We start from the raw sequence: 115,343 nt of genomic DNA, 5'->3' as shown, positions 1-115,343 counted from the left end.
GAATTCATGACACCGGAATATATGCAGGTGTTAGATCTGCTGAAACGTTTGTACGATGAGAAACTGCTAAATCAAGATTTTGCTGTATTCGACTCTACGGAAGCGGAGAAAAAGTATGATTCTGGTGTTGTCGGTATTCGTGTTGGTGTTGCTCAGAATGGAAAAAGTCAGCAAGAGCGTCTGTCCAAAAACAATCCGGATGGTGTAGTGGACATCGCTGGTTTGCTTGGTGCGAACGGAGATCGTGTTGCAGGACAGACGGGTAACTCCGGCATTCTGGCATTCCCTAAATCAACGGTGAAATCGGAAGAAGAACTCAAGGATCTGCTCTCCTTCCTCGATAAATTGATGGACCCTGAGATGGCTACCCTGTTGATGCGTGGTATGGAAGACAAACATTATACCAAAGTGGGCGAAGATCAAGTGGAGATGAGTGACTTCGATGCATTCCAGCGTGAAGTGAAACCTTACCGTGACAACCTTCCTTATGTGGAAGGATATAACGTACCTAAATTGAAGGATACCGAACTGGGTGAAAAAGGTACGGCACTTGCCAAGGAACTGGCGGAGCACGCTGTGCCAAACCCTGCGCTGACGTTATATTCTCCAACGTATGGTGACCGCGGGGCGGATCTGGATCAGGTGATTGCAGATGCACAAACCAAATACATCATGGGCAAGATCGATCGAAGTGGCTGGGAAAAGGAAATCGAGAATTGGGGCAATGCGGGTGGAAACAAGATTCGTGAGGAATATGCCGAAGATTACAAAAAACAGGCTCAATAAAGAGCCGGAAGCGGAGGCTTGATCATGAAGGAAACACTGCAATTCACATCGGTGCGCATGGCACAGCAATTCATGGAAAGTTATCGCAACCATGAGCTGTACGCCACTTGGCATTATGAGAACGGCTGCTTTTTGAAAGCACTGGAGGAGCTGTATACACACACGGGGGAGCAAAAGTACTTTGACTACATCCGTGAGCTGATGGATCATTTCGTTCAGGAAGATGGCTCCATTCGATCCTATACGATCGAGGAATATAATCTGGATCAGATCAATCAGGGAAAATCACTGTTCCTGTTACATGAGAAAACGGGTGAAGAGAAGTATCGCAAAGCTGCGGAGTTGCTTATGACTCAGCTTAAGGGACAGCCACATACGAGTGAAGGCGGGTTCTGGCACAAAAAGATTTACCCTTTCCAGATGTGGCTGGATGGATTGTACATGGCTACTCCGTATCTGACCCAGTATGGCGTAGTGACGGGTGAAGAGAAGTGGTTTGACAAGGCGGCTCTGCAGCTCTTGCTGGTGGAGCAACGTACACGTGATCCGCGTAGCGGTCTCTTGTACCATGCCTGGGATGAGAGCAAAGAGCAGCGCTGGAGTTCGGGTGAGACGGGATGTTCACCACATGTCTGGAGTCGGGCTATGGGCTGGTATGTGATGGCGGTTGTGGATACATTGGATCATCTGCCGGTAGATCATCCGCAGCGTGGGCAGATTGTGGGTATTTTCGAACGGGTAGCAAACGCACTAGTGCATGTGCAGGATCAACAGACCGGACTATGGCCACATCTGCTGGATCAACCGGGACGTGAGCGGAACTATCTGGAGGCTTCCGGGACCTCGATGTTTGTCTATGCATTGGCCAAAGGTGTGCGCAAAGGATATCTAAGTGGCAAGTTCAAAGCGGTTGCGGAAAAAGGATATCAGGGTCTGCTGCAGCATCTGTTGCAAACGGACCGTGAAGGCGTGCTGTCCTTGACGCAGTGTAACGGCGGAGCCGGTCTTGGAGGAAGCCCGCATCGCGACGGCTCCTATGAGTATTATGTGACCGAGTCCATTCGGATCAATGATCCGAAGTCGGTCGCTCCGTTCATTTTGGCAGGGGTAGAGATTGAACTTTACAAGTCCAACTAACATGTACATGAGAACGTAGAGGGCAGAAATAACTTGAGGAAGCGAAGCGTTCGCCTAAAAGCTTTCTGAAAGAAAGCTGCATCGGAAGCATAGGCTTATCCCCGGATTTTCCCCTTGTTTAGAAGGGAATCAAAAAAATCTGGGGATAACAGCGATCTGAAGGTTGTTCTGTCATCGGAGTGGTCTGTGTACATAACCTTATCCAAAAGGAGAGATGGTTCATGAGTCCAAAAGGTCCAATGTCCCGTTTAGGCGGAATCGTTGTAATTGGTGCTATGTCCGCTGGATTGCTTGCAGGTTGCGGGGGAGAAAAAGCACCTGCTGTAGGGGAAGGTAAACTTCCTATTTCCATCTCTTTAATGCAGGTAGGTGATATACCGGCCAAGGAGAACGGGATTGAAAAGAAGATTGAGGAATATACAAATACGGATGTTAATGTACAGTGGATTCCGCAGTCTGCTTTTGATGATAAGGTGAATGTTATGGTTGCTTCAGGCGAGATGCCGACCATTATGCGTGTGAATTATGTGCCGACAACATTTAATGCCGCCAAAACGGGACTGTTCTGGGAACTGGGGCCTTACTTGAAGGATTATAAAAACCTGTCTGCCCAATCCGAAGCTTATTTTAACAATATCAAAATTGAAGGCAAGGTTTACGGTATTCCGAACTTCCGGGATATTGGACGGACTGCGATCGTATATCGCAAGGACTGGTTTGATACGTTGAAGCTGGATATACCCAAAACGCTGGATGACTGGTATGAAGTGATGCGCTCTATTCGTAAGGATGACCCTGATGGGAATGGTAAGGAAGATACGTACGGTGCACTGCTTTTCAAAAAGTATAATGAGGGTGTCTCGTCCCCACTGACGCGGATTGCTGTAAGTATTGGCGGTGTTAACAAATGGGGAGTGGATGATGCCGGGAAATTGACTCCGGAGTTCTTGACCACCGAATATGTGGACACAATGAAACTCTTCAAGCGACTGTTCAGCGAGGGACTGATTAATAGTGATTTCCCTGCCTTGGACCCTTCTGATGCGGACAAAAAAATGGATTCAGGCCTGGTTGGCATGAAGCTGAATGGTGTGGCTCAGAACGGAAAGTCCTCTCAACAGCGGCTTACGCCTAACGCTCCAGATGGGGAGATCGATGTGGCTCCATTCCAGGGAACCGATGGTATTCGCATCGCCGGGGAGCCAGGGAACTACGGAATGCTGGTTATCCCGAAGGCATCCGTTACGGACGAAGAGCAATTGAAGCAGGTTCTTACGTTCCTGGATCAGTTGATGGATGAGGAATTGAGTACGTTGCAGCTCCGTGGATTGCTCGATGTGCACTACAGCAAGACTGCTGATGGGAAAACCGAACTCAAAGATTTTGACGCTTATCAGCGTGAAGTGAAGCCATATCGAGATAATTTGTTAAGTATTGAAGGGTATAACGTAGCTGAACTGGTTGATGTTCCCATTGGTATGAAAGGTACAAAGATGGCGCGTGAGAATGAGCAGTATGCCATTGCCAATCCGGCACTCACCTTGTCATCGGCAATCTATACCGAGCGTGGTCAGGAGCTGGATCAGATGATCTGGGATGCGCAGACCAAGTACATTATGGGGAAAATCGATGATGCTGGTTGGGAGCAGGAAATCGCAGGCTGGAGAAAAGCTGGTGGTGATCAATTGATCACGGAACTCGAAGCATCCTATAAGGAATTAAACGGGAAATAAAGCTGGCTGATATAAAAAAAGAGTTGATCAAATGGAATGATATGGTTTATTCTATGAGTGAGTTCATTTTTCCAATATTATAAAAAAAACCACACCCTTAAAGCATAAGGCTATGAATCTGCGGATTCATGGCCTTTTTTTTGTGTTTTAGGCGAATGAAGTGGGTCTACGGAAGGAGGCGCGCACACCTTGAAGTGATGGGGATAGACGAAAAATAATACCAATAGCCTAGGTCAACATGGTAGAATATTGATTATTATGGCAAATTTAGGTTTTGGTTATGAAGAGAAGTGACTAGGTTGACCAAGTAAAGCATCCCCATACTAAGGTACATAGGAGCGTGAGTAGATTGAAGAAGCAGATTGAAGGTCACGGGAAGAAGAAAAAACGGAACGTGTGGATCGTCGGGTTGTTAACGACAGCTGTATTGGCAGGAACACTATTGCCCGTTGGCCCCGTACATTTGACGTCAACAGCGAATGCTGCATCGGGAACAAGTGATACTGCTCTTAGCAAGTTCAAGGATATCAAGGGCCATTGGGCTCAAGCAACGATTGCCAAAGCGTATGAAAAAAACTTGATCTCTGGTTACCAGGATGGAACGTTCCGTCCCAATGGCAAAATCACGCGTGGGGAATATGCGACCATACTTGCCCGTGCGACTGGACTAGAGAAGGTAGAGGGGCAGAATCTCTTTGCTGATCTCAAGGGACATTGGTCTGAAGCCGCGGTTAGCCAACTTGTCGGACAAGGATTCATTAACGCTGGCGATTATGCCAAAGGGTTCAATCCGAATGCGGAACTGACACGTTATGAGATGATGAAATGGATTGCCAATGGACTGATCAAGTCCGGAGCCAGCTTCCAGGATGCTTTTAACGATACAAAAAATACGCTGCTCCCCACACCGGAAGTGAACCGCGGCACCATTCGTGCCGAGCAGATTCCGTATCTTGCTCTCGTTCGTGGGACAGGCATTGTAGGTGGCTTCCAAGATGGCACATTAAAACCTGCGGATTCCACCACTCGTGCAGAAGTATCGGCCATTTTGCTGCGTTATATGGATGTGGAGGGCACGGATGCGGGGAAGTACAGTGATCTGAATGAGATGAGAGAGGTTGGCACGACAGGGACGAATTTAATGACAGTATCAAATTACAAATATATTAAAGGTAACTTCGGAAATATAGTTAACACAGAGTACACGTTGAAAAATAATGTGGGAGTCGTAAGGTACCATAGATTTATCGTAGTGGATACCCGAGGGACTAAGCCCAAGGGACTGTACGCCACGTTATTTGTAGATCAAAATAACTTGACTAGGGCACAAAAGGGACGCTTCTCTACCTACGCTGAGATAACGTTTACTTCAAAACTTGATAAGTCAAATCTTTTAACTATTGCTAGAGCGAATGATAATATAGCTATTCCAATTCAACGATTATTTAACGTGAGCTATTTGAAAGAAAAAGGGTTTATTACTTTACCAGACGATTCAAACGCAATGTTGAAGCAAGGGGTATCTACCAAATTTTGGTCATCGCATACTCTGGATCCTGTAAAGGGAGGATATATGTTGAAGAATGATGCTGGTAAAGAAGTTCAAATCTATCAATAGAACTTTTGGTGGTGTTTAAATTTAATATTAAACGTTATCTATTAGGTGGTTTTAAAAGTTTATATAGAATCTTAGTAATTATATTTATGATATTACCAGTCTTTTACTTCACTTTTGATACTCTTAAAGCTAATGCCGTAGAAGAACAATATGGTTCCAAATCCATGAAAGGGCCAGCAGTAACAGTTGATGCAAACCCAACTCAAGGAACACCGGGAGTTTACTGGTATCAACTTGATTCAGGAGAATTTAGGGCAGAATATCAAGGCACACACAAAGATGTGGATAACGGAGGAACTGATTATGATGCATACCCTGTAAAAACAGAAATTCCTGATAATGTTGATATGAGTAGATGGCCGCCACTAAGTTGGAAGCCATATAGAGGTATAGGAATTGATAAGGAAATGGTAACTGATATTAAGTTAAAGAACGATCCTGATGGTGTAAAATATCAACAGGTAAATAGTTATGAAGGAATAGGTAGTCCAAGAGTTACAAGTGAAAAAAATGCGGATCTTAGAACATATACTGGCAAAGGGTTTGAGTTCTTTGAAAGGGAACCTTATGGGACTAGGCCAGGCAATAAACCCAAATATAAGATGGTATACCACACCCCTGTTAGCATCTTCTGGGAAGGTAAGATTCACGAAGAGAAAGAAATCGATGTAACTCCAAATAAAACCCTTACCCTAGGTCAAACTCAGCAGATGGAAGCCAAGGTGAAGACAAAGGGCTATGGTGCGACAGCCTTTGGTGAGGGCATCGATGTATCCCGCAGAGAAGCAGAGATCAAATGGTTTTCTTCTGACGAGACAATTGCGAGTATAGAGTTGAAAACAGGGATGTTAACGGCCGAAAGTCCGGGCACGGTCACTGTGCGTGCAATCTGGAACAATGGTACATATCTGATCTCGGATACCGCCACCATAACAGTCACATCTGAGCCAGGACTCGTTGTGAATCTGCCGAATGCTTGTAAAGCCAATACGACACCTCTACAGGCAGAAGCAGTTCTAACCAAACCGGATCGCTCTGTTCATAAACTGACGGCTCATCCCAAATTGACGTGGCAAAGCTCGAATCCGGCTGTGGCAACGATCGGCGCTGATGGCAAAATCACGACCAAAGGGATCGTGGGTAGCACTACCATAAAAGCTCATTTTCTTGATTCTGCTCAGCAACTGGATGAACAAGGGACTCAGGTGCTTGAAGTGAAGGACTGCACGGATAATGGAGAGGGTGGTAATGATGGCGATCCGGGGGGTGACCCTGCGAACACTTGCCCTGTGACCATCAGCCCACCGAGTAGAGGCACGGTTATTGAAGCATCGGTTATAGACCCGTCTGTTCGAGGTGTGTTGAAGGCAGACGAGCGTGGATCTGAGAAGTTCGATGTTACCCGTGGTATTCCAACTTCGGAAGATCTCTATGCCAATGTTTTAGCCAAGGAATATCTGTTTCAGCACCGTTGGATTAACATGACAGGAACGGTGACTTACACCGTTAAAGTGAAAAGGGTTTATCATAAAACCTGGACGATCCCGGGAAGAGCCTCTAGTGGTGAGGGGGACCCAGGAACACCTCCTGAGCCCAAAGAACTTGATGTGCCCGGGGATAGAAATATGCAAGTAACACGGACATATAGCTATTGGCAGATCGATAACCTAGAGGTCTACAAGGTAAATGAGGCAAAGGTATCTAACTATGCACTAGGCGGTTATGGTGATACCGTGACCCTTATGCCCAATGCATATACACCACCGACTTTGCAATCGGCTATGGATACTGCGATTACCAATCATGTGAAACCTGCGCCATGTCGAGAAATTGATCTTGGCATCAAAGGGGTTCCGGGTGGTTCGGCTGAACCGCCTACGCCAGATGAAACATCATTGTTTCAATCCAAAGCTGAAGCGGAGGTTAGAGAAAATACCGTCAATAATGACAAGGTAACCTTTAATGGAGCGACGATTTTGGACCCTGCTCCCGTGGAAAAAACAGCTCCAAGACCTGGGACGATCCCCCAGCCTGGCATGATCGGAGACGATGTTCTGTACCAGAACCGGCTTACGATCAAGAACACGTTGATGAACAAAGCTAACCAGCCAACCACGGGTGAGATTACGTATGGACTTCTCCCTGGCAATGTTAACGGAGGGCAGGATCAGAAGTTCCCCATTCTGGGCATTAACTCGGTTACAGTACATACTCCAGTTGTGAACTATGCCTGGGTGTCAGATGATCAGCCTCATAATCAGAAGACTACGCCTGATCCGACCAGAGCTGCACTTATTTTAGAGCGCCCATTCATTGTACGAATCCCAACCTCAGGTCAACATTTGGATGTAGCAAGTTATCCTGGGTATGGAAACCATGATTATGCGAAATATTTCCGGATCAAACAGGTTCGTTTTCCATTCGATGTCTATAACGGTGCCAGAAGTCAGTTTATTCCGGCCAAGACATGGGTGGATATTCCGGTAAATCAGTTGGACACCCCTTTTTATCTTCCTGTATGGGTAGATGAAGGGAATTACCAGGTTGAGTTTCGAAATATCGCCGAAAATGCACCTGCAAACTTCACAGAACAACAGGATGCGAACACCAATCTGACCCATCATGTCGCAGCAGATACCGTTGCTGTAGAGGTTATCGGACGATTGTATGATTTTCACATCACTGATATTTCAGACTACAACTGGGAGAATGTGTTCCGTAAGCGGATGGGCAGCCCCGAACCAACGGGTGTAAGCTACTGGACCGGAGAAAACCGTATAGACGGAGATCCCCGAGGTAATTTGGCTCCCTATGTCCTGCCTATTCGTCCCGGCAGTCATCCGGTACAGGGGTTCCGAAATGCAGCGGTGAAGACGGGTTACCATTTCAAGTTTGATCTGAAAACCAAGGGTAATATGTTTGGGAAACAGGATGGTATCCGAATCACGCCGACGTTCTCTTTTGTGAGTAAAGATGGCACCACCCGGCAAGAAGTGGATTTATACTACCATCGAGGACAGGAACGACTCATTCGTATCGGATCGGCACAAGATTTAGAAAAACGCTTTGTTGTCCTGAACTCACGGTTGCGGAATGTCCCCGGTACTGAGTTAGGTGATACAGCGCGTTATCAGTATACCTATGAACTGTCAGCGGAGGAACGCAATCAGGGTACAATGGCGGAACATATGGTTCGTTTCGTGGATCAGACCTCGCATCATAAAACGTGGGTAGGTCGTTATGACTGGATGATTCTTCCTTCACAGATCCGTACACTCATTGGCCCAAAAGCAGATATCCCCTCCAGTGTTAATGTGGATCGAGCGAATGCAGCGATTCAGCGCTGGTATGGGGAATATAGCTTGCCAGCAGATGTATATGCTGTACCCAAAGGAACCGATCTCGAGTCGCTTGCCAGACAAAACCAGTTGGATGAGAAGGCAACGGTATTTCTGAGGAACGGTTACATTGCGGTTAACTTCAATATCGAAACATTGCGCAGTGGCAATACGAGTGCACCGCATCTGCAATATATTCATGCACCGTTGATGAATCAATGGCAAATGGAAGGTTTTGATAACAGCCCGGTAGATGGTCAGGGAAAAAGCTGGCCGATGCAAGATGGGGACGTGGTTTTGTACCACGCCGATCAATCCAGCCGGAATGATTTCCAATCCCAGGTACCGCATTAGGGAGATATCGTTTTATCCATAAAGAAGGCAGGCGTCATGTGAATCTACATGACGTTTGTCTTCTTTTGTGTAATTCGGATTATGGTTGGGTAGCAGAACGGGTATAAAGGGTAAGGAGCACTCGTACCATCCATGTTCATCAATTTTCTCAACGAGAGGGGAACAACACATATGATTGAAGAGGATAAGCAGGAACTATTGATTTCAGAAGATACATACCAAGGAAGAGATTTAGGTGTCACATTTGGAGCACAAACCTGTCACTTCAAAGTCTGGTCGCCGTTAGCTGTTCAGATGGAACTACTTCTGTACCCACCTTTGACAGGGGGGAGCCCGGAGGAAGAGCCCAATCAACGGAAACAGCAGGCGTTACCTATGCAAAAGAAAGAACAAGGCATCTGGGTTCTGGAACTGGAGGGTGATTTAAGTAGCTACCGTTACATGTACAAGCCTACTTTCGAAGATGGACATTCAACCCATGCTGTAGATCCCTACGCACGAGCAGTGACCATGAATGGAGAAATGGGTGTAATTGTGAGACTGGAGCATACACATCCGAATGGATGGAGTGAGGATATTCGCCCGGAATTGACCAGTTCTGTAGATGCAGTCCTGTACGAACTGCATGTACGTGATTTTTCCATTCACCCATCATCTGGTATAACGAATAAAGGCAAATACATGGCTTTCACCGAGACGGGTCTGCGTGATTCGGAGGGCAACACACTGGGGATCGATCATTTGGTTGAACTCGGGATTACCCATGTGCATCTGCTGCCTGTATTTGATTTTGCGACGGTGGATGAATCCAAGGTGGATGGTGATACGTCTGATGGCTCCAACTATAACTGGGGATATGATCCGCTCCATTACAATGTCCCGGAAGGTTCCTATGCATCACGTGCAGATGATCCGGAGACACGAATTCGTGAGTTCAAATCCATGGTGCTTGCCCTTCATAACAAGGGAATAGGTGTCATTATGGATGTGGTATATAATCATACGTTTGATACGGCAGGCAGCTCTTTTGAAAAACTTGTACCAGGGTACTACTATCGTCAAAACGCCGATGGGACCTATAGCAATGGTTCAGGTACGGGCAATGAGGTGGCTACTGAACGCACCATGGTTCGTAAGTTTATCATCGACTCGGTCCGTTACTGGGCAGAGGAGTACCATGTGGACGGTTTTCGATTTGACCTGATGGGTCTGATCGACACAACTACGATGAAACAGCTTGCAGCGGAGTTGCACACCGAAGTGTCACCTTCCATATTGTTATATGGTGAACCATGGGGCGCACTGGATTCGCCGCTTGGTGATGATATGACCCTAAAAGGAACGCAACGCGGGGCGGGTTTTGCTGTGTTTAACGATAATTTTCGCGGAGTGATCAAGGGAGACAGCGATGGCATGGGTACGGGATTTGCGACGGGCGCGGACGGGAAAGAAGACGAATTGTGGACTGGCGTCCGGGGAGCCATTCAGGATTTTACGGATGGTCCATCCGAGACGATTAACTATGTAACGGTGCACGATAATCTCAACCTGTGGGACAAAGTCGCACGTACACAGGGACTCCACGATACCTTGAATTTCCTCACCTATGACGAGGATGGAAGCATTCGTGGATGCCAGAGTGTGGAAGAGGCAGTAGAGAAGGCTAAGCCTTACCTGCAGATCGATTCGGAACACATTCTGGAGAACGAGACCGTTAGGCGTAGTCTGCTTGCCAATGGTATCGTTCTAACCTCCCAGGGTGTTCCCCTGATCGCGGCTGGAGATGAGTTGCTTCGTAGCAAATATGGGGATGCCAACAGCCACCAGAGTGGAGACGTGGTCAATGCCATACACTGGGAGCAGAAGAAGCTGTTCAAGCCGGTATTTAATTATTATCGTGGGCTGATCCGTCTTCGGCGAGAACATCCAGCCTTTCGGCTTCGTACACGGGAAGAGATCGAGAAGTATGTTCGTCTAATAGAAAAAGGCAATGGGCTGCTAGCCTATGAACTGAACGGTACAGCAGCCAGCGATTCATGGGAACGTATTGTTGTCATCTATAACGCGGCAAAAGAAAACCGTGATATCGCTGTTCCCACAGGGACATGGAATGTGATTGTAGAGAAAGGACAAGCAGGCGTTGATACGATACGTACCATACAGGACGGACAGGTACATGTGAATGCGATATCCCTTACGGTGATGTACTCCAATTCCTAATGAACGCAAAGCTTGCCAAGAATCGAACGGTCCAATCAAATTTAATCAAATAAATTGAGATAAAACAAATCCTCCTTTCTCGTAAGAAAGGGGGATTTGTTGATGCGTCAGAGACCATTGCCTGGGTCGCAGGACTATACATTGTCATGTCTAGACCTTCTTTATGCTGTGCACCGGTTAGTGCATTTTTAATCTCAACCAAATGACATCCTGCATTATATTCTTGTATATTCCAAACTTTTTTTGTCAGGACAGGTACAAATGCTGTCAATCTATGGCGCTTATTTTCATATCCTATATTTTGAAAGCGATTGCTAATTGAATATGCAAATTGGACCGATATGATGAGTACAGACAACCCCGGGTTGACAAACAACGTCCCACTCCGTAACATCGGGACAACACGAAATCAATGGATATAAAGGCGGTGGGAACGATGCCGGAATGGACTTCTTTTTGTTACGAAGGCAACGATCTTGGCTTAACATATACTCGTGCAGCAAGTACTTTTAAATTGTGGGCACCTACGGTACAGCAGGTATATATATTGATTTTTGACGATGAAGGGCATTACAACGATAGTGGTAAAGTACAAGATCATGAAAATGGGCAGGAACATTTCTTGACACGTGATGCGGACGGAATATGGAGTCTGAATCTCAGCGGCGATTGGGCAGGACATTATTATATGTACCGAATTATCCATGATGATCAGCGGATTGAAGTAGTTGTTGATCCTTACGCCAGAGCGGTAACGGCTAATGGGCAACGAACGGCTATTATAGATCTGGAGACCACCAATCCGGTCGATTGGGATCTGGATGTCAAACCTGCTTTTCTGCGTCCTATCGATGCCGTGTTATATGAGTTGCATGTTCGTGATTTCTCCTCGGATCCACATGCAGATATTCCGTATAAGGGAAAATATCTGGCATTCACGGCATCCGGTCTGACAGATAGAGCAGGCAATAGTATTGGCGTAGACCATCTTGCCGAACTGGGAGTCACTCATGTACATCTTCTGCCTGTGGCGGATTATCAAACGGTGAATGAACTCGCTACAGCAGATGTGGGTTCAAACGTCAGAGCACCATACAACTGGGGGTATGATCCCCAGCATTATAACGTTCCCGAAGGTTCGTATGCGACAGATCCTCGTGATCCTGCAATTCGAATCCGGGAGCTCAAATCACTCGTTCAATCGCTGCACAGACAAGGCATTCGCGTTGTACTTGATGTTGTCTATAATCACACGTATAGCGTGGAAGAGGGACCTTTTGAACGGATTGTACCAGGATATTATTACCGTTATCGGGAGGATGGCACCCTCAGCAATGGTTCTGGTGTAGGCAATGAATTGGCGACAGAACGTCCAATGGTGCGAAAATATATTTTGGATTCTCTCCGATATTGGGCAGAAGAATATCATGTGGACGGATTTCGATTTGACCTCATGGCCCTGATTGATACGGAAACGATGAATGAATTGACACGCGAATTGAAGGAACAGATCGATCCGGCGTTTCTGATCTATGGGGAACCCTGGATGGGTGGAGATTCACCTTTGGACCGTAAAACATTAAAAGGAACCCAGCGAGGTCAGGGGTTTGCAGTATTTAATGATCATTTTCGCAGTGCAATCAAGGGCGATAGTGATGGCAGTGGAAGAGGGTTTGTTACGGGTGCCGGAGGGCAGGAATATGAGCTTATTAGGGGATTAGCGGGAGCACTGGATGATTTCACATCTTCACCTGTGGAGGTTGTCAATTATGTAACTGCCCATGACAATCTCAATCTGTGGGATAAAATTGCGACAACAATGAACCTTAGACATGAATTAGGATTTCCCGTATGGAAGGACGGACAGCCCGTGGGTGGTGGGAGTGCTGAGTCCGCTGTAAAAGCAGCAGATCCATATCGGTATGTGGATGCAGATGATGTTTTGAATCATGAGATGGTTCGTCGCTCTTTGCTGTCTTCCGGCATTCTGCTGACTTCTCAGGGAATTCCGTTTCTGCATTCAGGGGATGAGATGCTCAGATCCAAAGCCGGTGATCATAACAGTTATCGGAGCGGGGATGCGGTGAACGCCATCACATGGGCCAACAAATCACGCTTCAGACCGGTGTTTGACTACTATCGTGGTCTTATTCATTTACGGAGAACACATCCCGCTTTTCGGATGATTGATGCTGAACAGGTTCGAAATCACCTTCGTATTATTCGTGCGGATGGGAACGTAGTTGCCTTTATACTTCAGAATGGTGCGAATCATGACACCTGGAATCAGATTATGGTCATCTATAACGGAACGGAACATGAGCAGCATGTTGACCTGGGGGAAGGGGACTGGCATGTTGTAGTCAATGATCATCAGGCAGGCACAGACGTGATCGAGACTGTTCGTGGTACTGCTCAGGTAGAACGATGGTCTTTAATGGTACTGTATGACACAGAGCATGCTGGAGGCGCTGAACCATCAACGGTGGAGATTAGTTTTCCTCGCCACGTATATAGTCCGAAGGAGACTACTCAACTGCGAGCGATCGTACGGGACAGTATTGGCAATGTGGTAGAAAAAGCTCCAGTTACCTGGACTTCTTCTGATCCGGATATTATTCAGATCCAGCCTGATGGAACAATCCATGCACTGGAACAGGGGGAAGCTTCGATTACAGTCCACTGTGGGGACATAACGGCAAGCTGTATGTTACAAGTGGATTATCGTCATGCTGAACGAATCGAAATTGTGGGCGAACCTGTCATGTACATGACTCGAATCAGTCGCTTCCGTGCCTTGGTTCTGGATCAATTTGGTCAGCCGCTTCAGGATTCGAATATACGCTGGAGCTCTTCTCATCCAGAACTTGCAGCGGTGAGTGCAGCAGGGATCGTACGTGCGATGACACCTGGAGTAACCCATATTATTGCTGAGGCTGGAGGAATTCGGGCAACGCTTGGCGTAACGATTCATAAACAGATTTCGCGAACCGTCACGCTTCGATACGAACGGGAAGACCAGCATTATGAAGGTTGGGATGTCTGGGTATGGGGCACAGGTATGGAGGACGGAGCCGTACGGCTGGAACAAGTCGGAAATGCCGCCGAAGCCCGCTTCCGCGTTGCTCCGGGTCTGCATCACCTGGGATTGATCATTCGATTAAACGAATGGGAAGCTAAAGATACGTGCGGAGACCGTTACGTGGACATTGTACCTGAAGACGGGGATGTGCACATTATTGTCCGTAGCGGATCAGACGAGATGCAGATCATTCGTGAAAGCGAAAAAACAGTGGATCGTGATAGCGCATAGTTTCTTTATTTATAACGTCGAATGTAGTTCGTCAAAACCTTGTTAAACCAGCAGTTGGAAGAGATTCCAACTGCTTTTTTGGTCTGATTATAAGCCGCATAACTTGCCGAAAAATAATTAATTGTCCTCTTTCGTGTTTGAGATCCTCTATCATTGGGGTAAATATAGATATGGCCCACGATTCGGCCAATGGAAAAAAGACCATCATGGTCTATGAGATAAGCCTCAGCGCTTTCCAACAAATATAATGTAGTGATCCCTTGAAGGAGGATGTTCAATCATGAAATCCAACGGAAAAATGGCTCAACTTACAGCAACGCCAAGAACGGAAAAGAAAGGTGCAGCACTGCGCCTGTTAAGACAAGGCGGACGAGTTCCTGCAGTCGTTTACGGCCCGGGACTTGAAGGTGCTTCAATACATGTAGATGAAAAAGAAATGCTGAAAGTGGCGCGCACAGGCCGCTCCGAAATGTTCAACCTGAATGTGGAGGGCGGTAAAACGGTTCCGGTGCTGATCAAGGATCAGCAAGAGCGTAACGGACGTTTGCTGCATGTAGATTTTTTGCAAATTTCCAAGAACAAGCCGATCAGTGTAAGTGTATCGATCGACTTCCAGGGTACAGCAGCCGGCTCGAAAGCTGGCGGTGTATTCCAGACACAGGAGACACAGCTGGAAGTAGAAGGGTTGCCTGCGGATCTGCCAACGTCCATTGAGGTGGATGTTAGCGGCTTGGATATTGGTGATCGCTTGACTGCTGCGGATATCAAACTGGATAAAGGTTTGACACTCATAACATCACCTGAGTCCATCATCGCTTCCGTCATGCCGCCACAAGCCGCTGAGGAAGAGCCAACGGCTTCTGCTGAGGAAGCTGAACCGGCAGCTGAAGAAAAAGCTACAGAAGAATAAGCGAAGCTCAGGGATCTTATCAGATCGCAGGTTTAGCCGATGCCCAGTCCTGGTGACTGGGCTTTTTATACTTTCAGGACAAGAGATTGTGCTGGTCGCATGAAAAATGAGAATGTACTACAATACAAGTTAATAGGGTTAGAAAGTAGGTTTAATTCAATGTTTGATCCAACGGTGTATGACAATCTGAAAGTCGGGTTTGAGAATTATCTCTATGATATGGATAACCTGGATGAACGTATTCAGATTACGGGGCGTAAAGATCGGCTGGAGATGGCAGTGATGTCCAGAGAGTTCACATTACAATTCTGTCTCAGGGATCGCCCGGAAGTAACTGGGGAAGTAGTATTAAGCAGCTCCCTTGAGGAGCTTGCAGCGGAGATCCTGGAGACGCCTGATGCGAATCCGGGTTGTCGTTTGGAACTACGGTTTAGCATGGTTGTGAAGGAGCCTGAGAAGCAGTGTCTGGATATTCGTTCAATATTACAGAAGAGCTGGCCTGAGCAGAGGATGTGCCAGAACATCCAATATATCTTTGATGAACAGCCAATCATGTATAACGTCACGGCTCACGTTTATTTTGACCGCAGTGTGAATGAAGACCAGATGGGAGACATTGCTGAACTCTGTGAGCATATGGCGAATGTGATGGGTCAATTATTACAGTTGCATAACCAGTAATTTCGAGAAAAGCCTTGTCTCTTAATAGAGATCAGGGCTTTTTTTGTATTATTTTTAGAAAATTGTATAGGCTTTCAGACTTAGGTTTATGGTCTTTTGGGTTAATGTTTTACGCAAGCAAGTAAGAGAATGTATATTAAAAGGGGGTAAAAGTGCAATTGGACTATACAAAAATGGTGAAATTGCGAAAATAAAATTGGGACTAAAGATTTAGTCCTGTACTAAAGGAACTAGTTTTCCTTGCCGATAAAATATCGAAGGGGAGAAACTACATGACAGAGAAATTAATTCGTCTGCTGCGTATACTTCAGGCTATACAAGCAAATCCTGGAATTTCGGCCAAGGAATTGGCGCTGAAATGCGGTACGACTGTACGCACGATTTATCGTGATCTCCGGATTTTGGATAGGGTCGCCCCAATTATGAATGAAGGATACGGCAAAGGTTACCGATTTATTGGTGAGTTTGCGATGTATCCATTAGATTTTACTGAACAGGAAGCAATGGTCTTCTCCTTGCTGCCGTCCGTAGTTGATACCTCCAAGTTACCTGCTGAGTTTGATTCAGCTTTTGACAAGGTCATGTCGGCTCATACCAAATTAAAATCAAGAAACAGTGACATTGTAGAGAATATTGCGGGAATTATTCGGATGGGCACGCCAGCTTATCGTGAGGAAGGAAAAGACCCTAATTTGCTGATTCCCATTATCGAATCTATTCTAAGCCAGCAAACCATTCGTACTCAATATCATACGCTGACAAGAAATGAGATCACAGTCCGGGATATCGATCCCTATTATCTCATTCCACGTGATCAACGTTTTTATTTGATCGGATACTGCCATTTGCTGCAAAAAGTTCGATTGTTTCGGATCAGCCGTTTTTTGGATGTGACACGAACAAATGCCGGTTTCGACAAGGGTGATTTCAACATAACACAGTACATGAAGAACACATGGTCTATTGACCGTGGCGACGAAAATATCCATTTCAAGGTAAGATTCTCTGAGAAAGTGGCCCCCTACATAAAAGAAGAAGAGATGTTTGTTCGCCCGCGAATGACGAATATGTCGGATGGGGGATTGTTATTTGAAGTGACACTGAATAGCAGCAGAGAATTTTTGAAATGGTTGTATCAATTTGGACCCGAGGCAGAGGTACTTGAACCTCGTGAGTTTCGTAGAGAGATACGCAGGCAACTTGTCGAGTGGTTGGAACATTATGAAACCGATGTATCTTTGTGAAAATTTTAATCATGGAGAAATGCAGGAAAAGGAGCAGGTAATATGAGCACCAAATTATTCGCAGCTATGTATGGGATGGACCACTACCATGGAGTACAGGCTCTACATGTGGGGGATACCGTGTATCTCGTCAAAGATCCAGATAATCGTTTGGATCATCAAGCGATTAAGGTTGTTATTCCCCCGATTGGAGCCGTAGGTTATATCGTTAATGATCCGCTGGTCGTACCTCATGGATGTTGGGCCGGGACGGCATTCTACGATGTGTTTCATCAACTCACGTGTGCCAAAGTACGATTCATGATGAGAGATATGGTGATTATGGAGTTAATTGAGATGAGTCACATTCCTGTTCCGCAGATGGATTCTTTGATTAAGGGATGGCAATTTCGTGAAAAAGCTTGATCATCGTAACAGAAGAAGGCTCATTTACGGATGAGCCTGGTATAGGTCGCTTCCAGATGCATGGCTGTTCTTGCCCAACTGAAATATGCCCTTGCGCTGTCTCGGCCAGCCTTTCCTAACTTCTCGGCAAAAGTGGGATTGCTTGCAAGTGTGTACAGGTAAGAGGTGAAACGTTGGGGACGCTTATAAGCGGTGACAAGGTATCCATTGATACCTGATTCAATAATTTCACGAATACCTCCGTTATCCGAAGCAATGACGGGTAATCCTGAAGCCATCGCCTCAACATTAACCAGGCCAAAAGCTTCATGTTCTTGAGACGGACAGACGAGACAATCGACTGCCCGATACAACTGATCGATATGCTCATGGTTTATCTGACCACGGAAGGAAACATGGACTTTTTGTTTTTGGGCAAGTTCGCGAAGTTTACGCATGTAATACGGAGGTCCTTTGCCTGCAACAACCAGTTGAACAGGCATCTGTTGCTGAAGGAAGGCAGTTGCACGAATTAATACGTCTACCCCTTTTTCAGGGATCAGTCTGCCGACATAGAGAATAGAGAATGGTTTAGTTACTCCATATTGTGTACGCAGATGAATCTGTTCTTCGCTGGATTCAACAGGTCTGAAGCGGCTTAGATCTGCACCCAATGGAACAACACTCATCCGGTGTTTTACCAAGGGAAATCTGCGGCCTAACCTTTGTCTGAGGGATTGACTATTGACGGCAATCCAATCGGCTTTTTTCATTAGTGTGAGTGTGGAAGGTCCGGGCTGAGCAAACGTTAACGAGTGAAGATAGAGTACAACAGGTGTGCGTGGAAAAGCTCGTTTGATGGTAGCCATGCTTCGTGGCCTGTTATCCACTTGAATTACATCAAAGGGTTGTTGGGATAACAGACGTATGACTGCTTTGGTGTACATGACAGGGCTCGTTGCAGGGACACGTTGAATGGTGATCCCATCGATCTGTTCTGTGGCGGCGAGACCTTGCATTTGACGACTTATAATGGTCACCTGATGGCGATGGGCTAGTTCACGAGCGATGCCCAGGATACAGATTTCCACGGAACCATTACCGGGCAAAGGCAATTTCTCGGGTGCAACCATAGCTATTTTCATGATCCGGCTCCTCCTTGTCCGACATCTGTAACAATCTTCGTCATATATCTTATGAGAAGTTAAAGCATTTGGCTCCTGCGAAATGGTAGGTGAACCACCTATAAAGCGTGCAGGAATAATCTGCTGCATGGCATTTAAGCGAGATATTCAGCTTTTGTGATATACTGTACGGGAACAATTGAATTCGTTACATGTATAAAAGCAGGAGGAAAATAATGTTACATTCTACGCTGGGGCGCTTCCGGCTGTTGTTGTGGTTGCAGGGCATTTCGTACGTGTTGTTACTGTTTGTTGCTTTTCCGTTGAGAGATGCCGGGGTTATGCCGCAGGCTGTCACATGGTTTGGGAATCTGTACGGTTTTTTGTTTTTAATGTATTTGTTATTTATGGTGACTATGTACACCTCACAGAAATGGCGTCTGCGCCGTCCAATTGCTCTGTTCTTTGTTTCTTTCATTCCACTGGGGAATATGATCTATGATGTTGTCGTATTCCGTAAGCTGTATCGTCAACTAAATAAAGCTTGACTTTATTTAACGTTATGAAATATGATGAGTACAGGTTAAACAACCCGTTCCAACTAAAACTACATATTCCTGTTAAAGGGGAGTAGCTTTTACAGTAAAGTCGTCAGTTCGGGATCATATCCCCGGCTTTATTGGCAGCAATTTTGTTGTTAGCGAGACCTTTACCAAGTTTTCATGCTCGGTAAAGGTCTCTTTTTGTGGATATAAAAGGACCTTACCAGTGATGGTAAAGGTCCTTTTTTTTGTACATCATAAGAATATTAAGGAGGAGTCAATGTTGGATGTTTCATTATTATTAGAATATGGGTGGGTGCTTGCTGTCTTAGTGGTCCTTGAAGGATTACTCGCAGCGGATAATGCATTGGTACTCGCAATCATGGTTAAACACTTGCCTGAAGATAAGCGCAAAAAAGCGTTGTTCTATGGTCTGATGGGTGCATTTGTTTTCCGTTTAGGTTCGTTGTTCCTGATCTCTTTCCTCGTCGATGTATGGCAGGTACAAGCGATCGGTGCCCTGTATCTCCTGTATATTTCGATTAACCACATCGTTAAAAAGATACTGGGTAGTCGCAATAAAACAGATGAAGCAGCTGATTCCACGCCTAAGAAACCGAAAAAACAATCCGGTTTCTGGATGACCGTTTTCAAGGTCGAAGTAGCGGATATCGCATTTGCAGTTGATTCCATTCTGGCTGCGGTTGCTTTGGCCGTGGCGTTGCCACCAAGTGGATTGCCTGCAATTGGCGGACTTGACGGTGGACAGTTTATCGTTATCTTCCTCGGTGGATTCATCGGGCTTGTGATCATGCGTTTTGCAGCTTCATACTTTGTGAAATTGCTTCATTCCCGTCCAGGGCTTGAAGTTGCTGCCTTTGTGATCGTAGGTTGGGTAGGGGTTAAGCTGGCAGTTATTACACTCGCACACCCTTCATTGGGTGTTCTGGATGAGCATTTCCCGGAAAATAAAATTTGGAAATTCGGATTCTATATTGTCCTGATCACCATTGCGGTATGTGGTTGGTTCCTGTCTTCCAAAGTTCCTGAAAAAGAAGACGAGAATCCGGTTGAAGAGTTGGAAAAACAAGCAGGACTGTAATAATCATGTTACGCTAACAACATCATTATTATTTGGAAAACAGGAGATTGTCCCAGGACAATCTCCTGTTTTTGTTTACATATGCAATCTACACCATGGACCAATTTCCAAGAAAAGGGTTGACACATGAATTCTAGTCCCCTTAATATAAGACTAACATTAACGAAGGGAGGCCGAGAGACATGATGCTTGGTTATGATTTGATTCAAACAGGGCGCAACGTAGACACAATAGCATATCCGGCTCATCGTTTCATTGGCCTCATACGGTCGACATAGGGGATAGGCTTATCGTTTAGCGGGTTTTATAATCGATATGCGTTCTTCGCTTATATTATAGCGATGGATGACAGACACACAGCATGTTTATGCTGTCCTGTTCTCCGTTATTGTCATTCAGTAGAAGTCATGGGCGATTAGCCTATGGCTTTTTTTATATTTATTATACAGATGAATCAGCAAACCGAATTTGCTGAACGTACAGGAAGGAATAATACACTTTTATGAATACAGAATTTAATTTATTTACTAATCCAAATGAAATCGCAGGCGGCTACCGGCATGAAGTAAAATTGCCTGCAGGCGACCTAACCGTATATGCGGCGCAACAGCTCTTCTCCTCGCTCGATTACAAGGTATTCGAGATGGCAAACAATAATCTGCAGATTCCGGGAATCTCTTATATGAGTTACACGCCAGACGTACACGTCGGGGTAGGTACATGCATTGGAACGACAGCCGTGTGGGATGCGCAGAGCGGATACGTTTCTCCCTCCATCGTTGGCAGTGACATCGGCTGTGGCATGCGAGTGCATATGACGAACTTGCACAAGGACGAATTGAAAGACATCAAGCTCCGCCGCAAACTCGTCAAGGCGATTGAAAAAGTACTGCCGATGGAGGCGAACCAGCGAGGTCATTACTCGGATATCAGATTGGAGCATATTGTTCGTAAAGGACTGCATGGTTTACCCAAAAAGTATATTCCAGACAGCTATACACCGAAAAAATCAACAGCGATGACACATGTGGAAAGCAGCAAGTTCAGTTACGATGAGGATGTGTTAAACCACGTTCCTGACATGACATGGCATCGTTCGCATCGTCAGCTCGGAACACTGGGTGGGGGGAATCATTTTGCCGAGATCCAGGCAATTGAGATCGCTGAAGAGAATCGTGAAATCGCCGAAGCTTGGGGATTGTATGATGGACAGGTCGTGGTCATGATTCATTCCGGCTCTCGTGCATGGGGTGGTTATGTAAGTCAGACGAGTTCCTCAGCGATTGCCAAAGTCATGCAGCGGCTTAACCTGGGTACATCCGATCCCAGACTGGTATTTGCTCCACTTGAGCATGCGGAAGGTCGTCATTATGTGAACATGATGTATTCTGCATTGAATTACGCTGTTGTCAATCGTCATCTGATTGCGTATGCTATTCGCGAAGCATTCCGGGATGTGTTTGGCTCCAAATGTGAATTTCGTACGTTATACGATCTGATGCACAACTATGCCTGGGAGGAATCTCACGCAGATCAAGGTTCCGTTTTTGTACATCGCAAAGGGGCGACACGTGCGTTGCCGGCAGGTCATCCGGACAATCCAAAGCCCTATCTGGCAACAGGGCATCCGGCGCTTATTCCCGGTTCCATGGGAACTGCTTCATATATCATGGTAGGTCAGCCGCAGGGTGCTGATAATTATTATTCAATATGTCACGGTGCGGGTCGAATCCGTTCACGGACGGCAACAAAACGATTGATTAGCGTGGAAGATTTTGCTACGGCACTGGGTGTGGGTACAGAAGATGAGATTGTGGTAAATCAACGCTCACTTGAATCCATTATTGACGAATCACCTCAGGCTTATAAAAATGTAGATGAAATTATAGACAGTGTTACCGGCGCAGGCCTGGCTCAAGTTGTAGCCAAATGCAAACCGCTTGTAGCGGTAAAGGGAGCGAAATAATGACAATAAGCGAAAAACAAACAGATCCAACTCAAGCGATCTATACCTATGACAAACAACATGATACCCGAATTCGAGTGGAAGGATATGCCATCTATTCAAGGCTGATTCGTGGAATCAGTGAGGCGCTCCATCAGCGCTATGGGGTTGAATACAAGCTGTATGCCAGTTCTGACCCGAACAATGAATACTGGGAGTTACTCCGGGAAGATCTGCAAAATGGCAGTGACGAAGTGGAATTGGTAGCCCGTATATTCGAGGATCTGGAGCTTCAGACGTTGCATTACGACGATGATGGAGATGTACCCACTTATGGTGTGCACTACTCCATTCGCAACAACGTATTTGCTTATCCGAAATGGGGCGTAGCACTTGTGCGAGTTCCATTTTTCCGAGAGAATGGGATCTACAGTGAAGACTTTGTCTTTGCCATCGGTGATGAGGAGATGAAGCAATTTCTGGGTAGTGTACGGGAGCGGGAACGTCAGCAAAATATGAAAAAAGTAACGGTCTACACCGATGCCCGGAATGGCAGTGATCGCCATGTGGAATCCATCACTCGCTCCGTGGGACGAGAGGATGTTGTTCTCTCGGCACAGATCAAGCAGGATATTTTCCGCTCGCTGGATCAATTTTTCGAAGCGGATCGTTCCTTTTACAGAGATTATGATATCCCGTACAAACGGGGCATTCTGCTATATGGGCATCCGGGAAACGGCAAGACCACGTTGGTGAAATCCATTGCGGGAAGTATCCCGGGCCCGGCTGCGTATTGGCAGATTACGGAGTATACCAACAGTGAATCGGTGCGTGAAGTGTTCGAGGCTGCCAAGCGGTTGGCACCGATGGTACTGATCATTGAGGATATCGATTCGATGCCGGATGAAGTCCGTTCCTTTTTCCTGAATACACTGGATGGAGCTACGTCGAAAGAAGGCATTTTCCTGATCGGAACAACGAATTATCCGGAGAAAATAGATCCTGGCCTCATGAACCGTGCTGGACGGTTCGACCGGGCTTATGAAATTCCGTTGCCAGATGAAGCGCTGCGCCTGCAATATTTGCGCCAACGAGGCTTTACCGTATTTGCGGGTGAAGAAGGCACGATAGAAGCAGCCCGCCTGACCGACACGTTTTCTCTTGCACAGCTAGGTGAGCTGTATGTGAGCGCTGCGCTGGAATGGCATCAGAATGGACAGACAGACATAGTGAAAGTCATTCAGTCGATGCGTGGCGAGCTGGACAAGAGCCATAAACATACTTGGCTGGCGCAGCCAGGTAAGGGCCGTGCAGGCTTTTATTGATCAGACCTAACCCATCCATCCTATAATATGACGCAATTTTATAAATAATCCTACCTCAATTGGTGATACTAACCTTGTCTGCTCTAACATACAATGACTTTCGGGAGGTACATAACGCAGCCCTGAGCTGGTGAGATGCCGGAAAGTAACGCGATCTGTTTCCATACCTGACCAAGGCTTGTTTTGCAGAGGAAGATGCATGGGGACAAAAGGTAATATGCAAAAATTTTTATGCCAATTGTTTAAATGCTTCTGTAGCGGTTAATAGTAGACAGACAACAACAAAAACTTTAATTAGAGGTGAATGATATGGGTTGGTTATGGTCATTAATTATCGGTGGTATCATTGGATGGTTGGCAGGTTTGATCGTTGGTCGTGACATTCCAGGTGGTGTTATTGGTAACATCATTGCTGGTTTTATCGGTGGATGGTTAGGTGGAGTAATCTTGGGAGATATGGGTCCTGAGATGGGCGGATTCTACATTGTACCTGCATTGATCGGTGCGATCGTTCTTGTAGCCATCGTAAGCTTGATTTTCCGTTCGATGGGACGTAGTCGCGGGTAACTTAATCAAGATAATTTCTTGCATTAGTTGTCAGCTAAATGCATTACCAATGAAGAGGTTGATTGAGAGCCATAACCATGGCTTTCAATCAACCTCTTGTTGTTTTAAAATATATAAAGATATGCGTAATAGCTATCTATATAAATTGGACTAAGCATTTACACGAGAACGTAGAGGACAGAAATAACCTGAAGAAGCGGAGCTAAAAGTTTTCTGTAAGAAAGCTGCTTCGAAAGCATACACTCGCCTTTATCACCAGATTTTCTCCTTGTAAAGCCAAATGTAAAAAATCTGGGGATAACAGCGATCAGAAGGTTGTTCTGTCATCGGAGTGGTAAGTGTAAAAGGTAGTTTAGATAAGAGGGGATGAACGGAATGGAAAAAGCTACATTCGCCGGCGGATGTTTCTGGTGTATGGTTACACCGTTTGAAGAACAACCGGGCATTCATGGCATTATATCGGGTTATGCTGGAGGTCACATCGAGAATCCAACATATGAGCAGGTCAAAACCGGAGAGACCGGTCATGTCGAAGTGGTTGAAATTACATTTGATCCAGATGTATTCCCTTATGAACGACTGCTGGAGCTATACTGGCCGCAGATTGATCCGACGGATGACGGAGGTCAGTTCCAGGATCGGGGGACACAGTATCGTACGGCGATCTTTGTGCATAATGAACGTCAACGTGAGCTTGCTGAACAGTCCAAACAGGAACTGGCAGCCAGCGGACGATTCAATCAACCCATTGTTACGGAAATTCGGGATGCAGCTGTATTCTATCCGGCTGAAGACTATCATCAGGATTACCACAAGAAAAACGAGAAACATTATAAGGAAGACCGTGCGTTATCCGGACGGGACGAATTTATAGACGAGAATTGGAAATAGGATGGTACTCTATTCTGCCAATGTAATAAGCCGGGAGAGCTCCTTATGGAACTCTCCCGGCTTATTATTAGATCGAGTATTTATTTTGCAGAATTGGACTTCAGTACATATTTGGACAATGTCTCATTGTTCATGGAATAGATGATATCATCCATATAAGTAGAGATACCTTCTAATGAAGGAACCGAGGCACTGGTCGTGTAGATATGCACGTCTTCCAGCTTCTGTGGATCAAGAATGTATCCTGTTTTGGCAAAATCAAGCTGGTACTGTCCATCCTGCGTCTGGTCCACACGCATAAGTGCAGGCTGTGCGTCCTTGAATGTACGCTCAGTCACTTTGCCTTTCATCGTGTACAGCTCCAGCTTCTGCCCTGTAAAGACTGTATAACCGTTTCCAGCCGTCTGAATGTAGGCATCACCAGCAATGGCACGTCCCCAAGCAAGTTTGCCATCGACGCCAAAGCCCATCAGTCGGTTACCTGTGTTCTCAAAATTGGCGCGCATAATGATGGAACCGTCGTCCAGAATGGCCAGGGATTCACCGCCGCCATCTCCTAATGTATTTGCATTGGCAGGGAATTGGTAGAAGGACAGACGATTCAACGTACGATCATAGATCTCCACTTTGGGATTCGCGGCTTGCTGCCAGAAGTTGCCTACCTTGGTTTGTTTACTGGCATCTACCACAATTCGACCATGATCAGCCTTAAGAACGCTACCGTTAATGGTCTTCTCGGTAATCAGCTTGCCCTTTTTGTCATATAACGAGATGGCTGAGCGAACCGAACCATTCGATTGTACGCCCTGACTTGAAGCAACCATCAGCGTATCGTTATCCAATAGGGATATGCTTGTAGGTGAATTCACCGTTTTGATCCAGTTGGTTTTACCGGATGTATTGAATGAGTACAATTTTTTGGTTTTGTCCGAATATTCCATATACACATAAACCGTACCGTTGCTGGCATATACCGAATCGGAGTAGGTGGTATAAGGACCACTTTTCTCATGGAATATCGTATTCCACTTCAATTGTCCAGTTGTAGCATCGAATGCTTGGAGAGAGTCCAGTTGCCAGTCGAGTGTTGTTTTGCTGCTTGTTTTGGTCACGGGCTGGGAGGCATGTACATATACAAGATTTTTGGATGGCACGGCATGGATTCCCTTGATCATGACATCTTTCTCTGTATTAGCCTCAGATAACATCAGGGAAGATGACGTCCACGCAGGTTTCGGCATGGATTCGGTTGACGCAGCGGCGTAACCTGTTGTATTCATGGTGAAGAGGAGCATGCCGCTGAGAATGAGGGCAGCCCATGTTTTGGACTTGTGTTTGGTCAATGTATGCAAGTGATAAACCACCTTTCTTCTTCGGTTCAAATAGAACCGATTGTTGAATTTTACCATTAAAGTCAAGCTGAATTCAACCGAACACACTGTAACCTTTTATCATTGGTTTATCGAACTCACTATGTTTCGTGAAGTATAAGGGTTACAAGGAATTCATCTTCTTTCGATGGAGGTAGAAGTCTGATATATTTAGTGCGGTGACAAGCCGTATCTGCGTACGTTGGATAAAACATAGGAAATGACACAAGGAGAATAGCTATGAACTGGAGTGAAAATGTGACCCTATGGGTCATTGGATGTATCATCCTATTGTTGCTGCTGGCCTGGATTATTCGGCGGGTTATCGGGCGCGGGCAGCGGATCCGAAGTGAAGCCAATCCTCGTAAGATCACAATAAAGGACATCGACAAGATGGAGGATGGTTCGGAATTTGAATTATATCTCTATCATTTATTCGAAGAGCTCGGGTACGATGAGGTGCATAAGACAACGAGCAGCCGGGATTTTGGGGCAGATCTGGTGTTTGTTGATAGACTCGGCAGACGAAGTGTGATACAAGCGAAGCGCTATGGTGCGAACCATCCCGTAGGATTGAGTGCAGTGCAGGAGATATATACATCGATGCGTTATTATGAAGCCGACCGGTCGATTGTATTAACGTCCGCCCGTTACACCGAAGCCTGTCGGACGCTTGCAGCGGTTAATGGAGTGAAGCTGCTGGACCGGGAAGACCTGATGGAATTAATCCTGTTATTCAAAGCGAGAAGAGTGGAAGAAGCATTGGAACTGATCGAAGAAGATGATCATGAACCAATCGAGACGTGGCAGTCCCGGCGAAAACGGCAATCCCGCTAAGTACTTGGGTGGAAGCCTTTTTAATGATGTATATGCCCATTCCAGTAGGAAGCACCTTCACTTGCGTAGCTGCACATGATATATTGAGTGTATATCAACCAAAGGAGTGTGTAATCCATTATGGCACGTACACAAACACAAAAAGCATTACGCAAAGCAGAGCGGTCAGGTCAATGGTGCTCGGAACAGAGCCGAAGAGTTAACGGAGATTATGCTGCGTTATCCCAGCATGTACGGCTCATGCCTACGAAGCAGGAAAAATTGCAAAAGGTCAAACACAAGAAGCAGATCATCCAGGATGGTGGTGCTTCTTTTTATTTTGTCCATAAGGAACGGATTGCTGGATAAGTAAAATGATAGAATTTTGTACACTAAATGAAGGGAAGAACCTATACATATGACAACAGCGCTGCACATGAATAAAAAAATCGTTCGGCGTTTTTTGCTGCAAACGCAAGCTTTACTGGGACGTTGGCCCGCAGTTTCCTTACCTTCGGGACCTGACCAAGTTTTGAGTTTGATTCGTTCCCTTGGTTGCGTACAGATCGATCCTGTGGCTGCTGTAACTGGAAACCAGCATTTGGTGCTGGGGGCCCGTGACCCTGGTTATACTGCTGACAGCTTAAATACGTTGCTGAGTGATCACAAGGTGTTTGAATATTTTGCAAATGCTGCCTGTGTCATTCCAATCGAGGACTATGCTCTCTTTGAACCTGTGCGTGCCCGACTAAGGGAGCGTCTGGCTCCGTCCTTGCAAGGTCTGGAGAAAACAGTGCAGCATGTGTTACAGCGTTTGAAGGAAGAGGGTCCTTTACCTTCCAGAGCCTTCCGTGCTGTTGAACGGGTAAGTGGTTATTGGGACAGTGCAGATGTGCCAAAGACAAAGGATACCACACTTGCTCTGAATCTACTGTTGGACTCCGCTGTGATTCGTGTGGTGGCGAGGCAGGGGAATGAACGTTATTTTCATATTACCGAATCTGAGTTGCAGCAACAGGGACTTACGATGAAAGAAGACATCGATGTGTTGGCCCAGAGACAGGCTCTGCTGGATAAATACATTCATGCGTATCGTGTTGTAGATGCCCGTGATCCCCGTCTGGGTTGGCTGAAATCTACAGCGGCTGAACGACGCGCCGATATTGCTGCACGTGTGTCAGATGGGCGAATGATCCCGCTTAAGGTGGAGGACGTGGCGACGCCTTATTATATTCGTGCTGAAGATGAGGATTTGCTGCTGCACATGGAAAGCGAAGAGCCGCACTATGATCCGTCAGGCCCAGTCCGTTTCCTGCCGCCGCTGGACAACCTGTTATGGAGAAGAGAACGTATTGTTGATTTATTTGATTTTCATTATAAATGGGAGATTTATACGCCAGAGGTGAAAAGAACCTACGGTTATTATGCCATGCCTATTCTTCACGGTGATCGGTTGATTGGACGTATGGACCCACGACTTGATCGCAAAACTGGAGTACTTACCGTTCGTTTGTTATCGATGGAGGAGAGTGCTCCACCTGTGGAAGAATGGATTACGGATTTTCGGGAGGGGCTTCAATTCTTTGCGTCCATGCATGGAGCATGTTCCATTACTATCGAGAAGACGGTACCAAAAGAGTTGAAAAAGCAGCTTAAATCGATTTGATTAGGGGAAATACGAAAGAATGTATAGATAAGGAAAAAAATTGGAATTGTTGAGTGATTTTAAAAGGGCAAAAAAAAGGGGAGCCAGATGGCTCCTCCTTCATTGATTTTAAAATCCGATCTTTAACATGATATCCGCAAGTTAGCTCTAACGAAAATCTAAGCTCACGTCCACGCAAAAACTTCTTTAGTTCACCAGATGAGGCATTTCAACGTTGGGATCAACATCTGCTTCATAATCCACACCATCGGTTTCAAAACCAAACAGCTGGAAGAATTCGCGACGGTAACCCTCCAGATCGGACAGATCGTAGATGTTCTCTGTGGTCAACTCATTCCAGAGCTTCGCCACTTCTTCCTGAACGTCAGCTCTCATCTCCCAATCGTCAATGCGAATACGGCCTTCGGCATCGGTTGGAACTTCTCCTCCCGCATACAAGCGATCAGCGAACAGACGTTGCAATTGCTCGATACATCCTTCATGCAAGCCTTTTTCTTTCATGACTTTGTACAATGCTGAGATGTACAGCGGCACGACTGGAATTGCCGAACTGGATTGAGTCACCAGCGCCTTGGCTACAGTTAAGTACGCACGTCCACCTTTGGCACTCAAACGATCATTCAGCTTGTGTGCGGTCGCTTCCAGATGATTCTTGGCTTGACCGATGGAACCATCACGATAAATGGCATGCGTAAGTTCAGGACCGATATAAGAGAAAGCGATGGTTGTTGCATCGTCAGCAAGCACGCCACCTTGTTGCAGGGCATCCATCCATAGTTCCCAATCGTCTCCGCCCATAACAGTTACCGTCTGACGAATTTCCTCTTCGTTTGCCGGTTCAAGGGTAACGGAGCTAATTTCTCCTGTGTGGAAATTTACCGTTTTGTTCGTGTAGGATTGTCCGATAGGCTTCAGCACAGAGTTAAATACTTCACCCGTGTTCGGATCGGTACGGCGTGCCGAGGCTACGCTGTATACAACCAGATCGACTTGACCGAGTTCACTGCGAATCAGTTCAACGGCTTTGTCTCGTGTTTCGTTTGCAAATGCATCACCTGTAACGCTGTACGATTTCAGGCCTGCTTCCTCAGCGGCTTTTTCGAATGCAGCGGAGTTGTACCATCCCGCAGAAGCTGTACGTTTCTCTGTGGAACTGCTTGGACGATAAATGCCGACTGTATTCGCTCCAGCTCCAAAAGCAGAAACGACGCGTGACGCCAGACCGTATCCGGTGGAAGCACCGATCACGAGCACATTACGCGGTCCTTTCAGCTCAGGCTGGGATTTCACATAATCAATCTGTTCCTGCACTTGCGCAGCGCAACCTACAGGATGGGAAGTGGTACAAATAAAACCACGTGTTCTTGGTTTAATAATCATTTATTGGCATCCTTTCATATTCAGCTCATGTTTCAGCATTTCGATAAAATGCTCTTACACATACTTTCTTATTGTAAAACAATTACCTCGGAAACGGAAACCGTTTCGTTTGATTTCACTGGAAGGGTGGCGTGATATCTCTAATTTTGCGATGATGTGAATAGAATGTATTCGCTTGTAAGTATAGAAAGGAAAGGGATACCATGCTGAAGGAACGCATTGAACTGCTAAGCAAAAGAAAACAAATCTCCCGTAAAGACCTTGTGGAAGGTCTGGTCACGCAGGCCCACTTTGCCAATATCCTGGCGGATCGTTATCCTCTCCCTGAGGACTTGGCAGAAGCCATCGCCGGGCGTCTTGGGGTATCCCCTTCTTATATTCTAAAAGTTGCGGCTCAGGACGAGGAAACACTCGAACGGGCAGAGGCCATCTTCGAACAAATGTCTGTTCCAGCGTCGGCGATATCCGAAGATATGGTGCATGCACTGGCAGATCGGGATGACATGCTGACCGTTGAGCTGACAACGGCCTTGATGAAGGCGGTCTATTATCAGCAATTAAACGATGCAACGGCTCATGAGTATATACATACGTCCTACCTTAATTTTTACCTGGAGAAATACGGTCGTCCAGACGATATTGATCTGCCGCGTCCGTTAGTCAAGGCACTTTTATTCTATAAAATACAATATTATCGTTCCAAAATGGCCTTTGTGGATGTACTAATTCATGCAACCAGGCTCAGTGAGCTGGCGCTTCCAGGCAGTGAATTCTGGTTGTCTGTGCAAAATATTAAGATGGAAGCCTACATTCAGGTCAAACAGTATGAAGAGGCAAAACAGGTATTTGAGCTTACGATGCGTCATGTATATGATCAACGGATGTTCCATCGGTTGTCCGGGTTATATGTGGCATATAGTGGCTATTGCTTCGCAATGGGGCTGGTTCAGGAGGGACTCTCGGCATTAACGATGGCGGAGGCAAACCTCGTGTATGCCAGCAACCAGGGAGATCTGGTGACGGCAATTGCCAACAATCGTATTGTCATGCTGACGATGACAGGTGAACTGGATCAGGCACAGGTGGAGATTGAACGATTTGAATCGTTATTACAGCAGGAAACGGAAGAAACACAACAGGCCATGCAGCCGCTCGTCAGTGTGTATCGATGCGAAGTGGCTCTGGCACGGAAGAACTGGGGCGTGCTCGCGCAGAGTGTAGATCAACTCTTGAAATGTGCCACAACACAGGACCAGCAGATGAGCGCAACCTTCTACCAAAGCCATCTGGCTCTTGCGCATGGAGATCGCGAAGTTTTCATGGAGCGTGCACTTGCGTGTCTGCCTTATTTTGAATCCGCGCAGCATGTCATGCGGCTTGAACCGTTATATGAGGGGATGGCCGTAGTATCCGAGGATCAGCGGAAATACAAGGAAGCGGCCATGTATTATCGGAAGCTGGTATATCTGTTACGCAAAAAATAGAGTGGAAATATAATATTATCTGTTTGGAAAAGATGGATTATTTCGACTCTGTTTCATGAGCGTAAGCAGTACTAAGCTCCACAAAGTTCAGGACTTCGTCTGATACAGGGTATAGTCCTGACTCTGCAGCAGGGAGTTTCCTCACTTCCCAAAACTTTTCCATCAATTTCTCATCACCATTAAAAGTATCGTGTGATAACTTCATTAATTCACAGGCAATGTTATAGCCTTCATCGGATTGTGGAGGAACAGATTCCTGTATGCACCACTCAATCCGGCGTATCAAGGAGACATATTGTTGAGTAGTCTTATCGTTATTACTAAGGTTCGGTAATGATCTCTGTAGAAAGGCAACTTCTTCAGTATCAAAATAATCGATCCACTGTTTAGAAATGGGCTGTACGTTATGGACCAGATGCGAAACCCGATCCCAGGAAAGTATGCCTTCTAGATCTATCATATTGATCAAAGACGTAGTATTTACAATACTACCCTGAATTGAAGTTAACTGCTCCTGAAGATGATTATGATGTGCGATCAGAATATGACGAAAAGATAGCTTGTTCATTACATTTTGAATATCTTCAAGCGATAGTGATAGTGATTTAAGCAACGTAATCTTTTCAAGCGTGAATAAATCTTCCTCTGAATAATAACGGCGACCGTTATCTTCCTTATGACTCGGTGTTAGTAGACCGATCTGATCATAATAACGTAGTGTTCTAACGGAGATATTCCTCTGTTTGGATACTTGTCCTGTTGTCCATCTGGGCATGTTATTTATTCCCTCCCATAAAAATGCTTGCAGGTGACGTTACGTCACCTAATATCATTATAATATATAACAGAGGATTGAGGGATTAAGGATGACTAGATCGGTAATGTGGAAGAAGATGGATCATTGGACTTGGCGTGAGTTAATTGTATTACTCACTCTGGAATTCGTATTTGTAATGTTCGTTATCAAATACGCGATACAGTCCATGTATGAGAAGTGGTTTGAGAATACGCTTTATTCAGGGACACTCACAGGGCTTACCATCGCAATTACACTTTTAACGGGACTGTATTTGATTGCTTTACGACCCAAAAAGCTGTCGTGGAGAGATGTAGGAGTGAAGGGATTTCCTGTGAGAGATTGGTGGAGAATTGGACTTTGGTTACTGCTTCTCATCATTTTTAGTATGACAGCAATATATCTCACGAGTTTTCTTGGAAATACGGTAGAAAACAGCAAAACAGAGAGTCTGCAGCGAGATGTCACTCTTTTTACTATCGTTATTGGTATTGTTTCGGCTGGATTTGTGTCACCATTCTATGAGGAGATATTTTACCGCGGATTCATATATCGCTGGCTACGGACTCGTATTAGAATGAAATGGGCGATTGTTGTTAGTGCACTGATCTTTACACTTGCACACTATCCCACGATTAATGCCATGCCCGTGAATTTTATTAGTGGGGTTGTACTTGCATGGACCTATGAACGAACAGGATCGGTCGTGCCCGGCATGATTGTTCACGGTGTGTTTAATACGATTGCCGTAGTGTTAACCGCGATGAGTTAGAATGATGAGTAAGTTAAGGATACACAATTAGTGCTAATGAGTCTTTTGGAGTCACTTATATGGAGAGGATCACTAGTTTGTACACATTTGAAAATGAATATTTGGGCTGTAATTTTGTGCAATGCAACGTATTTGGCACAAAATATGGCCGCCAATCGTGAAATGAAGATCGGATTAGCAGATCTTTTTTGCGGAATTAGCATCATTCCTTACCAAAGAAACGATTATCCCGTAATTCAATTGCCGGATTTTTCGTTTTTTTTTGTATGCCGCCAGAGGGGTATTCAAGGACAAGTCACGGTGTTTATAATTTAACTATAAATACGTGTTCAAAAAGTCTGGTTTTCAGTACCGAGAAGATGGAATGAAGATAGAAATGGAGTAGCGGAGCGTAGGAGACCTACGTGAGCAACGGACATTTCGGCTGAATTTCATATTCGATGCTGATGATGCCGCTAGGCATGATTCGTAATCAAAAGTGGACTTTTTGAACAACTTCTAAAAACAAATAAAACAAATGAGGTGTTTGATATGGGATGGTTCGGTAAAAAGAACAAACAGGAAGATGCAATTGCTAAAGCGGATAAAATGATGAATAAAGGACTCACGGGCATGATGATGAAAGGTTTTGTATCAAAGGAACATCGGGATGCGATCAACCAAAGTCTGGATTCGGCAAAGCAGGCACAGTTGGCGGCGAGTGGTTCTCTGCCTTTAACGGCAACAGCAACGGTGGTGACAATCACCGATACAGGCAAACTGATCAACTTTGATCCGATTGTTGTGCTTGTGTTGGATGTGACAGAAACGAATGGCAACCAGTATCAGCGAACATTGGAGACACTGGTGTCCAAAATGCAGATTCCACGAGTAGGCGATCGGGTGGGGTTAGGTCAAAATCCAGCAAATCCGTCCGAACTGATCTACATGGGGCTACTGTCCATCTAGAAGGTATTTGGTTATAGGACAGTGATACTCTATTTGAATAATGCGTATAACAACGAATGATAGATATACTATTCCAGGTGTTGATAGAGATATTAAGAGAAATATTATGAGAGGGTGGATCATATGGTAGGTTTCCTGAGATTCATTGGTGTATTAACGGTGTTCGGAGTGGGGTTCTCCCCATTTCTGGCACAACAGCTGTGGAATGATCCGTTTATGATTATGCAGGTATGGTGGTATACTCCGGCGATCTTTGCCGGGTTTGCACTGATCTTTGTTCCTGCGATTTTGAGCAATATTTTTGGCGTAGGTCGAGTGAAGACAGGTTTACCAGCAGTGGGGGTCATTAAGACTATACAACAGACGGGGACGTATATTAATGAACAGCCTGAGGTTCGATTGGGTCTGACGGTGTCGCGTAAGGGGCGCGAGAAATACGATACGGAGATGAAAGCCGTCATTCCACTGACCTCCATGGCACAGTTTCAGCCGGGCAGTTTCATTCCGTTAGTTGTTTCCGTAAAGGATGAGCGCAAGGTAGGGCTTGATATGAAGGGGCAATTATCACAGGAGGATATGCAGCAATTGTTGGATGAAAAAATGGTACAGCAAGGGGTATCACCTGAAATGATGGATATTGCAAGAACAGGGGAAAAAGCGATGGCCAAGATCCTTGATGTCACTCCACTTGGGAGTGGAGGCAGTAATAAGATCAAGCTTCAGCTCAAACTCAGCATAACGAAAACGAACGGTAAAACCTTTAATGTGACAACGCAAAAAGAAATTTTGTCATCTGCGCTGCCGCAGGTGCAGCAAGGTCATATCATTAACGTCATCTATTCAAGACAAGATCCAACAAAATTGGTGTTGGCATTGAGTGTACAGGAGCGACAATTAAGTGACTTATTCTCTTCCTGAGGATGTAGACAAAAGGGGGTCCTAGAGATCATGTTTATGACGTGCAGGACCCCCTTTTTCATTTGGTATGTACGAGAGATGCAAGCAACGGACGGTTTTCAGACAATACCAAGGCGCATGCGATAAGAAAAGAGTACTTTTCTGGATTCTCCGTCAAATACACGATTAGCCAGCGCTCTGAACTCGTCAGCAGCTGTTAATAGATCATCCGCTCCGAACTTCAACGCCGTTTGCAGGCCGCCTTGGCTCAGGGCGAGATTGACATATCGATCGGCTGTGAATGTCTCGTGGTGATGAAATACGATTTCCCGGACATATCGGAACAACCCAGACTGCTGAATCTGCTGCAAATGCCCATCCTTGCTCCATTTGTGTGCCTGACTATCCTGGGGAGCCAGACTGGCTGCTCGTTGATCTGCTTCCTTATTCAGCTGCAGATAGGCTTGTTCTAACTGCCAGTCTAACATTGGCGGCCAGTCGCAATCGTAGGCTGCAAATATGCCCCCTGTACGAAGTACACGTGCAAACTCGCGTAGTGTGGGTTGCGGCTCCATCCAGTGAAACGATTGCGAGCAGGTCAGCACATCCACACTGCCATCTGGTAGTCCGAGGTCGTGAGACAAGCCGGACACAAACCGCAGGTTATCCGGCTTCCCGGCAGATTCCCACTTGGATTCAGCTACAGATCTCATGTCATCGCTGGGTTCAAAGGCGATGATACGTTCAGCTTCATTAAGCCAGATCCACGAGGATAAGCCGGTGCCACAACCGATATCTGCGACCATACGTGGTGTGCTGCCAAGATATGTCGTTAGAATATCCACCACTTCAGTGGGAGCAGCTGGTCGGTTCTGATCGTATAACGTACCAAAACCTTTGAAACGTTCCACATTGTTGCGTCTAATGTCTTGCATGGATAAACCTCCTTTGGTCAGATGGATGACGGAGAGTCAGCTGTGATCAAATGTTGTATAGGTCTATATTATATCATTCATGGTTGGGAAGTTTGTTCATGACGTTCTGCAAATGTTCAACGGCTTTGATATGACGTCTGAGCAACTCCTGTCCAACATGAACAGGCTCAATTACGGTCAGCTCGGAACCAAATGACAGCAGGAAGGAGTACAGCCATTCCCCTACATTCAGTTCGAGAGACACACGGAGCCTGCCATCAGGCTCTTTTTTAATGAGGGAAGGTTCGAAAAAATCATACACTCGGTATGCAATGTTGCTGGAGAACGAGAGTGTCAGAGGAGTCAGGACAGGAGCTGCTTCTGATTCAGGGTCGTTTGATCCGGCAGTAACAGAGTGATCGTGTTTTCTCGTTAGAAAAGTCAATTGGGTGATCCGTTTCATTTTGAATGTCTCGAATTCTTTCCGCTCAGGATCATCATGAATATAGCCTTTGAAGTACCATGTACTGTTTTTGAATATAAGTTTCTGTGGCTCCACGGTCGGAATGCTCTTCTCACCATCCGAATTAACATAATGAAACGTAATCAGTTGATTCGTTAATATAGCCTGCTTCACCTGATTGAACAGTTCTCTCTCCTGCAGAGGGATGCTGCCCCATGGTGAGAAATTGAATTCGATCCAATCCAGCTTGTGATCAAAAAGGGCGGTTAACCGTTGGAGCATATGGGCACTGTTAAGATGGGGGATCGCACTGATGCTGTATAGTCCCATCAAAATTTCATTCTGGTCTTCTTCTGACAACAGGGACTTGTCCATGACATAGTTGTCCATCAGATGGATACCGCCATGTTTGCCGGTCGTGGTATAGACGGGAATACCCGCAGCGCTCAACCGGTCGATATCGCGGTACACCGTGCGTACAGAAATCTCGAACATACGGGCGAGTTCGGGTGCAGTGGCTTTCTTTTTCTCCAATAACAAAAGCAACATTCGAAATAGTCGGTTATTTTCCATGCTCTGATTATACCATGACAACAGGTGTCAGGGTATGGATGGTACACTGGTGTAAAAGTCTTACCAAGACATTTTGACTCAGTCTTATAATTTGTTCTTCATTTATTGCGAAGTAGTGAAGGGGACGATATCGATTCTGAAGAAACGAAGTGTTCGCATTTATCATGGGATTTTTCCATTTAGAAATGGGAATAAAAGAAATCCGAGGATAACAGCGATCAGAAGAACGATTCGTGACCGGAACGGCTACTCGCATAATATCAAGCACTTTATATCGAAATGAGTTAAATATGAAGGAGGAACTGATCATGACAATGAAAGAAGGATTTTACTGGGGTGGCGCTACGGCTGCCAATCAATTCGAGGGTGGATGGAACCAGGGTGGCAAGGGGCCAAGCACGTCTGACATGATGACAGGGGGAACCCACACGATTCCACGCCGGATTACGCCTGTACTGGAAGAGGGCGCGTATTATCCGAGCCATGAAGCGGTTGATTTTTACGGACATTACAAAGAAGATATTGCCATGATGGCAGAGATGGGCTTCAAAATGTTCCGCATGTCCATCAACTGGTCCCGTATCTATCCAAATGGTTACGATCTGGAACCAAATGAAGAGGGACTACAGTTCTACGATAATGTTTTTGCGGAGTTGAAAAAGTACAATATTGAGCCGCTCGTAACGATCTCCCATTATGAAACGCCATTTGGTCTGACACAGAAGTATAATGGCTGGGCTTCCCGTGAAGTCATCGACTGTTATATCCGTTATTGTACAACCCTTTTTAACCGTTATAAGGATCAGGTCAAATACTGGCTGACGTTCAACGAAATCAACATCCTGACGATGCCAATGGGCGCTTATATGGGTGCAGGTATCTTGTTCGAAGGCAAAGAGTCATTGACGGATGGTATCGATGATCCACAGACTCGTTTCCAGGCACTGCATCACCAATTTGTTGCAAGTGCTAAAGCGGTCAAACTGGGACATGAGATCAACCCTGAGTTCAAAATTGGCTGTATGGTTGCATTTATGACAACCTACCCCAATACATGTAATCCGGACGACATGCTGCTTGCACAGAAGAAAGATCAGCTGTCCAACATGATCTGTGGTGATGTACAGGTTCGTGGAGCATATCCTGGATTCGCCAAACGTTTCTTCGCCGAGCAAGGCATTCAGATTGAGATGCAACCGGGAGACGAGCAAGCTCTGCGCGAAGGCTGCGTAGACTTCTATTCCTTCAGTTATTACATGTCTTTGGTTGAAAGTGCGGACGAGTCCCTCGAGAGAGCAGAAGGTAATCTGCTGGGCGGTATCAAAAATCCATATCTCGAAGCTTCCGACTGGGGTTGGCAGATTGATCCAAAAGGACTGCGTTACACGCTGAATCATCTGTATGATCGTTATCAGATTCCACTGATGGTGGTTGAGAACGGTCTGGGTGCTATCGATGTGGTAGAGGAAGATGGCTCCATTCAGGATGACTATCGCATTGATTATCTGAAAGGTCACATTGAACAGATGAAAGAAGCGGTAGCTGACGGCGTAGATCTCATTGCCTACACGATGTGGGGATGTATCGACCTGGTTAGTGCTTCCACTGGAGAGATGAAGAAGCGTTATGGCTTTATTCATGTCAACAAGGACAACGACGGTAACGGAGACTTGAGCAGAACACCGAAGAAGAGTTTCCACTGGTACAAAAAAGTTATCGAATCCAATGGTGAAGAGTTATAATTTGGCATAAATCAATACCCGCTTGTTCCTATGCATGGGACAGGCGGTTTTTTGTATTGTGGTGCATAAAATGCAGATTTATTTACATACTGAACTAAAGTGACTAACCTAACTATGATATTTTAAATCTACTTTACGGACACTGTGGAATCGTTGATAACTGATTTTAGAAAGGTGAGATTTCTGTGGACGCGTCTGGGAACCGCTACAATATGTCGCCCATTCATATATTTTTTGTGTTATATGTCAGTTTGGTCAGTGTTGGTTTGATGAATTTTCAATATAAGATGCTTCACGGGGCAGAGAACGATGGTTGGATCAGCATCGTGATTGCCTCTTTTATTGTAGCCGGAGTTATTAAAATGATGTATGTTTTGCTGGGGCGCCAATCCCCGACCCAAGCTACGCTTGTACACATCAATCAACGCTATTGGGGCAGGTACGCAGGCTCCATCATCAACTGGATTTTTATGTTGTACTTTGTGCTGGGTTCTTCTGTGGCCTTCCTTTCCTATGTTCATATTGTTCAATTATGGGTTCTGCCTACCCAAAATACCTGGTTAATCAGTCTGGCAATATTGGTAATAGCCTACTATTGCGTGGCTGGCGGGATACAGTCGGTAACAGGTATGTGTCTTTGGGGAACCCTGTTCATTCTCGTGCTTGTTTTTCCACAAATTTTTCTAGTGTCATCCTATTTACATCCTCGCAATTTGCTGCCGATTTTGGATCATGATGCCTCCTCCATCTGGCTTTCAACACGGGATATGCTCCACGAATTTATCGGCTGCGGTATTCTGCTGGTCGTTTATCCCTTTATCCGAACACCCGAACGTTCGATTAAATGGGCTTATGCTGCAGTCATTACCGCCACAGTGGTGTACCTGGTTTTTTTCACATTTGCCTTTATGTTCTTCAGTCACGGACAAATGAAAGAGCATCTGTGGCCCACACTCAATCTGATCAGTATTATCGAAATGCCCTTGATCCAACGCATGGAGTATCTGGTCTTGTCTTTCTGGTTATTGAAAATGTTAGCGATTATTACGCTGGGACTCTGGGCGGCCTGTCATTGTCTGAAATTAGAGAGGTCGATCAGACCCACCCTGGGTCTGAGGTTCGCTGTGGTAATCTTCGTGATTTTAATCTTGATCATTAGAGATACCAACCAGATTGAGATGATGACAGAGGTGTATATGCGAATTGGAGAAGTGTTGATCTATATGTATCTTCCGCTTCTTTTTCTATTCTCCTTGTTCCGAATCAATCAGGGTCAGTTCTCCCCCACGAAGGACACCACAAATAGCGCGGACAAAGGAGATGAAGAATGAACTTATCTGCCCATACTCAAGAGCAAAGATTGGAGTCCGTTACGGATGTGCTTGCAGCCTGTGGTCGTTCCGATGATTTCATGACCCGTGATATAACCATTGGCAATTTGCCACTCGAATTTTGCTATTATAAAACGCTGGTAGACAGTCATTTGCTGGAAATTGTAATCCATGCGTTGCAAGAGCACACTGCTATTGACACAGTAGTGAGTTTGCACGATCTGATAACTCATATCCCTCTGGAGGAACTGAAAGTTTCGGATCAGAGTGATGAAGTGTTGCAAGCTCTTCTTCAGGGCAATCTGCTGATTCGAGGCCATATTCATGAACAGGAGACCATTCTCGTTCCTATGGCAGGCAAGGAAGGAATCCGAAGTAATAATGATACCGAGAATGAGTTCAGTGTAATAGGTCCCAAAGTTGGCTTCGTGGAATCATTGGCAGTTAATCTGCATTTGATTCGTATGCAGCTGCGCACAACCAATCTGATTGTAAAGGAAATAACGGTAGGGTCCTTGTCCCAGTCCAAAGTGGCCATTCTCTATGTGGAAGGCATCGCCAATCCTGACAACGTGACGAGGATGGAAGAGAGACTGAAGGCTATTGATTTTGATGTTGTATTTGATACCTCACAATTGGATCAATTGATTGCAGATAATTCGTTCACGCCTTTTCCGCTGTTTACCACAACGGAACGCAGGGACAGAGTTATCTATGCACTCATAACAGGCCAAGTGGCGGTGATTAGTGATGGCTCTCCCTCTTTTATAACAGGCCCGTCGACGTTGTTTGATTTCTTTGTCTCTCCGGAGGATTATTATCTGCCTTGGGCGCTGGGTTCCTTTTTTCGCCTGATTCGCATCTTTGGGGTAATTTTCTCCCTATTCGCCTCGGCGCTATATGTTGCCTTAATGACATTTCACTACGAAGTTGTGCCTAAAGAGCTTTTGGGTAAATTGATTTCTACCAGGCAAAGTGTACCTTTTCCGCCTCTTTTTGAAGCAATATTTCTGGAAACGACGATTGAATTTTTGCGGGAAGCCGGCGCGAGATTACCCAATCGTATCGGACAAACGCTAGGCGTAGTGGGTGGCATTATTCTGGGACAAGCTGCTGTAGAAGCTGCGCTTACAAGTAATGTGTTGATTATTATTGTATCCTTGTCTGCGCTTGCTTCGTTTGTCACACCGATCTATAAAATGTCGAATGCGATTCGTTTTTTACGCTTTCCGATTATTCTGTTAGCTTCAATCTGGGGCGCTTTTGGCATTGCGATTGGACTTTGTTTTCTGCTGGTTCATCTGTCGCGTTTGAAGTCCTTAGGTTCACCATACATGTCGCCATTCTTCCCGATGCGGTTTAATGATCTCAAAGACAGCCTGATTCGAGCATCCTATGAACAGACGACTACCCGTCCGAGTTATTTGAGGCCACTCTCTTTCATTCGTTATAAGCCAGGTAAAATGCATCGAACAAATCGTCTGGACGAGGAGTGATTAGGTATGAACCGTATAGGCAGAATCCTGTTGATTTTAATGGTCATATTTCTTCTCAGTTCCTGTAAAGATACCAGTATCATTAACAAGATCAGTCTTGTTCTGACTTCCGCATACGATCTGCAAGACAACCACATCCATAACAGTGTGCTGATTGGGGAGTATAGCGACAAAGACAAAAGTGATGTTAGATTGATGGAAATCGATTCATCGAATAACTTTGACGTTGTGTCAAGGATGAATATGCAGTCGAAGGAACCTATTGAATACGGCCAGTTAAGAGTGATGGTACTCGGGGAAATATATGCACGTCATGGTATTGGTAATATTTTGCATATTCTGTCTCACAATACAAAGGTGTCCAGACGGATGCAGCTTGCGGTTGCTGAAGGCAAGGCGCTGGATATTATTAAAGCATCCATGCCTTTTCAAGATCCGTTATATCTGATGAAATTAATCGAGCAAAATGCCAATTATGCAAATCTCCCTCATTCAAGCTTGCATCAGACGTTGTTCCAGTATTTCAGCAAGGGGCAGGATATTTATCTTCCAAGGCTCACCCTTAATGAACAACAGAAAATTGAATTGGATGGGTTGGTTATATTTAGGGGTGAACTCGCAACGCTTCAGATCAATGAGGAGGAGGGATTATGTTTGAAATTGCTGACAGAGAACGCTAAAAACGGCAAGTTTCTGGTGCCTGTCACAGATGTTCCTAACTTGACACAATCTGTTCCGAAAGAACCTCACTATGCATTGCTTAAAATTTTGTCTTCATCCGTAAAGCATCGGTCTTCTGATCCACAGTCCAAGACTTTGGATACGAGCATTCGGATCAGTGCTTCCGTCATTAAAGACTCTCAAAATGACTTTCTCTTATCGGGCAACGATATGAAAGCTCTGGAGTATGAGATCCAACAACATATGGAAGAGAAAATCAATCGACTTGTTCAGAAATTTCAGTCCGAACATGTGGACCCTGTAGGCTTCGGAGATTATGTGAAAAGCCGTACCCGTCAATGGAATAGCCAGACATTCTACAAGAACTATTCTGCCATGGATATTCGCTTACATGTGGATTTGCACCTCATACAGGATGGGATTCAAGAATAAGATAGGACATTTAACACAAAGAAATACCCGGCTATCCTTCAGTTAAGGAAAGCCGGGTATTTCTTTGTGTAGTACAACAGCGGGCCGCCTAGGCAAGCCTTCTGCTTTGCAGTTGGGACATGCGTTCCAAATGCCGCCGATAAAACCAGATGCATGTGGAGAGCCAGCAACCACTTAAGAAGTATCCGCCGACAATATCACTTGGATAATGTACCCCCAAGTAGATACGACTTATCCCAATGGTCAGTATAAATACGGCGCTGGCAATAATCATCAGTACACGTCCAGTGACGGTGGGTACATGTTTCCAGATTAGAAAGGCCAGTCCACCATACAGGCTAAATGCTGCCATAGAATGCCCACTGGGGAAGCTATAACCGCTCACTTCAATGATCCGGTTAATGGTAGGTCTGGCACGCTGGAATACCAGCTTGAGCAATGCATTTAACAGGGTTGAACCTGCGATCACACAAGCCAGGAAGAGCAGTTCGCGTTTGTGTCGCAGGAAAATGTATAATACAATCATGGCGATGATGGTAATGAAGACCACTGGCATTTCGCTGCCGATCCAGGTGAAAAGGTGCATGAATTGTGTCATACCAGGGGATTCCAACCCCTGAATCCATCCGATTAAGGTATCATCAAATCGATGAATCTGGTTGTCGCTGATGGACAGGGCGATGCTTATAAAGGCGATCATGCATAACGCTGCAACGAGCAACGGGAATGAGACGTTTCTTTTCCAGTTTTGCATCAAATGTTCAGTTCCTCCGCGATGTTTGATTTTGTAGGTTGTGTCTGCGAATGCGATCATAGCCATATTGGTATTGTGCTATAATTTTACAATAATTATTGTAGCAATAAAAATATGTAACCTTAACACGGTTGTTTGAGCAGAGAATCTAATAGGGGAGTGGGCGGAATGAAACGACGGTTGGTGATGTGCATGTTGGTCTTACTGTTGGTTACGTCTGGGTTAGCTCTATTTCCCGGAGAGAAAGTGTATGCTTGCAGTTGTGTCGAGAGTGATGTTCAAGAGAGATTGAAGACAAACACAACTGTATTTACAGGAGAAGTGGTGAAGAAGGGACGTTCTCAACAGTCGAAGCATGATGGCTTATTAAGAGAGTATACCTTTGATGTAGATACTGCATGGAAGGGGGTTAATGCCAAAAAGATGAAAATTCTCGCGAGTGACGGTGGTTCTGAGTCCTGTGGCATTCAATTTGAAAAGAATCAGTCCTACCTGATCTATGCTTATCAATATGAAGTGGATCATAAGCTTCATACGAATCTGTGCAGTCGCAATGTTCCAATTGAACAAGCCGGAGACGATCTGAAATTGCTGGGTGCGGGCAAGCTTGTAAGTAAAGAAGATTTTGGAGAAACCACCGATGGGAGAAGTGAATATATCCAACTCATATTATATGGTGGAGTCATTTTATTGGCAGCGTTGGCAGTCGTGTGGATCTGGAGACGAAAGAAAAGAATCTGAGTGCCCAACGAAAAAAGAAGTCAATCCCCGTACAGAACGTTAAGAAACATTGACGTTCTATACGGGGATTTTCAGGAGTGGCGTCAAATTTTATCCATTTGGAGTCGAGATTATCGATCCAATGGAACTAGTTCAGCTGCAACATGTATTCATAAGCTGTGACACCAAATACCCGTTTGAAATGTCGGTTTAGATGGGTCAGATCGACGAATCCACAATCGGCAACAGCAGCATAGACGTCCTTGTGTGTTTCGATGGATTGACGGGCACGCTCCACCTTGCAGTTTAAGAAAAACTGGTAGGGGGATATGCCTGCATGTGCCTTGAATTCACGGATAAATTGAAACTTGGACATGCCAAATTCGGAGCTTAGGTTGTCCAGCTTGAGCACATCTTCGTTGCTGCAAAACATGATTTCCTTGGCTTTGCGGACCAGGTTGTCCTGAGGCAACCAGAGCTTGGTGTCCATTTCCTTCTGAGCCAGCAGGTGAACCAGATCGAAGACCCGTTCGCTACACTCGGCTTCGTCCTGTCTGAGTTGAACGGCGTCGTTCAGCATCAGGATCTTACGGGCAAGCTCGGGATCATAGACGATGGGACTTCCAAAACGCAATTCCTTTTTGCCTATAATCTCCTCTACCAAATCCGGCTTCAAATACAGCATCACATAGTCAATCCCAGCCTTATCATAGGAACTTCCATCATGGGACTGTTCACGGTTAAACAACATGACACCATTTTGGTGAGAGGCCTGATATTGTCCGTCCAGGTTGTATTGTTGAATGCCGCGCAGGGTTACGCCGACCGCATACTCTTCATGGCAATGTTTTTTGTATGCAAAATCAGTAAAGCTGGCGGATAGTGCCAGCACGTCTTGCGACTTTTTATAGTTAAACCGTTCCATGCAGCACACCTCCCAAGCTTTAGATCAATCCGGATACTATAATGGCTGAGTATAACAAAAAAAGTGCCATGAGAATACTCAGTAATTTTTGGTGCCGATTCAGCAATGTTTTGAAAACCGTGCCAAAAACAACCCAACTGGAATAGGCCAGGAATCCAATGAAGGTAATTAACAGCACGAACAGGAACGAAGAAAATGAACTTTGATAAAAGGGCAATACATAACTTGGGATGACAGTGAAAGTAAACAAGACGACCTTTGGATTCACAAATTGCATGATGAAACCGTTCCAAAATCCGGTAACTTGTTTTGGTGCATCCTCCGTGGAACCCATCTTGTAGATTTGGTACGCCAGATACACCATGTACAGGCCACCGACAATCTGCATCACCTTTAGAATTCCTGGCAACACTCCCGCAAGAAGCTGATTAAGAAAAGCTGAAGCGGTAAGCAGCAGACCAAATGCCAGCGTAGCTCCCCACACATATTGCATCGTTTGACGTGCCCCAACGTGTTGTACGGAAGAAAGAATTACGATATTGCTGGGGCCGGGGGTGAATGTAACGACGATGCAGTAGATTAAAAAAGATGCAAGATTCATAATGCTGATGCTCTCCTCTGGTTGTAGTTTAGTTCCATGATCATACGTCCAGAGGGAGATACCATATAGTACATTATTGCAGCAGATACACGGTTAGCAACAGGAGCTTCCTTTTTAAAAGATAAGGGGGAGTTTTCTTTTTGAATGATTGCGTTTACAATTTAAACGAAGTACAAGGTGATCAGACAACTTGAGGAAGTGAACGGAATGAAAAAAATGCTGCTTGTTTACATTTTGCTAATCTCAGCATTTGCGTTGTATGTGTTGAGATTCGAATACACCAGTCAGGTAAACAGTTCATGGGAGGACCGTGGGCTGCGCGGTGATATCGGAGAGACGTATATCATGATTACATTCCAGTCCGGGCTGGAGTATTGGAAGAGCCCGCTCAAAGGATTTGAGGATGCCGCGGATGCACTTGGCGTGACCGTAGAATATCGCGGGGCTACCCGGTATGATGCGAAGGAGCAGACCATGGTGATCGAGCAGGCTATCGCTCGTAAACCCGCGGGCATTGCTATATCTGCAATCGATCCACAATCGTTAGTTCCAGCGATTAACAAGGCAATCGACGCAGATATCCCTGTTGTATTATTTGACGCGGATGCACCTGATAGCCAGGCCTATTCTTTTCTTGGGACAGATAATTACAAGTCGGGTGTAATGGCTGCCGATAAAATGGCTGAACTGCTGGGTCGTGAGGGAGAGGTCGCGGTATTAACTTTACCTGGGCAACAAAATCATGAAGAGCGGACGAAGGGCTTCCGCGATACGATCAAGGAGAGGTACCCTTCCATGCGGATCGTTGAAGTTGCAGATGGACACGGTGATGCGATGGTATCCAGAGACGAAACACAGAGAATGATGAAGGAACATCCCGAGCTGGCGGGTATTTTTGTGACTGAAGCCACCGGAGGAGCAGGGGCGGGGGAAGCCGTTCAAACTGCCGGGGACAGACATCCATTGCAGATTATTTCGTTTGATACAAATAAGGCTACATTGGACATGATCAAGAACGGTACGATCTCAGCTACAATTGCACAGGGAACCTGGAATATGGGATATTGGTCGCTCCAATATCTGTTCCATCTGCATCATCAGTTAACGGTTCCTGCCCCATCCTCATCCGGTGAAAATGCACCGCTTCCCGTGATGGTGGACACAGGGATCTCTGTGGTGACACGCTCGGATGTGGATGATTACTATGCCAAATAACAAGGGAGATTTCAAGAGTCCAAGGCCTTGGAGCAGGAGAGCGATTCTCTCCACTTTCAGGAACGGGATTCGGCGTTTGCGCTTGCGTAATATGCCCCTTCGCTACCAGCTGATGTTGCTTTTTCTGTTATTCGCCATTGTACCATCCGTAGGGCTTGGGTTGCTTGTGAACTGGACGGTGGAGCGCGTAGTTGAGCGACAGGTTGAAGGGCATACCATGCAACTGATTGGCAAAGTGAATGAAGCTCTGAACAGCAAAATGGAAAATTTGCAAAACATGACCTATCTGATTGCATTTGACCCGGATATTGATGCTTTTATGGACGACAAAATGCCACCGAATGATGATGCAGGCATCGAATCGATGAACAGGGACACAATTACCGAAACGGAGCAAAATCGGTTATATGGCATCAAACAAACCTTGCAGGGGTTCACAACATTATATCCTGAAATCGCCGGAATTGTTCTCGTCAATGCAAGTGGTGACTATATTAGCAACGAGATGTATCCCCGAGCGGAACAGAGCCTGATTCAGGAAAATTGGTATCAAAAAGCTTCGGCCAATCCGGGCATCTTCATGGTATTGGGTCAGCCGAAAGAGCGTAATCTCACGACACATGTACGGTATAAGGACGATGAAATTGTATCGGTTGCGCGTTCCATAACGGATGAAGCGTCAGGACGTGTGCGGGGCGTTATTATGATTGATCTTAAACTAAGGTCCGTCTCTCAGGCTGCCCGTAATGTAACCTTGGGGAAATCCGGTTATGTGATGGTGACGGATGCAGAAGGTCAAAGTGTATATAAGCCGGAGCACCCGCTAATAGAACACATTCCCACAGACTGGTTCCCCTCCGGTGAGAGTGGAACATTTACCGCTGAAACAGAAGGTGGAACGTTATTATTCATGTATCAGTCGTCTACCTTTACGGGTTGGAGAACGGTAGGGGTATTTCCAACAAGAGACTCGATATCCGAAGTGCGCCAAATCCAGTTTTACGTGGTTAGCTTTGTATTTGTGGTGTGTTTGTTTGGCCTGAGCGCCTCTTTATGGTTCTCCCGTTCCATTGCTCAGCCTATTTTCCGGCTCATGTCCTATATGCGCAGGGCGGAGACCGGCAATCTCAGACCAGGTCGCTGGAGCGACCGGGCTGACGAGATTGGCATGCTTGGCAACAGTTATAACCGAATGCTGGCACAGATTCGAGAACTGATATCACTTAATGAATTGCGGGAGCGGCAGAAGCGTGACGCTGAGATGCGAAGTTTGCAGGAGCATATCAAACCACACTTTTTGTACAATACCCTGGATACGATTCATTGGATGGCGCGCAAAGAGGGGGCAGAAGATGTATCCGGCATGGTTGGCGCGTTATCTCGATTATTTCGCATAGGGCTTAGTAAGGGACAGGATTACATTCCGCTGCATTCCGAGATTGAGCATATGACCAGCTATCTGCAAATTCAGCAGACACGATACCGCGATCGTCTTCAGTATACATTGAATATCCCAGAGGAACTGGGGGAACTTTTCGTGTTAAAGCTGCTGCTTCAGCCTCTAATAGAGAATGCAATCTATCATGGGATCAAGGGCAGGCGTGGGCCGGGACACATTCGGGTGGAGGCCAGATTGGAACATAACAGACTACTGCTGACCGTTCAGGATAATGGGGCAGGCATGTCCAACGAACGGCTGGCCGAGATGCAGCAGCTGCTCGAAGCTCCTTTGGCAAGTTTGGAAGCGTCTTCGCCTGGGATGACAGGCAAAAGTTATGGAATGTTGAATGTGCAGGCCCGTCTCCGTCTGTCCTTTGGCGATGAGTACGGTATTGTACTGGAGAGCCAGGAAGGTGAAGGAACGAGTGTGACCATCAATCATCCGTTGATGCGAGAGCTCCCACCAACCAAGCAAATCAATAACGAAGAGAGGCAGGAGAGTGAATGGGAAAATTCATGAAATCAGGCGTGACAACTTCCACTGAAACAGATGAGACATCCGCATCAACCACAGTAATGGAGATTACGCCGGATAGCCATGTGGCGAAGAAATATCGCGTGCTCATCGCTGATGATGAACCGATCATTCGTGAGGGGATTCGGGATGCCATTGACTGGACATCGCTTGGGATGGAGGTTGTAGGTGAAGCGGAAGATGGCGAGGAAGCGCTGGAACGGGCGGCTGACCTGGGTGTGGATATTGTTCTCGTTGATATGAATATGCCATTCCTGAACGGAATCGAACTAATCCGTGCCCTTCAGCAGAAGTGTCCGGGCTGTCGTTACCTGATCATCTCGGGACATGATGAATTTGCATATGCGCAGGAGGCGGTTCGTCTTGGCGTAGAGGATTACATCTTAAAACCTGTGCAAGCAGAACAATTACATGCTGCACTTGAGCGATTGCATCAGCGACTTACTGAAGAGCACCAGAGGACGGCATATGTACAACAGGCAGCTCATCAGATTGAACGTAATATCCCGTTGCTTCGCCAGCGATTTATGCTGGAATGGCTGGAAGGGCAGGCTGAGGGAAGAAATTTGACGGAGCAGCTTGTGTTTTTGCGGCTGCCCGCCGTCCCACCTGTGCAGATTGGGGTCGTACGCTGGCCTGCCGCTGCAGCTCGTCAGACGATACTGAGAGAGAATGATCGTCAGTTGTTTCTGTTTGCAGTGGAAAATATAATTAGTGAACTGCTGGGGGATGTGCCACATGTCCTGTTTCGGGACGTAAGCGGCTTGATCGGCATGTGTCTGTGGCAGGAAGCCCCTGAAGAGATAGAGTCTCTTTTGGAACAACAGATCAGTTCTTGCCTGAATATTGCCATTCATGCTCATGTGGAGACACACGCAGGGACACTGGAAGAAACGCCGGATACGTACCGTCATTGCCGTGAGCGGGTATACGGGGAAGTGCAGTTGTCGCCTCTGGTGCGCCGGGCAAGACAGCTTATTCACGAAGAGTATGCCGATCGGGAACTGACTCTGGAATCGCTCGCTTCCCGTCTACAAGTATCTGCTGTATATCTTAGTCGTGTGCTGAAGAAAGAGCTGAATGATTCCTTTGTCACACTTGTCACGCATGCTCGCATTCGCAAGGCTATACAGCTGTTGGACTCAACAACACTGCCGATCCACACCATAGCTGAGCGTGTAGGTTATGATACCCAACATTATTTCAGCACTGCATTTAAGAAAACAATGGGCATTTCACCAGTGCAGTATCGAAAGAACGGGGGGACAGCTTATCATCCTTCCGCGAATTAAATATCGTATTACAGTTGTTCATTCAGACGTGTGATAAATGAGATGGATGTGTTCTACTTCGCGTGAAGCGAAGTGGAGCATGTCCTTTTTTTTGACTCTGGTATGGTATCTCATGGGTCACACTTGTACTTTAAGCGTTTCCATCAAAAGTTAAATTTTTATAAAAAAGGTTCAAAACGTGCAAAGACCTTGCGGCATCTCGAATGCTACCATTAGTCTCAGACAGGAACAGCAAGCAACAGGATGCACTACATGTATTGTAAGCGTTATCTTATAACTCATTCAGAACCGTATGACGTGAGGAAAGGGGAACTTCATATGAAAAAAGGAGCAATGCTCATCTGGCTTCTGGTGATGACCTTGATGCTCTCGGCCTGCAATCTGGCAGAGAGTGGTCCAGGCAGCAAAGACAAGGGATATGTCGGTATATCGATGCCAACCAAATCATCAGAACGATGGGTGGGAGACGGGGAGAACATGGTCCGTCTGTTTCAGGAGCAGGGGTACAAAACCGATCTTCAGTATGCTGAGGATGTGGTCGAGAATCAGATTTCACAGATTGAAAACATGATCACCAAAGGTGTGGATGTGATGGTCATCGCGTCCGTGGATGGCAACACATTAACGGATGTAATCAAGAAAGCGCATGACGAAGGGATACAAGTGATCTCGTATGATCGCCTCATTCGTAATACGCCCTATCTAACCTATTACGCCACGTTCGACAATTTTAAGGTTGGTGTGCTTCAAGCCTCCTACATCGAACAAAAGCTTGGACTCAAGGATGGAAAAGGACCGTATAACATTGAGCTGTTTGGTGGCTCTCCTGATGATAATAATGCCTATTTCTTCTTCGACGGTGCGATGTCTGTCCTGAAGCCGTACATCGATTCCGGCAAACTGGTGGTACGCAGCAAGCAGATGACGATGGCCCAGATTGCGACCTTGCGCTGGGACGGGGCACTGGCCCAGTCACGGATGGATAACCTGCTGAGTGCGTATTACTCGGGTGATCATCTGGATGCAGTATTATCTCCTTATGATGGAATCAGTATTGGTATCATTTCATCTTTGAAAGGGATTGGTTACGGTACTTCGAACAAGCCGCTCCCCGTTATTACAGGACAGGATGCCGAACTTGCCTCAATTAAGTCAATTGTGGCCGGGGAACAGACGCAGACGGTGTTCAAGGATACACGGAAGCTAGCGGAGAAGACGGTAGAGATGGCCAATAGTATTTTGCAAGGAAAACAGGCGGAAGTTAATGATACAACATCATATAACAACGGAATTGAGGTTGTTCCGGCGTATCTCTTGGATCCCATCTCGGTGGACCGTACAAATGTGGAGCAGGATATCGTTGGTACACAGTATTACACGAAGGAAGAAATCGGACTGAAATAATAAATGAAAGGAGCACATCCCATGGCCGGAATCATTCTGGAAATGAAAAACATCACCAAAACCTTTCCTGGCGTTAAAGCACTGGAAAATGTCAATCTAAAAGTCCGTGAAGGCGAAATTCATTCCATATGTGGTGAAAATGGCGCAGGTAAATCTACCTTGATGAAGGTACTGAGTGGTGTATATCCACATGGCACGTATGAAGGCGACATTTTATTTCAGGGCAAAAATTGTGAGTTCAAGAATATCAAGCAGAGCGAGGATCTGGGAATTGTCATTATCCATCAGGAGCTGGCCCTGATTCCCTACCTTTCAATCGCGGAAAATATATATCTGGGCAATGAGCGTGCGAGCAAAGGAATTGTCAACTGGAAGGAAACTTTTGTAGGTACACGAGAACTGCTCTCGAAGGTGGGACTGAGCGAAAATCCAAACACGCTGGTATCCAGCATCGGTGTAGGCAAGCAGCAACTGGTCGAAATTGCGAAAGCGCTCTCCAAAAAGGTTCGGCTGCTTATTTTGGATGAGCCAACCGCTGCGCTGAACGAGGACGACAGTGAAAATCTGCTGCAATTGATGCTGGAATTCAAGAAACAGGGCATCGCCTGTATCCTGATCTCACACAAGCTGAATGAGGTATCCAAGGTATCCGATTCTGTGACCATTTTACGGGATGGCAAGACAATTGAGACGTTGGATATGAAGAAGGAAAAAGTGACGGAGGACCGGATTATTAGCGGAATGGTAGGACGTGATCTCACCAGCCGTTATCCGGAACGTCATGCGACCATTGGTGAAGTTATCCTAGAGGTAAAGGACTGGACGGTATATCACGAACATCATGCCGAGCGGAAGGTACTGGATCAGATCCATATGAATATCAGACGTGGTGAGATTGTAGGTATTGCCGGGCTGATGGGCGCTGGGCGTACCGAGCTTGCCATGAGTATCTTTGGCAAATCCTATGGCCGGAATATTTCGGGTCAACTCATTAAGAATGGTAAACCGATCCACAACAATACCGTCACAGAGGCTATTCAGAATGGGTTTGCTTATGTGACAGAAGACCGCAAGGAATACGGACTCATTCTGATGGATGACATCAAGCGCAATATTTCCTTAACGGGTCTGAGCAAGCTGACGCGAAACGCAGTAGTGAACGAGCGTGAAGAAGTACTGGTGGCGGAAAAGATGAAGAAAAGCATGAACATCAAAGCACCAAGTATTTTGCAGAAGACCGGTAATCTGAGTGGAGGCAACCAGCAAAAAGTGGTGCTCAGCAAATGGATTTTTGCCGGACCAGATATTCTTATCCTGGATGAACCTACCCGCGGTATCGATGTGGGAGCGAAATTCGAAATCTATACGATCATTCATCGGCTTGCTGCTGAAGGCAAGGGCGTACTGGTAATCTCATCCGAGCTTCCGGAGGTTCTTGGCCTGTGTGACCGGATCTATGTGATGAATGCCGGACGAATCACCGGTGAAGTCAGCCGGGAGCAAGCATCGCAGGAAACGTTGATGAGATATATGACCAAGTCTGGAGGCGGCAAGCATGGAAATGATAACAAAACTGTTCAAAAATAATATCCGTCAATACGGCATGATTATTGCCTTGGTAGTGATTATGCTTTTGTTCGAGGTACTTACAGGCGGGCTGTTGCTCAAGCCGATTAATATTACGAATCTGATCTTGCAGAACAGCTACATTTTGGTGCTGGCGATCGGAATGGTGCTGGTCATCATTACCGGGCATATTGACCTGTCTGTTGGTTCCATTGCAGCCTTTGTTGGTGCCGTTGCCGCGATTATGATGGTTGATTGGCAGCTTCCGGCTTGGCTTGCGGTCATCGCTTCCTTGCTGGTTGGCGCTTTGATCGGTGCATGGCAAGGCTTCTGGATCGCCTATGTGCGAATTCCGGCATTTATCGTGACGCTGGCAGGTATGCTGCTGTTCCGCGGCTTGACGATGATCGTGCTGGAGGGGCAATCGATCTCTCCTTTCCCGGGTGGTTTCCAGAAAATAAGCTCGGGCTTCCTGGCGGACATTCAATTCTCAGGTTTCGGTCTGGTATCTATCATTGTGGGTCTTGTGCTTACCGTTTGGTACATTGTCAATGAACTGCGGGAACGCCGTTCCCAGCGAAAATATGGATTCGAGGTCGTGTCACAGGGACTGTTTTTGCTCAAGTTGATTGTGGTGGCTGTGGTGACAAATCTGTTTACGTTTGTACTCGCAAGTTATGCAGGTATTCCGAATATCTTGGTTCTGCTGTTTGTCCTGATCGTTGTGTACTCCTTCGTTATGAATCGTACTGTCATGGGACGGCATGTGTATGCGCTTGGAGGTAATGAGAAGGCCGCAGGTCTGTCTGGGGTCAAAACAAAAAAGGTAACCTTCTGGGTTTTCGTGAACATGGGTACACTTGCCGCGGTATCCGGGTTGATCTTCGCCGCACGTCTGAATGCAGCTACGCCAAGAGCGGGTACCAACTTCGAGCTGGATGCCATTGCGGCCTGCTTCATCGGTGGTGCTTCCGCTTCAGGGGGCATAGGTACGGTATTTGGTGCCATCATCGGTGGTTTGGTTATGGGTGTCCTGAATAACGGGATGTCCCTGATTGGTCTCGGCATAGACTGGCAGCAGGGGATTAAGGGATTGGTTTTGCTGCTGGCTGTAGCATTTGATATCTATAATAAAAATAAAAGATCGGCGTAACACTTAATAAAATGAAAAAACAGACCATGATCTCAGGATCAGGTCTGTTTTGCTGTATGCACAACTTATTTACATCAAGGCATCGAGGAAACGTGTGGCGATGCCAAAATAGATAAACAGGGACAAGATATCATTCAATGTGGTGATTAACGGGCCAGAGGCAACAGCCGGGTCGACTTTGAAACGACTAAGCAGAAGCGGGATGCATGTACCGGTCAGTGTACCAATGACAAGAGTGAGGAACAGAGATACCCCAATAATGGCGCCCAGCAGCCAGTCCCCTTGCCAGAAATAAGCGATGACAGTAATCAGCAATCCACATACCAAGCCAATCATTATTCCTACCTTGATCTCCCGACCAATCAGTGCGAGTACGGTGGCTTTGTCGAGTTTGCGTCCGATCAGTCCGCGTACCACAACAGCCAGAGACTGCGTTCCTGTGTTACCGGTCATACCTGCGATCATCGGCATGAAGAATGCCAATGCCACAACCTGATTGAGTGTATCTTCGAAAAAATCCACGATACTTCCCGAGATTAATCCAATCAAGAGAAGCAATATGAGCCAGGGAAGCCTGCGTCTGACGGCCACAAGTGGTTTGGTATCAAAGTCGATATCCTTGCTGCCGCCCCCCATCTTGGCCAAATCTTCACTGGCTTCATCCATAATAATATCGATGACATCATCCATCTGAATGATACCGCATAACCTGTGATTTTCATCCACCACCGGAAGTGCAATAAACTCATAACGCTGTAGAAGCTGTGCTGCTTCTTCCTGGTCCATATCTACCGTTGCATGGATCACCCGCCGGGTCATCAGTTCTTCAACCTGGGTCTTATCGTCAGCCAAGGCAAGAGATCGATAACTCACGACACCGACCAGTTTGCCTTCATCATCGGTCACATAGAGGTAACTGGAGGGGGAGATATGCATGGTACCTTGTGATTGCCGTAAGGCTTCCTTCGCTGTCTCATGAGCGAGCAGGGTCCGATATTGATCTGTCATGATGCGTCCTGCCGTCTCCGGCGGATAATTAAGCACGGATCGGATAATGGCAGAGTGGTCCAGATTCATGTTGGACAGCAATTCTTCTCGGCGTTTGGCGGGTAAATCGTGCATAAACCGGATCAAATCACTTTTGTCCATCCGCTGCATGACTTCAAGTGTTCGTTCCGGCCCAAGTCGTTCAAACAGTTGAATCTGGTCGTGCAGCTTCAGGGTCTCGGCGAGATCCGCCAGAGCATCGGGTTTGAAGAGGAGCAGAAACCGATTGGTTTCTTCTTCAGGGAACTTTTTATATACAAGTGAGAGGTCGTAGGGATGCAGTTCTTTCACCAATTTATAGAAATCGGGAAGGTTCCGGGATTGCACATGTTGCACGAGTTGTTTGGTGATCTCCTCCACGGAGAAATCTTTTTTGGTATGAGGTCCGTTCATATCGACACTCCTTTCTATTCGGTCAGCTTCATATTTTTAAACGAAATAGGTTGGCGGTTAAACAAATGGATAAAAAAAGAGAATACCCAAAATGATATTGTAATCTTGCTCAAACATTCGATATGGGCTTACAAACAGCCACTTCAAGGATATACTTGTTGTACAGCAACAGACGAGGAGGACATGCGCTAGTGGAAGTAGATATCAGAACACAATTGCTCAGCATGGTTGAGCCGGAGTATCAGAAATTCTCGGCTGCACTTATTCCCAACATCACGAATGTACTTGGTGTAAGGTTGCCAGCCTTACGAAAAATTGCCAAGCAACTTGCCGCCGGGGACTGGCGCACGTATCTGGAAACGGCAGAGGATGAATATTTTGAAGAAGTGATGTTGCAAGCGATGGTCATTGGGCATGTACAGGCTGATCTGGACGAACTGTTAAAGGCTATTGAAACATTTGTACCGAAGATTGACAACTGGTCGGTGTGTGACAGCTTCTGTGCTGGACTGAAATATACGAAGGTCCATTCGGAGCCCATGTGGGCGTTCTTGCAGCCGTATCTGAGATCAGATCAGGAATATGAAATCCGGTTTGGTGTGGTAATGCTGTTGAATTTTTATCTGAATGAGAGATATATCGATCAGGTTCTATCCGCATTGGATCAGATTAGGCACGAGGCGTATTATGTGAAAATGGCAGTGGCTTGGGCCATCTCAATGGCTTATGTGAAACAACCTGAGGTGACTATGCGTTATCTGAACCATAATACCCTGGACGATTTTACGTATAATAAGGCACTTCAGAAAATCACGGAATCTTATCGCGTGGATCCAGAGAGCAAGCAGATGATCCGTAGTATGAAACGTAAGGTGAAGAAGCAGATTACCTCCTAGTTCTAGCATTAAGCATTCCACCAGGGAGAGGGCGGTAAACGAATGAGAAAAAAGTTGATGTACACCACGATGCAGTTGGACGGTCGTCCATGGGTGCTGCTCGCTACGGAACAGGGATTGTGCCGAGTGGTCATGCCAAACGAAACATTGGAAGATTGGAACGGCTGGATACAGAAGGTTGCACCTGGCGTGGAACTGGAAGAGAACGAGGATGCTCTGAAACAAACAGGTATGATCGACTGGTTGCAGTCCTATTTTGCAGGAGAACCGATGGCTTATACAGATGCGATCCCACTGGACTTGATCGGAACGAACTTCCAGCAGGAGGTATGGAGAGAGCTAGGGCGTGTGCCTTACGGTGAAATTCGGACCTATGGTGACATTGCCGCTGCGATTGGAAGACCTTCGGCTGTGCGAGCAGTTGGGGCTGCCAATGGGGCCAATCCAATTCCGGTTCTGCTACCATGCCACCGCATTATTGGGGCTAATCGCAAGCTGACCGGGTTCCGTGGAGGCCTGGAGATGAAGCGCAGACTGCTGGATATCGAACAGATTGAAGGTGTGACCGATGGAGGGCATGCGCGGTTTCATTTTTAAGCTTGATTATACTTTTTTTTCTTTATTTGGGATAAAATAAGTGATTTGTAATATGGAAGTGGTATATAATCTATGTGTGGTATATATATATATCTTAAATACAACTACTAGGAATATGCATATTCAATGAGGATTCAAATTTAATTCAGAAAGGAGGAACTACGATGTCGTATGCTCCTCAAAAGCGTCATTCTAATCGAGCAAAGCGCTGGATCATTACGATTGGAATATTCATAGTTGTTCAAATGATTTTTATCGCCATTGATGGCACTTTCTTGGAACCCAGTATAAACGATAGTGACAACGTATTGGCCAAAACGGTAAGAGGGATTTTGGAATCAAAATTACTCACCGAACGGATTGCCCCGTATTCTTTTCCATTTTTTAATTTGTTTTTGATAGTTCACGTTGTTGCAATATTGATTCAAGCATTGGGAGATAGTATATCAGCTATATTTGCAAAAAGATAAGCAAACAAATGGCAGGATACTAAAAGATTTATAGAAATCCAATTTGCAAGCTGGTTATGGTAAACACCAGGAGCCAGCTTGTTATTTTCTCTGATGACGTTCTCTTAAGATCACCTTATCTATAATTCCTCTTTTTCAGCTTTCTCTCCACATCAGTCACTTCTAAATATCAAATGTGCAGTTTCAGAACATTTTAATAATTCAAACGCATAAACAAGAGTGAGTTCTCAAAGAGTCGATGTTACGTGAGGAACGTCCGTTTGTAGTAAAGAGGAATTTTGAATTATTTTGGCAATTATGGTAGAACTATATGATAGGTTATGATACAATAGTGGAAAAAATATGTAAATGTAGATTATTTAGTTTACTATCTTGGTGATCATCAATTAATATATTTATGGATTTGGACATAAAAAGAATTCTTATATAGATATATGAGGGGGAAATCACAGTTGGAAGATATACATATAAGTTCCGAGGAGTTAAACGGCGTACATCTTCACCTGTACAACACGAATAAATTTAAGACAGTAAGCATTATGTTAACGATGAAGTCGCCTCTCCAAGAGAGTTTGATCACTGCAAGAGCACTCATTCCCCATATCCTGAACGGAGGGTCAATACATTACCCGAATCGTAAGTTGATACAACAAAAACTTGATAAATTGTACGGAGCAACTCTCCTTCTAGATGTACAAAAAAAAGGTGAAGATCATAGCATTGTTTTTAGGATGGAGATACCTGCGGACAAATTTCTTGATGATTCTGCTTCATTACTGAAGTCGTCTCTTGAGTTATTGCATGAGATCGTTTACAATCCCTTAATTGAAAATGGAGGGTTTCATTCTGTAATTGTTGAACAAGAGAAACGTTCCTTAAAACAACGGATTGATTCAATACATAATGAAAAAATGCTATACGCGAATGTTCGCTTGCTAGAAGAGATGTATAAAGGTGAGCCTTACCAAATTCCAGCATTCGGAAGAAAAGAAGATATTAATTCACTGGATGCAATAGCAATTTATCAAGCCTACGAAAATATGCTTCAAACGGATCGTTTTGACTTATTTATTGTGGGTGCGTTTAACGAAGATCAGGTCAAATTAATGGTGCAGAACATCTTTTGTGAACAACATAACAATGAATTTATGAAAGGGTTTTCTTCTGCAGGTGTAACTGTAAATGATATTAAAGTTATTGAAGATAAAATGGACGTAAAGCAAGGTATCCTTCTGTTAGGGTACAGAATTTCTTCGACAATACAAGATGAGGATTACGAGGCTGCAAGAGTGGCGAATGCTATTTTTGGCAGGTTTCCATCTTCCAAGCTATTTCGTAATATACGTGAAAAGGAAAGTCTTGCTTACTTCTCTCATTCCCAAATGGAAAGCAATAAAGGATTATTGATCGCTATGGCAGGGATTGATTTCATTCATTATGAACGTGTAGTTGAAATGATTAGAGAACAAGAGCGTGCCATGAAACAAGGAGAATTTACAGATGCGGAAGTTGAACAAGGTAAAGGAATGTTGATTAATCTATTATTGGAAGCGCATGATTCTCCTGTAGGAATTATGGACATATTCATTCAATCTGTGGATAGTGGATTATCTATTGATATACATGATCAGATTCAAAGAATTAGTAAAATATCAAAAGCTGATGTCATTTGCACGGCTAAAAAGTGGGAACTGGATTCGATCTACTTTTTGAATAGAGAGGAGTGAATGAATTGCACCCCATTATTTATGAGGGATTAGAAGAAACCATATATTATAAAAAGCTCCCCAATGGCCTTGAAGTGTACATACATCCCAAGAAAGACTTCCATAAAACAGTTGCTACATTCACAACTAAGTACGGTTCGATAGATAACAAATTTTCACCTGAAGGAAAAGATTATTTTGTTCAATTCCCGGATGGAATAGCCCATTTTTTAGAACATAAGATGTTTGAATGTGAAAAATGGGATGCATTTCATAAATTTGCAGAGCAAGGAGCCTTTGTTAATGCATTCACCGGTTTCACTCGTACAGCGTATACATTATCGGCTACATCTCGCATAAAAGAGAATCTCACAACTCTTCTTGATTTTGTTCAGGAACCCTATTTTACAGATGAAACGGTAGAAAAGGAAAAAGGTATCATTGAACAGGAAATAAAAATGTATGACGATAATCCAGACTGGCGTGCACGATTTGGTGTTCTGGATAATCTGTATAAGAGTCATCCAGTTAAAATCGATCTTGCAGGAACAATTCCTTCTATTCAACAAATTACAAAAGAGGATTTGTACACTTGCTATAATACATTTTATCACCCGAGCAACATGTTGCTGTTCGTTATTGGACCTGTAGTTCCTGAAGAAATTTTAAGGCTTGTTCGAAGCAACCAGGAGCAAAAAGAATTTCCGGAAACTAAAAAGATTCGCCGTTTTTTTCCTGAAGAAGGTGCTGCAGTGAACAAAAGCTCAAGTGTTATAAAATTGCCAGTTCCGATTCCTAAAGTTTTTATTGGATACAAAGAATCATTTCCGATAAAACAAGGACAAGAGATACTTAAATATGAGTTGTCATTAAATGTTTTGCTTGAGTTGATGTTCGGAAGCGGTTCAGAAGCTTATGAGAAAATGTATGAGAATGGTTATGTGGACAAATCATTTAATTTCGAATATACACATGAAAAGAATTTTGGGTTTTCGATCATAGGTGGAAACAGTTATTCGCCTGAAGACGTAATTAAAATTATAAGTGAAACCATCGAGAAATTTAAAAAGGACTCCATCAATCAAGACGATGCAGAACGTGTTATTAACAAAGAGATTGGTGCATTTTTAAGTGCCATTAACTCGCCTCAATTTATCGCTAATCAATTTACACGTTATCGTTTTAATGACTTGGACTTATTTGACGTATTGCCAACACTTGAGAGCTTAACAGCATCTGATCTTGAAGATGTACTGCATGTACACTTTTCGGATGATTCAAGAACAACATTAATTGTAAAGGACAAATAGAAAACAGAAAATCAGGAGGTGAGAGAATGTCAAATCTTTTAGAAATTAAAAATGTTAGAAAATCCTATGGAAACAAGGTTGTCTTAAAGGGGATTTCATTTAATGTCCCATCCGGATCAATTGTTGGTTTTATTGGCGATAACGGTGCGGGGAAATCAACAACATTCAAAATTGTATTAGGGTTAATTTCCAATGACGATGGCATGGTGAACATATTTGGAGAAGAAAATATAAATAAAAACCCTAAAATCAAAGAGAAGATTGGCGTCGTATTTGATGCAGCTAATCTACCGGCTCATCTTACAATAAAGCAACTGAATAAAGTTTTTGGCAAATTGTTTGATTCTTGGGATCAGGATAACTTTCATCGTTTAGTTAGTTCTTTTTCTCTTCCTGTAGATAAAAAGGTAAATGAATTTTCACGTGGGATGTCAATGAAACTGTCAGTTGCTGTTGCATTATCGCATAATGCACAATTATTGCTTCTTGACGAAGCGACGGGAGGGCTTGACTCCTCATCAAGAGAAGAGATGTTAAATGAGTTAAAAAGTTTTGCCAGCAAAGAAAACGGGGGTATATTACTTTCCTCTCATATAATGAGTGATATTGAGAAAATAGCTACTCATCTTGTCATTATAAAGGAAGGTGAAATTTTGCTGAATGCAGAGAAAGATGAAGTTTTTGAAAACTATACAATTGTAGATATGGACATGGAAAAACTTAATTCACTTAACCAAGATATCGTGGTTGCCAAAAGAAACCTTGATACGTATTACAGTGTACTTGTATCCGATAAAAAGCAATTACCGCATGATCTGGTGACGAAGCCCATCTCAATGGATGACATCAGCTTATTATTAACAAGGAGTAATGAATAAATGAACGGTTTATTATTGACAAGTTATTATTTAGTTTATCGGAGTTCCTTTTTATATACGGGACTGGCCATACTGTTATCGGTCATCATTTTAACATTTGCAGATGCCTCTATGCATCGGTTAGTTGCACTGTTAAATATCTTGCTTATGGTGATGTCTGCCCTTGACGTAATCAAATTCGAGGGTAAGTCGGGTTATGATAAATATGTTCTTACTCTACCTGTCAGTAGAAGTACTATTGTACAAAGTCACTACCTCTTCTATTTTTTGGTGGTAATTTACGGAGTTATACTATCGTATAGCATCTTTTATATATATGATCTGGTGTCAGGCACGCCGATCAATGAGATGTCCGATTCTATCTTTTTTGGGATTTTCGCAGTTCTTCTCACTGGTGCAATAAACTTTCCACTGTACTACATCTTTGGTCCAGAAAAATCGGATTCCATTACATTGGGGAGTGTAGGTGGGGCGATATTGATTACGATTGTTTCACAAAGCTTGGTTGGTTATGTGGCATCATTCTTTAACCCGAACAATCCAGATCTACTTGCCCCGATTATTTACTTAATATTTGGTGTTATTGTCTATATTGTATCTTTATGGTCTGCTATTCTAATATACCGAAGGAAAGAATTTTAAGAATGACAAGTTTATAAAACAGGCTCAAAAATTTTTTTGAAGGCTGTTTTAATATGTAATTCGTCTAACAACGTTAATTATTTCGATAATAGAGTACGTTAAAGCTAAATCGGAGGGGTTATGTATGGAAGGAAATATGCTATACAATCTATATTTAAAACCAAACTCGGAATATTACGGTAAATTGGAGAATGATGCAAAAAAGCAGAATAGGTATGAACTTGGTGACATTCCTGATACATATGCGGTTATCTCAGATCGTGAATCGGTTTGGAAGCACTATCATGTTAAAGGTTCACGACTTCCTGATCAGGGATGGAAAATTCATGTTACAGCGTTATTCGAAGAATCACAGAACCTGTTAGATCAGGTTTCTAAATTATGTATAGATGAGCGGATTGAGTTCAAGCACCTCAAGGATAGACAAAGTTTTATCAAAACGAATTCGAAGAATGCCAATCGTGCTTCTTCGGGGAAGTTTATAACAATATACCCTGTGAATAACAATGTCTTTGTAAAATTGTTAGACATGTTATGTCTAGCAACCCAAGGGTTTAAGAAAGGCGCGTATATACTTAGTGATAAGAGATGGAAAAATAGTAATGTATTTTACAGATATGGTGGATTCAGAAGTGTATATAATGAATATGGAGAACATTGTATTAAGGATGAACAAGGTAATCTAGTTAAAGATGAGAGAACGCCCTTTTATCAGGTTCCTGATTTTGTGAAAGATTTTGATGATTATCTGAATTCACTAAATTATTCTGATGATCTGGAAACTAAAGGGGATGGCAATTTAGAGCGATATGAGATTGAAAGTGCACTTAGCTATAGTAATGCGGGTGGGGTATACCGTGCGACTCGAAAGAAAGATAACCTGAATGTGATTATCAAGGAAGCCAGACCAAATGCTGGTTTGGACGGTTCAGCTCATGACTCCTTATCGAGACAGATAAAGGAATATGATGCTTTAGCGAAGCTTAAAGATGTAACGGGCGTTGTAAGTTTAATAGAGTATTTTCAAGAATGGGAGCACTACTTTTTGGTGGAGGAATTCATTGAAGGAGGAGACTTAAGGCAGTGGCTCGCTCAACACTTTCCATTCTTTAGAGACGATGAGCGTATGCGTAATCATGCCGCAAATGTTAAAAAGGTATTGTTGCAACTTTTTACACTGATAGATCAGATGCATAAAAAAGGAATAGCCATGGGTGATTTTCAGCCAGCGAATATAATGGTGGCTGATGACTTAACCGTGAGGCTAATTGATTTTGAAACAGCTATGCATGTAACCTCCAAAGACAAACCCACTATGATGACCATCGGATTCGCATCCCAGGAAATGAAGATCAGTGGAGCGAGAGATTGGTTTGGATTAAAGAAATTAACAAAGTATCTGGCTCTTCCAGTGTTATCTTCGGAAGTTTTAGATGAGTACCTACAATACAATCACTTCAGATGGATAAAAGAGATTTATGAAGACTCATTTTACCAATTTATTGTAGATTTACAGGAGAAATGTGACCAAAAAATAAGAAATTACCAAGAGTATTTTCCTAAAGAAATGGTCCTTTCTGATAAAACAAGTGACTTTAACATCTCCTCAATCACGAAGAAATTAATAGAGGGCATGCAGGATAATTTAACAAATGATGAAAGATTTGTTCATGGAGATATCCGCCAGTTTGAGATGAATGGGGGTAAATTCAACTTTTTAACTGGTGGGACTGGTGCTGCTTTTACACTTATCAAAAATAATACGAACTCTCTAGAAGTCGATAAGTGGATCCAAGACTTTTTGTTAGGAAATTTAAATACTATTGAAGCCAATGGTATGTTTGATGGGAAAACAGGGATATTGGCTTTATTGTATGAAACAGGTTATGAGGCAGTTGTCTTAAATGAATTGAAGAACATAAGAGCTAATATGAACGAATCCAATATTTCTTTGCGCTCAGGTCTTTCAGGAATAGGACTGTTCGTCATTAGTTTATATATCGAGACAGAAAACGATGAATATTTACAGTTTGCGAAGGAAATTGAAGAGTCAATTGAAAGAAATCGAAATAACGATGCGCGGTTTAACACGAATGATTGGATGGCAGTAGGGATAGGAGTAATTGATGGGTTATCAGGTGTCTCTCTCTTTTATTCCGCCATGTATTCCATCACGGATGATAAACAGTATTTGGAGAGAGCTAGACAATTAATAAAGGAGGATCTAGAAAAAACAATATTTGATGAGGTAACCGGCTCCCTACAAACATTGGATAATCGAAATCGTCAATTGCCCTATCTTTCAGGAGGGTCGATTGGAATTGGAATTGCAATATGGTTTCTAAATCATGTAAGTGGAGAAGAGGCTTATCAAGAAGAAATCAATGCGATTACAAAGTTGTCACAGATCTGTTCCACTATTAGTGGTGGGTTGTTCGATGGGGCAGGAAGCTTCCTTTTAATTCCTTCTTTGATGAAAAATAACGGGGATCGTGAAGTAATTATTAAAGAGGTATTGAGCCTGCTTAATTTATTCTTAATTGATAAAAATGGATATTATGTATACCCGGGTCAATTCTCATATAGGCTAGCGGATGATGTGTATACAGGTAGCTCGGGAATAATACTGGCATTGATGGGGATCGTCAAAGATAACCCGCTCTATTGGTTGCCACTAGTCAATTCAAATGAATTTCTGACAAGAACTAAAGCTCACGATGTTTCAGTAACGAGTTAATAAAAATTAGTTGAGAAATATATGGGTATATTGTTGAACATAAATTTTAGGAGGAGGTGAAAACAATGAATGCAGTGTTGGAATTGCAGAAATTATCCAATAACAAAGAGGGCAAAGGTCATGCCGTGGAAGCAACAGTAACAACAATTACAGTAACCATTTTTCTTTCAACATTAAGTAATCATTGCTAAAAAGTGAGTATCATTCCGGAAAAAGGAGGTGAAAACAATGAATGCAGTATTGGAATTGCAAAAATTAGCAAAAGACAAAGAAGGTAAAGGCCAAGCTGTGGATGGAACAATTACAACCACATGGACTGTAACTACGTTCCTTTCAACAATCAGTAACAGCTGTTAAAAAATCTATGAAATAGAACTGCAAAAAAACGCGCCATTTTACTAACTTCAATAACTGGTTGCTTAGCTGATTTTAGCTGATCTTCAGCTAAGCAACGCATTATTTTAGATACAAACCAACCAATAAAAATTCAATAGAGGTGAAAAAATGGAGAAATTACTGGATATAGCTAAAATTCCCGAGCCATTTGAGGAAGGATCAGTACAAATCTGGCTTGACTCAAACCGTGCTGACTTTGTTTTGAAAGCTCATTTTGATGAAAATATTCCTGGTGGAAGCAAGGGGAACGATTTTATTGATGAAACTGTTAATTTTATTAGCGAAATTGCACCGTTGACGAAGTATAAAAAGATCATTGATTTAGGTTGTGGCCCAGGCCTGTATTCCCAAAGTTTAGCTGCTAGGGGATATGAGGTTGTTGGTGTGGATTTTAATGAAAAATCAATTGAATACGCAGTTCACGAAGCCCAAAAAAAGGGTTTAATAATAGATTACAGAATCGAAGATATGACTAACATTGAGATTGAACAGGAGTTTGATCTTGCTCTACTAATCTATGAAATCTATAGTGTCTTTAATCCGGAAAACAGAAGAAAAATACTTAGCAATATCCATCGTGGTTTAAAGTCCGAAGGATTAGTTCTATTAGATGTGTTATCGGAGAATAGTTACGAAAAATTTGAGCAAAATTTTATGTGGGGTTTAACTAGAAAAGATAATCCATTTTCGGATAATAAACATTTATCTTTATTTGCTTCAATAAAATACCCTGATCATGTGACTTTGTCAAAAAATGTTCTCGTTTTTGGAGATGGTGAGCTAGTTAATTATCACTACTGGAATCAACATTTTACGATTGAAAGTCTGGAAAAAGAAGTGAATGATGCCGGATTTACTCTCGAAAAAATATACGCAGATGTGAATGGCGGAGAGTATCAAGCGGAGGGTGAGTCTTTCGCGGCGGTTTTAAAGAAGAAATAAGGATTATGACCCGCCACCGACAGTTTTCACATTAAATGCTTCGTCTCGAACGTCCTCTCTCTCCAGTCATGCATGGAATTACCCCGGTTCTTTACTTTTCGGTTCATGCTGCGGATCCTCTGCTTACTCTCTCGATCAACGCGAGAGGATTCCGTTATTTTCTGGAGAGACTTATGATGTGAAAAATCATTCGGAGCAGTATACTTCAGATTATCCATATCACTTCATGTTTATCTTCATAAAGCCTGGAGATAGTCCAAGCAAGCGTCATATTTACATAATAAATTTTGTATGCTATTAGAGCGTTTACTTAAGCGACCAGCACATTGAAGGCATGACGGATGAAGGGCATGCGCGGTTTGGTTTTTAATGAGATTGGATGAATGTATAGACAGATGGATGGAAAATAAATCTCTGATAGGAGATTGAACGCGTAGGACAGGCACTGGATTGTGTCTGTTTTTTGGCATTCTTTGATCCATAGCGAGCCAAACGTTCCGCATATGGAACACCAACCTTTTACGTATTTTTGCCCGGTGAAACCGTATGGTACCATGGATCATAGATCAATCGGTATCCGGGGGGCGTAATGCCGGGTAAGAAAAGAGGGATGACATGATGAAGCAGGCTTATTGGTTAACAAACGTGACTGTGGAGCGGAGTTATATTCGGGAAGTGCAACAGGTGACGGGGACACGGACAAGCCCCGCTCATCTGCGGATTGAAGATGGAGTGATCGCAGCAATCGTGGAAGGAAACAACCCGCTGTCTAGCGATCTACCACAAGTAGATGCCAAGGGACTTCTGCTGTTACCTTCGTTCGAGGAGGCACATATTCATCTGGATAAAACCTACTACGATGGGCCGTGGACAGCCGTTAAACGTATCTCCAGTATTTTCGAACGTATTGAAGAAGAGAAGGTTCTGTTGCCCAAGCTGCTACCAGATGCCCAGCGTCAAGCGGAGAGTATTCTGACCTTGATCCAGGGGTACGGCTCCACTTATGTACGTAGTCATTGCAATATTGAACCCGTCAGTGGCTTGAAAAGACTGGAAGCGACGCGGCAGGCTCTGGAATCATTTTCGGGCAAAATCTCTTCGGAGATCGTGGCTTTCCCGCAGCATGGACTGCTTCGCTCCCATTCAGTGGAGCTTATGGGCCAAGCGATGAAGGAAGGGGCAACGCATGTGGGCGGACTTGATCCTCATACGGTGGACGAACAGATCGAGAAATCACTGGACGCCATGGTTGAACTGGCTGTTCAGCACCAGGCGGGCATCGATATTCATCTGCATGATGGCGGGCAGGCCGGCAAACAAACGCTGCTGGAACTCGCAAATCTGACCGAAGCAGCAGGGCTTCAGGGTAAAGTTACGGTAAGTCATGCGTTCTGGTTCGCCCGCGCAGAGCAGCAGGAAGCAGAAGATATGGCGCAGCGAATGGCCTCGCTTGGGATGAGCATTGCTTCCACGGTGCCCATTGGCAGAACGATGATGCCTCTTCCCATGCTCCACCGTATGGGCGTGAACGTGAAGCTGGCCACAGACAGCTTGACGGATCATTGGTCTCCTTTTGGCAATGGGGATATGCTTGAGAAAGCGGGACGCTTCGCAGAACTGTACGGATATAGTGACGAACTGTCCTTATCTCAATCTTTGGCATTCGTAACAGGGGGTATCACACCGCTGGATTTACAAGGGGAACAGGTATGGCCGAAGGTAGGAGACACCGCGAGTTTTGTATTGGTGCATGCGAGTTGTTCGGCGGAAGCCGTTGCGCGGCGATCTGCGCGGCAGGCTGTATGGTACAAGGGGCAATTGGTCAGCGGATCAACAGCGGATTGAGGAAAATAGAGCAGGTGCAGCCACGGGAAACCGTGGTTTTTTGGCATGGGAGAAAAAGAGGAAAGAACTGTTCGCATATACCACATTTTGGGTTATGATGGACGTAGTTAATGAAGGGAGTAATACAAATGAAGATTGAGTATGCAACGGAAGCTGACTACGACTACATCATTGAAAGAGATCGGCATATCCATCAGCCACTTGTGAAAACGAAGATTAGTGAGAAAGAAATATTCATCCTATGGGACGAGGACGAGGGATCAAGAGTTGGATGGATGAGGTACGGTTACTTTTGGGATAACCTTCCCTTCATGAATATGGTCTGGATTGATGAACCCTATCGAAACGGCGGATATGGCAAAAAAGTGGTACATTACTGGGAAAATTTAATGAAGCAACAAGGCTTTGATACGGTGATGACTTCAACGCAATCAGACGAACATGCCCAACATTTCTATCGAAAGCTGGGGTATGTTGATGCAGGGGCTCTGTTGCTCGATACACAACCTTTGGAAATTATATTGACCAAGAAAATTTAGTAAGTAAGTTGCAAGGAGAGAGGATTGTGGGTATGGAGCAAGTGACGTTACAACCTATAACCAAAGAAAATGAACTTGAGTGCATCCACCTTAAACCACGGGAAGATCAGCAGGATTTGGTAGCCAGCAATGCGGATTCATTGATTCATGCAACGAAGGAAATTACGTCCAAACCATACGGTATTTTGGCAGAGGATCAGATGGTCGGTTTTATTTTATTTGATAACGAGATCTACAATGACGGGTATTACTGGATTCTGCGCTTCATGATTGATGAGAAGTACCAGGGGAGGGGTTACGGCAAACTTGCCATTCAAGAAGTGATTCATATGTTGCAAGAGAGAAGTGACTGCCAGCAAATCAGGGTATCCCATGTTCCACATAACATTGCGGCAAATGCGCTGTATAAACGTTGCGGATTTCAGGACACGGGTGAATTCGAGGACAACGGTGATATCATTTTAAGTTATCAAGTGAGGTAACAGGGAGGGGAAGCTTGATGATAAGAGAGGCAGAAGCTAGGGATGCAGAGGTTATTGAAAGGCTGTATAAAGAATTATTGCCAAACAACTTAAACACGAAGGTACTGGCAGAACGGATTGAAGAAGTTCGGAATAACCCAAACAGTTTTTTGTTTGTGTATGAACTGGGTGATCAGGTGATCGGAACGGCTCATTTACATATATGTCTGGATGCTTTGGTGGAAAATAGACCATTCGGCGTAGTTGAGCGGGTTATCATTACGGAACATGTGCAGAGCAAGGGATATGGATCTGAATTGATGAAACACATAGAGCATGTATGTGAGCAGAAAAATTGTGTGAAGGTGTTTCTTACGAGCGGATCATCCAGAAACGAAGCACATCACTTTTATACGAAATTGGGGTACAACGGAGAATCCAGCAAGGCATTTAAAAAGTATTTATAACGTATAACATTCATCAAGGAAAAGGAAGTAGAAGCAAAGAAATGAAAGATAACAAACATCCGGTTCAAGATCTCCGACTCATCGTTACCTTGCTCGTGGCTACTCTTTGTTGTCTAGGTATTGTGATGTATTTACGTGCCCAAACAGATACGAATATGTATCGATTTTTAAGTTGGGATATGTTCCTGGCATGGGTACCATTTATCATCTCATCCTGCATTAGATACATATTCAATAAGAAATTAACCACAACGAGCATGATATGTATGGGGCTGATGTGTGGAGTATGGCTCTTTTTTCTGCCCAATGCGGCCTATCTTTTTACGGAGATTCTGCATTCATTCAGATATTTTGATGCTCAAGGGGAGGTTAGATTTTGGGTTAATATTGATTTTTGGTATGGACTCACCCTGACGTTTGCCGTAGCGATCATCGGATTGCTGCTCTCGACTTGTTCGATCATTCAAATCCACGGCATGTTAAACCAATTAATAAATAAGTACATTAGCATGATGGTTGTTGGTGTTATTTTGCTATTGAGCAGTATAGGGGTCTACATTGGGAGATTTCATCGGTGGAATTCGTGGGATGTATTATCCCGACCGGGGAAGATCTTTGTGGATCTTGTGAATGATTTTAATGCAGCGAACAGCATAATGGTTGAGTTTGTTGTCATTGTATTTGCGGTTCAATTTTTTGGATACGTTATTTTATCTTTGCTAACAGCAAGGTCTGGCAGTTCATCTTCATTGGAAAGGGCAAAGGATCTGAAATTATGAAGGCGATAACGCAGGAAATTACGGAAGAATTGTTGGCTGTGATGGATATGTACCAAAGATTTGCGCGGCAATTGATTGACCAACTGATATTGGAAACCGATCAGCCTGATCGGAAGGCAATTCTCGAAGGGGCATACCATTTGTTGTCCAATGCGGAAGTAATCCACGGAGAAGAAGAATTAACGGGAAACTGGTATTTTGATGTTCACGGCGAGCACTGTATGTTCAAGAATACAGAAACAGGGCAGACATTAGAGGCTTTCCTTGGTCGTCTTTGTATTTCGAGAATCCGTTTAAGGACATGTTGGATTTCTTCGAACGTATGGAGGCACAGCATGTGTTAATTCATGTTCACGGGGTGGCGTATAGAAAAATGATTTGATTGCTTGCCATTTAATTAAAATTGAGGAGGAATTACATATGGGGTTAACTGAGTGGTCTATAGATATTCTTCAATATGATCTGTCGGATGAATATTCGATTCGCAAAGCAGATTTTGCCGAATGGGGATTATATTGCACGATTTATTATGATATGCGTTATGTCGGATTTTTCAGAGAAGAAGAGTTCAGTTCTTCCAAGATCAGTGCGTACTGGATTTACAAAGGGGAAAGCAAAATAGGTGGCGTGAGAATGGAGCCTAACCAGATGTATCATTTGTTTTTTGTCCCGCCATTCCAGCAGTGCTTTGAGGTGTTGAAGCTCCTGAAGCATAAATTATTACAGTGGTCGGATCGCACCAAACGTATTCTGACCTTTGAGATTCTTCCAGACCAAGTCGATCTATATGCAAGAGCTGGATTCTGGCCAGTGGAGTTCAGATGTCGCTGGATGCAGCGGCCTACAGATCATTTTGAAATCGAATGGGACAGCAGGGTAACCGTGAAGAGTCCAGAGATTATTGAAAGTGAAACCGGCAATAGAAAATATGTGAATGAAGATGAGATTGCTCAATGTGACCTGGAGAGTTTTGCAGGAAGTCTTGAAGCTACACGAAGAAAACATACCACTCTTGCAGATTTTATACCAAGTGATGACCCTAATTATACCAATGAAATTCTGACCGAAGCGTCCACGCTTGTATATGACAAGGAAACGGGACAGCTTATTGCAAATTGTCGCTTGTGCTTGCAAGATAATCAGGCTGCTGTGTATAGCATAGGGGTTCGGCCGGCATATAGAGGAAGAGGGCTTGCTACACTGATGTTACAGAGAGCTTTGAATGCGCTTAAGGGTCAATATCCCGTGCTGCGATTGTATGTGATGCAAGGAAATGATGCGGAGTCGGTGTATCTGAATCTGGGATTTATTCCGGGTGTGCAGGAGATTCAGACGATGTATATTCCTGAGGAGGAGTCACAATGAAGGTTGCCATCTTAACCGATATTCATGGGAATGTTCCTGCGCTTCAAGCGGTATTGGTTGATATCGATTCCAGAGGAGACATTGAGCATACATTTTGTTTGGGAGATATGATCGGTATTGGCCCGTACTCCAATGAAGTGATCGAGATGTTGTACAGCCGCGAAAATATGATAGCGATTTCGGGGAATCACGAAGAGGGCGTATTGAATTTGCTTCAAAATAAGGGTCCATTAGAAGGGCACAAAGGCATGGCCGAGCATCACGAATGGATTGGTCGGCATTTGAGTGCAGAATCGATCAAGAAAATTCAAGCTCTACCGAAATTCGTTGAAAAAGAGGTAGAAGGACGTCGGTTCCTTTTGACTCACTATCATATGAACAACGACAAGTTGGATGTCATCGATAAAGAACCATCCAGGACCAAATTGGATGCAAGATATCAGGGAACGGCCCATGATTTGGTTTGTTTTGGTCATTATCATATTCTTCATTATTATAAGACAGATCAAAGAGTATATATGAATCCGGGCGCTCTAGGCTGTAACGATCTTGCCATTGCCAGATATGGCATCGTGGATCTCCAAGAGGGGAACATTGATGTGAAATTCATTGGCGTTCCATATGACAATAGAGAGTATCTGAAATCGTATGAACGGTTGAACGTTCCGGATCGGGCTTTTATTTTGAAGGCATTCCATGGGAATCAGTTGGAGAGAGAGGATAGTGAACGTTCGTAGCAATGTGCTGCTACTTTGGAAAGGAGAGATGTACATGGGAATGATCATTATGTTGGTGGTGTATCTGTTCCTCGGTATTTATGTTGTGAAAGTTGGAATAGATAACTCAAAAAATAGCCAGAACACCAAAGAAATATTATCAGAGTTAAGGGAAATTAAGGAGCTGTTGAAAGAGCAAAGGTAAAGAGGAGGGATGTACCTGTGTCTCGAGCACCATTTCAAATATTAGTTTTTCCTTATACCAGGTTGAAAGATTCAAATGACTATGCATACGCTATCTTTCGAAGATCAAGAGAAGGTTACTGGCAGGGCATAGCTGGGGGAGGGGAAGATGAAGAAAAACCATTAGAAGCAGCCATGAGAGAAGCATTTGAAGAGGCGGGAATCCCTTTAAATAGTAAATACAGGAGTCTTAATTCAAGATCGACTCACTCCGTGGTAGATGTGGTTGGTTATTTTATGTGGGGACCTGATACATTTGTTATTCCTGAGTATTGCTTTGGAGTAGAACTAGATGAAATGGATCTGTCTTTATCCAATGAGCACTCAGAATATAAATGGGTGGCTTATGAAGAAGCTCGTGAAATACTTAAATGGGATAGTAATAGAGTAGCAATCTGGGAATTGAATCAAAGACTGATCAGAGAGTCATCGAAATAGACATGTATTCAAGCGAGGAAGGATGCTATGATTTACGATCTACAAGGTGAAGCCAATATGGAACCTATTGTTGGAATGTTATTTTCTGCAGTAAGAGAGAATAGTGAGCGACTTAAATCGATTACTGAGGGGATGTCGCAAGAAGAGGTAGATTACAAAGGGGAACAGAACCAGTTTAATAGTACAGCTCAATTAATACGACATATTACGTTTGTTGATATGAATTGGGTTTATAGAATAAAGGGAGTTGTCCTTCCGCAGTCATTAATAGAGCAATATGGTCCCATGACTGATGAAAATAATAGACTTCCGCTGGTTCAAGATGTGTCACGTGACACACTTATCTCTCAATATGAGGGTGGTATTAACCCTTCTGAAAGAAACATGCACACAAGTAGCAGATGCTGACCTAGATCGAGTAGTTACTTTTGGACATCAGAACGAAAAACAAGCTACGGTACGTTGGGGATTATGGCATATGGCTGACCATAACCGTTATCATCAAGCTCATATTAATCAGCTAAGAAAGTGGTTCCAAACACAGAATGATTGCTAACACATAGACAGGTTATTTTTCTAAATGCCAGATCTGATGATATCACCACCTCCCCTCAGCGGTTACTTCAGATCTGAAGTACACGAATAACAATATCCTGATCATGGTTACCAAAACCGGAACCATAGATCGTTAATCCCCCTACATTGGGGCTTTCCTCGTCAACCGTGAAACGTAGCGTCCAGAACGGTTCGCTAAGCTTAATATCCGTTAGAGTAATGTCTGACATCCGCTCACCATCCATATACGTACCGGAGGCATCAATGCGGATGGTCTTCAATAATCCATACTGATTCACATTGCGATGCCACCATTCCGGCGTATATTTGCCGCGTGCTGCTCTGCCAAAGTCGGCAGGGCTTGTCCACGTTCCAAGTGAAATGCCATTGAAGGTGAAACGAATATCCGAAGGCCAATGATCTCGCAATCCCGGAGCTTCAGACGCCAGTTCCATCGAAATTTCAATAGCATCGGTTGTCTGGTCAGGAAGGACAAAGTTCGGTGTTTTATATTCAACATAGCCCTTCCCAAACCACAGGATAGCGGCGTGAACACGCTCAGGATCAAGGAAGTAACGTGGATCATCCCATACGCCGATTTCTTTCTCAAGTGTTCCTAGCCCACAGGTAGGGTGAATATCAAAAGCAGTATAGTGTCCGACGGCTATCGTCTGTTCTCTGGTTCGTGAAGTTTGGCTTGCGGATGGAAGCTCGATCTCAATCTGATTTTGCTTGAGGTAACATAATTTGTGCGTCCCTCCGTTGATTCGAACTCTTCTGCTGCCAATTAGACCTGCATCCTCCAGTTTGCGAATATGCATCGTGACAATGGAGGGGCTAAGCTCTAATACTGCGGCAATATCCTTCACATTCATTTCGCGATCTGCAATCATGTCCATGATTCTCCATCTGACTTCGCTTGCCAGCGCCTCATATAAAGGAAGGAACTGGGGCTCTCCATTTGCTTTGATCATCTGTACAACTCCCTACCCTCAATCTTCTAAAATTACATATATATTAATTTAACGAAATTAGCTCCAAGATGCAATCCATATTCATTGCAAGTTTATGCCCGATGGTGTTTAATTTTTGTAGTTGTTACGAAGTTGAATTCTTATATTTGTGAATTTTATGATAAGAGATGGAGTGGCGTAATGAAATACAATAACCCTGTTGTGAAAGGTTTTTATCCAGACCCTAGTGTGATTCAGGTGCACGATACCTACTATATGGTGTGTAGTTCTTTTCAATATTTCCCGGGCGTACCGCTCTTTGAAAGCAAGGATTTGCTGAATTGGAAGCAGATTGGTCACTGCCTGACTCGTAAAAGCCAGATTCAGCTCGAGACGGTGAACAGCTCCGGGGGTGTATTTGCCCCAACCATCAGGCACAATAACGGGCGTTTTTATATGGTCACAACGAATGATACAACGCATCAGAATTTCTATGTCTGGACGGATAATATCTACGGAGAATGGTCTGAGCCTATCTATGTGGATCAAGGCGGGATTGATCCCGATTTGTATTTTGAAGATGGAAGAACCTTGTTTATGAGTAACGGGGTGGATGATGAAGGCGTTGGCGGAATTGTTCAGTGCGAGCTTGAAATTGAAACTGGCCGCAAACTGACCCCGAGTCGTTCGATATGGAACGGAACAGGTGGACGATATCTGGAAAGTCCGCATCTTTATAAAATGAACGGTTACTATTACCTGCTTGCAGCCGAAGGCGGCACCGAGTATGGTCACATGGTAACGTATGCCCGGGGAATTTCATCCTCAGGACCGTTCGAAGCCTATGCGCACAATCCGGTTCTAACCAACCGTAATCTGGGCGGGTATGAGTTACAGGGTGTGGGGCATGGTGATCTGGTTCAGGATGATCGGGGAAACTGGTGGCTCTTTCACCTGGGATTCCGACAGATTGGCAGATGGGCTACGTACCATCATCTGGGCCGAGAAGTATTTCTGACTCCAATTACGTTTGGTGAAGACGGATGGTTTACAGCTGGGCATGAAGGCACAACACTGACGAGTTTTGAGACCAATCGTATCCCGGATACGGTGATCCAGCAGGATAAGAAGCATTATACGTTTGCAAATACAGACTGGAACCTCGACTGGTGTTATCTTCGTCATCCAAATACAGAGCATTATCAGCTTGAATCAGATAAGCTTACGCTAACAGGAACGGATATAACGCTGGACGTTCCGGCATCCCCAACGTTCATCGGGCTACGTCAAAAAGACTTTAATGCAAAAATTTCAGTCGATGTTAGTCTGACGAGTGGAGAAGCAGGTATCACGATCTACATGGATGAGAATCATCATTATGAAGTGGCTATTCGTCAGGAGCAGGACGGTTATAAGGTGGTCGAGCGTCTAAATATCGGTGATATCAAATCGATAGAACATGAAGTGAATCTGGGAAATAAACAACATGCAACGCTGGTGATCCGCTCAAGCCAGGAACGCTACAGTTTCCTGTTTCAAACAGATGGTGAAGAGATTCTGCTGGGCACGGCACAGACGAGATACCTTTCTTCGGAGGTGGCAGGAGGTTTTACAGGCGTACTCATTGGGTTATACGCGAGCGGGCAAGATACTTCAGCGGAGTTTACAAATTTCAAGTGTGATTATCATTAAGAAGTTAAGGGAAGGGCCTAAGGGTCCTTCTCTTTTTTTAAATTTGTGTCAAAATATAGATATATTAATAAATGCCAATAGAAGAGAGTGATTTAAACTTGCAAGTACATTATAAAATGCCAGAATCCTTAGTAGACATCGTTCGAATAGATAAGAAATTACGTGAACAACATGTTGGAACCATCGACGATTATATGGGTTTTTATATTAGTTTTAACAATGATGATGATAGATACTATTGTACGCCAGATGATGCCATCATATTTGGAAGAACAGGGGCAGATGGTGACCATTTTGCTTTTTTCACGTTCAACAGATCCATTAGTGATTTGGAAGAAGCGCCTATTATCTTTATTCAACCTACGGCATTTGGGAATCAAGTAACGTTAGTGGCCAGAAACCTTAAGGATTTTATAGCATTATTTATTAATCTTAAAGAAATTTATGTGTTGGAAAGATTTCGGTTTTATAAGAATAAATTAGATTTTACGAATGACTATAACGATAATTATATGGAAGATATAAAGATGCGAGAGAGTGATAATCATTTAATTATTGAACTGCTAAAGGAGAATATAAAAGGAATAGCAGAAATTGATGATGTATACGAATACATTATTGAATCCAGAAAACAAATAGAACTCGGAATAAATAATGATGACTTCGGATGATCTCTCTATTGAATCTTTAAAATAGTCTGAATGTAACAAAAGGTCAAAAGAACGTGTTATTTAATTATATAGCTTGATTGGATAACCAAGGAGGAGTTGTATGGAGGATCAATGGAGAATTGCGAAGTATGACCCGGCATGGCGTGATTTGTTTCTCGAAACGGGTTCGAAATTAAGAGAAGCTTTAGGAGAAAAGGCTCTGCGGATTGACCATGTTGGGTCCACTTCAATTGTTGGAATAGACGCCAAACCTATCATAGATATACAAATATCTGTTTCTAATTATGAGAATCTGTTGGACTACAAACATGAGATCGAAACAGTCGGATTTGTATTCAGAGCAGAAAATCCGGATAAGACTAAACGTTACTTTCGTGAAGAACCCGGAAGCAGAAGGATACATATACACGTTAGACAGGCAGGCAGTTTCTCCGAGCAGATGACCTTGCTGTTCAGAGACTATTTAAGGGAGCATCCAGAAGATTGTTTGAAATATGCAGAAGAAAAGCACAGACTCATGTCATTGTATAAAGATCAGCGTTCCAAATATGTTGAAGGAAAAGGACCAATGGTGTGGAGCATATTACAGAGAGCACATCGTTGGTCTCAAGAAATCGGATGGCAGCCGGCAAAATCTGACGCATGAGCACATCCAATGAATAGAGATAACTGTATTGGAGTGATGAGATGAACATGGGAAGAAAGCTGATAACAACCGTTCTAACCATCATTTGTTTTACTTTGGCTGCAAGTCTCATATCGATGAATGAATCCTACAGTTTTGATTTTTACATTCTTATTTATCTGGTATACGCGACTCCCTTGATCCTGTTGATCGGGCTACCTTTATCGATATTGCTAGACTATCTGCTCAGCCGAATACAATTCCCTAATCATGTGTTGTATCTAAGTACGAGGATATTAGGCTATGCATGTGCTGGAGTTTTGGGCATGTACATCTATTATCTGGTCATGGGCGCAGGAGAAGCAATCTTGGATTTCAAAGAGACGTTAGTTCTGACCTTATTTGGCGTTCTTGCTGCTATTCTATTTGTATTGATTGATATGGGATTGGAAGTTTTGTTAAAAAAGCAAAGAAGAAAGAGTTGAATTAAATTGATTTGTCAGGAGGAAAGCAAAATGGCAACGCATTGTGCACTTCTAATCATTGACGTACAAGTAGCGATGTTTGATGAATCAGATCCCGTCTATCAAGGGGAACGATTGCTTCAGAAAATCCGGGTATTAATTTCCAGGGCCCGTGAAGCAGGGCATGCCATCATATATATACAGCACTGCGAAGGGGCAGGCAGTCCGCTGGAACGAGGAACACTGGGGTGGGACATCCATCCGTCCATTGCACCTATAGCTGGTGACCTCGTTATCGAGAAAGAGACACCGGATTCGTTTCACAAAACTGATCTGCATCTGAAATTGCAAAAAGATGGCGTGACGGAGTTGATTCTCGCGGGTATGCAGACTGAGGTATGTGTAGACACGACTTGCCGCAGAGCGTACAGTCTGGGTTACACGGTCAATCTGGTTCAAGATGCGCACAGCACATGGAATTCAAAGACGCTTCAAGCAGAGCAGATTATTGCACATCACAATACGGTACTGAGACTGTTTGCCAACGTGGTGGATACGGAGAATGCGCTGTAATGCTAGGAAAACGTAGGCGATTCTGGTTTTTCATAGGTGCGGCAATCATGTTTTTGTATTTTCTAATCACGAGTAATCCAGATCCAAATAAGCCGATTTCAAGAAATCAAGTGATAAGCACAGAGATGAGTATAGTCGTGTACACCAGGACAGGTGACGGTGGAGCACACGTTAGCATTGACAATGTTACGTTAAGTAAAGAAGACATTAGCCGTATAGTCGGCTGGCTGAATGCAGCCCCGGAATCAGCCAAAATACCAGTAGATGATGTCACAGGAAGCATTAGTGCGGGAATTGCTTTGAAATTAAAACATAACGCTAAAGTTACGATTCAATACAATCGGAAACAGATTATTGTATCCACAAAAAGCAGATTTAATAGAGATTCGAAATATATACTTGATCAAAAGGACTTAAGAGACTTTTTGGATCAAAAGTTGGAAGGGACGTATTTTGGTGAAGATACCGTTAGTGTTGAATAAGGGGGAGATGTATTGACGATTAACAAAAAAATAATGAATCTATCAGCCTGGCTTGCTGTATTAGCCATCCTATGTATTCCTGGAACTTTACATACTGAAGATGGACCGCTCCGAACAGAGTATGGTTTCCCGCTCCGATTCTTTACGGATTATCATTATGCTAATTCTGAGGGAACAATCTGGTTTATATCTGGCATCTATTTAAATGTACTTCTATATTTGTTCAATGTCCTGTTTATTTATGTAGGTATTCATGTAATCTTGTATATAAAAAAGAAATTAACTAAATAAATTCAACAGAATATTTACACGAAACGGAGAGGACAGAAAAAACCTGAAGAAGCGAAGTGTTCGCCTTTATCCCCGGGAGTTTCCCATTATAAAATGAATCAAAAAACTCTGGGGATAACAGCGATTGGAAGGTTGTTCTGTCATCGGAGTGGTAAGTGTGAACATTCAATAGTTTAATTTATTTAGAATATCAAGATGGAGTGATAACGATGAAACAACTTCCAGTAGAATGGAAGTCAGACCGACTTATTATCTCGAATGTGGAAGAATCCGATATTCCTGAACTTGAGTCCTTATATGAAACCAGTCGGTACTTGCATCAATGGGATGGACAAGAGCATGATCGGAACTATGTGAAAGAATGTTTTGAAGAAGGCCACCTTCCGCCGGGAGGCAGACTGGAGAATTATCGAATTCAATCCATTCGCACGAATGAGGATGACCGCTATATTGGTTTGTTAAGTGTGTACCATGGGTATCCCTCCGAGGGTTCGATCTATCTCGAATTTCTATATATCCAGAGCGAGATCCAGAAGCAGGGATATGGACAAGAATTAATTCAGGCGCTAACTCTGCACTGTTCCGAGCTTGGTTACAAGGAAATTCGAATTAACGTAGCGCTCAAAAATTGGCCTGCACTACGCTTCTGGATTAAATCCGGATTCAATCAGATTAGCGGAATTTATGGTGATCTTGAACATTCGGAGGATACCTTTGCCAATACAGAATTGATCAAATCTCTCTGAAAAATATAGCCTATAAAGGGGAATATACCAATGGAAACATTCTTTCGTTATAACTGGATGGTGCGTGAGCAATGGTATGTTTGGTGTGAAGATGTACCGCTTGAAGAATTGCTTTGGCCTCGCACGGGCGGAGTAGGCAACATATTACAAACATTATTTCATATCATTGATGTAGAGTGGAGCTGGCTTCAGTTGCTTCAGGGCAAACCGGATGATGCAGAAGATTTTGCAAACTACCAGAATCTTGAGGCGGTAAGGCGACTCGATCGCAAGTTACGTCCTGATGTGGAGGCATTTGTTACAGCATGGGACTCGAGTATGGAAAAAAGAGCTTATATTGATCATCGCTCAGCTGGCAGGGACAGTACAGATTCATGGGGAGAAGTTATGCGACATGTGATCGCCCATGAGATTCACCATATGGGACAGCTGTCAGTATGGGCCAGAGAATTGGGCAAACAGCCAGTATCCGCCAATGTCATTGGCAAAGGACTGATTATGCCTGACTAACCGGAGGGGCGGTCATAATATGGAAGAAGGGGAAACGATGACGATTCAACTTAGCCAGGTGAATTGGGTAGAACTGGATGAACGTATCCAGCAGGTGATGGAACAGGAGTATCAGATCATTCCCTTGCCACCTGGGCTGGAAGCGAGTGTGATGAGAATCGAAATGGAAGATCAGCGGTACGTATTGAAAGTCTGGGACAAGGATTCCAAACCGGATATCGCCAAACAATATCGATTATTGTCCAAGCTTTATCAAAGTGGAATTCGTGTTTCCAAACCCTACGGTTGGGGATTAGACGAGCAAGAGAATCAAGTGCTGTTAACGAGCTATGATGGAAAGCCGATTACCCAATTAACACAAACCAAGCTGATACATTTGGCTGAGCGATTAATGGAGGTCCATCGTTATCCGGTGAATGAAGTGGGTACTGGAGAAGGTGAAGAATACATATCCAGGTACGATTTTGTTCAATACTTTTTTCCTCAAATTGAATTACATGACGATATAAATGATCTTCTGGCAAAGTTGATTCAGCAGGTCCAGATCAGACAGGACCGTTTGATTCATGGCGATTATAATCTGGGAAACATTCTTGAGATGGACGACCAGTACACCATCATCGATTGGACTAATGGGCAATACGGTGATCCAAGGTACGATATGGCATGGTCTGTGTTTCTGATCACCATCTATAATGGAGAAAATTACGGCGAGATGTATCGCGCTCAATTTGCACGTTCTTCAAGTTATACGTACACGCTGGAAGAGGAGCAGGTTTTTGGAGCAATAGCTTGTCTTCGCTGGATTCTGTTAAGGCGCGTTGGGAATGTCCCCATGGGGCCAGATGTAATGGAAAGGGTTCACAACATGGCTGTCCATAATCCGTATTTGAATGAACATCTGCTGTAATCGTAATACGGGGATACACAATGACGACAGTATACGATTAAGTAATAGAAAGACCACTTTTTTTAAATAAAATAAACAGTCAGTCCTAAACGAGCGATCCTCGCATACCTATGATAGTAGAGGAGCGTGATCGATATGGAACAGAAAGTGCAAACCTACTTTGACCTGAAGCAGCAACAAAAAGATATTGAGCAGCAGCTGTCTGTACTACGAGATGAGATTGTCGCGTATTGTGCAGAACAAGGGGTGTATGAGACGCAGGTTGGTGGTTACACCGTGAAAACAGTGCTTCAGAATCGGAAGGAATACGATGATCAGAAGCTGTATGCTTCTCTTCCAGACCCGGACATCTGGCGATTGTTGTCCAAGGTAGACAGCCATAAGCTGAAAAGCCTGATCAAGCTGAACATTCTGTCCGAGGAACAAATTAACCCGGCATGCACCGTGAAACAGGTGACCTTGTTACAGGTGGACAAGCTGTAAGGCTTCATATCCTCTTTGTACATGAGTTGAATTTAACTGAACAGCCCGATCACAAAACACCTTCCGAGAAATGTTCTGTTTAGATGAGCAGTCGGACATACGTGGAGGTGTTTTTGTTGTGCGAACAGGGCCCGGGATCATAAATAGTTAAATATGAGGGGGAAGAAGTATAATTTGTTCATTGTAAGCGTATTCAACAAACGATATGATGGATAAAAAATGGCAGGGAGGAATTGTAAATGCCAACTGAAATTCCATCATTACATGCTGCGTACGCTAATACGTTCAAAATAGGTGCTGCTGTACATACCAGAATGTTGCAGTCCGAAGGGGAATTTATCGCCAAACACTTCAATAGCATCACGGCTGAAAATCAGATGAAATTTGAAGAAATTCACCCGGAAGAGGATCGTTATACATTTGAGGCGGCGGATAAAATTGTTGATTTTGCTGTTGCCCAAGGGATTGGGGTTCGCGGACATACTTTGGTTTGGCATAATCAAACATCGAAATGGGTCTTTGAGGATACCTCAGGTGCCCCTGCTTCCAGAGAGCTGCTATTATCTCGCTTGAAGCAACATATTGATACAGTAGTAGGTCGGTATAAGGGGCAAATATATGCGTGGGATGTCGTCAATGAAGCTGTTGAAGATAAGACCGACCTGTTCATGCGAGATACGAAGTGGTTAGAGCTGGTGGGGGAAGATTATCTGCTGCAAGCGTTCAGTATGGCTCATGAAGCTGATCCCAATGCGCTTCTTTTCTATAATGACTACAATGAGACGGATCCGGTCAAACGGGAGAAGATCTACAATCTGGTTCGGTCTTTGCTGGACAAGGGAGCGCCTGTACACGGGATTGGGTTGCAGGGGCATTGGAATATTCATGGTCCTTCGATTGAGGAGATCCGAATGGCTATTGAGCGTTATGCTTCACTGGATGTGCAGTTGCATGTTACGGAGCTGGATATGTCGGTGTTTCGTTATGAGGATCGTCGAACGGACCTCACTGCGCCAACTTCGGAGATGGCTGAGCTACAGGAGCGTCGATATGAAGAAATCTTTAATTTGTTCCGTGAGTATAAATCATCCATTACCTCTGTGACATTCTGGGGAGTAGCCGATAATTATACTTGGCTTGACCATTTCCCGGTACGCGGACGCAAAAATTGGCCCTTTGTTTTTGATCAGCAGTTGCAGCCCAAGGAATCATTTTGGCGTATCACTAATTCTATGTCCTGAACATCAGGGAAGTGGAGAGAATCGGTCACGATGTGGCCGATTTTTTGCTTTACTCAATATAGATTATACAGTGCGGCTATCTCGTGCATGATAGAGGCGTTAATTTGTATGGATGATAAAAAATATGGTATTAAATGGGATTTTGTGATAGGGTTGAAGAAATGGTGAACCAAATTCTTTCCTGAAATGAGATGAGAAGATGGATTACATCCGAAACTATTTAATTACTTTTGCCGGAAATTTTACATTTAGTTATTATATTTTTGAAGAAGGTACTTTTGCCAAACCGCTGATGTTTGCTACATTGATGCTGTTGCTGATCATGACAATCGATTACATGAAGAGTAGAAACAAATATACATTGGATTAGGACATGTCCATGTTTTTAAACGATTCTGGAGCATAGGGTCGTTTTTTTATTGTATATAGAACAGCTTCCATTTACATCATGACCATTGTTCATTACACTTGATGAGTAGCACCTCATTAACTCAGTTTTTGTTAACTCAATTCAGATCATCAGGAGGATATCATTATGCATCAATCCGCACATATTCAGGAAGCAAGAGATTACATATTAAACCGAATCCATACCAAACCTGCCGTAGGCATGATCCTGGGTTCCGGACTGGGAGCGCTCGCGGACGAGATTGAAAATGCGACCGTTATTCCGTATACAGATATTCCGTATTTCGCCCAATCGGAGGCTATTGGTCATGCCAATGAATTGGTTATTGGTGAACTGATGGGCAAAACGGTTGTAGCGATGAAAGGCCGCCTTCATTATTATGAAGGTTTTACACTGGACGAAGTGACTTTCCCGGTTCGGATCATGAAGGCGCTGGGTGTCGAGCAATTGCTTATCACCAATGCCTGCGGAGCCATCAACACAAGCTTTGAGCCGGGTCAACTGATGCTCATTACAGATCATATTAACCTGGTAGGCAATAACCCGTTGATGGGGCCGAATAACGCCGAACTGGGTGTTCGTTTCCCAGACGTATCACAGGTATACAATCGCGAACTGCGCAGCATTGCCCTTAAGGTTGCAGAAGAGCAGAATGTTGGCCTGCAGCAAGGTGTCTATGCATGGTGGAGTGGCCCGGCATATGAGACACCAGCGGAGATTCGCATGATTCGTACGATGGGTGCGGATGCAGTGGGTATGTCCACGGTACCTGAAGCCATTGTTGCCATTCATGGCGGTATGAAGGTACTAGGCATTTCCTGTCTGACCAACATGGCCTGTGGTATTCTGGATCAGCCGTTAAGTCATGATGAAGTTATTGAAGTGGCTGCGCAAGTGAAAACAACCTTTATCGGACTTGTAAAAGGCATCTTGAAAGAGATCTAATCGCGAGATGATTTTTATCTAGGGAGCGATGGAATGGATAGGATAGAGTTTTCATCCAACCAAATCGAAACCACCAAAAAACGTATGCTTCACGAGCTGTTACTCGTGAGACATACGTTTTTTTTTATTTTGCAGAACTATGAATCATCTGAGAATGATCGGCCATGATTGCTGGTGTGGACTCCCTGATGATGGGTTTGGTCACAATGTGTGAGACCTGATACGGCTGTGTCGGGCTATTAATCCGGGATAATAGCATCTCCGCAGTCTTAATGCCCATCTCATTGCTATAAATATGAACCGTCGTTAATGCTGGCTCAATAATTCGAGATTGGGGTGCATTATCGAATCCGCATATCGCAATATCCTGTGGCACAGCGACATTTCTATCTTTTAACGCCCTGATCAGATCAACTGCTATAAAGTCATTAGCGCATACGTAGGCGGAAGGTAGGGATGCCAGTTCTGCCACTCGCTGGTTCAACCATCCTGGCTTGGAAAACAGGCGATCATTGTCTACGATGCAATGGGAGAGGTCGACCTGCAACCCCGCCTCCAGCATAGCACGGTGATATCCAACCCATCGTTCATTAAAACTCTTGCAGTGATTGTAATCTCCGACGAATCCGATACTTTTGTAGCCGCTCTCAATTAATTTTGTGGTTAACTGGTAGATGCTATGTTCATTCTCCATGAGTAGCAAATCTGCTTGGAATTCGGGATAACATATGTTGGAAGCGCAATCGATAAAGATGGTGGGAATGCCCAGGTCGGTAATCAGCTGTGTATATTCCAGATCAAATAATTCAATGCAAATAATGCCGTCTACTTTGGCTATATCAAAATTGTTGGGAAGTGTAAGTGTATCTTGATCGTCTTCACGCACGATATGAATCGAGAGATTGTATCCCTCCGCACTGATTCTTTTCTCCAGACCGCTGATTAACAACGAACCAAAGTGAGATGTATTAGGCAGGTTTTCAGTTAACAGGGCGATATTGCCCGGAGCCTTGCTTAGAACCTGCTCATTGTCCATATAGGCAAACTGTTTATATTTAAGTTCAATTGCTTTTTTAATTACACGATTTCGGGTCTCATCCGGGATGTTTCCGCTATCATTTAATGCTTTGGAAGCCGTATTCCTGGAGATCCCCAAAGCATCAGCGATGTCTTGTATCGTGACTCTTTCCTTTGCCATCTAATGCTTCACCTCTAATCATCAATAGTCATCCATATTCTTCTCTAAGTCAAATGTATAATAGAACGGGACAAATAGCAATCTCTGTTTTACAAATGTACAATTGTATTTACATTTAGATAGGCGAATTCTATTTTCATAATTGTTCCAGAAGTTTCGTTGACTAGTGTAACAATGATGATCTATTACGGTAAAGATATAGAAATATCTAGGCTGGTATTAACGATTTAGTGTTGTATATATGCAAATTCAATCCTCTTTAGTTACATTGATGCAAAGATAAAATGATCAAATGCACAAATATTTTTTTACAAAACGTATTGACTAAATCTGTTGAAACCTGATAAATTGTAAATTATCAAATAGGCAATTGTAATATTGAAAGCCCTTACTGAAAACAATTGTCAACTTCTAGAATGAACGGGGGTATCGTGTTGGATAACATAGCCGACAGCAAAAAGGGCGAAGGAAGGGTACTGAAAGTGAGGACGACAAGCGGTCACAGGTTGCAGCAGCTCAAAAAAAATTACTTTTTATATATGTTGCTTGCACCAGCCTTAATTTTGACTCTTATCTTCAAGTACATTCCGATGTACGGAGCCATCATTGCGTTTAAGGATTTCAGTCCGATCAAAGGCATCATGGGCAGTGATTGGGTGGGCCTGAAGCATTTTGAGAAATTTATAGCTTCACCCAATTTCGATATCATTTTAATGAATACGCTTAAACTCAGCTTTTTGGGATTAATATTCAGTTTCCCGGTGCCCATTTTACTGGCACTCATGCTGAATCAGGTACGCAAAGCTGGCATCAAGAAAAATATTCAATTGTTTCTATACGCACCCAATTTCATCTCGGTTGTCGTTGTTGTGGGTATGCTATTCATCTTCCTCTCACCGACAGGGCCGATTAATCAATTAGCCACATGGATTACAGGTCAGCCAATCATGTTCATGTCTGAACCGGAATATTTCCGCTGGATCTACATTTTGTCCGATATCTGGACCGGAGCGGGCTGGGCTTCCATCATATACGTCGCGGCTTTGGCCAATGTTGATCCGGAGCTGCACAATGCGGCTAATCTGGATGGAGCCAATCTCCTTCAGCGTATTCGCCACATTGACCTTCCAACGATTCGTCCGATTATGGCCATCGTCTTTATTCTTGCAGCTGGCGGGATTATGTCCATTGGATTTGAGAAGGCTTATCTGATGCAGACGTCCATGAACCTGCCTTCCTCCGAGATTATTGCCACGTATGTCTATAAGGTGGGGTTACAGTCTGGAGATTACGCTTATTCTGCGGCAGTTGGATTGTTCAACTCCGTTATCAATGTGATTTTGCTGGTGACGGTGAATCTGATTGTGAAGAAATTGAATGAAGGCGAAGGCCTCTATTAGGAAAGGAGTATTATCCATGGTTGTTAAACACACGGGAATGGATCGATTGATCCTCACACTCAATGCCATTTTTCTCACCTGTGCTGTACTGGTTGTGGTTGTTCCCCTGATTTATATTGTTATCGCCTCATTCATGGACCCCACGGTGTTACTGAATCGTGGACTGTCCTTTAATGTATCGGACTGGAGTCTGGACGGATATCAGATGATTTTGTCCAATCCAGCCATGATCCGGGGGTTTGCAAATGCGGTATTGTACTCGGTTTCTTTTGCACTGATCACCGTGACCGTATCCATATTTGCAGGTTATGCATTGTCGGATGATAGGCTCGCGGGACGTGGATTTTTCATGATTATCTTTATCATTACCATGTTCTTCGGTGGGGGATTAATCCCTACGTATCTACTCATACGTAATCTCGGCATGTTGGATACGGTGTGGGCGATCATCATCCCTGGAGCCGTTAACGTCTGGAACATCATTCTCTCCAGAACCTTTTTCAAAGGAGTCCCTCGAGAACTGAAAGAAGCTGCAAATGTGGATGGCGCTTCTGAGATGAAGATTTTCTTCCAGATCGTCATCCCGTTGTCGAAACCGATCATTTTTGTACTCGCACTTTATGCGTTCGTTGGGCAATGGAACTCCTATTTTGATGCAATGATCTATCTCGATAATCCGAACCTGCATCCGTTACAGCTCGTTCTGCGTTCCATTCTGATTCAGAATCAGGCTGCACCGGGCATGATCAGTGATCAGCTCGCGATGGCGGAACTGAAACGGCTCTCCGAGATGATTAAATACTCAGCGATTGTCATTTCGAGTCTGCCACTCATCATTATGTATCCGTTCTTCCAGAAGTATTTCGAAAAAGGTGTCATGGTCGGTTCCCTCAAATAGTGAACAGCCTGCGATACAGTAAGTTGATCCAATCCAACTCATGGAGGTCATTATTATGAAAAAAGTGAACAAGTCCAGAAAAGCCGTTACAACGGCATCTATTTCCATGTTATCTGCAATGCTCTTTCTAACCGCCTGTGGCGGGGGTGGAGGCGGCGCGGCAAGTGAGGCGCAATCACCTGATGGTAAGGTGACATTGAATTTTATAACACAGAGCTCTCCACTGGCTCCCGCTGATCCAAACGACAAGCTGATTAACAAGCGACTCGAAGAGAAAACCAATGTGCATATCAACTGGAAGAACTATACGAGTGATGTGTTTGCAGAAAAAAGAAATCTGGCGGTCGCCAGCGGTGATTTGCCGGATGCCATTTTTGATGCAGGTTACGGGGATTATGATCTCCTGAAACTGGCGAAGGACGGGGCGATCATTCCACTAGAGGACATGATTGAACAACACATGCCCAATCTGAAAAAGGTGCTGGAGGAAGCTCCCGAATACAAGAGCATGATCACGGCTCCAGACGGACATATCTATTCATTCCCATGGATTGAAGAACTCGGAAGTGGCAAACAACGGATTCAGTCAGTGGATAACTTGCCCTGGATTAATGTGGAATGGTTGAACAAGCTTGGACTGAAGATGCCAACGACAACCGAAGAACTGAAAGAAGTATTGATCGCGTTCAAAACTCAAGATCCAAATGGCAATGGTAAGGCCGACGAAATTCCGTTATCTTTCATTAACAAACCGGGCGGAGAAGATCTGACATTTCTCTTTGCGGCATTTGGACTCGGAGAGAACTGGGATCATACCGTGGTAACCAATGATGGGAAAGTAGTCTTCACGGCAGCTGATGAAGGCTACAAGGAAGCGGTTAAATATATTCATGAGTTGGTTAAGGAAGGCCTCGTGGATGTCGAATCGTACCAACAGGATTGGAACACGTACCTGGCGAAAGGTAAGGATAACAAGTACGGCATGTACTTCACATGGGATAAGGCTAACATTACAGGCATGAATGATACGTATGATGTTCTGCCTCCGGTTGCCGGGCCTAACGGAGAGGTTAATGTCACAAGAACAAACGGAATAGGACTTGATCGTGGTCGCATGGTCATTACCAGCAGCAATAAAAACCTGGAATCTACAGCGAAGTGGGTAGACCAACTGTACGATCCGCTCCAATCTGTGCAGAACAACTGGGGTACCTATGGAGACGAGAGTCAGCAAAATATTTTTGAATTCGATGAAGCCAAAGGGATGCTGAAACATCTTCCACTGGAAGGATCTGCACCTGTGGAACTCAGACAAAAAACCAGTATCGCAGGACCATTGGCCATTCTCGACAGTTATTATGACAAATACACAACCAAACCGGAAGATGCGGCTTGGCGCATGGAACTTCTGGACAAGGTTATGGTTCCGCATATGAAAGCGGAGAACGTATATCCAAGTGTGTTCTTCTCCATTGATGAACTGGATCGATTGTCCACGATTGAGACCGATCTCTTCGCCTACGTGTTACGTCTGCGTACAGAATGGTATCAGAACGGGAAAATAGATCAGGAATGGGATGCTTACTTGAAAGAGTTGGATCGCCTTGGATTACAAGAATGGCTACAGATTAAACAAGCGGGATATGACCGTAATAACAAATAAAGAGAAGTACGGAGGAGAAACCATAATGTCGACAATTCTTAAACAAGATTACAGAAATGAATACCATTTTTCACCAAAAGAGAAGTGGATGAACGACCCAAACGGCATGGTGTTTTTCAATGGGGAGTATCACTTGTTCTATCAGCATCACCCACATGGAACTACATGGGGCCCCATGCATTGGGGCCATGCAGTGAGCAGGGACCTGATCTCCTGGGAGGAACTTCCGATAGCCTTACTCCCCGATGAGAATGGCACTATATTCTCGGGAAGTGCCGTAGTGGATTGGAATAATACGAGTGGATTCTTTGAGGGTGAGCCAGGGTTGGTTGCTATTTTCACCCATCATCTTGAAGTTGAAAACCGTGATGCCATACAAACCCAGAGTCTGGCGTATAGCAAAGACAACGGCAGAACCTGGACTAAGTACGAGGGTAATCCGGTATTAAAGCATGAGTCCTTTGTTGATTTTCGTGATCCCAAAGTGTTCTGGCATGAGCAGACCAAGGAGTGGGTTATGATTATCGCTTGTGGTCAAACGGTATGTCTGTATCGTTCTCCCAATCTGAAGGATTGGACGTTAGGAAGTGAATTTGGCGCCGGGATTGGTTCACACGATGGCGTGTGGGAATGCCCCGACCTGTTCCCGCTTGCAGTGGATGGAGATTCAGGGCAGGAGAAATGGGTGATGCTCGTTAGCATCGGTGCAGATCCTGCTTTTATTGAAGGCTCCAGAACACAATATTTTACCGGAGAATTTGATGGAACTACATTTGTCCCAGACGAGGCATCCCAGACGATTCGCTGGATTGATTATGGTCGGGATAACTACGCAGGAGTTAGTTGGTCTGACGTTCCTGAGGAAGATGGAAGACGCCTCATTATCGGCTGGATGAGCAACTGGATGTATGCCAACCAGACGCCAACCAATGATTACCGTGGAGCAATGACCATTGCCCGGGAGTTGACACTGGAGACAAGAGCGGGAGAAGTTATATTGATTCAACGTCCTGCACGGGAACTTGAGCAAGCCCGTACGCCAGTATTGTCCCTACAGGATGCTTCGATTCAGCAAGTGAGTGAGCAGTTGAACGCTTTGCAACTCGTGAACTATGAGATCCATGCAGAGTGGGCTCAGGATCAGTCGTTCCATTTTGCGCTAAGAAGCGGCACAGATCATGAGACGGTCGTTGGTGTAGACTCGATCCGAAGTGAAGTGTATGTTGATCGTAGTCGATCGGGCATCGGCCATTTTCATGAACTTTTCCTGAGCCGTCATACAGCTGAGTTAAAAGAAGTGAACGGAAATCAAAGTTTGCGTATCTTTGTAGATCATTCATCTGTGGAGGTATTTGCAAATGATGGTCAGGCGGTTATTACGGATCTGATCTATCCGGATGTAGATTCCAAGGGCATCTCTGCTCATGCAGAAAATAAAGATCTGGTCTTCTCTTCACTTCATATCTATGAGATATCACCGACCAAGGCTTAAGGTTAATTGTAATGAAGGAAAGGAGCCCAGAATGATGCGCATTGGAGCCATAGAAGCGGGCGGAACAAAGTTTGTATGTGGTGTAGGTAATGAACATGGACAGATTGAAGATCGGATCAGCTTTCCAACAGAACATCCGGAGACCACTCTTGCCAAGGTGATCGACTATTTCAGGGATAAAGATGTGGAAGCCCTGGGGATTGGCTCCTTTGGTCCGATTGATCTGCAACCGGATAGTCCCACCTATGGTTATATTACGACCACACCTAAGCCTGGGTGGGGAAACTGTAATGTGGTTGGAACCTTGAAGCATGAATTTCCGGTTCCTTTTGGATGGGATACGGATGTGAATGCTGCCGCGCTCGGTGAAGTGACGTGGGGAGCGGCGGAAGGACTGGACAACTGTGTATATTACACGATTGGCACAGGAGTTGGTGTCGGACTTGTGGCAGGGGGCCAACGAGTACACGGATTGTTACATCCCGAGGGTGGACATATTCGCACAAGACGCCATCCGGATGATCACTTTGCCGGATTATGCCCGTATCATGGTGATTGCCTGGAGGGGATGGCTGCAGGACCAGCCATAGAAGCACGGTGGCAGAGCCCTGGCAGTGAACTGCCGGCAGACCATCTGGCGTGGGAGATTGAATCCTTTTACATTGCGGAGTCGATTACAACTGCCATTCTGCTGCATTCGCCGCAGAAGATCATCTTGGGCGGTGGTGTGATGCAGCAAGATCATCTGTTTCCTATGATCCGGGAGCGGGTAGTGCGGAATCTCAATGGTTATGTGAATGCAGCTTCAATTACGCAACATATCGATCAATATATTGTCCAACCCGGATTGGGCCAGCATGCAGGCCTGTGTGGTGCACTCGCTTTGGGTCTGGAAGCATTGCAACAAGCAGCACAAGCTTCACATGCTTCGTAGTTCTCTAAAATAATATACATCCCAGAAGGGACGGTTGCGGGTTCGCTTATTGGTATAAGCAAGACTGCACTGTCCTTTTTGGGCTTTTTATTTTTTTTGAGGAGTTCAATAGGTTTGAAAAATAGTGCGCTCTAAAATCTAATGTTGCTCAAGTGAGCTGCCAAAGGTATGATTTTTAGTGTTCTATCCCTATCGTGCGATAAGACATTCAAAATTTAAATTTAACGTGTCTCAAAATGAAAGGAATCCACCCAATGAACCAAATAACGATGCGTCAAGCTGTACAGACAGACCAAGAGCAACTGGCCGATTTGCGGGCGTTGGTATTATACGATGATTTAACCAGACTGGGAAGGTACGATGATGTGAAAGTACGTGAACGTTTCCGGAATACATTCGACCCTGCCCACACCCATATTATTGAATTTGGAGGATCAATGGTGGGTTGTGTATCATTGAAGCCCAAGTCTGAGGCATATCTATTGGAACATTTCTATATACATCCCGATTATCAAGGCCAGAGAATAGGAACTCAGGTACTGAACATGCTGCTGGAACAGGATGAAGTTCAGGGGAGACGGGTTATTTTAAATGTTTTGCAAGGAAGCCCTGCTCGGCGATTGTATGAACGATTTGGATTCATATTGGACAGTGAATATGAGGTCGATGTATTTATGTCGGTCAAAGTGCTGGAATAGTATGATCACCAATAATTACTCGGTAACAGCGGGAGACAGTTAACTGACGTCGCAGAAGCCGGTGTAACGATACGGCATAGATCCATTCATTTAATTCTGGAATGGGTCTATTAAACTTTTCTATTATACTTGCCAGTGAGACGGTAGAACGTATGCGGGTATACGTGTGAGTTAACATGCCTGAAACGCGATCATGCAAGCTATACCGCCAATTTTGCACATGACGTAATAAAATTGGCTAGGTTCGGGATCATTTAGCCATATCCAGCGGAGGGAGAGCAGGAATTGAAACTTCTGAAACCTTGGATAATAGAAGCTGCACCATCCATAGATGAGTCCGGCAAGCGCAATGAACAGGAGAACAGGCGTACCTGGCGTATGATGATATTCCGGATAGGCAGCGGTCACGAGCATGGCAGGTGTATAGTGCTCTTCGTCATCCTCCATGACTCTTTGATCGTTCCCATTCCCTTCCTTAATTAGATGTTGGTTTTAATACGTGATCATGGGACATAGGTTGCAATGGCTTGATCTGTTATAGTATTTCATGAATGGGGCATTAGGGTTTCTTTTTAAGAGAGTACTGTTATTATAAAATGGTACCCTGTTTAAACCCAAGTGTTGGTTAAGGGGGACAGGAAAAGGTTGGACAATCTGTAATTCCAGACGAGTCACAGGAGGAGATTGGGATGATTAGAGGGTTAACGAATGCGGGACTGGGCAACATCGAGTCTGATGAACAATATATCACAGATGCGGCCAAGCACGGATTCGGATCTGTTGATTTGAATCCGCTCTCATTGATTGAAACGTATGGCAAGGAACAGGCGCAACATCTGTTGGAAAGCAATCAGGTGATCATCGGTTCATCGGGTCTGACGGTAGAGTGGCGGACGACAGATGAGCAATTCCGTGAGGGATTGCAATCGTTGGTCGCTATGGCAGAAGCGTCTGCTTCGTTGGACTGTTACAGCTGTTGCACGTATATTTTACCCTCAACGGATCAACCGGCAGCGCAATTTATGGCGGCGGCTACGAAACGTTTGAGACTCTGCGCAGATATCTTGGATGCTTACGGGATTAAGTTGGGTCTGGAGTTTGTGGGATGCCACCATTTGCGGACGCAATGGAAGAATCCGTTTATCTGGCGTGTGGAAGATACGCTGGACTGGATCGAGACGATCCATGCGCCTAACGTTGGCCTGCTCGTAGATTCCTATCACTGGCATACGAATGGTCTACCGATGGAAGATCTGTTGAAGCTGAAGAAAGAGCAGATTGTTCATGCGCATATCAACGATGCCTATGATCTGCCCATTGAAGAATTGCTGGATTATGAGCGTTTATACCCGGGCGAAGGGGTCATTGATCTGGGTGGGTTTCTGAGAAACCTGCAGGCGATTGGCTACAATGGTGTGGTGGCTCAGGAAGTCTTGGCACCAGCATCAGAACTGGATCTGGAGGCGCGGTTCGCCAAGTCGAAAGCAGGCTTTGATCAAGTATTTGCATCGATCTAAATCATGTGGAGGAAACACAATCGAACAGAACGACCGGAGTAAACGGGCATCCGTTTGGTCTGGTCGTTTTTTTTATGCTTGTTTTTAATATCCCAAACATGTTTATGTTCAGTGTTTGTTAAGAGCTGCTTGCTATATTGGTACAGAACGTCATCAGAAACTTAAGGAGGAGACCAGTTGAGTCTACATACTAAAAAGGGTGCAAGAGTCAAGAGAACACGATGGAGTGTGCTTGCTCTAGTCATTACATTACTCACAAGCGTGGGTTTTCCATCTTCGTTGGCCCTGGCTGCAACAGAGCCCATTTCACTAAGCGGACCTTCAGATATTGAATTCTACACGACGGCTAATGGAGAAACAGAGATGCTGATCGCAGACACCGGAAACAATCGGGTTATTCGGGCTACGCCGGAAGGTGAGGTACTATCGACGATAGAGGTCAATAATGTAACGGCGGTAACGATGAGTAACGATGGATTAATCTATGCAGCCGAATCGGGTGCATCATTACAGATCCACATTTTTAACCCGGATGGTACAGTAAATGCGACACCTATCGAATTGAACAATAAGTATTGGATGAACTTTGGTCAAGGCGAGATTCAGCAAAGGTATATCCGAAATGTCATCAGATTTAAACAGCACAACAGAGAAACTATAGGTGTAACCTATAACGAGGTCAGCTTGGTGAATGATGAGACACAGATAAAAACCAAATTTTCCTATAATTACCTGGACAACTCAGGAAGTGGAAGCAGGATGAATTTGGAGAAATACTCTAGTGTAATCCCCGGTAATAACGAGGGGGGGCAAAATTTTTGGTACACCTATAATAATGGAATCTTTATCTACCCTTTGGTTAGTATACAGAATTCAACGGACAAGCTTGCAGATCTGACACTGGATGTAGTAAACAAACGTTTATATGTTGTGAGCGAGAATCAGATTATGCAAACAGGCTATGAAGGCTTCGTATATCCTAACACTCCTGTTCTGAGTACGTGGGTAAGTGGAAACGAGGCATATCCCATTGATCTCAGTAATCAGATTGCTTTTGAACCAGAAGGTGAATTGTATATGGCTGATACAGCGAGAGACCGGATTGTCGTTTTCAGTGCAGACGGAACTTCTGCTCGTATTCTGGGTCTCAGCAAAGATGACACCCCTAAGCCTACAGCAGGTACATTTTCCAAAACAGTTATCAAAGGGTTACCAATAGCCTTTACATCTACTGATTTTGACAGTAATTATGCCGACCCAGAGAACCGACCTATGACGGATATTCGCATCGTATCCCTGCCTGACAGTGGTAAATTGCAGTTGAATGGTACGGACGTTGTGAAGGATCAGGTGATTCCTGTCGCAGAGTTGAATACATTGACCTTCATTCCTGCTTCAGCTTTTACAGGGATAAAGACAACGTTTGGCTGGCAGGCCAACAATGGAACTGTTTTTTCTGATAGCGTGGATATAACGATTATGCTGCGAATTAAAGGTGATGCTACTGGCGATGGTGTGCTTACACCAGCTGATGCGTTATTGGTCAATAAATATATCAAAGGTTTGATCACATTTACACCAGAACAGATTGAAGCACTGGATATGAATGATGACGGTGTAGTCGATGCGAAGGATTCAGTACTGATTATGGGCGTTTACTTGGGCATCAACTCACTAACTTAGAAAGAGGTGAATACCTTGTCGAGCGAGAACTCTTATTTATTTTCAGCAAAATATAAACGATTCACGAAATCGCTTCTGGCTCTGCTACTCACGATTTCCATGATCTTCTCGTGGCTGCCTCAGGCGCAGGCCAGTACAGATCCCGTAATTCATATTGGAGAAGTATCCGGCAAACCGGGGGATATCGTGGAAGTACCTGTAACCTATGATTCCAAAGATACAAACTTTTCTTTTTATCACTCTGATCTGACCTTTGCCTATGATCCGGCAGTGCTTGAACTGGTGGATGGGGATGAGGTCGTGAACCAGCAAGCTTATGAAAAATATCTTGGAGCTGGCATAACTAAAAATACTTCTGTTCCAGGTTTCATTCAGATTGTAATGACGACGCAAAGTTTCATTAATGAATCTACAGTGATGTATTCCCTTCATTTCAAAATCAAGGGTAGTGCGACTGCCAGTGCAAGTTCAGTAAACCTTCATTCAGGGGCATTGATTAAGGAAATTGATCTGTCTCAGGTAACTGGGGAAAATGGACAAGTTACTGTGCTGTCAGAGGATAAGCCGATTGGTAATGTACTTGTTTCGATCGGATCAGCGCAAGGAAAAGCTGGTGACAAGGTCACGCTCCCGGTGGATACCGTGTCACTTGATCAACCGATTGGGTCTTTCGGGGTACGCTTGAAGTATAATCCCGCAGCCCTTCAGGTGATTAATGTTACAGGTGACGTTCCGGGAATCCAGTATAACGCGAATAATGAGACGGGATCAGTCATCGTGGGCTGGAGTGATGAGGACGGAGGACAGAGTCCAATTCCGGCATCCGAGAGCCCACAGGCGCTGTTCAAAATCGAATTCACGATTGCTTCCGCTGCTATTACAGGAGAGTATCCGGTTCAGGTTGTCGACACAACCCTGCCTGAACACTTTACGGTGACAGATGCTGATGCAATGGAGATGAACAAGCAGATTTTACCGGGCAAAATTTCAGTCGTGGGTTCACCAGTTACGCCAACAACACCATCCAATCCGGGTTCGTCCGGTTCAGGAAGTTCATCCAGTGGTTCCTCAACACCATCCACGCCTGCAAGCACTTCCGAGAAGATTACAGTAAATGTGACCAATGAACGGAACATCAATGCCGTTGTATCGGCAACGATTATAGAGCGAACAACAGGGGCAGATGGACGTAAAAAAGACGAGGTGAATCTGACGGCTGAGCAGACTTCTCGTGCAATTGAAAGCCTGAAGAAGGCCGGTTCGAATATTGCCCGGATCATGATTCCGGATGAGAAAGACGAGGTATCCGAACTGAACGTGAAGCTGCCAGCCAAGTCTACTTCACTGATGGCTGATGAAAAGATGAATCTGTATATTGAAACGGATAATGCTTCCCTGCAACTGCCGGCGAATTCTTTACAGGGACTGGGCTCGGATATATTCTTCCATCTTGTGCCGATCAAGGATACCGCAGGCCGTGAAGTGGCGGAGCAGCGTATCCAGAATGATCCATTAATCGTCAAATCATCATCAAATACTGCGGACCTCCGTTTGGTAGGTCGTCCAATGACCATTGAGACTAATATGAGCAGTCGTCCGGTGACAGTAGTACTGCCAATCCGAGAGACAAACCTGACGCAGAGGGAACTGGACAAGCTGCAAGTATTTATTGAACATAGCGATGGAACGAAGGAACTCGTTAAGGGTAAAATCGTTAAATTTAATGGAACTGATCAACCGGGAATTGAGTTTGAAGTTACCAAGTTCAGCACATTTTCCATGATTCTCATGAACGACACTCATTCCTCCGCCTACATTCAAGGTTATGCGGATGGCACGTTCAGACCGAATCAGGAGGTTCAGCGTGTTGAAATGGCTGCTTTATTATCTCGAATACTTCCGTCTGACAGCGTTGAAGCTACGCTTGATACATCATATCGGGATATGCCTGCTGCAGAATGGGCACGCGAAGCGATTACAAAGGCGACTGCGGGAGGTTATATGCGAGGCAATGCTGCCGGAGATTTCATGCCGGAACGTTCCATCACACGAGCTGAGATGGCGGTCATCATTGAACGGCTTCTGAATCGCAAGGATATCACGGGGGCAGTAACGACAACAGAGCTGACGAAGGAAGCTACGGACATTACATTGCACTGGGCCCTCGAGGCGGTTCAGCGTGTATTGGCAACGGGAGTCATGAGTGTGTCTCCAGACGGAGCATTTCGTCCAAACGAAGCCGTGACACGAGCGGAGGCGGTTACTTTGCTGAATCGTCTGGTTCATATTGAACCTGAACTGTCCGGCACTTCCAGATGGAAGGATGTATCTGCAAGTCACTGGGCTTATGGCGCAATCCAGGCTGCATCCCAGAATTAAAATGTAGAGTGCTGGTGCTGCTGGTTCCTATCTTTCAGCTGGGGACGAGCAGCATCAGATGAAATCCAGGAGGCATCTGCGGATGCCTTTTTTTCATCGTTAGCGTGCCCAGCTAAGCACGCATCTTCTAGCCGGTGAAAATCCGGTCGCGGGAGAGGCCAAGCCCCGTGTAGCTAGGATACTTGCGTATGGAGAAATCTGTGCGTAAAAGCGTATCGACGAAAGTACCTGTCAGAGACAGGGCGAGCGACAGTCCAGGCCGTAACATCAAGTGAATCCTGCCGCGTCGTCAAAAGGCCTTGCAAGAGGGAAAAGAGGAAGCCGAGTCTCGTGTAGATGGACGAAGGCCAGGGAAGCTGTTTTGAACTTGGAGCGACAGCGAAGAATCCTCCGGCGTAAGGGGAGCGGCATGGTCTGAAAGAGGATGCAGTGAACTGGGGAGACCCTCCCCTGCACGGATTTTTTTTTAGGAATCCGTAAAGTGGTACTCTATAAGCCAGAAGGTGAAGTGAGTGACCAGCAGGAAGGGAGTCCGAGGGGCTCATACTACCTGGGAACGCAGGACAACACAACCTGCGGGAGGTAAGGAGCCCTACTTTGTTCACGTTTCACCAAGAGGTACGAGTTCGTGAATGCCAAAATGGCTAACGACACGCTAGAAAACACTCAACAACTCTTATAGGGGAAACTAAGTCATGAGGCCAAAGCAAATATGCTGCATGCCCATGAAAGATGAACATCGGAAAGCCGTATGAGGGAAAACCTCACGTACGGTTTGATGAGGAGGGGCTGGGTTTTGCCCAGCCTTTTACTCTAGTGCCTAGCCAAGCTAGACACAACTAGCCGGTGAAAGTCCGGTCTGGGTAAGCCAAAGTAAAAGATCGACAACTTCAAAACGTACTATATCTGGCGGCCAAGGAGCATCCAAGGTGCCGGTTTCATGCATTATATGAAAAGGTTTACCGAGAAGATGTTCTCTGGGGAGCATGGAAACAGGTTAAGGCGAGTGGGGGTGTCGATGGAGTGACATTAGACACCATCGTTCAGGAGTGTGGTGCCGAGCGCTTTCTGGAGGAACTGGGAAACAAGCTGATAACCGGAACCTATCGCCCCCCAGCCTGCAGGACGGAAAGAGATTCCGAAACCGGATGTGAAGATTCGTCCCTCGGCATCCCCGTCATTGCAGACCGGGTGGTAGATATCGATATTCAAGGATACTTTGACAACATCCCTCATGAAAAGCTGATTCGGGCATAGTTTTCTTCAAGACTTAATTCACGAATCAGAGGACGGCCTGAGGCGTGTTTTCTACCGTCTGTTAATGCAGCAGGTCCTTGTTCTTGAAAAGACGTACGCCATCGATAGGAAGCCTTTCGAATCCGGGTTGCACCCAAAACGTCAATGGGAAAGCCCGCTTCCTGAAAAATCTCACGGGGAAGCGTACCCTGACTGTATTCTTGGATAAATCGTTCTTTGAATGCATCTGTGTACGTAATAGCTTTAGCGCTGACATTTTTCACATAGGGATTTCTTCTTAACTGATCTTGCTCTTGAGTTGTAAAGTGTTTTTTTGACCACCTCTCGTTTTTTTATTCATTGTACACAAAAAGACCCTACAAGATGACCTTTTTTAAAGCGTCTATCTTATAGGGTGCATTTTAGGCGGAGGGTCTCGTTTTTTTATTTACCATTGTGAAAAAAAATCTGTCTACAGACTTGATCCAGATTTTTTACGAGCTGAATTAACATCCAATAAGGAAATAGTGTATTTATCTCAATATTAACTTTTAGTGTTTCGCCTGACGTCTACAATATAAGGGAGAGGAGATGTGAGCCTGTATGAGAAAATATTTACTATAAATGGATGATGTTTGCCTGATTTTATCTACTTGTTCTAATGAAACAGGAAGCAAAGAAACCATTCCCTCCACTGTACCAAACAAGTCATTGTGAGAGAATGATTCATCCCAGCCATTAAAAGAAATGGTTGAGTCAAATGACAATTCTATTGCAAAAGTGGACAACCAAAGTACGGAAATAAACGAAGATGTCACGATCAACATAAAGCACATCGGAAATGTTAATGTCAAAGGTGAACTCGTAAAATCAGTTAAGTCACTTTTTCGGTCTGCAAAAGATAAAGATGTGAAAGCTAGGCAGCAGTTAACGTATGATCTGTTTTAGGGCTAGAATATAAAAAGAGAACAAGATAACTCCAGGGTTAAAGACTTTACTTATGAATACGAACTAAAGTTTATTGTTGACGATGTGACTATAGCCAAGATCTCCATTGAAGGTAACGGCAGTGTATGAACAGGGGCTATATTTTTATCGGAGTTAACAATAAGTGGAAAGGTTATAGACACCAATAAGGTAAGTCTCGTGCCGAAAATTCATTAAATTTTACAATCTCCCTGCTCTATCTAATTTTATATTACGGTCTTTCCAAAAAAATCAAACGACTAGAGGAAAAGGCCTTCTGAACACTCCAAGTATCGTATAGTAGTTCAAGTGAGAGAAGCATTTTTCATTAGTAGAAGTAGTATATTTATTTGTAATATATTGTATGTTATGATGCGTAGGAAAATAGGATTAGAAATATAGAATGAATAAACAAGTACTTGCTAGCTTCATATTGTTTCTATTCCTTCTATCCAGTGCAACAAATGCGTTGGTTCATTTGTAGAGAACAGATTCAAATGAAGGCTACAATTATCATTTGTGGTAGTGCTTCTTCAATTACTTAATTCATCTAGTACTATTCTTGCATATAATGTTGTTTTATTGAACAAAATGGCTTATAATGGGTAATATTGGATGTGAAGTTCCAAGATTGAGAAGTATCTAATAAATAATACAAGTGGAATTAATACATATTAAAAAAGTATGCTTAGGCTTCATTACAGACCTCCGAAATTCCGGCAGGTTATGATGACCTTTACAAAGAGAATATTATTAAGTATTTTAACGATATAAATGAAAGCGCTCTTTGTTCGTATTCATCATTATTTAAGTAATTTACACTGATTTTACTATCAAATAATGAAGAGTTTGCAAGTAAAAGGGTTCTATCTGTTTTGGAATTGTAAGGCTCTTTTTATGGAGGATAAAGGGATGAAGATATTTAATATGTCACATTGTAAAACGTTTTCGTTCCTAGCTTGGTCTGTGCTCTAAGTTTTGCAGTGAAATTAGAAAGGTAAGGTGAATGAGTGAGATTATATTTTTTTGTCGATTATAAACTTGGCGGACGTGGCGGTATGGAAACAGTGATTAATTTGATTGCTACATCACTATTGAAACGTGGGCATGAATTAAAGCTTATATTAACTGAAAAATCTGATGATCCTTATTGGGAAAGGTTTCTACCAGTGGAACATATGTTTAGTGTTGAAACTAAGTTTCAAGATGAGGAAGATAAGTTTTCGACTCAATTGTTAGAATGTGTGAATATTATTAAAAAGGAACCGTTCCCTGATGCTATTGTTACACTTTCTCCTTTCTCAACTAAAATAGCGAGTGAAGCAGTAAAAATTCTAGATATATATTGTAGTGTAGTCACTTGGCTTCATTTCAATCTAACAAATATAAGAAAGTGGGAAATGGTTTCTTACGCTGATGGTCACCTTTGTATTAGCAGTGGTTTACTTAAGGATTTAGAGAAATTCACTCCTCAAATACCAAGTAAATTAATATACAATCCCGTTGTTTTAGGAGATCAATTAATACCTAGATCAAGTTCCGGGAGGATCGAATTACTGTATGTTGGTAGATTGTATAATTATCAGAAGAGAGTAGATTTAATAATCAATGCTTTGTCACAAATCCAAGGGGATTGGCATTTGACAATTATTGGTGAGGGGAAAAATTATCCGGATTTAATTGAATTAGCTGAACAAAAAGAAATAAATGACAAAATTAGTTGGTTAGGTTGGAAGGATGACCCATGGTCATGTATACGAGAAGTAGATGTTTTATTGCTTGCTTCAAACTACGAAGGCTTTGGTCTTGTTTTAGCAGAAGCTCTTTCTAGAGGAATAACGGTTGTTTCAAGTGATTGTCCATCCGGCCCAACAGACATTGTGAGAAATGGTGAAAATGGATGGCTATTTCCGTCAGGAGATGAAGAAGCGCTTGTCGATATTTTGGACGGTATCATCAATAAATCTTTAAAATTACCAGAATCTGAAATTTGCTCACAATCAGTAGAACGTTTTAGTACTGAACAAGTATCCAATAAATTTGAGGAAGAACTTCTAAATATAGTTCAATTAAAATTAGAAAAGCTTTGATTTAACTCGCATTTAAAGTTTACTTACAAGTTTGAAAATGATAGAAAGTCGCTATGTATCTTTAAGTATGCCTGGTTTCTTTGGAAAAAAAACGAACCTCTATTTCGATGCATTTAATTTTCGGTTTCGTTACCAGCACGAGAGTTTGAAGAATTTCTTCATTCGTCAAACTGGCTGTGTTTTTGTCAAACGAAAGAGTGAGTAAACTAGAAATACCAAATAATTGAAAATTTTGACTCTTCGGTAATGAAATTGTTGCCTAGTTTGGATATTAAGTCGAGCTTACGTTAGCAATGGTGTCACACCGGCAAACTTGAAGGATGCCTATACCTAAAGAGAAAAGTATAACTTGGACAAGTATTGCATTCTTTGAGTTGGATTCAGATTATGACCTTATGAAGGTGTATGAATCTGCTCAAAACGTCAAGGCACAAGGATTATACCTAATAATCCTCGAGGACAATAGTAACCGCTTACCAGGAGGGATTTGAATGGAACAACCTACATTTCAATGAGATGTTTAATGATCTATTCGGGATGACGACGATTATCTGAATTTTATATCCATATGCATATGAAGCAAGCGTGCGATAGTTATAGTAACCTGTTTAGTCTTCAAAGTAAATGTCAAAGATGATCTGCGGCTCTATGCACCCCTCATCACGATATATTGAAATAAAGAAAAATACGACAAATGTTCTAGGTGTAAGCTAGAATGAAAAATAAAGTTCTAAGATATGCGAATAACAACGAAAATTAGATACATCAATGTAATTATGTTTTTTCATTTTTAATATTTTTTTGAAAAAAGTTCTCACGACTTTTGCTTTTACCTCTAAAAGCCGTATATTAGCCTCTAATATGATGGCTGGATTTAACCAAAAGGGCTTTATGCATAGTGATTAATAAATTCATTATGTATAACTTGGATTTTATCTATAAAACATGAAGGGGCTAATTAAACATGATTAAAGTTGAAAATTTAAAAAAAATTTATAAACAACCTATAAAAGAAACTGGTTTAAGGGGAAGTATAAAGCATTTTTTTGCACCGAAACATGTTTATAAAAATGCAGTGGATGATATAAATTTTGAAATTCTAGAGGGAGAAAGCGTTGCTTATTTAGGTAAAAATGGTGCAGGAAAATCTACGACTATTAAGATGCTAACAGGTATTTTGCAACCTAGTGAAGGTAAAATCTCCATTAACAACATTGACTTGAAAACACAAAAATTAGAGTACAAGAAACAAATTGGAGTAGTATTTGGTCAAAGGACTCAATTGTGGTGGGATCTACCAATATCTGAGTCGTTTAATTTGATAAGAGATATATATGAGATTGATGACAAAACTTACAAAGAAAATTTGAGAGTGTTTAATGAAATACTTAATTTAGGTGAATTTTCACATCTTTCTGCTAGAAAAATATCTTTAGGTCAAAGAATGAAAGCTGATATAGCAGCAGCTTTATTACATAACCCTAAAATTTTATATCTTGATGAACCGACCATAGGACTAGATATTGTTGCTAAAGAAAAAATACGAGCTTTTTTGAAATTTATCAATAAGGAATATAAAACTACGATCTTACTTACCACACATGATATTGGAGATATAGAAGAGATTTGTGAGAGGCTAATTTTGATTGATTCAGGAAAGGTGTTTTATGACGGAAGAGTAGACTATATATTAGATACCTACGGCCGATTTAGAAAAATTCATGTCAGAACAGAGGATTTTGTTGATATTAGTAAACTGTACAATCAGATTAACGGTTCAAATATAAGTATAGAGGGAACTTCAGATAGAGAATTTTCCATTTCTTTCGATTCTACTAAAATATCAATGAAGGAAGTACTTGATGGAACTATGCGTGTTGTAGACATAATTGATATGCAAACTGAGCAAACAGGAATTGAACATATATTGAAACAAGTTTATGAGGGCACACTTAATCTTGGGAAAGAGGAAGACAATTGAAAAAATATTTGTCAGTTGCGAAATGTACTCTACAAGTAAAGATAGCTTATCCGGTAACTACCTTAATTGATATATTTATTAGTATTATTTCATTAATCTTAATGTTGAATTTGTGGGGAACGATATATGCAGGACAATCGGTAATTGCTGGATATACGTGGAGTGACATGATAACCTATCTGGTTCTAGTTTTTATTATTAATACTGATTCTAACTCTGAATATAGATGCGCTAAAAGAATTATAGACGGTTCGATTGCTATAACACTCATTCGCCCTATGAGTCACAACAAAAACACTATGACTGAGATTGGGACCACCATTGCTTTTACAACTGTTATTAATCTAGTGATTGGTTTTATTATTCTATTATTTCTAGGTAATGGTTACCTCAACTTTAATTTTAATATGTTATTCTTTTTCTTCAGTTTTATCAATGCCCTTCTTATAAAATATTTAGTTGTTTATACATCCTCGTTAATGTCGTTTTGGACTCATAATGTTCAAGGAGTAATGTGGACAAGAATTGCAATAGTTAATTTGTTCTCAGGGGCGCTTGTTCCCCTCGAGTTTTTTCCTCAGTGGCTGAAAAACATTTGTGAAATTTTACCTTTTCAAACAATTATACATACACCGATAAGTATATTCTTAGGAGGAAACGATTATACAACTATGATAAGTCTTATAATGAATCAATTTTTTTGGATATTGTTCTTTTGCATTGCTGTGAAATTTATTTATCATTTTGGAATGAAAAAATTAACTATACATGGAGGTTAGCAAAGGTCAATGAAAAGGAATCTAAAAATTTACTTTATTTTGCTCTATGCTAATCTTAGGGTTTTAGTAAGATTTCGTGCCGATTTCATTTTATTAATTTTAAGTGGAAGCTTAACTCAATCCTTAGGTGTTATTTTTATATTAACCATCTTCAATAGAATTCCTAGTATTGATGGGTGGAATCTTCAAGAGATTCTTCTGATATATTCCATTGTTTATGTAATTGAGGGATTGGTGTCAATTTTCTTTGATGGATTATGGTCTCTCACATCAGTTGTCAACTCTGGTGAGTTTGATAGAATTCTACTGAGGCCAGTCTCTCCTATGATTCAAATAGCAACTCTTGGATTTGGATCTCAAGGAATTGGTAATAGCATAATAGGATTAGTACTTTTGAGTTATTCTATGATTCATTTAGATCTGTTGAGTACTTTGAATATATTGCTGGTTATAGTATTCATAATTCTTGGAGTTATCATTCGTGTATCAATAAATTATTGTGTTGCGACTATCTCTTTTTGGACTAAAAATGGAAATCCTTTGATGATAGCTAACTATAGTCTTTCAGAATTTTCTAAATACCCTATGAGTATATATAGCCTTCCATTGCAAGCTCTTATAGTAGTAGTTCCGTATGCCTTTATAAGCTATGTTCCTACCGTAATATTATTACAAAAAGAAGGATCGTTAATATTTTTATCAATGTATCCTCTGATAATCGCATATAGTGTCTATTGTATGCTTAGATTGTTTGGGATAGCCATTAAGAGATATGAAAGTTCAGGTCACTGAGAGAAGGAGAAAACAAGATGAGTATATTTAATAACCATTTTAAAAACATCGAAGAAAGATTAGACGACCTAATTAAGAGATTAACACTTGAAGAAAAAATATATCTGATGCCAACAAACCAGCGAGGTATTGAGAGACTAGGCATTAACGAATATGTTATAGGTGGAGAAGCAGCTCATGGCTTAGCATGGCTTGGTAAGGCAACTAGTTTCCCGCAACCGATTGGTTTATCTTCTACATGGAACACTAAGTTGATGAACAGAATAGGAGAGACTATTGGGAAAGAAGCCAGGGTTTATTATCAAAAATTAAATAAAAAGAAAGGGCTTACATTGTGGGCGCCAACGGTAGATCTACTAAGGGATCCTCGTTGGGGTAGAACAGAAGAAGGATATGGTGAGGATCCTTTACTTACTTCAATGCTTGCCCGTTCGTTTGTAGAAGGTATGCAGGGAAATCATCAATTTTATAAAAGAGCTTTATCGACTTTAAAGCACTATATGGGGAATAATAATGAAAAGAATAGATTAGTATCCTCATCAAACATTGATAATAGAAATAAATATGAATATTATATCAAGCCTTTCAAGGAAGTCATAAAGAATTATGGAGCTTTTTCAATAATGCCTGCCTATAACAGTGTAAATGGATTGCCTTGTATAATAGATCCGGAAATGAAGGATATTATAAAGCAATCTTGGGGACTAGAAGGGTATATTGTGAGTGATGCAGGTGATATGAAAATGCTAGTTGATTCACATAAATATTGTTCTTCATATGCAGAAGCTGTATCACTAGTTATTAAAAGTGGAGTAGATAGTATTAATGATGAAGCTGAATTAGTAGTAACTTCAATTAAAGAAGCATTACAACTAAACTTACTTGAGGAATCAGATCTTGATAGAGCGATAAAAAATGTATTTAGAGGAAGAATTCAGTTAGGTGAATTTGATCCAGATCACTTAAATCCATATTCCAGTATTCCAGAAGAATATCTTTGTTGTGAAGAAAACAATTTATTATCATTAGAAGCAGCTAGAGAGTCCATTGTTTTGCTAAAAAACACCATTAACTCCCTTCCGCTCAATACAAATCTGCTTAAAAGTGTAGCAGTGGTAGGACCATTGTCCAATGTTTTATATAGAGATTGGTATAGCGGTGATTTTTCTTATAAAGTAACCCCATTGCAAGGAATAATTAATAGAGCTGGCTCAGCAATCGATGTGAATTTTCATAATGGAAATGATTATATAGCAATAAAATCAAAGAAAACTGGAAAGTACTTGTCCGTAAACCAAACCACAGGTGAGATAACGGTAAGTGGTGAACAAATTACCGACAATGAAATTTTCGAATATTGTGACTGGGGATGGAATAAGAAGACAATTAAATCTGTGCTGAATGATAAATATGTTACCTTCCAAAAGGAAATATCGGCTACTGCAGAAGAGGCATTTGGATGGTTTGTCAGAGAAGTATTTAGTACTATTGATTTACAAAATGGTGTCAGCATAAAAACCTGGAATAACAAATCTCTATCCGTTATAGACGATAAGGTTAAATGTAAAGAATCACATGAGGAAAGTAATGATTTGAATGAAGTTTTTGAATTAGAGGTAATTGTTAATGGCGAAAATGAAGCGATGAGAGTAGCCAATCAATCAGATACTGTAATTGTGATTGTTGGTAATAACCCTCTGATAAATGGCAAGGAAGATGAAGATCGCCCTGGATTAGAACTTCCAGAATCTCAACTAAACCTAATAAAAAATATGTATAATATTAATAAAAATGTTGTTGTTTGTATAGTTGGGAGCTACCCATTTACTATTACTGAAGTTGATAACTTAGTGCCGTCAATTTTATATACTTCGCATGGTAGCCAAGAACTTGGAAATGCACTAGCAGAGGTGCTCTTTGGAGATTATAGTCCTGCTGGTAGGCTATCGATGACTTGGTATCGTAATCTTGAAGGTCTAACTGATATATTCGATTACGATATAATAAATGGAGGACGAACATACCTCTATTACAAGAACCAAGTATTATATCCATTTGGGCATGGATTAACGTACACTAAATTTACGTATTCCGATCTAACAGTAAAAAATACTGATGATGTAAATGTGGTCGTCTGTTTCGATATTACCAATACTGGTCTTAAAGTAAGTGATGAAGTGGTTCAGGTATATGTACGTTGCAATTCTAACAAGTTGAAAAGACCATTGAAAGAGTTAATGGCATTTGAGAAAGTTAATCTTAATCCAAGTGAAAATAGGAAGATCGAATTCTCCATCCCGATTTCTAAACTTGCGTATTGGAATGTTAGAGAACAGAGATATAGCGTTGAAGAAGCAGTGTACACATTTTCGATAGGATCTTCTTCAGAGGATATTCGTTTAGAGCAAGATATAAAGATCATGGGCAACGATAAACCGTCCAGATCTTTGAAAACTAAAACAAAAGCTGAAAACTATGACTACGCTTTCAATGTATTGTTATCCAAGTCTAGTAGCGGAGAGCAAGTAGTCTATACTGAAAGTGAACAATCTTGGTTATTATTTAATGATGTGACGTTAGATGAGGGTACCTCTTTGGAATTGTACGTAAACTCATATCTTAAAGATCTAGCAATAGAAGTTAGAGAAGGAGGAGTTCAAGGAGCGTTATTAGATAGGAAGGAAGTTATAAAAATTGGAGAATGGCATAGTGTTAATTTGGATATAAGTTGCTTAATCAAAGATAGAAAGTCTACTAATCTATGTATCAAATTTAGTAAAGGTGTATACATTGATTGGATAAAGATGAATTAAGTAAACTCCAAAACCTATTAAATAGAAATGGGGATATATGGGGCTTTTTAAGAGAGCGTCTGAAATTGATGTTATTTGGTTTATACATGAAATTAATAATTTTTATTGCTGAGAGGGTTATCTAAGCAAGTTTTCTTCCTCTTATGCTGAGGATAACTTTTTCTTCGGAGAAGGTCACCTTGTCTGTCTGATAAACCTGAACCTGATATACACCTGAGGAGCTCTCTTTTGTTGTTCTATAAAGTTTCATTTCGTCCTATAACAACGAGTTATAGTGATAAAAGGCATCCGTTTTAAATACATCAGTGATTTGCTTGTAAAGACATAGAGTTGAGGGTTTATACATGACTGAGAAACCTCATCAACGAGTACATCATTAGCAAATGAAGCCATTCGTTTTAGGATATATGGCGAATATTCGACTAGGAGGAAAAAAGTTGTTTTTATCTATAATTATACCTACTTACAATAGATCAAGTTTATTAGAGAAATCGTTAAAATATATAACTGAACAAATTATAAATGTAGACGTAAGTTTTGAAGTAATTATTGTGGATGATGGTTCATCTGATAACACAAAAGATGTTTTTGAAAAGTATAAAAAAAAGGTTTCACATATTAAATATATTTTTCGGGAGAGAGATGATCTTTCTGGTAGAGCAAGAGCTAGAAACGCAGGGATAGAAGCTAGTCAGGGGTTGTGGATTACATTTTTAGATTGTGGAGTATTAATTCCAAACGATTTTGTTGAAAATATTTACTCTATAACTAAAGAAAGAGGTGAAAAACTGGTCGTTTATCATTCTGTACTAGGTATGTATGTTGAGCCTGAGAAAGACGATGTTTCAGTTATAGACTGTGTTTCACCTACAAATTTCAAAAAAGTTACAGAAGACCTGTCAGGCATCCCTGAATGGATAGATCGAAGAGTTGGACTTTTTGAAATGACTAATAATGAATTAAGCAATTTATCTGCTCCTTGGTCAATCGGTTGGACTGCAGCATTAACTACTTCTAATTATCTATTAAAGAAAATAGGCGGATTCGATGATGCTTTTCTAGGTTGGGGAGCAGAAGATACAGATATGTGTTACCGACTATTCAAAGAGGGGGCTTTATTTATTGCAGATCAGGCATCTACTTGTTTGCATATTCCTCATCTTAGTTCATCAGAGAGTTCAAATGAAAAAACGCTTAGTAATGCAAGGAATGAATTAATGTTGCATCGTAAACAGTATTCTTTTGATACAGAATTGTATTTATATTACCCTGGCCCTTATTATAGTCAGGCTCTGAGTAAATATAATAATTTAGTTTTACAGCATATAATTCCGCGTTATAAAACAAAATTATTTGAGTGTATAAATCAAGTAATTAGCAATTCTTCGAGGGTTGCTACAATTGGAATTGATAACTTTGCATTTATTAATCAATTAAATACTGTAACTGACATATTTGTTCAAAATAAGAATACTTTCAATTATTTAGGGGTTCGTTTTCCGGATAAAAATATAGTGTATCTACTTGGTGTTAATACTCCATTTTTAGATGAATACTTTGATGCGATTATAGTTAGTGATTATTTCAGAATATTTAGCGAGAAAATCTTAAAAGATTTCATTCAGGAATTGCTTAGAATATCAAAAAGATTATTTTTTATATATACTGAAGCCTTTAGTTCAGTATTGAAAAAAGTGGAAAATGCAAATTGGTTAGAATATGAAGATTTAATTATTATAACTCAGGAAAGTAATATTAATGTTGTTGAAATAGAAAAAAACAATAAAAGTAAGATTTTTGAGATCATCAATAATATTTGAAAACTTAACAATTATGAAAGTTTATTCATTATTTGAGATACTTCATTTAGTTTAAAAGTCTTTTCGATATTTATGCATCATTGATTACTAATTTCATGATTAGTGCCAATGGAAATGTATATTGGTGATATGTATTTAGTTTTTTAAATGTAAATTTTTAAATAATTTACAAAGTTGTTTTTATCTGTTAAAATAGGTATAATAATTCATGTGATGCCGAATAAATAAGAGTTTTCGTTCAAGGATCACCGAGCTAATTTTTGCGAAGCTGTGGAGCGAATAGTTGGAACAAAACCCAGAATCGTAAAGATTCGTAAACTTTGTTTCAGAAGCTAGCATCTGCATCGAATGTGGAACATGGTATAAAAGGAAAACCGAAATTCCGAAAACATGGCAAAAGAGTATCCCTTTTTTACGCTGAACACAGAATATATTTTATATACGCAAAACATAGCTAACGAGTGAATAACCGTAAGTTATCCAAAAGGAAGAGTTGCTCGCCGTAGATCAGTTTAAGGAAAGCAATAATATTACATCACGTCCCTCCCAAATAAACATTTGCTGAAATTTTTCTGTACTACATAATCTATTTCAATTTATGCAAACGATATCATGGACACTCGAAATTGCGTTGGTGTTTCAGGCTTCCGTATTTGGATGCGAACTTTATTAAGGAAGGGAATTTTGTATGAGCGAATTGATGTTGAAAGAGTACGGAGAAAAGCGGTTAATTGAAGAGATCATAATTCCTATGATAAACCCTATGAAGGCGAATGCGTTAGCCGGAGATGATTGCGCTGTGATTCCTATCGGAGAAAGTGACTGCGTTACAATGTCAACTGATCGTGTACCGGCTGATCTTTTAAGCTATGAGTTGGGACTAATTAATGATTATGAATTGGGATATTATTTAGCGTCGTTAAACATCAGTGACATTTATGCCAGCGGATCGCAACCTTATGGAATTCTGCTAAACTTAGCTTTTAACAAAGATATGAAAGTAAGTCAATTTACTCAAATCATGGAGGGTGCAAAGAAAGCCTGCGAAGATAATAATTGTTTAATTTTGGGTGGAGACTTGAGTGATAGTGTAGAAATGAATTTGGCAGCAACTTCGATCGGAAAAGGCAAAATCCCTAATTTGATCTATCGTTCTGGAAGTCAAGATAACGATTATGTTTTTGCTACAAAGCATATTGGAATAACTCCGACTTCATTTAAGTATTTTACAAAAACCAAAGGAGAAGGATTTATGTTTAACGAAACTGAGGAGGAAATCTTAAAATCGGTATTCAAATACCCCCTACTCAGTTGTGAGTTGTCACGAATGTTGTCTGAAATGAAACCGAAATATTCAATAACTTGTATGGACAATACCGATGGCGTTTATCAATCTTTACATGAGATTGCGAAAATAAACGATATGCAGATTACATTGGATTTCGATAAATTACAGATTCATCCACTGAGTTGGAAAATTGCTGAGCATGAAACATTGGGGATTCTCGATCTAGTTTTTAATGCTGGAGCAGATTTTCAGTTAATTGGAACGCTTGATAAGAATATTGAAAAAAACGATCTAATTAAACTTGAAGAGGCGGGATTATACATAATAGGAAGAATACAAAAAGGCAATAATACAGGGGCTGTTTTCTGCAATAGAGATAGTCAAAAATACGAAATTAAAGCCTCAGGCTGGAATTATTATATTTGATTTGATATTTAAAACAAAGCGATAGTGACTTAGCGTTTAAATTACTATTGCTGGAAGGGAGGGCAAGTATGATATTGACAGGCAGCGAAATTAGGAAAATGATAAAAAAAAATAAAATAGATATTATCCCATTCAACGAAAAACACTTGAACCCCAATAGTTATAATTATCGACTCGGTGATTTTTATCGCGAAGTAACGGTGAACGAAGAGGGGGAAACCATAACTTCTGAAATCAAACATATAAAAGAAGATGGGATAGTGCTTATGCCTAACCGCTTGTATCTAGCAACTACCAATGAAATTATTGGCAGTAGCCATTATGTGACATCGCTCATAGGACGATCTTCTTTAGGAAGATTGGGTTTGTTTTTACAATGTTCAGCAGATTTAGGGAACTTAGGAGAATCACATAAATGGACTCTGGAGTTGAAATGTGTACAACCAATCAAAATTTATCCATCGATGATTATTGGACAAGTAAGTTTTTGGGAACCCCAGGGTGATATAAGTTTATATCAAGGGAGTTATACTCATTTTAACACTCCTGAAGGGAGATTAGAGGCATGATATTAACTGGATGTGAAATTGAAAAAGAAGTGATAAACGAGAATATACATATTACTCCATTTAATAAGCGACAGATTAATCCCAACAGTTATGATTTCTCGTTAGGAAGCAGTTTAAAGGTATATAAGAACGATATACTGGATCCGAAGGTGAAACAGGAAACAGAAGATATCGAAATACCTAAAGAGGGATTGGTCTTACAATCGAACCGCATTTACTTAGGTTTTACAAATGAAATTATGGGGAGTAATAAATATGTGCCGATAATACGTGCTAAGTCTTCAATAGCTAGATTGGGACTGTTTGTTCATATTACAGCGGACTTAATTGATATCGGATCCATCAATCAATGGACATTACAGTTACATGCAGTTCAATCTGTAAAAGTATTTCCTAATATGTTGATAGGACAGGTCACCTTTTGGGTGCCAAAAGGTGAGATTGTGTTATACGATGGCAAATATCAAGGGAGTAAAGGAGCTAAGGCATCCCAGATATATAAAGACTTTGTTTAAGGAAGCTTTAGATTAGAGATAGGCTGATATAGGGAACCAAAGGGGACTTCTTAGTCCCCTTTGGTTGTGTTATGCTTTTCGTCATCTTTAACAAGGCTCATTCCTTATTTGGTATCACTTATTAAGTGAAACATCAATGTGGTAATTCCCTTTTTGACATTTTTTATAGTAATATTGATGTAATTTCAAGCGGAGACATGGAAAACAATTTGAAAAAAACACATTCATGAAACAAGAGCGGATTTGATGCTATGTTTCTAAAGCCTCGGTATTTCTCTGCGTTTTCGAGAGGTATACAAAATAGAAATGGAGGAAATTTTATGGGTAAACATATTAGCATTTGTGGTATGGGAGGTGCAGGAAAAACGACCTTTGCTAGAGGCCTAAATGCTTTCATGCAGAAAGAATTGAGCAATGTTATCTATTATCATGGATTTGCTCCTAGCGAGAATATTGATTCTTTACGTAAAGTGACAAATGATGCATTGTATAAGTATTTCAACGACGAGTTGATTTCTTTAGCCTATTTACTGGACTTAAGAAGTGTTTATGAAAAAATTCAATGTGATTTGGAAAATGGCGGAACTGTTCTTACGGAAAGATTCTGGTTATGTTCTAAGGTCTTTTCATCTGTTTTGGGTGTAAACCAGTTTTTTATTGATGCATTTATTAAAACGCTTAAAACTCCAGATCTTGTAATTTTATTAGACATTGATCCCGAAGTAGCCTACAAACGTTTGTTACAAAAATCTAAGCCGATGGAGAACAATGATGGCTTAGAGAACCTTATTAAAGCCAGAAAAATGTATTTAGAAGCATGTGCAAGTTTTGAAAATGTTATTGTCGTTGATAACACAGAGCCATTGTCCGAAGAAAGCTACATGAAACTGTATAGAAAAATACTTAATTTTGCACTTTAAGGAGTGATTGTATGGATATAATAGCCACAATTGGGCGGATACATGTTGGTAATGCTTTGGATGCACAAATTGAAGAGCTATTACGTCAGGGTATAAATAGTTTGCGCTTTAATTTAGCCAAATACGACGATTTAAATGAACTACATGAACGAGCTATCGAAATAGCTAAATTAAAGCAAAAACATTCCATTAGAATTATGCTAGACTTCCCATTTCCATATAAGAAACCACGTTTGTATCTAAATAACGAGGCTGGTGTTTATACTGTAAAGCCAGAAGACTTGTTTAA

At 43.0% G+C, this 115,343-nt stretch carries 103 protein-coding genes and 2 pseudogenes (2 of these 105 only partly in view); 90 read left to right on the top strand and 15 right to left on the bottom strand.

The window, feature by feature from the left end:
• From MKY66_RS22975 to MKY66_RS22925, 11 genes are all read left to right on the top strand, one after another.
• Positions 1 to 786: the 3' portion of an extracellular solute-binding protein gene (locus tag MKY66_RS22975; RefSeq protein ID WP_076212378.1), read on the top strand. Its footprint begins 714 nt before the window's first position; only the last 786 of its 1,500 coding nucleotides appear in the window; its start codon lies off the left edge, out of view; its stop codon occupies positions 784 to 786.
• A 24-nt stretch (positions 787 to 810) separates the two neighbouring features.
• Positions 811 to 1,923, top strand: a complete 1,113-nt coding sequence (locus tag MKY66_RS22970) for a glycoside hydrolase family 88 protein (RefSeq protein ID WP_076212376.1) — start codon at positions 811 to 813, stop codon at positions 1,921 to 1,923.
• A gap of 221 nt (positions 1,924 to 2,144) precedes the next feature.
• The gene (locus MKY66_RS22965) at positions 2,145 to 3,656 is read left to right on the top strand and encodes an extracellular solute-binding protein (protein WP_083657156.1); all 1,512 of its coding nucleotides are present in this window, start codon (positions 2,145 to 2,147) and stop codon (positions 3,654 to 3,656) included.
• Between the two features lie 349 nt (positions 3,657 to 4,005).
• Positions 4,006 to 5,274, top strand: a complete 1,269-nt coding sequence (locus tag MKY66_RS22960) for an S-layer homology domain-containing protein (RefSeq protein WP_076212374.1) — start codon at positions 4,006 to 4,008, stop codon at positions 5,272 to 5,274.
• A 602-nt stretch (positions 5,275 to 5,876) separates the two neighbouring features.
• Complete coding sequence (locus MKY66_RS22955; RefSeq protein WP_339806071.1) at positions 5,877 to 8,966, top strand: DUF5704 domain-containing protein; 3,090 nt, start codon at positions 5,877 to 5,879, stop codon at positions 8,964 to 8,966.
• 171 nt (positions 8,967 to 9,137) lie between these two features.
• Entirely contained in the window at positions 9,138 to 11,186 is a 2,049-nt protein-coding gene (gene pulA, locus MKY66_RS22950) for a type I pullulanase (protein ID WP_076212370.1), read from the top strand.
• A gap of 436 nt (positions 11,187 to 11,622) precedes the next feature.
• Complete coding sequence (gene pulA / locus MKY66_RS22945) at positions 11,623 to 14,499, top strand: type I pullulanase (protein WP_076212367.1); 2,877 nt, start codon at positions 11,623 to 11,625, stop codon at positions 14,497 to 14,499.
• Positions 14,500 to 14,779: 280 nt separating this feature from the next.
• On the top strand, positions 14,780 to 15,409 hold the full coding sequence (locus MKY66_RS22940) for a 50S ribosomal protein L25 (RefSeq protein WP_076212356.1): 630 nt from the start codon (positions 14,780 to 14,782) through the stop codon (positions 15,407 to 15,409).
• Positions 15,410 to 15,568: 159 nt separating this feature from the next.
• Entirely contained in the window at positions 15,569 to 16,090 is a 522-nt protein-coding gene (locus tag MKY66_RS22935; RefSeq protein WP_076212354.1) for a hypothetical protein, read from the top strand.
• Positions 16,091 to 16,362: 272 nt separating this feature from the next.
• Positions 16,363 to 17,334, top strand: a complete 972-nt coding sequence (locus MKY66_RS22930; RefSeq protein ID WP_076212352.1) for a transcriptional regulator — start codon at positions 16,363 to 16,365, stop codon at positions 17,332 to 17,334.
• A gap of 42 nt (positions 17,335 to 17,376) precedes the next feature.
• Positions 17,377 to 17,739 (top strand): HIRAN domain-containing protein, encoded by a 363-nt coding sequence (locus tag MKY66_RS22925; RefSeq protein WP_076212350.1) that lies wholly within the window; start codon positions 17,377 to 17,379, stop codon positions 17,737 to 17,739.
• A gap of 20 nt (positions 17,740 to 17,759) precedes the next feature.
• Here the strand turns inward: MKY66_RS22925 and MKY66_RS22920 are convergent, their stop codons facing one another.
• Positions 17,760 to 18,863, bottom strand: coding sequence for a glycosyltransferase family 4 protein (locus MKY66_RS22920; protein ID WP_076212348.1), 1,104 nt, complete (start codon positions 18,861 to 18,863; stop codon positions 17,760 to 17,762).
• Positions 18,864 to 19,078: 215 nt separating this feature from the next.
• Here MKY66_RS22920 and MKY66_RS22915 point away from each other — a divergent pair, with 215 nt between their 5' ends.
• From MKY66_RS22915 to msrA, 6 genes are all read left to right on the top strand, one after another.
• Positions 19,079 to 19,390, top strand: a complete 312-nt coding sequence (locus MKY66_RS22915) for a DUF3817 domain-containing protein (protein WP_076212347.1) — start codon at positions 19,079 to 19,081, stop codon at positions 19,388 to 19,390.
• A gap of 277 nt (positions 19,391 to 19,667) precedes the next feature.
• Positions 19,668 to 20,486: a TerC family protein gene (locus MKY66_RS22910; RefSeq protein WP_076212577.1), complete on the top strand. Its 819-nt coding sequence runs from the start codon at positions 19,668 to 19,670 to the stop codon at positions 20,484 to 20,486.
• 502 nt (positions 20,487 to 20,988) lie between these two features.
• Positions 20,989 to 22,452 carry an RtcB family protein gene (locus MKY66_RS22905; protein ID WP_076212337.1) on the top strand — a complete coding sequence of 488 codons (1,464 nt, stop codon included), beginning with the start codon at positions 20,989 to 20,991 and terminating at the stop codon, positions 22,450 to 22,452.
• Positions 22,452 to 23,756, top strand: coding sequence for an AAA family ATPase (locus MKY66_RS22900; protein ID WP_076212335.1), 1,305 nt, complete (start codon positions 22,452 to 22,454; stop codon positions 23,754 to 23,756). The genes MKY66_RS22905 and MKY66_RS22900 overlap by 1 nt, the downstream gene beginning before the upstream one ends.
• Before the next feature lie 309 nt (positions 23,757 to 24,065).
• Positions 24,066 to 24,323, top strand: coding sequence for a GlsB/YeaQ/YmgE family stress response membrane protein (locus MKY66_RS22895; protein WP_017686880.1), 258 nt, complete (start codon positions 24,066 to 24,068; stop codon positions 24,321 to 24,323).
• Between the two features lie 375 nt (positions 24,324 to 24,698).
• Positions 24,699 to 25,214 carry a peptide-methionine (S)-S-oxide reductase MsrA gene (msrA, locus tag MKY66_RS22890; RefSeq protein ID WP_076212333.1) on the top strand — a complete coding sequence of 172 codons (516 nt, stop codon included), beginning with the start codon at positions 24,699 to 24,701 and terminating at the stop codon, positions 25,212 to 25,214.
• 80 nt (positions 25,215 to 25,294) lie between these two features.
• On the opposite strand, the gene MKY66_RS22885 is transcribed toward msrA, so the two are convergent.
• Positions 25,295 to 26,566, bottom strand: coding sequence for a PQQ-binding-like beta-propeller repeat protein (locus MKY66_RS22885; protein WP_076212331.1), 1,272 nt, complete (start codon positions 26,564 to 26,566; stop codon positions 25,295 to 25,297).
• Between the two features lie 258 nt (positions 26,567 to 26,824).
• Here MKY66_RS22885 and MKY66_RS22880 point away from each other — a divergent pair, with 258 nt between their 5' ends.
• The 3 genes from MKY66_RS22880 (at position 26,825) to MKY66_RS22870 (ending at position 29,066) form a co-directional block, all read left to right on the top strand.
• Entirely contained in the window at positions 26,825 to 27,421 is a 597-nt protein-coding gene (locus MKY66_RS22880) for a restriction endonuclease (RefSeq protein ID WP_076212330.1), read from the top strand.
• 120 nt (positions 27,422 to 27,541) lie between these two features.
• A complete protein-coding gene (locus MKY66_RS22875) occupies positions 27,542 to 27,769 on the top strand; it encodes a hypothetical protein (RefSeq protein WP_076212328.1) in 228 nt (75 codons plus the stop codon).
• A gap of 67 nt (positions 27,770 to 27,836) precedes the next feature.
• Entirely contained in the window at positions 27,837 to 29,066 is a 1,230-nt protein-coding gene (locus MKY66_RS22870; protein ID WP_076212574.1) for a crosslink repair DNA glycosylase YcaQ family protein, read from the top strand.
• Positions 29,067 to 29,252: 186 nt separating this feature from the next.
• Here MKY66_RS22870 and fabV read toward each other — a convergent pair whose 3' ends face one another.
• Positions 29,253 to 30,446: an enoyl-ACP reductase FabV gene (gene fabV, locus MKY66_RS22865; RefSeq protein ID WP_036617082.1), complete on the bottom strand. Its 1,194-nt coding sequence runs from the start codon at positions 30,444 to 30,446 to the stop codon at positions 29,253 to 29,255.
• Between the two features lie 203 nt (positions 30,447 to 30,649).
• Between fabV and MKY66_RS22860 the strand changes: the two genes are divergently transcribed.
• The gene (locus tag MKY66_RS22860; RefSeq protein ID WP_076212326.1) at positions 30,650 to 31,930 is read left to right on the top strand and encodes a transcriptional regulator; all 1,281 of its coding nucleotides are present in this window, start codon (positions 30,650 to 30,652) and stop codon (positions 31,928 to 31,930) included.
• A 37-nt stretch (positions 31,931 to 31,967) separates the two neighbouring features.
• Here MKY66_RS22860 and MKY66_RS22855 read toward each other — a convergent pair whose 3' ends face one another.
• Positions 31,968 to 32,705, bottom strand: a complete 738-nt coding sequence (locus MKY66_RS22855) for a MerR family transcriptional regulator (RefSeq protein WP_076212324.1) — start codon at positions 32,703 to 32,705, stop codon at positions 31,968 to 31,970.
• A gap of 91 nt (positions 32,706 to 32,796) precedes the next feature.
• Here MKY66_RS22855 and MKY66_RS22850 point away from each other — a divergent pair, with 91 nt between their 5' ends.
• The 3 genes from MKY66_RS22850 (at position 32,797) to MKY66_RS22840 (ending at position 35,364) form a co-directional block, all read left to right on the top strand.
• Positions 32,797 to 33,498: a type II CAAX endopeptidase family protein gene (locus MKY66_RS22850; RefSeq protein ID WP_076212323.1), complete on the top strand. Its 702-nt coding sequence runs from the start codon at positions 32,797 to 32,799 to the stop codon at positions 33,496 to 33,498.
• 531 nt (positions 33,499 to 34,029) lie between these two features.
• Complete coding sequence (locus MKY66_RS22845; protein ID WP_017686889.1) at positions 34,030 to 34,446, top strand: hypothetical protein; 417 nt, start codon at positions 34,030 to 34,032, stop codon at positions 34,444 to 34,446.
• A gap of 123 nt (positions 34,447 to 34,569) precedes the next feature.
• Complete coding sequence (locus tag MKY66_RS22840) at positions 34,570 to 35,364, top strand: hypothetical protein (RefSeq protein ID WP_076212321.1); 795 nt, start codon at positions 34,570 to 34,572, stop codon at positions 35,362 to 35,364.
• A 98-nt stretch (positions 35,365 to 35,462) separates the two neighbouring features.
• On the opposite strand, the gene MKY66_RS22835 is transcribed toward MKY66_RS22840, so the two are convergent.
• Together MKY66_RS22835 and MKY66_RS22830 are read right to left on the bottom strand one after the other, a co-directional pair.
• Positions 35,463 to 36,278, bottom strand: coding sequence for a class I SAM-dependent methyltransferase (locus tag MKY66_RS22835; RefSeq protein WP_076212320.1), 816 nt, complete (start codon positions 36,276 to 36,278; stop codon positions 35,463 to 35,465).
• A 73-nt stretch (positions 36,279 to 36,351) separates the two neighbouring features.
• On the bottom strand, positions 36,352 to 37,269 hold the full coding sequence (locus MKY66_RS22830) for a YafY family protein (RefSeq protein WP_083657151.1): 918 nt from the start codon (positions 37,267 to 37,269) through the stop codon (positions 36,352 to 36,354).
• Between the two features lie 332 nt (positions 37,270 to 37,601).
• On the opposite strand from MKY66_RS22830, the gene MKY66_RS22825 reads away from it, so the two are divergent.
• The 4 genes from MKY66_RS22825 to MKY66_RS22810 all read left to right on the top strand — a co-directional run bounded on the left by MKY66_RS22825 (position 37,602) and on the right by MKY66_RS22810 (position 42,975).
• Positions 37,602 to 39,035, top strand: coding sequence for a glycoside hydrolase family 1 protein (locus tag MKY66_RS22825; protein ID WP_076212318.1), 1,434 nt, complete (start codon positions 37,602 to 37,604; stop codon positions 39,033 to 39,035).
• Positions 39,036 to 39,247: 212 nt separating this feature from the next.
• A complete protein-coding gene (locus MKY66_RS22820; protein ID WP_143760335.1) occupies positions 39,248 to 40,366 on the top strand; it encodes a GerAB/ArcD/ProY family transporter in 1,119 nt (372 codons plus the stop codon).
• A complete protein-coding gene (locus MKY66_RS22815) occupies positions 40,363 to 41,862 on the top strand; it encodes a spore germination protein (protein WP_076212307.1) in 1,500 nt (499 codons plus the stop codon). Before MKY66_RS22820 ends, MKY66_RS22815 begins: the two co-directional genes overlap by 4 nt.
• A 6-nt stretch (positions 41,863 to 41,868) precedes the next feature.
• Positions 41,869 to 42,975, top strand: coding sequence for a Ger(x)C family spore germination protein (locus tag MKY66_RS22810; RefSeq protein ID WP_076212305.1), 1,107 nt, complete (start codon positions 41,869 to 41,871; stop codon positions 42,973 to 42,975).
• 88 nt (positions 42,976 to 43,063) lie between these two features.
• On the opposite strand, the gene MKY66_RS22805 is transcribed toward MKY66_RS22810, so the two are convergent.
• The gene (locus tag MKY66_RS22805; protein ID WP_083657149.1) at positions 43,064 to 43,729 is read right to left on the bottom strand and encodes a phosphatase PAP2 family protein; all 666 of its coding nucleotides are present in this window, start codon (positions 43,727 to 43,729) and stop codon (positions 43,064 to 43,066) included.
• Positions 43,730 to 43,897: 168 nt separating this feature from the next.
• Here MKY66_RS22805 and MKY66_RS22800 point away from each other — a divergent pair, with 168 nt between their 5' ends.
• Positions 43,898 to 44,470 (top strand): hypothetical protein, encoded by a 573-nt coding sequence (locus MKY66_RS22800; RefSeq protein WP_076212303.1) that lies wholly within the window; start codon positions 43,898 to 43,900, stop codon positions 44,468 to 44,470.
• A 127-nt stretch (positions 44,471 to 44,597) separates the two neighbouring features.
• On the opposite strand, the gene MKY66_RS22795 is transcribed toward MKY66_RS22800, so the two are convergent.
• Complete coding sequence (locus tag MKY66_RS22795) at positions 44,598 to 45,374, bottom strand: AraC family transcriptional regulator (protein ID WP_076212301.1); 777 nt, start codon at positions 45,372 to 45,374, stop codon at positions 44,598 to 44,600.
• Positions 45,375 to 45,393: 19 nt separating this feature from the next.
• Positions 45,394 to 45,975 (bottom strand): LysE family transporter, encoded by a 582-nt coding sequence (locus MKY66_RS22790; RefSeq protein ID WP_076212299.1) that lies wholly within the window; start codon positions 45,973 to 45,975, stop codon positions 45,394 to 45,396.
• 207 nt (positions 45,976 to 46,182) lie between these two features.
• Between MKY66_RS22790 and MKY66_RS22785 the strand changes: the two genes are divergently transcribed.
• The 6 genes from MKY66_RS22785 to mmsB all read left to right on the top strand — a co-directional run bounded on the left by MKY66_RS22785 (position 46,183) and on the right by mmsB (position 54,580).
• Positions 46,183 to 47,190 (top strand): substrate-binding domain-containing protein, encoded by a 1,008-nt coding sequence (locus MKY66_RS22785; RefSeq protein ID WP_076212296.1) that lies wholly within the window; start codon positions 46,183 to 46,185, stop codon positions 47,188 to 47,190.
• Positions 47,191 to 47,281: 91 nt separating this feature from the next.
• The gene (locus MKY66_RS22780) at positions 47,282 to 49,150 is read left to right on the top strand and encodes a sensor histidine kinase (RefSeq protein WP_076212294.1); all 1,869 of its coding nucleotides are present in this window, start codon (positions 47,282 to 47,284) and stop codon (positions 49,148 to 49,150) included.
• A gap of 56 nt (positions 49,151 to 49,206) precedes the next feature.
• Entirely contained in the window at positions 49,207 to 50,457 is a 1,251-nt protein-coding gene (locus MKY66_RS22775; RefSeq protein WP_179088543.1) for a response regulator, read from the top strand.
• A gap of 318 nt (positions 50,458 to 50,775) precedes the next feature.
• The gene (chvE, locus tag MKY66_RS22770) at positions 50,776 to 51,861 is read left to right on the top strand and encodes a multiple monosaccharide ABC transporter substrate-binding protein (RefSeq protein ID WP_076212292.1); all 1,086 of its coding nucleotides are present in this window, start codon (positions 50,776 to 50,778) and stop codon (positions 51,859 to 51,861) included.
• Positions 51,862 to 51,882: 21 nt separating this feature from the next.
• A complete protein-coding gene (mmsA, locus tag MKY66_RS22765; protein WP_076212291.1) occupies positions 51,883 to 53,448 on the top strand; it encodes a multiple monosaccharide ABC transporter ATP-binding protein in 1,566 nt (521 codons plus the stop codon).
• The gene (gene mmsB / locus MKY66_RS22760; protein WP_036674453.1) at positions 53,417 to 54,580 is read left to right on the top strand and encodes a multiple monosaccharide ABC transporter permease; all 1,164 of its coding nucleotides are present in this window, start codon (positions 53,417 to 53,419) and stop codon (positions 54,578 to 54,580) included. Before mmsA ends, mmsB begins: the two co-directional genes overlap by 32 nt.
• A gap of 69 nt (positions 54,581 to 54,649) precedes the next feature.
• On the opposite strand, the gene mgtE is transcribed toward mmsB, so the two are convergent.
• Positions 54,650 to 56,020 carry a magnesium transporter gene (gene mgtE, locus MKY66_RS22755; RefSeq protein WP_076212288.1) on the bottom strand — a complete coding sequence of 457 codons (1,371 nt, stop codon included), beginning with the start codon at positions 56,018 to 56,020 and terminating at the stop codon, positions 54,650 to 54,652.
• A 191-nt stretch (positions 56,021 to 56,211) separates the two neighbouring features.
• On the opposite strand from mgtE, the gene MKY66_RS22750 reads away from it, so the two are divergent.
• The 22 genes and pseudogenes from MKY66_RS22750 (at position 56,212) to MKY66_RS22645 (ending at position 74,003) form a co-directional block, all read left to right on the top strand.
• On the top strand, positions 56,212 to 56,916 hold the full coding sequence (locus tag MKY66_RS22750) for a DNA alkylation repair protein (RefSeq protein WP_047844001.1): 705 nt from the start codon (positions 56,212 to 56,214) through the stop codon (positions 56,914 to 56,916).
• A 42-nt stretch (positions 56,917 to 56,958) separates the two neighbouring features.
• On the top strand, positions 56,959 to 57,513 hold the full coding sequence (locus MKY66_RS22745) for a methylated-DNA--[protein]-cysteine S-methyltransferase (protein WP_076212284.1): 555 nt from the start codon (positions 56,959 to 56,961) through the stop codon (positions 57,511 to 57,513).
• Positions 57,514 to 57,677: 164 nt separating this feature from the next.
• Entirely contained in the window at positions 57,678 to 57,983 is a 306-nt protein-coding gene (locus tag MKY66_RS22740) for a YfzA family protein (RefSeq protein WP_076212282.1), read from the top strand.
• 452 nt (positions 57,984 to 58,435) lie between these two features.
• Entirely contained in the window at positions 58,436 to 59,710 is a 1,275-nt protein-coding gene (locus tag MKY66_RS22735) for a pitrilysin family protein (protein ID WP_083657147.1), read from the top strand.
• Positions 59,707 to 60,999, top strand: coding sequence for a pitrilysin family protein (locus MKY66_RS22730; protein ID WP_305956069.1), 1,293 nt, complete (start codon positions 59,707 to 59,709; stop codon positions 60,997 to 60,999). Before MKY66_RS22735 ends, MKY66_RS22730 begins: the two co-directional genes overlap by 4 nt.
• Positions 61,000 to 61,025: 26 nt before the next feature.
• Positions 61,026 to 61,877 carry an ABC transporter ATP-binding protein gene (locus MKY66_RS22725; protein WP_076212276.1) on the top strand — a complete coding sequence of 284 codons (852 nt, stop codon included), beginning with the start codon at positions 61,026 to 61,028 and terminating at the stop codon, positions 61,875 to 61,877.
• On the top strand, positions 61,878 to 62,519 hold the full coding sequence (locus MKY66_RS22720; protein ID WP_076212274.1) for an ABC-2 transporter permease: 642 nt from the start codon (positions 61,878 to 61,880) through the stop codon (positions 62,517 to 62,519).
• Between the two features lie 124 nt (positions 62,520 to 62,643).
• Positions 62,644 to 65,256: a class III lanthionine synthetase LanKC gene (lanKC, locus tag MKY66_RS22715; RefSeq protein ID WP_076212272.1), complete on the top strand. Its 2,613-nt coding sequence runs from the start codon at positions 62,644 to 62,646 to the stop codon at positions 65,254 to 65,256.
• A gap of 65 nt (positions 65,257 to 65,321) precedes the next feature.
• Positions 65,322 to 65,447, top strand: a complete 126-nt coding sequence (locus tag MKY66_RS22710) for a class III lanthipeptide (protein ID WP_218639197.1) — start codon at positions 65,322 to 65,324, stop codon at positions 65,445 to 65,447.
• Positions 65,448 to 65,484: 37 nt separating this feature from the next.
• Positions 65,485 to 65,613: a class III lanthipeptide gene (locus MKY66_RS22705; RefSeq protein ID WP_218639195.1), complete on the top strand. Its 129-nt coding sequence runs from the start codon at positions 65,485 to 65,487 to the stop codon at positions 65,611 to 65,613.
• A gap of 147 nt (positions 65,614 to 65,760) precedes the next feature.
• A complete protein-coding gene (locus MKY66_RS22700) occupies positions 65,761 to 66,594 on the top strand; it encodes a class I SAM-dependent methyltransferase (RefSeq protein WP_076212270.1) in 834 nt (277 codons plus the stop codon).
• 618 nt (positions 66,595 to 67,212) lie between these two features.
• On the top strand, positions 67,213 to 68,439 hold the full coding sequence (locus MKY66_RS22695; RefSeq protein WP_076212566.1) for an amidohydrolase: 1,227 nt from the start codon (positions 67,213 to 67,215) through the stop codon (positions 68,437 to 68,439).
• A 128-nt stretch (positions 68,440 to 68,567) separates the two neighbouring features.
• Positions 68,568 to 68,978, top strand: coding sequence for a GNAT family N-acetyltransferase (locus tag MKY66_RS22690; RefSeq protein ID WP_076212268.1), 411 nt, complete (start codon positions 68,568 to 68,570; stop codon positions 68,976 to 68,978).
• Between the two features lie 32 nt (positions 68,979 to 69,010).
• Entirely contained in the window at positions 69,011 to 69,460 is a 450-nt protein-coding gene (locus tag MKY66_RS22685) for a GNAT family N-acetyltransferase (protein WP_076212564.1), read from the top strand.
• Positions 69,461 to 69,477: 17 nt separating this feature from the next.
• Positions 69,478 to 69,906: a GNAT family N-acetyltransferase gene (locus tag MKY66_RS22680; RefSeq protein ID WP_076212266.1), complete on the top strand. Its 429-nt coding sequence runs from the start codon at positions 69,478 to 69,480 to the stop codon at positions 69,904 to 69,906.
• 41 nt (positions 69,907 to 69,947) lie between these two features.
• Complete coding sequence (locus MKY66_RS22675) at positions 69,948 to 70,685, top strand: DUF1361 domain-containing protein (protein ID WP_076212264.1); 738 nt, start codon at positions 69,948 to 69,950, stop codon at positions 70,683 to 70,685.
• The gene (locus MKY66_RS22670; protein ID WP_256704256.1) at positions 70,682 to 71,029 is read left to right on the top strand and encodes a hypothetical protein; all 348 of its coding nucleotides are present in this window, start codon (positions 70,682 to 70,684) and stop codon (positions 71,027 to 71,029) included. Before MKY66_RS22675 ends, MKY66_RS22670 begins: the two co-directional genes overlap by 4 nt.
• A gap of 76 nt (positions 71,030 to 71,105) precedes the next feature.
• Entirely contained in the window at positions 71,106 to 72,050 is a 945-nt protein-coding gene (locus tag MKY66_RS22665) for a GNAT family N-acetyltransferase (protein ID WP_076212262.1), read from the top strand.
• Positions 72,047 to 72,787, top strand: coding sequence for a metallophosphoesterase family protein (locus tag MKY66_RS22660; protein WP_076212261.1), 741 nt, complete (start codon positions 72,047 to 72,049; stop codon positions 72,785 to 72,787). Before MKY66_RS22665 ends, MKY66_RS22660 begins: the two co-directional genes overlap by 4 nt.
• 34 nt (positions 72,788 to 72,821) lie before the next feature.
• Positions 72,822 to 72,971, top strand: a complete 150-nt coding sequence (locus MKY66_RS22655; RefSeq protein WP_179088540.1) for a hypothetical protein — start codon at positions 72,822 to 72,824, stop codon at positions 72,969 to 72,971.
• 17 nt (positions 72,972 to 72,988) lie between these two features.
• Positions 72,989 to 73,447, top strand: a complete 459-nt coding sequence (locus tag MKY66_RS22650; RefSeq protein WP_076212259.1) for an NUDIX pyrophosphatase — start codon at positions 72,989 to 72,991, stop codon at positions 73,445 to 73,447.
• 27 nt (positions 73,448 to 73,474) lie between these two features.
• Positions 73,475 to 74,003, top strand: a pseudogene (locus MKY66_RS22645) (DinB family protein).
• A gap of 67 nt (positions 74,004 to 74,070) precedes the next feature.
• On the opposite strand, the gene MKY66_RS22640 reads toward MKY66_RS22645, so the two are convergent.
• Positions 74,071 to 74,976 carry an ArsR family transcriptional regulator gene (locus MKY66_RS22640; protein ID WP_076212257.1) on the bottom strand — a complete coding sequence of 302 codons (906 nt, stop codon included), beginning with the start codon at positions 74,974 to 74,976 and terminating at the stop codon, positions 74,071 to 74,073.
• Positions 74,977 to 75,156: 180 nt separating this feature from the next.
• Between MKY66_RS22640 and MKY66_RS22635 the strand changes: the two genes are divergently transcribed.
• The 13 genes from MKY66_RS22635 to MKY66_RS22575 all read left to right on the top strand — a co-directional run bounded on the left by MKY66_RS22635 (position 75,157) and on the right by MKY66_RS22575 (position 84,997).
• Positions 75,157 to 76,647: a glycoside hydrolase family 43 protein gene (locus MKY66_RS22635; RefSeq protein WP_076212255.1), complete on the top strand. Its 1,491-nt coding sequence runs from the start codon at positions 75,157 to 75,159 to the stop codon at positions 76,645 to 76,647.
• 116 nt (positions 76,648 to 76,763) lie between these two features.
• Positions 76,764 to 77,318 carry a hypothetical protein gene (locus MKY66_RS22630; RefSeq protein ID WP_143781476.1) on the top strand — a complete coding sequence of 185 codons (555 nt, stop codon included), beginning with the start codon at positions 76,764 to 76,766 and terminating at the stop codon, positions 77,316 to 77,318.
• A gap of 100 nt (positions 77,319 to 77,418) precedes the next feature.
• Positions 77,419 to 77,964 carry a GrpB family protein gene (locus MKY66_RS22625; protein ID WP_076212251.1) on the top strand — a complete coding sequence of 182 codons (546 nt, stop codon included), beginning with the start codon at positions 77,419 to 77,421 and terminating at the stop codon, positions 77,962 to 77,964.
• Positions 77,965 to 78,005: 41 nt separating this feature from the next.
• Positions 78,006 to 78,428 (top strand): hypothetical protein, encoded by a 423-nt coding sequence (locus MKY66_RS22620; protein ID WP_076212249.1) that lies wholly within the window; start codon positions 78,006 to 78,008, stop codon positions 78,426 to 78,428.
• Positions 78,429 to 78,458: 30 nt separating this feature from the next.
• Entirely contained in the window at positions 78,459 to 78,980 is a 522-nt protein-coding gene (locus MKY66_RS22615) for a cysteine hydrolase family protein (RefSeq protein WP_076212247.1), read from the top strand.
• Positions 78,981 to 79,105: 125 nt separating this feature from the next.
• Positions 79,106 to 79,462 carry a hypothetical protein gene (locus MKY66_RS22610; protein WP_339806027.1) on the top strand — a complete coding sequence of 119 codons (357 nt, stop codon included), beginning with the start codon at positions 79,106 to 79,108 and terminating at the stop codon, positions 79,460 to 79,462.
• Positions 79,463 to 79,962: 500 nt separating this feature from the next.
• Positions 79,963 to 80,499: a GNAT family N-acetyltransferase gene (locus MKY66_RS22605; RefSeq protein ID WP_076212241.1), complete on the top strand. Its 537-nt coding sequence runs from the start codon at positions 79,963 to 79,965 to the stop codon at positions 80,497 to 80,499.
• A 30-nt stretch (positions 80,500 to 80,529) separates the two neighbouring features.
• On the top strand, positions 80,530 to 81,009 hold the full coding sequence (locus MKY66_RS22600; protein WP_076212239.1) for a DinB family protein: 480 nt from the start codon (positions 80,530 to 80,532) through the stop codon (positions 81,007 to 81,009).
• Positions 81,010 to 81,028: 19 nt separating this feature from the next.
• The gene (locus MKY66_RS22595) at positions 81,029 to 81,919 is read left to right on the top strand and encodes an aminoglycoside phosphotransferase family protein (protein WP_083657141.1); all 891 of its coding nucleotides are present in this window, start codon (positions 81,029 to 81,031) and stop codon (positions 81,917 to 81,919) included.
• Between the two features lie 135 nt (positions 81,920 to 82,054).
• On the top strand, positions 82,055 to 82,402 hold the full coding sequence (locus MKY66_RS22590; protein ID WP_083657139.1) for a hypothetical protein: 348 nt from the start codon (positions 82,055 to 82,057) through the stop codon (positions 82,400 to 82,402).
• A 239-nt stretch (positions 82,403 to 82,641) separates the two neighbouring features.
• Positions 82,642 to 83,643: an endo-1,4-beta-xylanase gene (locus MKY66_RS22585; RefSeq protein ID WP_076212237.1), complete on the top strand. Its 1,002-nt coding sequence runs from the start codon at positions 82,642 to 82,644 to the stop codon at positions 83,641 to 83,643.
• Between the two features lie 199 nt (positions 83,644 to 83,842).
• Positions 83,843 to 84,013, top strand: a complete 171-nt coding sequence (locus MKY66_RS22580; protein ID WP_179088539.1) for a hypothetical protein — start codon at positions 83,843 to 83,845, stop codon at positions 84,011 to 84,013.
• A 165-nt stretch (positions 84,014 to 84,178) separates the two neighbouring features.
• Positions 84,179 to 84,997, top strand: a complete 819-nt coding sequence (locus MKY66_RS22575) for a purine-nucleoside phosphorylase (RefSeq protein ID WP_036617166.1) — start codon at positions 84,179 to 84,181, stop codon at positions 84,995 to 84,997.
• Between the two features lie 124 nt (positions 84,998 to 85,121).
• Here MKY66_RS22575 and MKY66_RS22570 read toward each other — a convergent pair whose 3' ends face one another.
• Positions 85,122 to 86,195 (bottom strand): LacI family DNA-binding transcriptional regulator, encoded by a 1,074-nt coding sequence (locus tag MKY66_RS22570; RefSeq protein ID WP_076212235.1) that lies wholly within the window; start codon positions 86,193 to 86,195, stop codon positions 85,122 to 85,124.
• A gap of 539 nt (positions 86,196 to 86,734) precedes the next feature.
• Here MKY66_RS22570 and MKY66_RS22565 point away from each other — a divergent pair.
• The 6 genes from MKY66_RS22565 (at position 86,735) to MKY66_RS22540 (ending at position 93,280) form a co-directional block, all read left to right on the top strand.
• Positions 86,735 to 87,595, top strand: coding sequence for an ABC transporter permease subunit (locus MKY66_RS22565; RefSeq protein ID WP_223200008.1), 861 nt, complete (start codon positions 86,735 to 86,737; stop codon positions 87,593 to 87,595).
• A 16-nt stretch (positions 87,596 to 87,611) separates the two neighbouring features.
• On the top strand, positions 87,612 to 88,493 hold the full coding sequence (locus MKY66_RS22560) for a carbohydrate ABC transporter permease (protein WP_036617174.1): 882 nt from the start codon (positions 87,612 to 87,614) through the stop codon (positions 88,491 to 88,493).
• A 55-nt stretch (positions 88,494 to 88,548) separates the two neighbouring features.
• Positions 88,549 to 90,156, top strand: coding sequence for an ABC transporter substrate-binding protein (locus tag MKY66_RS22555; protein WP_143760332.1), 1,608 nt, complete (start codon positions 88,549 to 88,551; stop codon positions 90,154 to 90,156).
• Positions 90,157 to 90,181: 25 nt separating this feature from the next.
• Complete coding sequence (locus MKY66_RS22550) at positions 90,182 to 91,648, top strand: glycoside hydrolase family 32 protein (RefSeq protein WP_076212231.1); 1,467 nt, start codon at positions 90,182 to 90,184, stop codon at positions 91,646 to 91,648.
• A gap of 34 nt (positions 91,649 to 91,682) precedes the next feature.
• The gene (locus tag MKY66_RS22545; RefSeq protein WP_076212229.1) at positions 91,683 to 92,582 is read left to right on the top strand and encodes an ROK family protein; all 900 of its coding nucleotides are present in this window, start codon (positions 91,683 to 91,685) and stop codon (positions 92,580 to 92,582) included.
• Positions 92,583 to 92,836: 254 nt separating this feature from the next.
• The gene (locus MKY66_RS22540) at positions 92,837 to 93,280 is read left to right on the top strand and encodes a GNAT family N-acetyltransferase (protein ID WP_076212227.1); all 444 of its coding nucleotides are present in this window, start codon (positions 92,837 to 92,839) and stop codon (positions 93,278 to 93,280) included.
• 171 nt (positions 93,281 to 93,451) lie between these two features.
• Here the strand turns inward: MKY66_RS22540 and MKY66_RS22535 are convergent, their stop codons facing one another.
• Positions 93,452 to 93,727 (bottom strand): hypothetical protein, encoded by a 276-nt coding sequence (locus MKY66_RS22535; protein ID WP_076212225.1) that lies wholly within the window; start codon positions 93,725 to 93,727, stop codon positions 93,452 to 93,454.
• Positions 93,728 to 93,969: 242 nt separating this feature from the next.
• On the opposite strand from MKY66_RS22535, the gene MKY66_RS22530 reads away from it, so the two are divergent.
• The 3 genes from MKY66_RS22530 (at position 93,970) to MKY66_RS22520 (ending at position 98,859) form a co-directional block, all read left to right on the top strand.
• Entirely contained in the window at positions 93,970 to 94,797 is an 828-nt protein-coding gene (locus tag MKY66_RS22530; protein WP_076212223.1) for a sugar phosphate isomerase/epimerase, read from the top strand.
• Between the two features lie 177 nt (positions 94,798 to 94,974).
• A complete protein-coding gene (locus MKY66_RS22525; protein WP_076212221.1) occupies positions 94,975 to 96,480 on the top strand; it encodes a dockerin type I domain-containing protein in 1,506 nt (501 codons plus the stop codon).
• 15 nt (positions 96,481 to 96,495) lie between these two features.
• The gene (locus MKY66_RS22520; RefSeq protein ID WP_076212219.1) at positions 96,496 to 98,859 is read left to right on the top strand and encodes an S-layer homology domain-containing protein; all 2,364 of its coding nucleotides are present in this window, start codon (positions 96,496 to 96,498) and stop codon (positions 98,857 to 98,859) included.
• Positions 98,860 to 99,888: 1,029 nt separating this feature from the next.
• Here MKY66_RS22520 and MKY66_RS22515 read toward each other — a convergent pair.
• Both MKY66_RS22515 and MKY66_RS22510 read right to left on the bottom strand, forming a co-directional pair.
• Entirely contained in the window at positions 99,889 to 100,095 is a 207-nt protein-coding gene (locus MKY66_RS22515; RefSeq protein WP_339806009.1) for a hypothetical protein, read from the bottom strand.
• Positions 100,092 to 100,418, bottom strand: a pseudogene (locus MKY66_RS22510) (HTH domain-containing protein); the annotation flags it as partial. The gene MKY66_RS22515 and the pseudogene MKY66_RS22510, both read right to left, overlap by 4 nt.
• A gap of 1,653 nt (positions 100,419 to 102,071) precedes the next feature.
• Here MKY66_RS22510 and MKY66_RS22505 point away from each other — a divergent pair.
• The 11 genes from MKY66_RS22505 to MKY66_RS22455 all read left to right on the top strand — a co-directional run.
• The gene (locus MKY66_RS22505; protein ID WP_143760419.1) at positions 102,072 to 103,151 is read left to right on the top strand and encodes a glycosyltransferase; all 1,080 of its coding nucleotides are present in this window, start codon (positions 102,072 to 102,074) and stop codon (positions 103,149 to 103,151) included.
• Between the two features lie 964 nt (positions 103,152 to 104,115).
• A complete protein-coding gene (locus MKY66_RS22500; RefSeq protein WP_076217258.1) occupies positions 104,116 to 105,132 on the top strand; it encodes an ATP-binding cassette domain-containing protein in 1,017 nt (338 codons plus the stop codon).
• A complete protein-coding gene (locus MKY66_RS22495; protein WP_076217257.1) occupies positions 105,129 to 105,911 on the top strand; it encodes an ABC-2 family transporter protein in 783 nt (260 codons plus the stop codon). Before MKY66_RS22500 ends, MKY66_RS22495 begins: the two co-directional genes overlap by 4 nt.
• 9 nt (positions 105,912 to 105,920) lie before the next feature.
• Positions 105,921 to 106,703, top strand: a complete 783-nt coding sequence (locus MKY66_RS22490) for an ABC-2 family transporter protein (RefSeq protein ID WP_076217256.1) — start codon at positions 105,921 to 105,923, stop codon at positions 106,701 to 106,703.
• Positions 106,704 to 106,720: 17 nt separating this feature from the next.
• The gene (locus tag MKY66_RS22485; protein ID WP_076217255.1) at positions 106,721 to 109,516 is read left to right on the top strand and encodes a glycoside hydrolase family 3 protein; all 2,796 of its coding nucleotides are present in this window, start codon (positions 106,721 to 106,723) and stop codon (positions 109,514 to 109,516) included.
• A 437-nt stretch (positions 109,517 to 109,953) separates the two neighbouring features.
• A complete protein-coding gene (locus MKY66_RS22480) occupies positions 109,954 to 111,336 on the top strand; it encodes a glycosyltransferase (RefSeq protein WP_339806003.1) in 1,383 nt (460 codons plus the stop codon).
• Between the two features lie 688 nt (positions 111,337 to 112,024).
• Positions 112,025 to 113,050, top strand: coding sequence for a thiamine-phosphate kinase (locus MKY66_RS22475; protein ID WP_076216323.1), 1,026 nt, complete (start codon positions 112,025 to 112,027; stop codon positions 113,048 to 113,050).
• Between the two features lie 68 nt (positions 113,051 to 113,118).
• Entirely contained in the window at positions 113,119 to 113,619 is a 501-nt protein-coding gene (locus MKY66_RS22470) for a hypothetical protein (RefSeq protein WP_076216324.1), read from the top strand.
• The gene (locus MKY66_RS22465; RefSeq protein WP_076216326.1) at positions 113,616 to 114,134 is read left to right on the top strand and encodes a dCTP deaminase; all 519 of its coding nucleotides are present in this window, start codon (positions 113,616 to 113,618) and stop codon (positions 114,132 to 114,134) included. The genes MKY66_RS22470 and MKY66_RS22465 overlap by 4 nt, the downstream gene beginning before the upstream one ends.
• A gap of 320 nt (positions 114,135 to 114,454) precedes the next feature.
• Complete coding sequence (locus tag MKY66_RS22460) at positions 114,455 to 115,054, top strand: deoxynucleoside kinase (RefSeq protein WP_076216328.1); 600 nt, start codon at positions 114,455 to 114,457, stop codon at positions 115,052 to 115,054.
• Positions 115,055 to 115,065: 11 nt separating this feature from the next.
• Positions 115,066 to 115,343, top strand: the 5' end (the start) of a protein-coding gene (locus tag MKY66_RS22455) for a pyruvate kinase (RefSeq protein ID WP_076216330.1). 685 nt of this gene lie beyond the right edge of the window; the window shows 278 of its 963 coding nt (coding positions 1–278); its start codon is at positions 115,066 to 115,068; the stop codon falls past the right edge of the window.

The organism is Paenibacillus sp. FSL R5-0766, from assembly GCF_037971845.1.
Lineage (GTDB): Bacteria > Bacillota > Bacilli > Paenibacillales > Paenibacillaceae > Paenibacillus.
The sequence above is the reverse complement of the archived record's forward strand: the minus strand, read 5'-3'. Positions and strand labels throughout refer to the sequence as shown.

Bases quoted from the DNA above. Each gene is read 5' to 3' on its own strand.
- MKY66_RS22970 (WP_076212376.1), top strand. From the start codon at position 811: ATGAAGGAAACACTGCAATTCACATCGGTGCGCATGGCACAGCAATTC.
- MKY66_RS22965 (WP_083657156.1), top strand. From the start codon at position 2,145: ATGAGTCCAAAAGGTCCAATGTCCCGTTTAGGCGGAATCGTTGTAATT.
- MKY66_RS22955 (WP_339806071.1), top strand. From the start codon at position 5,877: ATGGTATACCACACCCCTGTTAGCATCTTCTGGGAAGGTAAGATTCAC.
- pulA (WP_076212370.1), top strand. From the start codon at position 9,138: ATGATTGAAGAGGATAAGCAGGAACTATTGATTTCAGAAGATACATAC.
- pulA (WP_076212367.1), top strand. From the start codon at position 11,623: ATGCCGGAATGGACTTCTTTTTGTTACGAAGGCAACGATCTTGGCTTA.
- MKY66_RS22940 (WP_076212356.1), top strand. From the start codon at position 14,780: ATGAAATCCAACGGAAAAATGGCTCAACTTACAGCAACGCCAAGAACG.
- MKY66_RS22935 (WP_076212354.1), top strand. From the start codon at position 15,569: ATGTTTGATCCAACGGTGTATGACAATCTGAAAGTCGGGTTTGAGAAT.
- MKY66_RS22930 (WP_076212352.1), top strand. From the start codon at position 16,363: ATGACAGAGAAATTAATTCGTCTGCTGCGTATACTTCAGGCTATACAA.
- MKY66_RS22925 (WP_076212350.1), top strand. From the start codon at position 17,377: ATGAGCACCAAATTATTCGCAGCTATGTATGGGATGGACCACTACCAT.
- MKY66_RS22920 (WP_076212348.1), bottom strand. From the start codon at position 18,863: ATGAAAATAGCTATGGTTGCACCCGAGAAATTGCCTTTGCCCGGTAAT.
- MKY66_RS22915 (WP_076212347.1), top strand. From the start codon at position 19,079: ATGTTACATTCTACGCTGGGGCGCTTCCGGCTGTTGTTGTGGTTGCAG.
- MKY66_RS22905 (WP_076212337.1), top strand. From the start codon at position 20,989: ATGAATACAGAATTTAATTTATTTACTAATCCAAATGAAATCGCAGGC.
- MKY66_RS22900 (WP_076212335.1), top strand. From the start codon at position 22,452: ATGACAATAAGCGAAAAACAAACAGATCCAACTCAAGCGATCTATACC.
- MKY66_RS22895 (WP_017686880.1), top strand. From the start codon at position 24,066: ATGGGTTGGTTATGGTCATTAATTATCGGTGGTATCATTGGATGGTTG.
- msrA (WP_076212333.1), top strand. From the start codon at position 24,699: ATGGAAAAAGCTACATTCGCCGGCGGATGTTTCTGGTGTATGGTTACA.
- MKY66_RS22880 (WP_076212330.1), top strand. From the start codon at position 26,825: ATGAACTGGAGTGAAAATGTGACCCTATGGGTCATTGGATGTATCATC.
- MKY66_RS22875 (WP_076212328.1), top strand. From the start codon at position 27,542: ATGGCACGTACACAAACACAAAAAGCATTACGCAAAGCAGAGCGGTCA.
- MKY66_RS22870 (WP_076212574.1), top strand. From the start codon at position 27,837: ATGAATAAAAAAATCGTTCGGCGTTTTTTGCTGCAAACGCAAGCTTTA.
- fabV (WP_036617082.1), bottom strand. From the start codon at position 30,446: ATGATTATTAAACCAAGAACACGTGGTTTTATTTGTACCACTTCCCAT.
- MKY66_RS22860 (WP_076212326.1), top strand. From the start codon at position 30,650: ATGCTGAAGGAACGCATTGAACTGCTAAGCAAAAGAAAACAAATCTCC.
- MKY66_RS22855 (WP_076212324.1), bottom strand. From the start codon at position 32,705: ATGCCCAGATGGACAACAGGACAAGTATCCAAACAGAGGAATATCTCC.
- MKY66_RS22850 (WP_076212323.1), top strand. From the start codon at position 32,797: ATGACTAGATCGGTAATGTGGAAGAAGATGGATCATTGGACTTGGCGT.
- MKY66_RS22845 (WP_017686889.1), top strand. From the start codon at position 34,030: ATGGGATGGTTCGGTAAAAAGAACAAACAGGAAGATGCAATTGCTAAA.
- MKY66_RS22840 (WP_076212321.1), top strand. From the start codon at position 34,570: ATGGTAGGTTTCCTGAGATTCATTGGTGTATTAACGGTGTTCGGAGTG.
- MKY66_RS22835 (WP_076212320.1), bottom strand. From the start codon at position 36,278: ATGCAAGACATTAGACGCAACAATGTGGAACGTTTCAAAGGTTTTGGT.
- MKY66_RS22830 (WP_083657151.1), bottom strand. From the start codon at position 37,269: ATGTTGCTTTTGTTATTGGAGAAAAAGAAAGCCACTGCACCCGAACTC.
- MKY66_RS22825 (WP_076212318.1), top strand. From the start codon at position 37,602: ATGACAATGAAAGAAGGATTTTACTGGGGTGGCGCTACGGCTGCCAAT.
- MKY66_RS22820 (WP_143760335.1), top strand. From the start codon at position 39,248: ATGTCGCCCATTCATATATTTTTTGTGTTATATGTCAGTTTGGTCAGT.
- MKY66_RS22815 (WP_076212307.1), top strand. From the start codon at position 40,363: ATGAACTTATCTGCCCATACTCAAGAGCAAAGATTGGAGTCCGTTACG.
- MKY66_RS22810 (WP_076212305.1), top strand. From the start codon at position 41,869: ATGAACCGTATAGGCAGAATCCTGTTGATTTTAATGGTCATATTTCTT.
- MKY66_RS22805 (WP_083657149.1), bottom strand. From the start codon at position 43,729: ATGCAAAACTGGAAAAGAAACGTCTCATTCCCGTTGCTCGTTGCAGCG.
- MKY66_RS22800 (WP_076212303.1), top strand. From the start codon at position 43,898: ATGAAACGACGGTTGGTGATGTGCATGTTGGTCTTACTGTTGGTTACG.
- MKY66_RS22795 (WP_076212301.1), bottom strand. From the start codon at position 45,374: ATGGAACGGTTTAACTATAAAAAGTCGCAAGACGTGCTGGCACTATCC.
- MKY66_RS22790 (WP_076212299.1), bottom strand. From the start codon at position 45,975: ATGAATCTTGCATCTTTTTTAATCTACTGCATCGTCGTTACATTCACC.
- MKY66_RS22785 (WP_076212296.1), top strand. From the start codon at position 46,183: ATGAAAAAAATGCTGCTTGTTTACATTTTGCTAATCTCAGCATTTGCG.
- MKY66_RS22780 (WP_076212294.1), top strand. From the start codon at position 47,282: ATGCCCCTTCGCTACCAGCTGATGTTGCTTTTTCTGTTATTCGCCATT.
- MKY66_RS22775 (WP_179088543.1), top strand. From the start codon at position 49,207: ATGGAGATTACGCCGGATAGCCATGTGGCGAAGAAATATCGCGTGCTC.
- chvE (WP_076212292.1), top strand. From the start codon at position 50,776: ATGAAAAAAGGAGCAATGCTCATCTGGCTTCTGGTGATGACCTTGATG.
- mmsA (WP_076212291.1), top strand. From the start codon at position 51,883: ATGGCCGGAATCATTCTGGAAATGAAAAACATCACCAAAACCTTTCCT.
- mmsB (WP_036674453.1), top strand. From the start codon at position 53,417: ATGGAAATGATAACAAAACTGTTCAAAAATAATATCCGTCAATACGGC.
- mgtE (WP_076212288.1), bottom strand. From the start codon at position 56,020: ATGAACGGACCTCATACCAAAAAAGATTTCTCCGTGGAGGAGATCACC.
- MKY66_RS22745 (WP_076212284.1), top strand. From the start codon at position 56,959: ATGAGAAAAAAGTTGATGTACACCACGATGCAGTTGGACGGTCGTCCA.
- MKY66_RS22740 (WP_076212282.1), top strand. From the start codon at position 57,678: ATGTCGTATGCTCCTCAAAAGCGTCATTCTAATCGAGCAAAGCGCTGG.
- MKY66_RS22725 (WP_076212276.1), top strand. From the start codon at position 61,026: ATGTCAAATCTTTTAGAAATTAAAAATGTTAGAAAATCCTATGGAAAC.
- MKY66_RS22720 (WP_076212274.1), top strand. From the start codon at position 61,878: ATGAACGGTTTATTATTGACAAGTTATTATTTAGTTTATCGGAGTTCC.
- lanKC (WP_076212272.1), top strand. From the start codon at position 62,644: ATGGAAGGAAATATGCTATACAATCTATATTTAAAACCAAACTCGGAA.
- MKY66_RS22710 (WP_218639197.1), top strand. From the start codon at position 65,322: ATGAATGCAGTGTTGGAATTGCAGAAATTATCCAATAACAAAGAGGGC.
- MKY66_RS22705 (WP_218639195.1), top strand. From the start codon at position 65,485: ATGAATGCAGTATTGGAATTGCAAAAATTAGCAAAAGACAAAGAAGGT.
- MKY66_RS22700 (WP_076212270.1), top strand. From the start codon at position 65,761: ATGGAGAAATTACTGGATATAGCTAAAATTCCCGAGCCATTTGAGGAA.
- MKY66_RS22695 (WP_076212566.1), top strand. From the start codon at position 67,213: ATGAAGCAGGCTTATTGGTTAACAAACGTGACTGTGGAGCGGAGTTAT.
- MKY66_RS22690 (WP_076212268.1), top strand. From the start codon at position 68,568: ATGAAGATTGAGTATGCAACGGAAGCTGACTACGACTACATCATTGAA.
- MKY66_RS22685 (WP_076212564.1), top strand. From the start codon at position 69,011: ATGGAGCAAGTGACGTTACAACCTATAACCAAAGAAAATGAACTTGAG.
- MKY66_RS22680 (WP_076212266.1), top strand. From the start codon at position 69,478: ATGATAAGAGAGGCAGAAGCTAGGGATGCAGAGGTTATTGAAAGGCTG.
- MKY66_RS22675 (WP_076212264.1), top strand. From the start codon at position 69,948: ATGAAAGATAACAAACATCCGGTTCAAGATCTCCGACTCATCGTTACC.
- MKY66_RS22670 (WP_256704256.1), top strand. From the start codon at position 70,682: ATGAAGGCGATAACGCAGGAAATTACGGAAGAATTGTTGGCTGTGATG.
- MKY66_RS22665 (WP_076212262.1), top strand. From the start codon at position 71,106: ATGGGGTTAACTGAGTGGTCTATAGATATTCTTCAATATGATCTGTCG.
- MKY66_RS22660 (WP_076212261.1), top strand. From the start codon at position 72,047: ATGAAGGTTGCCATCTTAACCGATATTCATGGGAATGTTCCTGCGCTT.
- MKY66_RS22655 (WP_179088540.1), top strand. From the start codon at position 72,822: ATGGGAATGATCATTATGTTGGTGGTGTATCTGTTCCTCGGTATTTAT.
- MKY66_RS22640 (WP_076212257.1), bottom strand. From the start codon at position 74,976: ATGATCAAAGCAAATGGAGAGCCCCAGTTCCTTCCTTTATATGAGGCG.
- MKY66_RS22635 (WP_076212255.1), top strand. From the start codon at position 75,157: ATGAAATACAATAACCCTGTTGTGAAAGGTTTTTATCCAGACCCTAGT.
- MKY66_RS22630 (WP_143781476.1), top strand. From the start codon at position 76,764: ATGCCAGAATCCTTAGTAGACATCGTTCGAATAGATAAGAAATTACGT.
- MKY66_RS22625 (WP_076212251.1), top strand. From the start codon at position 77,419: ATGGAGGATCAATGGAGAATTGCGAAGTATGACCCGGCATGGCGTGAT.
- MKY66_RS22620 (WP_076212249.1), top strand. From the start codon at position 78,006: ATGAACATGGGAAGAAAGCTGATAACAACCGTTCTAACCATCATTTGT.
- MKY66_RS22615 (WP_076212247.1), top strand. From the start codon at position 78,459: ATGGCAACGCATTGTGCACTTCTAATCATTGACGTACAAGTAGCGATG.
- MKY66_RS22610 (WP_339806027.1), top strand. From the start codon at position 79,106: ATGAGTATAGTCGTGTACACCAGGACAGGTGACGGTGGAGCACACGTT.
- MKY66_RS22605 (WP_076212241.1), top strand. From the start codon at position 79,963: ATGAAACAACTTCCAGTAGAATGGAAGTCAGACCGACTTATTATCTCG.
- MKY66_RS22600 (WP_076212239.1), top strand. From the start codon at position 80,530: ATGGAAACATTCTTTCGTTATAACTGGATGGTGCGTGAGCAATGGTAT.
- MKY66_RS22595 (WP_083657141.1), top strand. From the start codon at position 81,029: ATGGAAGAAGGGGAAACGATGACGATTCAACTTAGCCAGGTGAATTGG.
- MKY66_RS22590 (WP_083657139.1), top strand. From the start codon at position 82,055: ATGGAACAGAAAGTGCAAACCTACTTTGACCTGAAGCAGCAACAAAAA.
- MKY66_RS22585 (WP_076212237.1), top strand. From the start codon at position 82,642: ATGCCAACTGAAATTCCATCATTACATGCTGCGTACGCTAATACGTTC.
- MKY66_RS22580 (WP_179088539.1), top strand. From the start codon at position 83,843: ATGGATTACATCCGAAACTATTTAATTACTTTTGCCGGAAATTTTACA.
- MKY66_RS22575 (WP_036617166.1), top strand. From the start codon at position 84,179: ATGCATCAATCCGCACATATTCAGGAAGCAAGAGATTACATATTAAAC.
- MKY66_RS22570 (WP_076212235.1), bottom strand. From the start codon at position 86,195: ATGGCAAAGGAAAGAGTCACGATACAAGACATCGCTGATGCTTTGGGG.
- MKY66_RS22565 (WP_223200008.1), top strand. From the start codon at position 86,735: ATGTTGCTTGCACCAGCCTTAATTTTGACTCTTATCTTCAAGTACATT.
- MKY66_RS22560 (WP_036617174.1), top strand. From the start codon at position 87,612: ATGGTTGTTAAACACACGGGAATGGATCGATTGATCCTCACACTCAAT.
- MKY66_RS22555 (WP_143760332.1), top strand. From the start codon at position 88,549: ATGAAAAAAGTGAACAAGTCCAGAAAAGCCGTTACAACGGCATCTATT.
- MKY66_RS22550 (WP_076212231.1), top strand. From the start codon at position 90,182: ATGTCGACAATTCTTAAACAAGATTACAGAAATGAATACCATTTTTCA.
- MKY66_RS22545 (WP_076212229.1), top strand. From the start codon at position 91,683: ATGCGCATTGGAGCCATAGAAGCGGGCGGAACAAAGTTTGTATGTGGT.
- MKY66_RS22540 (WP_076212227.1), top strand. From the start codon at position 92,837: ATGAACCAAATAACGATGCGTCAAGCTGTACAGACAGACCAAGAGCAA.
- MKY66_RS22535 (WP_076212225.1), bottom strand. From the start codon at position 93,727: ATGGAGGATGACGAAGAGCACTATACACCTGCCATGCTCGTGACCGCT.
- MKY66_RS22530 (WP_076212223.1), top strand. From the start codon at position 93,970: ATGATTAGAGGGTTAACGAATGCGGGACTGGGCAACATCGAGTCTGAT.
- MKY66_RS22515 (WP_339806009.1), bottom strand. From the start codon at position 100,095: ATGAGGGATGTTGTCAAAGTATCCTTGAATATCGATATCTACCACCCG.
- MKY66_RS22500 (WP_076217258.1), top strand. From the start codon at position 104,116: ATGATTAAAGTTGAAAATTTAAAAAAAATTTATAAACAACCTATAAAA.
- MKY66_RS22490 (WP_076217256.1), top strand. From the start codon at position 105,921: ATGAAAAGGAATCTAAAAATTTACTTTATTTTGCTCTATGCTAATCTT.
- MKY66_RS22485 (WP_076217255.1), top strand. From the start codon at position 106,721: ATGAGTATATTTAATAACCATTTTAAAAACATCGAAGAAAGATTAGAC.
- MKY66_RS22475 (WP_076216323.1), top strand. From the start codon at position 112,025: ATGAGCGAATTGATGTTGAAAGAGTACGGAGAAAAGCGGTTAATTGAA.
- MKY66_RS22470 (WP_076216324.1), top strand. From the start codon at position 113,119: ATGATATTGACAGGCAGCGAAATTAGGAAAATGATAAAAAAAAATAAA.
- MKY66_RS22465 (WP_076216326.1), top strand. From the start codon at position 113,616: ATGATATTAACTGGATGTGAAATTGAAAAAGAAGTGATAAACGAGAAT.
- MKY66_RS22460 (WP_076216328.1), top strand. From the start codon at position 114,455: ATGGGTAAACATATTAGCATTTGTGGTATGGGAGGTGCAGGAAAAACG.